This is a genomic window from Alteromonas sp. MB-3u-76 (genome assembly GCF_002831605.1).
GTDB classification, from domain to species: domain Bacteria; phylum Pseudomonadota; class Gammaproteobacteria; order Enterobacterales; family Alteromonadaceae; genus Alteromonas; species Alteromonas hispanica.
This window is the reverse complement of the sequence record NZ_CP025115.1, coordinates 4,093,988-4,209,330: the sequence shown is the minus strand read 5'-3', so window position 1 is coordinate 4,209,330 and position 115,343 is coordinate 4,093,988. Positions and strand designations below refer to the sequence as shown.

General features: G+C 43.9%; 97 protein-coding genes and 2 pseudogenes (2 of these 99 running past the window's edge). 56 read left to right on the top strand and 43 right to left on the bottom strand.

From position 1 onward, the window contains the following. The 4 genes from gspF to gspC all read right to left on the bottom strand — a co-directional run. Positions 1 to 604, bottom strand: the 5' portion of a protein-coding gene (gene gspF / locus CW735_RS18705) for a type II secretion system inner membrane protein GspF (RefSeq protein WP_100973093.1). The gene continues 623 nt to the left of window position 1, outside the view; only the first 604 of its 1,227 coding nucleotides appear in the window; its start codon is at positions 602 to 604; its stop codon lies off the left edge, out of view. A gap of 1 nt (position 605) precedes the next feature. Beyond that, positions 606 to 2,168, bottom strand: a complete 1,563-nt coding sequence (gene gspE / locus CW735_RS18700; RefSeq protein ID WP_100973318.1) for a type II secretion system ATPase GspE — start codon at positions 2,166 to 2,168, stop codon at positions 606 to 608. 1 nt (position 2,169) lies between these two features. Continuing rightward, on the bottom strand, positions 2,170 to 4,215 hold the full coding sequence (gene gspD / locus CW735_RS18695; RefSeq protein ID WP_071980962.1) for a type II secretion system secretin GspD: 2,046 nt from the start codon (positions 4,213 to 4,215) through the stop codon (positions 2,170 to 2,172). Between the two features lie 90 nt (positions 4,216 to 4,305). Beyond that, a complete protein-coding gene (gene gspC, locus CW735_RS18690; RefSeq protein ID WP_071981397.1) occupies positions 4,306 to 5,232 on the bottom strand; it encodes a type II secretion system protein GspC in 927 nt (308 codons plus the stop codon). Positions 5,233 to 5,360: 128 nt separating this feature from the next. Here gspC and hslR point away from each other — a divergent pair, with 128 nt between their 5' ends. The 4 genes from hslR to CW735_RS18670 all read left to right on the top strand — a co-directional run bounded on the left by hslR (position 5,361) and on the right by CW735_RS18670 (position 11,282). Further along, positions 5,361 to 5,765, top strand: coding sequence for a ribosome-associated heat shock protein Hsp15 (gene hslR / locus CW735_RS18685; protein WP_071980961.1), 405 nt, complete (start codon positions 5,361 to 5,363; stop codon positions 5,763 to 5,765). A 21-nt stretch (positions 5,766 to 5,786) separates the two neighbouring features. Further along, a complete protein-coding gene (gene hslO, locus CW735_RS18680) occupies positions 5,787 to 6,686 on the top strand; it encodes an Hsp33 family molecular chaperone HslO (protein ID WP_071980960.1) in 900 nt (299 codons plus the stop codon). 369 nt (positions 6,687 to 7,055) lie between these two features. Next, complete coding sequence (locus CW735_RS18675; protein ID WP_100973092.1) at positions 7,056 to 8,618, top strand: phosphoenolpyruvate carboxykinase; 1,563 nt, start codon at positions 7,056 to 7,058, stop codon at positions 8,616 to 8,618. A gap of 255 nt (positions 8,619 to 8,873) precedes the next feature. Then, entirely contained in the window at positions 8,874 to 11,282 is a 2,409-nt protein-coding gene (locus CW735_RS18670; protein ID WP_100973091.1) for a TIM-barrel domain-containing protein, read from the top strand. Positions 11,283 to 11,308: 26 nt separating this feature from the next. Here the strand turns inward: CW735_RS18670 and envZ are convergent, their stop codons facing one another. From envZ to CW735_RS18650, 4 genes are all read right to left on the bottom strand, one after another. Then, the gene (envZ, locus tag CW735_RS18665) at positions 11,309 to 12,634 is read right to left on the bottom strand and encodes a two-component system sensor histidine kinase EnvZ (protein WP_071980957.1); all 1,326 of its coding nucleotides are present in this window, start codon (positions 12,632 to 12,634) and stop codon (positions 11,309 to 11,311) included. A 32-nt stretch (positions 12,635 to 12,666) separates the two neighbouring features. Then, a complete protein-coding gene (gene ompR, locus CW735_RS18660) occupies positions 12,667 to 13,389 on the bottom strand; it encodes an osmolarity response regulator transcription factor OmpR (RefSeq protein WP_071980956.1) in 723 nt (240 codons plus the stop codon). Positions 13,390 to 13,600: 211 nt separating this feature from the next. Then, a complete protein-coding gene (locus CW735_RS18655; protein ID WP_100973090.1) occupies positions 13,601 to 14,728 on the bottom strand; it encodes a DUF2855 family protein in 1,128 nt (375 codons plus the stop codon). A 226-nt stretch (positions 14,729 to 14,954) separates the two neighbouring features. Further along, positions 14,955 to 15,863, bottom strand: coding sequence for a phosphoribulokinase (locus tag CW735_RS18650; protein ID WP_071980954.1), 909 nt, complete (start codon positions 15,861 to 15,863; stop codon positions 14,955 to 14,957). 152 nt (positions 15,864 to 16,015) lie between these two features. On the opposite strand from CW735_RS18650, the gene CW735_RS18645 reads away from it, so the two are divergent. From CW735_RS18645 to CW735_RS18600, 9 genes are all read left to right on the top strand, one after another. Continuing rightward, positions 16,016 to 18,715, top strand: a complete 2,700-nt coding sequence (locus CW735_RS18645) for a DUF2339 domain-containing protein (protein ID WP_100973089.1) — start codon at positions 16,016 to 16,018, stop codon at positions 18,713 to 18,715. A 158-nt stretch (positions 18,716 to 18,873) separates the two neighbouring features. Further along, the gene (locus CW735_RS18640; protein WP_071980952.1) at positions 18,874 to 19,323 is read left to right on the top strand and encodes a hypothetical protein; all 450 of its coding nucleotides are present in this window, start codon (positions 18,874 to 18,876) and stop codon (positions 19,321 to 19,323) included. Between the two features lie 4 nt (positions 19,324 to 19,327). Further along, positions 19,328 to 19,717 (top strand): immunoglobulin domain-containing protein, encoded by a 390-nt coding sequence (locus CW735_RS18635; RefSeq protein WP_100973088.1) that lies wholly within the window; start codon positions 19,328 to 19,330, stop codon positions 19,715 to 19,717. 8 nt (positions 19,718 to 19,725) lie between these two features. Then, on the top strand, positions 19,726 to 20,037 hold the full coding sequence (locus tag CW735_RS18630; RefSeq protein WP_100973087.1) for a helix-turn-helix transcriptional regulator: 312 nt from the start codon (positions 19,726 to 19,728) through the stop codon (positions 20,035 to 20,037). Positions 20,038 to 20,793: 756 nt separating this feature from the next. Further along, on the top strand, positions 20,794 to 20,943 hold the full coding sequence (locus CW735_RS19675) for a hypothetical protein (RefSeq protein ID WP_156844089.1): 150 nt from the start codon (positions 20,794 to 20,796) through the stop codon (positions 20,941 to 20,943). Positions 20,944 to 21,086: 143 nt separating this feature from the next. Beyond that, complete coding sequence (locus tag CW735_RS18620) at positions 21,087 to 21,365, top strand: type II toxin-antitoxin system RelE/ParE family toxin (protein ID WP_071981396.1); 279 nt, start codon at positions 21,087 to 21,089, stop codon at positions 21,363 to 21,365. Continuing rightward, complete coding sequence (locus CW735_RS18615) at positions 21,365 to 21,658, top strand: HigA family addiction module antitoxin (RefSeq protein WP_032095616.1); 294 nt, start codon at positions 21,365 to 21,367, stop codon at positions 21,656 to 21,658. Before CW735_RS18620 ends, CW735_RS18615 begins: the two co-directional genes overlap by 1 nt. A 119-nt stretch (positions 21,659 to 21,777) precedes the next feature. Continuing rightward, positions 21,778 to 22,098, top strand: coding sequence for an energy transducer TonB (locus tag CW735_RS18610; RefSeq protein ID WP_071980948.1), 321 nt, complete (start codon positions 21,778 to 21,780; stop codon positions 22,096 to 22,098). A gap of 601 nt (positions 22,099 to 22,699) precedes the next feature. Then, positions 22,700 to 23,752 carry a hypothetical protein gene (locus tag CW735_RS18600; RefSeq protein WP_071980946.1) on the top strand — a complete coding sequence of 351 codons (1,053 nt, stop codon included), beginning with the start codon at positions 22,700 to 22,702 and terminating at the stop codon, positions 23,750 to 23,752. A gap of 453 nt (positions 23,753 to 24,205) precedes the next feature. Here CW735_RS18600 and CW735_RS18595 read toward each other — a convergent pair whose 3' ends face one another. The 7 genes from CW735_RS18595 to prmA all read right to left on the bottom strand — a co-directional run bounded on the left by CW735_RS18595 (position 24,206) and on the right by prmA (position 32,194). Beyond that, positions 24,206 to 25,165 (bottom strand): ion transporter, encoded by a 960-nt coding sequence (locus CW735_RS18595; protein WP_071980945.1) that lies wholly within the window; start codon positions 25,163 to 25,165, stop codon positions 24,206 to 24,208. A gap of 163 nt (positions 25,166 to 25,328) precedes the next feature. Continuing rightward, the gene (gene purD / locus CW735_RS18590) at positions 25,329 to 26,618 is read right to left on the bottom strand and encodes a phosphoribosylamine--glycine ligase (RefSeq protein ID WP_100973086.1); all 1,290 of its coding nucleotides are present in this window, start codon (positions 26,616 to 26,618) and stop codon (positions 25,329 to 25,331) included. A 31-nt stretch (positions 26,619 to 26,649) separates the two neighbouring features. After that, the gene (locus CW735_RS18585) at positions 26,650 to 27,462 is read right to left on the bottom strand and encodes a class I SAM-dependent methyltransferase (RefSeq protein WP_071980943.1); all 813 of its coding nucleotides are present in this window, start codon (positions 27,460 to 27,462) and stop codon (positions 26,650 to 26,652) included. 453 nt (positions 27,463 to 27,915) lie between these two features. After that, complete coding sequence (purH, locus tag CW735_RS18580; RefSeq protein ID WP_071981395.1) at positions 27,916 to 29,514, bottom strand: bifunctional phosphoribosylaminoimidazolecarboxamide formyltransferase/IMP cyclohydrolase; 1,599 nt, start codon at positions 29,512 to 29,514, stop codon at positions 27,916 to 27,918. Between the two features lie 82 nt (positions 29,515 to 29,596). Next, on the bottom strand, positions 29,597 to 29,890 hold the full coding sequence (gene fis / locus CW735_RS18575) for a DNA-binding transcriptional regulator Fis (RefSeq protein ID WP_012520109.1): 294 nt from the start codon (positions 29,888 to 29,890) through the stop codon (positions 29,597 to 29,599). Positions 29,891 to 29,920: 30 nt separating this feature from the next. After that, the gene (gene dusB / locus CW735_RS18570; protein WP_071981394.1) at positions 29,921 to 30,919 is read right to left on the bottom strand and encodes a tRNA dihydrouridine synthase DusB; all 999 of its coding nucleotides are present in this window, start codon (positions 30,917 to 30,919) and stop codon (positions 29,921 to 29,923) included. 396 nt (positions 30,920 to 31,315) lie between these two features. Next, complete coding sequence (prmA, locus tag CW735_RS18565) at positions 31,316 to 32,194, bottom strand: 50S ribosomal protein L11 methyltransferase (protein WP_071980942.1); 879 nt, start codon at positions 32,192 to 32,194, stop codon at positions 31,316 to 31,318. Between the two features lie 250 nt (positions 32,195 to 32,444). On the opposite strand from prmA, the gene CW735_RS18560 reads away from it, so the two are divergent. Together CW735_RS18560 and CW735_RS18555 are read left to right on the top strand one after the other, a co-directional pair. Beyond that, on the top strand, positions 32,445 to 33,233 hold the full coding sequence (locus CW735_RS18560; RefSeq protein WP_071980941.1) for a substrate-binding periplasmic protein: 789 nt from the start codon (positions 32,445 to 32,447) through the stop codon (positions 33,231 to 33,233). Positions 33,234 to 33,522: 289 nt separating this feature from the next. Then, positions 33,523 to 35,139: an amidase gene (locus tag CW735_RS18555; protein WP_071980940.1), complete on the top strand. Its 1,617-nt coding sequence runs from the start codon at positions 33,523 to 33,525 to the stop codon at positions 35,137 to 35,139. A gap of 268 nt (positions 35,140 to 35,407) precedes the next feature. Here CW735_RS18555 and CW735_RS18550 read toward each other — a convergent pair whose 3' ends face one another. The 3 genes from CW735_RS18550 to CW735_RS18540 form a co-directional block, all read right to left on the bottom strand. Continuing rightward, entirely contained in the window at positions 35,408 to 35,701 is a 294-nt protein-coding gene (locus CW735_RS18550) for a high-potential iron-sulfur protein (protein WP_071980939.1), read from the bottom strand. A gap of 218 nt (positions 35,702 to 35,919) precedes the next feature. After that, on the bottom strand, positions 35,920 to 36,558 hold the full coding sequence (locus tag CW735_RS18545) for a flavin reductase family protein (RefSeq protein WP_071980938.1): 639 nt from the start codon (positions 36,556 to 36,558) through the stop codon (positions 35,920 to 35,922). After that, a complete protein-coding gene (locus tag CW735_RS18540) occupies positions 36,551 to 36,742 on the bottom strand; it encodes a CPXCG motif-containing cysteine-rich protein (RefSeq protein WP_071980937.1) in 192 nt (63 codons plus the stop codon). Before CW735_RS18540 ends, CW735_RS18545 begins: the two co-directional genes overlap by 8 nt. Positions 36,743 to 36,917: 175 nt before the next feature. On the opposite strand from CW735_RS18540, the gene CW735_RS18535 reads away from it, so the two are divergent. The 3 genes from CW735_RS18535 (at position 36,918) to CW735_RS18525 (ending at position 39,737) form a co-directional block, all read left to right on the top strand. Next, a complete protein-coding gene (locus CW735_RS18535; protein WP_198520984.1) occupies positions 36,918 to 37,208 on the top strand; it encodes an HNH endonuclease in 291 nt (96 codons plus the stop codon). A gap of 51 nt (positions 37,209 to 37,259) precedes the next feature. After that, positions 37,260 to 39,410: an exonuclease domain-containing protein gene (locus CW735_RS18530; RefSeq protein ID WP_100973084.1), complete on the top strand. Its 2,151-nt coding sequence runs from the start codon at positions 37,260 to 37,262 to the stop codon at positions 39,408 to 39,410. A gap of 66 nt (positions 39,411 to 39,476) precedes the next feature. Next, positions 39,477 to 39,737 carry a TIGR03643 family protein gene (locus CW735_RS18525; protein ID WP_071980934.1) on the top strand — a complete coding sequence of 87 codons (261 nt, stop codon included), beginning with the start codon at positions 39,477 to 39,479 and terminating at the stop codon, positions 39,735 to 39,737. 13 nt (positions 39,738 to 39,750) lie between these two features. On the opposite strand, the gene CW735_RS18520 is transcribed toward CW735_RS18525, so the two are convergent. The 7 genes from CW735_RS18520 to CW735_RS18490 all read right to left on the bottom strand — a co-directional run bounded on the left by CW735_RS18520 (position 39,751) and on the right by CW735_RS18490 (position 47,385). Next, on the bottom strand, positions 39,751 to 40,182 hold the full coding sequence (locus CW735_RS18520; RefSeq protein WP_071980933.1) for a hypothetical protein: 432 nt from the start codon (positions 40,180 to 40,182) through the stop codon (positions 39,751 to 39,753). Between the two features lie 508 nt (positions 40,183 to 40,690). Continuing rightward, the gene (locus tag CW735_RS18515) at positions 40,691 to 41,725 is read right to left on the bottom strand and encodes an IS110 family transposase (RefSeq protein WP_100970746.1); all 1,035 of its coding nucleotides are present in this window, start codon (positions 41,723 to 41,725) and stop codon (positions 40,691 to 40,693) included. Between the two features lie 415 nt (positions 41,726 to 42,140). Next, positions 42,141 to 43,484, bottom strand: coding sequence for an acetyl-CoA carboxylase biotin carboxylase subunit (accC, locus tag CW735_RS18510; RefSeq protein WP_100973083.1), 1,344 nt, complete (start codon positions 43,482 to 43,484; stop codon positions 42,141 to 42,143). 14 nt (positions 43,485 to 43,498) lie between these two features. Then, positions 43,499 to 43,960 carry an acetyl-CoA carboxylase biotin carboxyl carrier protein gene (gene accB / locus CW735_RS18505; RefSeq protein ID WP_071980931.1) on the bottom strand — a complete coding sequence of 154 codons (462 nt, stop codon included), beginning with the start codon at positions 43,958 to 43,960 and terminating at the stop codon, positions 43,499 to 43,501. A 14-nt stretch (positions 43,961 to 43,974) separates the two neighbouring features. Beyond that, complete coding sequence (aroQ, locus tag CW735_RS18500; RefSeq protein WP_071980930.1) at positions 43,975 to 44,415, bottom strand: type II 3-dehydroquinate dehydratase; 441 nt, start codon at positions 44,413 to 44,415, stop codon at positions 43,975 to 43,977. Positions 44,416 to 44,700: 285 nt separating this feature from the next. Continuing rightward, positions 44,701 to 45,552, bottom strand: a complete 852-nt coding sequence (locus CW735_RS18495; RefSeq protein ID WP_232230522.1) for a M23 family metallopeptidase — start codon at positions 45,550 to 45,552, stop codon at positions 44,701 to 44,703. Between the two features lie 105 nt (positions 45,553 to 45,657). After that, positions 45,658 to 47,385, bottom strand: a complete 1,728-nt coding sequence (locus CW735_RS18490; RefSeq protein ID WP_232368434.1) for a protein-disulfide reductase DsbD — start codon at positions 47,383 to 47,385, stop codon at positions 45,658 to 45,660. A 642-nt stretch (positions 47,386 to 48,027) separates the two neighbouring features. Between CW735_RS18490 and CW735_RS18485 the strand changes: the two genes are divergently transcribed. From CW735_RS18485 to groL, 3 genes are all read left to right on the top strand, one after another. Beyond that, complete coding sequence (locus CW735_RS18485) at positions 48,028 to 48,573, top strand: FxsA family protein (RefSeq protein ID WP_071980928.1); 546 nt, start codon at positions 48,028 to 48,030, stop codon at positions 48,571 to 48,573. A 334-nt stretch (positions 48,574 to 48,907) separates the two neighbouring features. Continuing rightward, positions 48,908 to 49,198: a co-chaperone GroES gene (locus CW735_RS18480; protein ID WP_071980927.1), complete on the top strand. Its 291-nt coding sequence runs from the start codon at positions 48,908 to 48,910 to the stop codon at positions 49,196 to 49,198. Between the two features lie 40 nt (positions 49,199 to 49,238). Then, positions 49,239 to 50,879: a chaperonin GroEL gene (gene groL / locus CW735_RS18475; RefSeq protein WP_071980926.1), complete on the top strand. Its 1,641-nt coding sequence runs from the start codon at positions 49,239 to 49,241 to the stop codon at positions 50,877 to 50,879. A gap of 124 nt (positions 50,880 to 51,003) precedes the next feature. Here the strand turns inward: groL and CW735_RS18470 are convergent. Beyond that, a pseudogene (locus tag CW735_RS18470) lies at positions 51,004 to 52,825 on the bottom strand (DUF885 domain-containing protein). 172 nt (positions 52,826 to 52,997) lie between these two features. Here CW735_RS18470 and ppiC point away from each other — a divergent pair. Continuing rightward, the gene (gene ppiC / locus CW735_RS18465) at positions 52,998 to 53,279 is read left to right on the top strand and encodes a peptidylprolyl isomerase PpiC (RefSeq protein WP_032097769.1); all 282 of its coding nucleotides are present in this window, start codon (positions 52,998 to 53,000) and stop codon (positions 53,277 to 53,279) included. Between the two features lie 20 nt (positions 53,280 to 53,299). On the opposite strand, the gene CW735_RS18460 is transcribed toward ppiC, so the two are convergent. Further along, positions 53,300 to 54,013: a hypothetical protein gene (locus tag CW735_RS18460; protein WP_071980925.1), complete on the bottom strand. Its 714-nt coding sequence runs from the start codon at positions 54,011 to 54,013 to the stop codon at positions 53,300 to 53,302. A 113-nt stretch (positions 54,014 to 54,126) separates the two neighbouring features. Next, entirely contained in the window at positions 54,127 to 54,300 is a 174-nt protein-coding gene (locus tag CW735_RS19670; protein WP_152561612.1) for a DUF6435 family protein, read from the bottom strand. Positions 54,301 to 54,896: 596 nt separating this feature from the next. Here CW735_RS19670 and CW735_RS18455 point away from each other — a divergent pair. The 5 genes from CW735_RS18455 to speA all read left to right on the top strand — a co-directional run bounded on the left by CW735_RS18455 (position 54,897) and on the right by speA (position 60,464). Next, a complete protein-coding gene (locus tag CW735_RS18455) occupies positions 54,897 to 56,054 on the top strand; it encodes an NAD(P) transhydrogenase subunit alpha (RefSeq protein WP_071981392.1) in 1,158 nt (385 codons plus the stop codon). Between the two features lie 2 nt (positions 56,055 to 56,056). Further along, complete coding sequence (locus CW735_RS18450; RefSeq protein ID WP_071980924.1) at positions 56,057 to 56,338, top strand: NAD(P) transhydrogenase subunit alpha; 282 nt, start codon at positions 56,057 to 56,059, stop codon at positions 56,336 to 56,338. Between the two features lie 11 nt (positions 56,339 to 56,349). Then, positions 56,350 to 57,738 carry an NAD(P)(+) transhydrogenase (Re/Si-specific) subunit beta gene (locus CW735_RS18445; RefSeq protein ID WP_100973082.1) on the top strand — a complete coding sequence of 463 codons (1,389 nt, stop codon included), beginning with the start codon at positions 56,350 to 56,352 and terminating at the stop codon, positions 57,736 to 57,738. Between the two features lie 239 nt (positions 57,739 to 57,977). After that, a complete protein-coding gene (locus CW735_RS18440; RefSeq protein ID WP_071980922.1) occupies positions 57,978 to 58,412 on the top strand; it encodes a hypothetical protein in 435 nt (144 codons plus the stop codon). A 141-nt stretch (positions 58,413 to 58,553) separates the two neighbouring features. Beyond that, complete coding sequence (speA, locus tag CW735_RS18435) at positions 58,554 to 60,464, top strand: biosynthetic arginine decarboxylase (protein WP_100973081.1); 1,911 nt, start codon at positions 58,554 to 58,556, stop codon at positions 60,462 to 60,464. A 23-nt stretch (positions 60,465 to 60,487) separates the two neighbouring features. On the opposite strand, the gene CW735_RS18430 is transcribed toward speA, so the two are convergent. After that, positions 60,488 to 61,606 carry a serine hydrolase domain-containing protein gene (locus tag CW735_RS18430; RefSeq protein ID WP_442855916.1) on the bottom strand — a complete coding sequence of 373 codons (1,119 nt, stop codon included), beginning with the start codon at positions 61,604 to 61,606 and terminating at the stop codon, positions 60,488 to 60,490. A gap of 311 nt (positions 61,607 to 61,917) precedes the next feature. Between CW735_RS18430 and CW735_RS18425 the strand changes: the two genes are divergently transcribed. From CW735_RS18425 to CW735_RS18415, 3 genes are read left to right on the top strand one after another with little or no spacing between them, the layout of a single operon-like run. Further along, positions 61,918 to 63,309 (top strand): DNA-3-methyladenine glycosylase 2 family protein, encoded by a 1,392-nt coding sequence (locus CW735_RS18425; RefSeq protein WP_083595336.1) that lies wholly within the window; start codon positions 61,918 to 61,920, stop codon positions 63,307 to 63,309. Between the two features lie 55 nt (positions 63,310 to 63,364). Beyond that, complete coding sequence (locus CW735_RS18420) at positions 63,365 to 63,937, top strand: methylated-DNA--[protein]-cysteine S-methyltransferase (protein ID WP_071980919.1); 573 nt, start codon at positions 63,365 to 63,367, stop codon at positions 63,935 to 63,937. Continuing rightward, complete coding sequence (locus CW735_RS18415) at positions 63,928 to 64,806, top strand: DMT family transporter (protein ID WP_071980918.1); 879 nt, start codon at positions 63,928 to 63,930, stop codon at positions 64,804 to 64,806. The genes CW735_RS18420 and CW735_RS18415 overlap by 10 nt, the downstream gene beginning before the upstream one ends. A 12-nt stretch (positions 64,807 to 64,818) precedes the next feature. Here the strand turns inward: CW735_RS18415 and CW735_RS18410 are convergent, their stop codons facing one another. Then, positions 64,819 to 66,240 carry a sensor domain-containing diguanylate cyclase gene (locus CW735_RS18410; protein ID WP_071980917.1) on the bottom strand — a complete coding sequence of 474 codons (1,422 nt, stop codon included), beginning with the start codon at positions 66,238 to 66,240 and terminating at the stop codon, positions 64,819 to 64,821. A gap of 228 nt (positions 66,241 to 66,468) precedes the next feature. On the opposite strand from CW735_RS18410, the gene glmU reads away from it, so the two are divergent. From glmU to CW735_RS18355, 11 genes are all read left to right on the top strand, one after another. Continuing rightward, the gene (gene glmU / locus CW735_RS18405; RefSeq protein ID WP_071980916.1) at positions 66,469 to 67,827 is read left to right on the top strand and encodes a bifunctional UDP-N-acetylglucosamine diphosphorylase/glucosamine-1-phosphate N-acetyltransferase GlmU; all 1,359 of its coding nucleotides are present in this window, start codon (positions 66,469 to 66,471) and stop codon (positions 67,825 to 67,827) included. Between the two features lie 104 nt (positions 67,828 to 67,931). After that, the gene (locus CW735_RS18400; protein ID WP_071980915.1) at positions 67,932 to 68,957 is read left to right on the top strand and encodes a Gfo/Idh/MocA family oxidoreductase; all 1,026 of its coding nucleotides are present in this window, start codon (positions 67,932 to 67,934) and stop codon (positions 68,955 to 68,957) included. Between the two features lie 234 nt (positions 68,958 to 69,191). Then, the gene (locus CW735_RS18395; RefSeq protein ID WP_071980914.1) at positions 69,192 to 70,013 is read left to right on the top strand and encodes a DeoR/GlpR family DNA-binding transcription regulator; all 822 of its coding nucleotides are present in this window, start codon (positions 69,192 to 69,194) and stop codon (positions 70,011 to 70,013) included. 2 nt (positions 70,014 to 70,015) lie between these two features. Next, positions 70,016 to 71,848 carry a glutamine--fructose-6-phosphate transaminase (isomerizing) gene (gene glmS, locus CW735_RS18390; protein WP_071980913.1) on the top strand — a complete coding sequence of 611 codons (1,833 nt, stop codon included), beginning with the start codon at positions 70,016 to 70,018 and terminating at the stop codon, positions 71,846 to 71,848. Positions 71,849 to 71,939: 91 nt separating this feature from the next. Next, positions 71,940 to 72,593, top strand: coding sequence for a hypothetical protein (locus CW735_RS18385; protein WP_071980912.1), 654 nt, complete (start codon positions 71,940 to 71,942; stop codon positions 72,591 to 72,593). A 315-nt stretch (positions 72,594 to 72,908) separates the two neighbouring features. Next, a complete protein-coding gene (gene glgC / locus CW735_RS18380; RefSeq protein WP_071980911.1) occupies positions 72,909 to 74,246 on the top strand; it encodes a glucose-1-phosphate adenylyltransferase in 1,338 nt (445 codons plus the stop codon). A gap of 118 nt (positions 74,247 to 74,364) precedes the next feature. Beyond that, positions 74,365 to 75,381: an ABC transporter substrate-binding protein gene (locus CW735_RS18375; RefSeq protein ID WP_071980910.1), complete on the top strand. Its 1,017-nt coding sequence runs from the start codon at positions 74,365 to 74,367 to the stop codon at positions 75,379 to 75,381. 19 nt (positions 75,382 to 75,400) lie between these two features. Next, entirely contained in the window at positions 75,401 to 77,302 is a 1,902-nt protein-coding gene (locus CW735_RS18370) for an ATP-binding protein (RefSeq protein WP_071980909.1), read from the top strand. A 70-nt stretch (positions 77,303 to 77,372) separates the two neighbouring features. Further along, the gene (locus CW735_RS18365) at positions 77,373 to 78,452 is read left to right on the top strand and encodes a GGDEF domain-containing protein (protein ID WP_232230521.1); all 1,080 of its coding nucleotides are present in this window, start codon (positions 77,373 to 77,375) and stop codon (positions 78,450 to 78,452) included. A gap of 174 nt (positions 78,453 to 78,626) precedes the next feature. Further along, a complete protein-coding gene (locus tag CW735_RS18360; RefSeq protein ID WP_071981389.1) occupies positions 78,627 to 79,934 on the top strand; it encodes an OmpP1/FadL family transporter in 1,308 nt (435 codons plus the stop codon). 176 nt (positions 79,935 to 80,110) lie between these two features. Beyond that, on the top strand, positions 80,111 to 81,124 hold the full coding sequence (locus tag CW735_RS18355; RefSeq protein WP_071980908.1) for a 5'-methylthioadenosine/S-adenosylhomocysteine nucleosidase family protein: 1,014 nt from the start codon (positions 80,111 to 80,113) through the stop codon (positions 81,122 to 81,124). Between the two features lie 134 nt (positions 81,125 to 81,258). On the opposite strand, the pseudogene CW735_RS18350 reads toward CW735_RS18355, so the two are convergent. Next, positions 81,259 to 81,702 (bottom strand): annotated as a pseudogene (locus CW735_RS18350) (DUF2721 domain-containing protein). 283 nt (positions 81,703 to 81,985) lie between these two features. On the opposite strand from CW735_RS18350, the gene CW735_RS18345 reads away from it, so the two are divergent. Further along, a complete protein-coding gene (locus CW735_RS18345; protein ID WP_071980907.1) occupies positions 81,986 to 84,064 on the top strand; it encodes a TonB-dependent receptor in 2,079 nt (692 codons plus the stop codon). A 59-nt stretch (positions 84,065 to 84,123) separates the two neighbouring features. Beyond that, positions 84,124 to 85,416 (top strand): NAD(P)/FAD-dependent oxidoreductase, encoded by a 1,293-nt coding sequence (locus tag CW735_RS18340; RefSeq protein ID WP_071980906.1) that lies wholly within the window; start codon positions 84,124 to 84,126, stop codon positions 85,414 to 85,416. 216 nt (positions 85,417 to 85,632) lie between these two features. On the opposite strand, the gene CW735_RS18335 is transcribed toward CW735_RS18340, so the two are convergent. After that, positions 85,633 to 86,199, bottom strand: a complete 567-nt coding sequence (locus tag CW735_RS18335) for a YceI family protein (protein WP_071980905.1) — start codon at positions 86,197 to 86,199, stop codon at positions 85,633 to 85,635. 20 nt (positions 86,200 to 86,219) lie between these two features. Next, entirely contained in the window at positions 86,220 to 86,744 is a 525-nt protein-coding gene (locus CW735_RS18330; protein WP_071980904.1) for a cytochrome b, read from the bottom strand. 324 nt (positions 86,745 to 87,068) lie between these two features. Between CW735_RS18330 and CW735_RS18325 the strand changes: the two genes are divergently transcribed. Then, a complete protein-coding gene (locus CW735_RS18325) occupies positions 87,069 to 87,503 on the top strand; it encodes a hypothetical protein (protein ID WP_071980903.1) in 435 nt (144 codons plus the stop codon). 13 nt (positions 87,504 to 87,516) lie between these two features. Here the strand turns inward: CW735_RS18325 and CW735_RS18320 are convergent, their stop codons facing one another. Further along, a complete protein-coding gene (locus CW735_RS18320; protein ID WP_100973080.1) occupies positions 87,517 to 88,449 on the bottom strand; it encodes an alpha/beta fold hydrolase in 933 nt (310 codons plus the stop codon). 112 nt (positions 88,450 to 88,561) lie between these two features. Here CW735_RS18320 and arfB point away from each other — a divergent pair, with 112 nt between their 5' ends. Together arfB and CW735_RS18310 are read left to right on the top strand one after the other, a co-directional pair. Beyond that, the gene (gene arfB, locus CW735_RS18315) at positions 88,562 to 88,978 is read left to right on the top strand and encodes an alternative ribosome rescue aminoacyl-tRNA hydrolase ArfB (protein WP_100973079.1); all 417 of its coding nucleotides are present in this window, start codon (positions 88,562 to 88,564) and stop codon (positions 88,976 to 88,978) included. 166 nt (positions 88,979 to 89,144) lie between these two features. Next, the gene (locus CW735_RS18310) at positions 89,145 to 89,831 is read left to right on the top strand and encodes a SurA N-terminal domain-containing protein (RefSeq protein ID WP_100973078.1); all 687 of its coding nucleotides are present in this window, start codon (positions 89,145 to 89,147) and stop codon (positions 89,829 to 89,831) included. 48 nt (positions 89,832 to 89,879) lie between these two features. On the opposite strand, the gene CW735_RS18305 is transcribed toward CW735_RS18310, so the two are convergent. From CW735_RS18305 to CW735_RS19665, 4 genes are all read right to left on the bottom strand, one after another. Next, positions 89,880 to 90,071: a CsbD family protein gene (locus tag CW735_RS18305; protein WP_071980899.1), complete on the bottom strand. Its 192-nt coding sequence runs from the start codon at positions 90,069 to 90,071 to the stop codon at positions 89,880 to 89,882. Positions 90,072 to 90,316: 245 nt separating this feature from the next. Further along, on the bottom strand, positions 90,317 to 91,096 hold the full coding sequence (locus CW735_RS18300; protein ID WP_071980898.1) for a siderophore-interacting protein: 780 nt from the start codon (positions 91,094 to 91,096) through the stop codon (positions 90,317 to 90,319). Between the two features lie 342 nt (positions 91,097 to 91,438). Beyond that, positions 91,439 to 92,941: an MFS transporter gene (locus CW735_RS18295; RefSeq protein WP_232368325.1), complete on the bottom strand. Its 1,503-nt coding sequence runs from the start codon at positions 92,939 to 92,941 to the stop codon at positions 91,439 to 91,441. Positions 92,942 to 93,542: 601 nt separating this feature from the next. Next, positions 93,543 to 93,719 (bottom strand): hypothetical protein, encoded by a 177-nt coding sequence (locus CW735_RS19665; RefSeq protein WP_156844088.1) that lies wholly within the window; start codon positions 93,717 to 93,719, stop codon positions 93,543 to 93,545. A 110-nt stretch (positions 93,720 to 93,829) separates the two neighbouring features. Between CW735_RS19665 and CW735_RS18290 the strand changes: the two genes are divergently transcribed. After that, positions 93,830 to 94,600, top strand: a complete 771-nt coding sequence (locus CW735_RS18290; protein ID WP_442857514.1) for a sulfite exporter TauE/SafE family protein — start codon at positions 93,830 to 93,832, stop codon at positions 94,598 to 94,600. A gap of 26 nt (positions 94,601 to 94,626) precedes the next feature. On the opposite strand, the gene CW735_RS18285 is transcribed toward CW735_RS18290, so the two are convergent. After that, positions 94,627 to 95,967 carry a sigma-54 interaction domain-containing protein gene (locus tag CW735_RS18285; RefSeq protein WP_071981388.1) on the bottom strand — a complete coding sequence of 447 codons (1,341 nt, stop codon included), beginning with the start codon at positions 95,965 to 95,967 and terminating at the stop codon, positions 94,627 to 94,629. Between the two features lie 377 nt (positions 95,968 to 96,344). Between CW735_RS18285 and CW735_RS18280 the strand changes: the two genes are divergently transcribed. The 6 genes from CW735_RS18280 to CW735_RS18255 all read left to right on the top strand — a co-directional run bounded on the left by CW735_RS18280 (position 96,345) and on the right by CW735_RS18255 (position 103,659). Continuing rightward, positions 96,345 to 97,001 (top strand): Tll0287-like domain-containing protein, encoded by a 657-nt coding sequence (locus CW735_RS18280; RefSeq protein WP_083595335.1) that lies wholly within the window; start codon positions 96,345 to 96,347, stop codon positions 96,999 to 97,001. Between the two features lie 305 nt (positions 97,002 to 97,306). Continuing rightward, the gene (locus CW735_RS18275) at positions 97,307 to 98,887 is read left to right on the top strand and encodes a cytochrome ubiquinol oxidase subunit I (protein WP_071980895.1); all 1,581 of its coding nucleotides are present in this window, start codon (positions 97,307 to 97,309) and stop codon (positions 98,885 to 98,887) included. Beyond that, a complete protein-coding gene (cydB, locus tag CW735_RS18270; RefSeq protein WP_071980894.1) occupies positions 98,884 to 100,017 on the top strand; it encodes a cytochrome d ubiquinol oxidase subunit II in 1,134 nt (377 codons plus the stop codon). Before CW735_RS18275 ends, cydB begins: the two co-directional genes overlap by 4 nt. A 10-nt stretch (positions 100,018 to 100,027) precedes the next feature. Beyond that, on the top strand, positions 100,028 to 100,141 hold the full coding sequence (gene cydX / locus CW735_RS18265; RefSeq protein ID WP_032097673.1) for a cytochrome bd-I oxidase subunit CydX: 114 nt from the start codon (positions 100,028 to 100,030) through the stop codon (positions 100,139 to 100,141). A 144-nt stretch (positions 100,142 to 100,285) separates the two neighbouring features. After that, the gene (locus CW735_RS18260; protein ID WP_100973076.1) at positions 100,286 to 102,103 is read left to right on the top strand and encodes an ABC transporter ATP-binding protein/permease; all 1,818 of its coding nucleotides are present in this window, start codon (positions 100,286 to 100,288) and stop codon (positions 102,101 to 102,103) included. Continuing rightward, positions 102,100 to 103,659 carry an ATP-binding cassette domain-containing protein gene (locus CW735_RS18255; RefSeq protein WP_100973075.1) on the top strand — a complete coding sequence of 520 codons (1,560 nt, stop codon included), beginning with the start codon at positions 102,100 to 102,102 and terminating at the stop codon, positions 103,657 to 103,659. Before CW735_RS18260 ends, CW735_RS18255 begins: the two co-directional genes overlap by 4 nt. An 82-nt stretch (positions 103,660 to 103,741) precedes the next feature. Here the strand turns inward: CW735_RS18255 and CW735_RS18250 are convergent, their stop codons facing one another. Genes CW735_RS18250 through CW735_RS18240 form a run of 3 tightly spaced genes read right to left on the bottom strand, consistent with a single transcriptional unit; the run spans position 103,742 to position 107,686 of the window. Next, complete coding sequence (locus tag CW735_RS18250; protein ID WP_100973074.1) at positions 103,742 to 105,307, bottom strand: sugar porter family MFS transporter; 1,566 nt, start codon at positions 105,305 to 105,307, stop codon at positions 103,742 to 103,744. A 1-nt stretch (position 105,308) separates the two neighbouring features. Next, positions 105,309 to 106,310: a LacI family DNA-binding transcriptional regulator gene (locus tag CW735_RS18245; RefSeq protein ID WP_100973073.1), complete on the bottom strand. Its 1,002-nt coding sequence runs from the start codon at positions 106,308 to 106,310 to the stop codon at positions 105,309 to 105,311. A gap of 23 nt (positions 106,311 to 106,333) precedes the next feature. Continuing rightward, positions 106,334 to 107,686, bottom strand: a complete 1,353-nt coding sequence (locus CW735_RS18240; protein ID WP_100973072.1) for a GH1 family beta-glucosidase — start codon at positions 107,684 to 107,686, stop codon at positions 106,334 to 106,336. Between the two features lie 206 nt (positions 107,687 to 107,892). On the opposite strand from CW735_RS18240, the gene CW735_RS18235 reads away from it, so the two are divergent. From CW735_RS18235 to CW735_RS18225, 3 genes are all read left to right on the top strand, one after another. After that, a complete protein-coding gene (locus CW735_RS18235; protein WP_442857493.1) occupies positions 107,893 to 109,149 on the top strand; it encodes a sugar MFS transporter in 1,257 nt (418 codons plus the stop codon). Between the two features lie 12 nt (positions 109,150 to 109,161). Beyond that, the gene (locus CW735_RS18230) at positions 109,162 to 111,711 is read left to right on the top strand and encodes a glycoside hydrolase family 3 protein (RefSeq protein ID WP_100973071.1); all 2,550 of its coding nucleotides are present in this window, start codon (positions 109,162 to 109,164) and stop codon (positions 111,709 to 111,711) included. A 376-nt stretch (positions 111,712 to 112,087) separates the two neighbouring features. Continuing rightward, the gene (locus CW735_RS18225) at positions 112,088 to 114,172 is read left to right on the top strand and encodes a TonB-dependent receptor (protein WP_071980886.1); all 2,085 of its coding nucleotides are present in this window, start codon (positions 112,088 to 112,090) and stop codon (positions 114,170 to 114,172) included. Between the two features lie 100 nt (positions 114,173 to 114,272). On the opposite strand, the gene CW735_RS18220 is transcribed toward CW735_RS18225, so the two are convergent. Beyond that, on the bottom strand, positions 114,273 to 115,343 hold the final stretch of the coding sequence (locus CW735_RS18220; protein ID WP_071980885.1) for a TonB-dependent receptor. Its footprint extends 1,875 nt past the window's final position; only the last 1,071 of its 2,946 coding nucleotides appear in the window; the start codon falls outside the window, past its right edge; the stop codon is at positions 114,273 to 114,275.

Here is a 115,343-nt window from a genome sequence, read left to right as displayed (position 1 = left end):
ATTGCCCCACAATTTTGGGTACTACTACGGTAAGCAATAGCAGAACAATGCCCATTGCAAAGAACAGCATTAGCGACGGATACACCAGTGCCTGAGTAATTTGACTACGCGTTTGCTGGCGCCGTTCAGTGTAATCAGCCAAGCGATTTAATACTGTGTCTAAGTGTCCCGATTTTTCGCCTGCCGCTACCATAGAGCGATATAGGTCGTCGAATACGCTCGGAAATTCCGCAAGAGCGTCGGCTAAGCCATGGCCTTCAACTACTTTACTGCGAACCGCCATCATCATATTTTTCTGACGAGGCTTCTCACATTGCTCAGCAACAGCCAGCAGTGCTTCTTCTACAGGAAGTGCAGATTCTACAAGAGTGGCCATTTGGCGAGTGAGAAGCGCGAGGTCAGAGGCTGATATACGCGGTTTAAACAACGTAAAGTTAAACCCAGCGCTATTATTTTGGGCGCGTTCGGCAACCTGCTCTACGTCAAGAGGGATTAAACCTTTCTCGCGCAGCTGCTGGCGAACCTGGCGAGCATTGTCACCTTCAAGCACACCATTTTCATTTTTACCGCGGGCATTGACCGCTTTATAGGCGAACGCTGCCATATTAGTCTTCCCTCGTTACTCGTAATACTTCTTCAAGGGAGGTTACCCCAGACAGCACTTTTCTACAGCCGTCTTCTCGTATGCTAGGTGTGGTGGCTCTAATGTGACGTTCGATAGCTTGTTCACCCACCCCGTCGTGCATCATTTCCCGTACTCGTTCGTCAACAAGCAGTAGTTCATGAATACCGGTGCGACCGCGATAGCCGGTTTGATTGCAAGCAGCACATCCGCGGGGCGTATAAATAACCGTGTCGGCATTAGCAGCAGAGCCTAATACTTCGAGCTGTGATGCATCTGGCGTGTGAGGCTGTTTGCATTCTTTGCACAAGGTTCTAACCAAGCGCTGCGACAGCACAGCAAGCAAACTCGACGAGAGTAAGAAAGGCTCGATGCCCATATCTTCTAATCGCGTAATGGCGCCAGCAGCGGTATTGGTATGCAGCGTGGATAGTACCAAGTGACCGGTTAAACTGGCTTGCACAGCAATTTGGGCGGTTTCAATGTCTCGAATTTCACCCACCATTACCACGTCTGGATCTTGACGTAATATGGCGCGTAAACCTCTTGCAAAGGTCATATCTACACGAGGGTTAACCTGAGTTTGCCCAATGCCGGGTAAATCGAATTCGATAGGATCTTCAACGGTAAGGATATTTCTATCTCGAGAGTTAATCTCGCTAAGACCAGCATAAAGCGTGGTACTTTTACCTGAACCGGTAGGGCCTGTAACCAAAATAATGCCGTGGGGCTTTCTAATTAACGTAGAAAAGTGATTGCGGTTTTCTAACGTCATGCCTAAATCTTCAAGGTTTAGGCGCGCATTATTTTTATCTAGAAGACGCAGTACTACTCGCTCACCGTGGCTAGAAGGCATGGTAGATACACGAACGTCTACTGCTCGTCCCGCAATTCTCAGCGTAATACGCCCATCTTGAGGTACTCGCTTTTCGGCAATATCTAACTTCGCCATAACTTTAATTCGCGACACCAGCATGGAAGATAGCTTGCGATTAGGGCGCAGTATTTCACGTAATACACCGTCTACACGAAAGCGTACGACCAATTGATTTTCGAAAGTTTCAATATGAATATCGGACGCACCTTCTTTTATTGCCTCACCAAGCATAGCGTTAATCAGCTTGATAATTGGCGCGTCGTCTTCACTATCAAGTAAGTCTTCTGTATCAGGCAAATCTTCGGCAAGGGCAAACAGGTCGCTTTCATTGCCTAAATCTTCCATTAGCTGTTTAGCAGCCGAACTATCCCGCTGGAAAGCGGTGGTAAGAAAGCTTTCAAACTCATCGGCGGGTATCGATTTAGGCACAAAAGGCTCGCCATAAAAGCGGCGCACTTCAGCAAATACGTCAAACGGTGTGTTCTCGGTAAAATACAAAACAGCAGGAGTTTCGTTTACTTCCAGCAGCACTTGGTTTCGCTTTGCAAAACTAAAAGAAAGCTGTTTGGGCCCATCTTCTTGTTCTGGAAGATCATCTTCGCCCATTGCCTCTAGTACTTCTTCTTGTGCTTCGAGTGCCTGAGTAAGTTGTTCGTCTTGCCCTGACATACTACTCATTACCTTCTTTATTTTCTTTCTCAGTTAGATACTCTTCAAAAGAAGGGGGAAGCGACAGTTCATCATCCCAATTAGGCATTGTCGGTGTATCTGAGTTTGGCATTAACGACACACCGTCCTGCTGGCGTTTCAGCTGAAGCGCACGAATGTAATTGTACTTTCTATGGCTGATAGAGTTCATTGTGGCGCCGTCGCGAACAATCGTAGGCTTTAAAAATACCATTAGGTTGCGCTTACGCTTGCTGGTAGAGGTGGTTTTGAACAGGTTACCAAGAATTGGAATGTCACCTAGAAGCGGTACTTTTGACACACTTTCTTGAATATCTTCATCTATCAACCCACCAAGTACAATAGTGCCGCCATCATCAACAATAACCGTAGTTTTGATTTCACGCTTGTTGATAGAGATATCTACCGATGTTGCGCCGCTTACGCTTGAAACTTCTTGTTCAATTAGCAGTTGAACTGCATCACCTTCGTTTATTTGTGGAGTGACTTTAAGCTTTATACCCACTTCTTGACGATCTACGGTTTGGAATGGATTTGAATTATTGTCACCTGTTGTTGTACCCGTAATAATTGGAACTTCCTGACCGACAATAAAGAAGGCTTCTTCGTTATCCATTGTGGTAAGGTGAGGAGTAGCAAGAATATTAGAGTTAGTATCTGTACTCACCGCTTGAACAACCGCACCCCAGCCATCTTCAATAATGCCGGCAATCATGCCGTTTGCGCCGCCAAGGAGGCTGGCTAGTGCAGTGAAATCACCTTCTATCGTTTCGCTTGAGGTAACTACTTCGCCGTTTGCCGTGACGTTAGTACGATTTACTTCTCTATCTTCAGCTTGGCGTAGTGCAACACCAAGAGAGCCAACGGGTATAACGCCGTTATTAAATTGTGTGCCGCCGCCTTCTTCTGACACCCACTGCACGCCAAGGGTTGTGCCGTCACCTTCAAATACTTCAACAATAATGGCTTCAACTTGCACCTGAGCGCGGCGAATGTCGAGTTGACGAACCACTTCTTCAAGTGAGCGCATCATATCGGGTTCTGCGGTAATTACGATGGCGTTTGAGTCTTCATGGGCGTCTATACTGACATCGCGATTTGACGAAGAGCGGCGCGAAGAAGTGTTTGTGCTGCCCTGCACTTCGGCTTGGATACTTGCTGATACACCCTGAAGTACTTTTACCATGTCTTCTGCTTTTGCGTAGTTTAGGAAAAGCACTCGGGTATTGCCGTTAGACTCAAGCTCTTGGTCCATGCGTTGAATAAGGGTGATGAGTCGCTGGCGCGCTTTAACGTCGCCGCTCACAATGACGGAGTTCGTTCTGTCGTCTGCTACTACACGTGGGTCAGATTTAGCACCGGTATTTGCTTTACCCTGCGATTTATTAATGCTTTCGATGATACGCACCATCTCAGACGCTGATGCATAGCGTAACTTTACGATTTCAACTTCTTCGTCACCGGCACGGTCTACACGTTCAATTATTTCAACCAAACGGTTAACAACAGCAGCTCTACCGGTCAGCATCATTACGTTTGATGGGTCGTGGCTCACTACATTTCCGCCGCCGGCTTGGTCATTAAGTTGGCGAAGGATGGGGGCTAGTTCTCTAACCGGAACGTTGTAAACAGGCACAACGCGAGTGATGAATTCGTCACCGTCTTGCTGCGCCCCTTCAACCACCGGGATATTTGATGTTTTTGCATCTTTAGAACGCACCACCTTTAAAATGCCGCTTGGCATTTCAACAACAGCAAAATCATAAACTTGCAACACGTTAAGGAAAAACTGGTAATACTGATCTTCGCTGAGCATATCGTAACTACGCACGCTAATTTTGCCGCGTACATTAGGGTCGACAATAATCGTTCGCTCTAAGTTCTTGCCCACGATATTGATGAACTCATTAATATCGGTATCTTTAAAATTAGGCATGTATTCGGCGGCGGTCACCGAGACACACAGAAGCGCTGAACACACCGAAGTGATTAAGCGAGATAATAGTTTTTGGCTTGTGCGCCTTTTCATTCTAACTTCCTTTATTTCTTAATCTGCCTATAGCCGTTGTAGCCACGCTTCTTGCCTAACTGCAAATAATGTCAGTTTGTTATAAGAGTTTTATGACTCAGGCAAGTCGAGATACAGCGTGGTATAACTTCCATCGCGAATAATGGTTAATTCTATTGATTGCGAATTGCGAAGCTCAGATAGCGCCGCCTGCGATTGTTGTAAATCAGTAAGATCTAAACCGTTAATTTGTGAAATAACATCTCCTGATTGAAGACCCGCCGACGCAAACAGCGCAGGTTCTTTGCCGGGACTTACTTGATAACCTATTAATTGGCCGTCTTCCATTTTAGGAGATATCGAAATATAGTCGGTGAAATTAGCGGGGCTGTCTCGCAACGCAGCGGTAGCTTCTAGCGCTTCGCCACTAAGTCTTTGTTCTTCATCATCACTGTTGTTGCGCGCCGGTGAAGGCTGTTGGCGAGCTAGTTGTTCTCGCCTGCGGTTAGCTTCTTCATAATCTATACCGTCTAGCATCAAAGTTTCGTTTCTTACTCCGTTTCTTATAATAACGCGGTCGTTATATACAGTCTGAAGCGTTGCATTAGTACCTTCAATTTTTTCACCTAAACCATAAACGGCTTGGCTGCCTCTGTTTTCAATAATCGCGGTGCCCGAGTTTTTTTCCGTACTTGCAACTACCCCAGTAAGCGTTAAATTCAAGCGAGTTTCTGGAGCGTCTGTTACTTTTTCGATGGTTTCTACTTTGGGGGCGGCTGCGGCATCTCCAAATAGATTAAGCTGTTGTATTTTACTTAGGTTGACCCCACTTCTGCCGTTCGACGTACTCACAGGGGCGATACGCGCTGTGGTAGGTGTCGCAGATAATTGTGGTTCAGGTATAATCTGCCACATAAGTTTGGCTGCGAATGCAATTAAATACAGACTTAGCAGAACCACTACAAGGGTGTGTAGTTGTTTTTGATGCTGGTTCACAAAAACAACCAGGGTTTGTGGATTGGGTTTATTGAATGTCATGCTGCCACTGATGGTACTGCTTTTTAAAATTAAGTTAAATTTTTGGTTAACCGCGCTTTGGCGACCCATAATAGCCTAGTAAAGGTTAGGGTCACAACTCTAGAGCAACACCGTTACGAAATTATTATATGAACCAATCGAATAGCAACAATACAACACAAAGTGTCAGGCTGGACAAGTGGCTGTGGGCTGCAAGGTTCTTTAAAACTCGCGCGATAGCACGAGACATGGTGCAGTCGGGTAAAGTTCACTACAACGGACAGCGGGCTAAACCAAGCAGAAACGTAGAGGTTGGTGCACGGCTTTTAGTTCCCTCGGGCTTTGATAATCGCGACATTGAAGTGCTGGGTGTAAGCGATAAACGGTTGAGTGCACCGCTGGCACAGCAACTTTACGAAGAGACACCTGAAAGTGTAACAAAGCGTGAAGAAAACCAGGCGGCGCGAAAACTCAATGCCTTTCATAGCCCGAAACCCGATCACAGGCCTGATAAAAAGCAGCGACGACAGATTATTAAATTTAAACAGCAGTAACACGCTGTAAACAGGATTATTATGAGCGACTTCGACCAATTACACCGCTTTCTTTTTACTCAAGCTAACGTGCGTGGCGAGCTAGTTCGTCTTAACGACAGCTTAAAAAATATTGTACATAGCTACGAGTACCCCGTTCAGATTCAACAATTGCTTTGTGAAATGGCGGCGGCAACCTCATTACTCACCGCAACATTAAAGTTTGAAGGTGAAATTGCGCTACAGGTACAAAGCAAAGGGCCAGTAAGTTACGCGGTAGTGAATGCGACACATAATCAAACCCTTCGTGGTGTTGCGCGCTGGGATGAGACTTTAGCTACGTTGCCAACTAGCTTTTCTGAATTACTCACTCAAGCGGTATTAGTGATTACCATTACACCAGATGAAGGTGAGCGATACCAAGGCGTGGTAGCACTGGATAAACCCAGTTTGGCAGAATGTATAGAAGGCTACTTTCAGCAATCTGAACAGCTTGCTACAAAAGTTCAGCTGATGACAGACCTTCAAGATGCACAAAATGCAAAAGCAGCCGGTGTTTTGCTGCAAGTATTGCCAGCCGAGGCCGGTGCAACAGATGTGTCAGCTGCCAACGACTTTGAGCACATCAGTAAATTAACGGAAACGTTAAAAGAAGAGGAAATGTTCACGCTGTCAGTTGAAGAAATACTCTACCGCCTGTATCACCAGGAAGAGGTAGAAGTGTATCAGCCGAAACCAGTATCATTTGCGTGCACCTGTTCAAAAGAACGCAGCGCAGAAGCACTTCGACATGTAGAAAAAGCAGAGCTTATTTCTATTATCGAAGAAGAAGGGGCGGTAAAAATGAACTGTCAGTATTGCCATGTTGAGTACCGATTCGACAGGATTGATGTGGAAGCTATCCACAATGGTAATTTTGATAGCCCCTCTACGAATCAGTAAATGTTTTAGAAGTCTCTTAAATTGTACTGCAATTGACCAGTGGTTAAAAAGTGATCACTGGTCAATGTGTTGGTAGTCACTTGCTTCCTCGCTTTTTTCTCTGCATGTAAATCTCAACTTTTTTCAAAATTTTTCCAACGGTTAAGTGGCGAAAAGTGAATATAAATAACGAAGGTAATACCAATTTAATTGTTATATTTGCGGGGAAAACGTTTTTTTTGTAATTAAATAACAATATTTTTGAAAGTTAACTCATTTTAATTCGTTTTTGTTCTGGTTTTTGTCTCAATAGGCCTTGTTTACTTTGGGTTTGTCATGATGGTACTTTTTTGTAAGGCGTTTTGAAATATTACATAAAAGGTAACCACTATGACTGCTGCTGCATCAATTCAAACGGATCTGAAAGTTACACCGCTCACTAACCTGACCTCTGCCGAGCTTATTCAGCGAGCCCTTGAACGTGGCGAAGGCGTTCTCGATAAGAATGGCGCGCTTGTTGTTGAAACGGGTAAGCGAACAGGGCGTTCTCCTAACGACAGATTTATTGTTAAAGAGCCTTCAAGCGAGAATGAAATCGATTGGGGTAAAGTGAACAAGCCCTTCGACGCAGATAAGTTCGATGCATTATGGGATCGCGTTGACGCATTTCTATCATCACAAGAGCACTTTTTATCGCATTTGCAGGTGGGTTCAGATCCAGAGCACGCGATACCTCTAGAGGTTCGTACGCAGACTGCATGGCAGCATGTATTTGCCCGCAACTTATTCATTATTCCAGAGCAGTGGAATACAAGAAACGAGCAGCCTTGGCAAATACTCAATGTACCTGGGTTTGAGTGCGTGCCAGAGCGTGATGGTACGAACAGCGATGGCACCGTAATTATCAACTTTGCGAAAAAACGCGTGTTGATCGCGGGCATGCGTTATGCCGGCGAAATGAAAAAAGCGATGTTCTCGGTACAAAACTTCCTGCTACCTGCAAAAGATGTACTGCCTATGCACTGTTCGGCAAACGTGGGTGAAGAAGGCGATGTTACCTTATTCTTCGGTTTGTCAGGCACGGGAAAAACCACATTGTCTGCCGATCCAAAGCGCTTCCTTATTGGCGATGACGAGCACGGCTGGGCTCCGGGTAGCGTATTTAACATTGAGGGTGGATGCTATGCAAAATGCATCGATCTGTCGCAAAAAAATGAGCCGGTAATTTGGGATGCAATCAAATTTGGTACCATTTTAGAAAACGTTGTGCTTGATGAAACACGCACACCGGTTTATACAGATACATCGCTTACTCAAAACTCGCGTGCCGCTTACCCGTTAGAGCACATTGAAAAGCGCGTTGAACAAAATAGAGGTGGTGAGCCACGCTCTGTAGTTTTTCTTACCTGTGATGTTAGCGGCGTATTACCTCCAGTATCTGTGTTGAGTGAAGAGGCTGCTGCCTATCATTTCCTCAGTGGTTACACTGCGAAAGTGGGCTCTACGGAAATCGGTTCTACAAGCGATATCGAATCTACATTTTCTACGTGTTTTGGCGCGCCCTTCTTCCCCCGTCCTGCAAGCGTTTATGCAGAACTGCTAATAAAGCGCGTGAAATCGTTTGGTGCAAAAGTGTTCTTGGTGAATACGGGCTGGACTGGCGGGCCATATGGAACAGGAAGCCGTTTCGATATACCCACTACTCGCGCCATTATCGACGCCATTGTTTCGGGTGAACTTGAAAATGTTGAAACTCAGCACATTGATGGACTCAATCTGGATGTTCCTGTTGCAGTTCCTGGTGTTGATACAAACCTACTTGTTCCTAAGAATACGTGGGAAGATAAAGCACGCTACGAAGAATTTGCGGCTAATTTAGTAAATGACTTCCAGCAAAACTTTGAAAAATACGATGTGAGTGATGCAATCGTTAAAGCCGGTCCAGGAAACTGATACGGTTAAGATTTCTCATATGAAAAAAGTTAGTTAACAGAACTAGCTTAGAGCAGTAGCAAACAAAAACGCCAAGCCCACGCATAGCCGTGGGCTTTTTTTAACAATTTTTACATTATGAATACGTATGTTTATTTTGTTTGGTATTCGGCCTCGGTATCATCAATATTCCACTGACTTTTTAGTGCGTAGGCAAACGGTCTTTTACCCTGCACCGAGCTTGTACCATGCACTTACACATTTTAAGGTTTGAAAATGTTGAGATCCACCAAGCCGTTTTTGCTTTTAGCTTTGTTATCAGCCTTCTTTAGCTCGTTATTACACGCTGAAATAGTTGGCTATGTGTTAAAGGGAAATACGCTGCATGTGAATACCGACACAAGCGACTTTACCGTGTCTGTTGCGGCAACAAACAGCTTTGTGGTTACCCTTAAAACCGACGATAGCGGCAAAGCATATGCTAATTTGCCAAGTATGGCACTTGCTCACTCTTCTATGGGCGAAGATATTCACCCTACTGTAGAGGACACCCCTACAACTATCTCGTTGAACTGGCAAAATGCTACCGTCAATATTGATAAAGCCTCCCATCGCATGACTTATCTCATGAACGGGAAGCAAGTGGTGAAAGAGCAAAAAGGCCTGTCAGTGCAAGGCGAAAGAATTTCAGCGTCGTTTTCCTTAGATGATTCAGAAAAAATTTATGGCGGGGGGCAGCGCGTTTTAGGTATGGATCGTCGTGGCCAGCAGATGCCGCTTTATAACAAAGCACATTACGGCTACACCACATCGTCAAGTCAGATGTATTTTGGTTTGTCTGCTGTGATGTCTTCTAAGCACTATGCCGTTCTTTTTGATAATACCGCGTCGGGAACCCTAGACATTGGTGCAAGCAATACCAATGAGTTGTTGTTTCAAGCTGACGGAGGTAGGGCTAGCTATGTAATAGTGCTTGGTGAAAGTGTGGCCGATACGGTGCAAAAAACGGTTTCGCTAACGGGTAAGCAGCCGTTGCCGCCAAGGTGGCTGTTGGGAAATTTTGCCTCTCGCTTTGGCTATAAAAGTCAGCAAGAGGTAATAGATGTAGTTGGCGCGTTTAATCAGCAAGATATTCCTGTCGACGCTGTGGTGCTGGACCTTTACTGGTTTGGTAAAGACGTTAAAGGCCATATGGGAAATTTACAGTGGGATAATGCTGCGTTTCCAGAACCTGAGCAAATGATAGCGCAGCTAAAACAGCAAGATGTAAAAACTGTGCTTATAACAGAGCCTTTTATCCTCACTTCTTCAGCACAATGGGAAAGTGCGGTATTAAACGACGCCTTGGTAAAAAAAGCGGATGGAGCGCCTTACACGTTCGATTTCTATTTTGGCAATACCGGGCTTGTAGATGTATTTAGCGAGGCAGGCCAAGACTGGTTTTGGCAGTTCTACGAAAAGCTTGCTGCTCAAGGCGTAGCAGGGTGGTGGGGAGATTTAGGCGAACCAGAAGTACACCCAGATGACAGCATTCACCTATGGGATTCTAAACCGGTACGAGCGAAAGCATTACATAACGGTTATGGGCACCAATGGGCAAAGTTGGTTTATAGCAATTTGCGAAAGCTACAGCCAGAAACCCGTCCGTTTGTGCTCATGCGCTCTGGGTTTATTGGAAGTCAGCGATACGGAATGGTGCCATGGACTGGTGATGTAAGCAGAAGTTGGGGAGGACTCGCGCCTCAGGTAGAGTTGGCACTACAAATGAGTATTTTTGGTCTGGCCTACACACATTCCGACCTAGGTGGCTTTGCAGGAGGCGATGCCTTCGACCCAGAACTTTACACGCGTTGGTTACAGTTTGGTGCCTTCACCCCTGTTTTCAGGCCGCATGCTCAAGACAGTATTGCGCCTGAGCCTATTTTCCACCCCGACCCGGTAAAGTCTATTGTAAGGGAGTTTATAAAGTTACGTTACGCCATGTTGCCGTACAATTATGGGTTAGCGTTTGAAAATGCATTAAGCGGTTCGCCGTTAATGCGTCCACTCTCGTACGTTTACTCTGATGATAAATGGTTCGATCATGCCGACAGCTATATGTGGGGCGATGCACTGTTGGTATCGCCGGTCACGCAGCCCAAGCAGTCTCAGTGGGATGCATTATTACCAGAGGGCGTATGGTTCGACTTTTTCTCAGGCGAGCGCTTCGTTGGCGATCAAGAGGTGGCGTATCCTCTGCGGGACGATAACTTTCCCGTTTGGGTAAAAGCGGGCAGCTTTATCCCTATGTCAGAAGGATTGAGCCGCACCGAAGATTACGACCCTTCACGCTTAACCATGCATTACTGGTTTGACAATTCAGTTGCGTCTTCAGGCTATACGTTTTATGAGGATAACGGTAAAAGCCCCCATTCAGTCGACAAAAACACCTTTGCTACTATCGAGTTTAAAGCCTTGCGCAAAGGAAATAGTAGCGTAATGGTGTCGATAAACAGTGATGGTAGCTACATTGGTATGCCACAACAGCGCGAATTTTTGTGGGTAGTTCACGGTTTTGAAGACGCGCCTAAAACCTTGCGTGTCAATGGTAGAAACTCCAATTTCAACTGGAACGAGAACAAGCAAACGCTCACGTTCACAGTGCCATATACCTACCAGCAAGCTGTTGATATTACGATAAACTAAGTCCAAGCCAGTATTGATGTACTGGGTTAACCTTTTATTGGTGAAAAGGGAATGAAAAATTCGGCGACTAGGCCTTGCTGTGGATGATTGCGCAGGGAAACCTCGCCGTGGTGGGCTTCAATGATTCGCCTAATAATAGCCAGCCCAAGGCCGGAGCCTGATGAGTTCCGCGCCTTATCACCTTGAGCAAAGGGTAAAAATACATTGTCTAAATCGGCATGTGGAATACCCTGCCCAAAGTCTCGTACTTTGCAATACACGCGCTTCTCATGGCGGTTGTAAAAGCTGCTAATGGCGATGTCGTCAGAACCGTATTTGAATGCATTTTCAATCAGGTTATCGATAACCCTTTTCATCGCGACTCTTCTTAAAGGCAGCATGGGGAGCGAGTTTAGCTGAAGCTCTATATGATGCTTCTCGTCAAGTTGTCTTGCCTGAACAAGGTCGGCAATAATAGAGTTTAAATCGGTTTCTTGGGTAACTTCTTCAGTGTCATAACGGGCATAATCGATAAATTGATCGATAATGGCATTCATATCTTCAATGTCGTTCACAATGCCGTCTTTAATCCAGTCCTGATCTTCTGGCAGCATCTCCGAGGCAAGCCTGATACGGGTTAGCGGCGTTCTTAGGTCGTGTGAAATTCCGGCTGTCATCACATTTCTATCAGTTTCGAGTTGCTTGATACCCTGATTCATACGATTAAACGCCCGGGTAACCTGAATCATTTCAGTGCTGCCTTGTTCAGGCAAAGGAGAAGGATGTTCGCCTTTACCTACTGCAATAGCCGCTTTTTGTAATGCTGATAGCGGCCGTGTCATTCGTCCTACAAATAACCATCCACCGGCAACGCTCAAAATACCTATCACCATTAAATACATCGTAAGAGGAGAAATGTTGGCTTCATTTAACCCTGAAATGGGAATGGATATCCAAGTGTCAGGGTAGCGATTAAGAGAAATCCACACGGTATAGGGAGCGCTTTCATCACTGGCTTGCGACTCGGTGCTTATGCGAACGTCGGCAAGTTGATTAATGCTTTCACTAATTTGAGAAGACATGAAGCCATAGTAAACAGCTGTGTCTAACCCATTTTTTCGCGCTACGCTTTCATCGAATACATTAACTTGCGTGTCTTTGTAATAGGCTGTGCGAGTGTCTTGATTGCTTACCAATAAGTCGTTAGCTAATACCGACTTTACTTGTGTCGCTAATAAACTATTAATTTGTTGATAGCTAGGCTGTATAAAATAGTAAGTAACGGAAATGTACGACACTATTTGATTAATTAGCAGCAAAACACCAATCAATAAGACAGTTTGTCCAAAAGCACTTTTTGGTGTTATACGCATGCTTGTCTCACATTAACGACTCAATTTAACGACTACACTTGCTCGCCATCGGGCACAAAGACGTAACCTAACCCCCACACGGTTTGAATATAGCGAGGGTTGGCTGGATCTTCTTCTAGCATTCTGCGCAAGCGAGATACCTGTACATCAATACTACGCTCAAGCGCGCTATAGTCTCTACCCCTAGCGAGGTTCATAAGTTTATCTCGAGAAAGCGGCTCTCGCGGGTGAGTAACTAACGATTTAAGCACCGCAAATTCGCCGCTAGTTAGCGTTAAAGGCGTACTGCCAGATGTCATTTCTCGAGTCGCTAAATTTAATGTGTAATTACCAAACTCAATAATCTGCACATCTTTTGACGGTGCACCCGGTGCTTCACTGCTGCGCCTTCGTAAAACTGCCTTGGCTCGTGCAAGTAACTCTCTAGGGTTGAACGGCTTCGGAAGGTAATCGTCGGCACCCATTTCTAAACCAATAATACGGTCTACTTCATCACCTTTGGCGGTAAGCATAATAATAGGTATGTCATTACCTGTTTGACGTAAACGACGGCAAATAGAAAGGCCGTCTTCGCCAGGTAACATAAGATCTAGCACCATCAGATGAAAGTTTTCGCGTTCTAATAATCTGTCCATTTGCTCGGCATTTGCGGCACTTCGGACTTGATAGTCTTGCTCTAGTAAATAGCGCTCTAATAGGCTTCTAAGGCGCATATCGTCATCGACAACGAGAATCTTTGAGGTTTCCTGACCCATGAACATACCCTTGGTAATACATTTGTTTCACTATAACCACAAGGCGATAAATACAAAAGCAAGAAAATGTAAAATGAGGAGGGGGTTTGTTACAAATAGTGTCTAACCGATAAAAAGGGCGAAAAGGGACAAGCACTTAAGGAGCTAAGATCCTAAAGGTCCGCGCTCCTAAAGATCTAGGCACCTAAAGAACTGCTCTTAGTAGTCAGCGTTATTTAAACGACACCACGTTTAATGCTTTTGTGTCGGCGTTGCCGTTTAGTGTTTCTTTGTATAGCGCGATAATGTTGTCAGTCCCTACATGGGTTTGCTCGAAAAAAGTGTTGTCGACCTTTTGCGCAAACCTCTGCCACGCCGAGGCGTATTTCTTGAGAAACACATCGTGTCCCCATTCTTTTTGGCGCAGCTTTACTCTGGAAGGTGCAAAGAAAATTTCTGCATCAAGTAATTTAGGGTTGGGTTTTTCTTGGGCTTCCCAGTCGGTTGCGCCAATGAGTGAAACCTTACTCAACTTATCGCCAATAGCGTGAGTAATGTTGTTAATCAAGGTGCCGTTAGCTGCAAAGTCTAGAAGCCAAAAAGTATCGGTTTTATCGAGTTTTTCCAGTTCGTTGTAGCTAACAACATCATCATAGCAGCCGGTGGCTTTCACCATTTCTACATTAGATGGCGAGGTAAGCCCGATCACTTTATAGGTTGCGCTTCGTTGTTCTTTTTGATCTATTAGCAGTTGTGCAGTGCCCAGTGCTGTTTTGCTTGATGCACTTGAAAGTAGTAACGACTCGCCTTTAGAAAGCTCTGCCACGTAATCGTCTAGCACGAAAGAAGTCATATACAGAGGGCGAAAGTTAAGCTGCCACGCTTCACGGTTTGCATCGTAACCAGGGTCGGCGCTGCAGCGAAGGTATTGGTCGTATACTGGGCTAATACTTTTGCGGTTCTCATGAATATCAGAGAAACCATGAGGCGCTACTTTACCTGCTTTTATCACCAAGTGACTGGCCATTGGCAGGTAGCCAAATACTTTTTCACCTTCTTGAATATCAGGGTGGCGAGACAGTTTTACCGTTGCAAAACCCCACACCGGAACGATGCCATAACCTTCTTCAGCGGGAAAAAACCCCCAGTAGCCCATTTTAAAACCCAGCGCAGCATAGGTAATGTTGTTTGCTGAAAACCCAAAATTGTCTGTTTCCAGAATTAGCTCATCATCGCCAAGTTCTTCGGCATTAAGCGATACCTCAACCACTTTGGTTTCGTTGAGGTGGTCTTGGTTTAGCCATATTTGAGTAGAAGATATGACAGAAGAAACGATAGGGTTTGAATGTGCTGATGTCATGAAAATTATCCTAAAGACCCGATTTAGGTAATACCATGACGCAGTTGAAATTGTATTGCTACTTGTCATTGTTAATATATTGTTATAGAAAATATATATGCACGCTTTGGTGTGCATCAATCTTTAAAATAACAGTAGGAATTATTCAAAATGAATGAAGATAAAATGGCCGTCGCTATTAATACCTGTGAATAACTGCTGTAGCCTTTAAGCCGGACGAGGAGATCTATTCCTCGTCTGAATTCAACCAATCCATTTGATGCCCTGCGCGGCGCTTTTTGTTTAAAATATCTTCAAGCAATGGAGACAGAATAAGTTCCATGGCAAGGCCCATTTTACCACCTGGAACAACAAGGGTATTAATACGAGACATAAAGGCACCGTCTATCATTTTAAGCAGGTAAGGATAGTCTACGTTTTTCATTTCCCGTCTAAACCGCACTACTACAAAACTTTCGTCTTGAGTGGGTATTTCTCGGGCGCTAAATGGGTTTGATGTATCTACCGTAGGCACCCGTTGAAAATTCACATGAGTGCGAGAAAATTGAGGGGTTATATAATGAAAGTAATCGTCTAGCCCGCGCACTATGCTGCTCATTACGGCTTCTCGTGAGTGTCCTCGGTCTGTGGTGTCGCGAACAATTTTTTGAATCCACTCTAAATTTACAATAGGTACCATGCCCACCAGTAAATCGACATGTTTCGCCACATCATTTTCGTCAGTTTTCACGCCGCCGTGAAGGCCTTCGTAAAACAGCAAGTCAGTATTTGCTGGTAAATCTTGCCATGGAGTAAACGTCCCAGGCATTTGATTAAATGGTACGGCTTCATCGAAGGTGTGCAGGTATTGTCTGAATTGTCCGGTGCCCGAACTTCCGTATTCTCTGAACACAGACTCCAACAGTTCAAAGTCATTCGCTTTGGGCCCAAAATAGCTGATATGTCGACCTTGTTCCTGTGCCTTACGAATTTCTACTTCCATTTCAGGTCGTGTGAAGCGGTGAAAACTATCGCCGCCTACCACCGCAGCGTTCACATTTAAATTTCTAAAAATGTGGCGTATGGCGTTGGTGGTGGTGGTTGTTCCCGCACCAGATGAACCTGTTATAGCAATAATAGGGTGTTTGACAGACATAGGATTTCTTGTTGGAAATGACAGTGACTAGTTATAAGCCGATGTGCGATAAGAATCAAGGGTACTGCAAGGCAGCTATTTGACTTTTTCGTGAGTATACCGCACCTTAATGCGCTGTCATTTGACGATACATTTCTACAGGGACCTTGGTTATGTTGCTATTATTAGGTGTGCTTTTCGCTTTATTGGTATGCATTGGCGCGCTTTTGTCGTATTCACAGCAAAGTCAGATTACAGCCCTTTCAAATGACATCAAGGCACTTAAGAAGCAACTGGCAACTCAGGATTCTAGTGGGTTAAAACACTCTAACTCTCAAGCTCACATCGATAATGCTGGCGATAAGCACAGTAGCGAAAATAAGCATCCCTCCTTTGAACAGCCAAATGGCTCTGAACAGCAAGTAGCGTTAGATACAGAAGACGTTGAGAGCGAAAAAAGTAGCAGAGTGCCGCTTCTTCAGCGTTTCCTTTCAGATGAATCAAGTCTGATGACGTCTATAAAGCGTCACGGTTTATTGTGGCTTGGCGGTGTAGTTCTTGCTGTGGGAGGCGTATTCCTTGCTGTTTATTCGGTTGAGGCTGGATTGTTATCGGCTGAAATACGTGTGCTAATAGGTGCGGCGTTTGGCATTGCCTTGGTGGCTGGCGCCGAATATCTCGCCAGGCACCGAGAAAAATTCAGTATTTACTCTCCCACTATTTGTGCAGCTTTGGCCAGTGGAGGTGTAATAACTTGCTACGCAATAATTCTTGTCGCCTATGATTTCTATCAGTTTATAGCACCTGTAGTCGCTTTTTTGTTGATGGCGGTAGTTGCTTTCGGCGCTATTTCACTAGCACTAAGATACGGTCCTCTGTTGGCGTCGATTGGCATTGTGGGAGCATATGCAATTCCTGCTTTAATAAAAACAGACGCTAACAGCATTGTCACCTTACTAGTGTTTATTTCTCTAGTGTCGCTCTCGGGCGTATGGATTTCTCAGAAAGTGTCGCAGATGTGGCTATGGCGTCTCAGCGTTTTGGGCCATTTTGCTTGGGCGTTTATGTCGCTCACCCAATCCGATAAGGCCGATATTTTGATTTGGCTTGGGTTTACCGTTTTTTCTGTTTATTTATTCTGTTTCACGCACACACTAGGCTGGTCGCTGCGGGATAAACTTAATGAGACCTTATCTCTTAAAGAGCTAATAAAACCTTCACGGGAAATGGTGGGGGTGTTGTTATCTTTTATTTTAATGCATACCTATTTAGTGTTTTATGCAGAAGATATGCACATTTGGTTAAGCGCTGCCGTTTTAGGAGCATTATTGCTGCTGCCATCTTATCGACACAGCATATTTGATAGCTGGCCGTTTCTTTTGCTTGTTGCTGCGGTGGGTCATGTGGTGATGCTAGAAGATATGTTTATCATCGAAGCTATTACAGGGCGCGCCTCTGGAAACGCGGGACGCATTACTGATATCAACACAGTATTTTCAGGTGTTTATCTGTATGTGCAAATTGCAGCACTTGCTATAACATCTTATGTCGCGCTTATGGCGCACAAAACGCAGCGTCCAGCGTTTTGGATTTACATTGTCGCTTTTCCTATCACCTTATTCGGTGTGAGCTATGCACTTACTGCCACATTCGCCCAGCAACTTGTGTACAGTGTTTGGGCCTTTGAGCTGGCGCTTTTAGCCATTTTAAGTACATGGGTGGTAATCAAGTCGCAAAAATTCGCGCAGCTGACTTACGCAGTGCTCGCCAATGCCTGTCTTACGCTGTGTTTAACTATGTTGTTAGATGCCGCAGTGCTGTCGTTCGCGCTAGCATTGCAAGTGGCTAGCATCAGCGTATTGAGTCTTCGCTATAAAGTCAGCTTGCCAGATTGGCTTTATAAAGTGCTGCTAGCCATTGTTATGGTGCGTATTACAGTGGCTCCTTGGCTTGCAGACTACGCTTACGAGTCTATATTAGGCGTGCACTGGACTGCCGTTATCTATCCTTTCATTTTCTTATCATTACTTATTGCTAGGAAGTACAACCCTTCAGATAGCCTAAAGATATGGTTGGAAGGGGCATTACTTCATCTAATTGCGCTGTTTATCACTACAGAGCCAGGCTATTACCTAACAAGGAATTACCCCAGTGTTTTTTCAGCTACCTATCAAGAGAGTGTACTGTTGGCACTTGGTTGGGTCGCGCTTTCTGGTGCATATTATTACCGAGCATATATTGCTAGTACCATGACAGTGTTATACCGCAATGCCGCCCTCGTTTTGCTTATCGGTGCAGGTATTATCCACACAGATATAAGTATCAAGCACAACCCTTTTATATACGCGCAGCCTACGGGAGATGGTGCCGTTTTTAACTGGTTGCTGCTTCAGTGGTTACTGCCTGCTGCACTAATAGGTTGCATACTTTCTAGCGTGCTGCAGCGTAGAGTTTTAGGTTCGTTAAATGCACTATCTTCATTAATCAGTCAACAGCTTCATATTGGCTTAGGTGCCATTGCCGGTGGTTTTGCATTTCTCTATGTAAACAGTGTAATTCGCGGCGCTTTTCATCAGGCCAGCATTATTTTAGATACTGGATTCACTCAACCTGAGCTTTACACCTACTCTATCTGTTGGCTTGTTATCGCAACCACCACCATATTTATAGGGCAAATAAAGCAGCGTGTTTTAGCAGTAAAGCTTGGCTTCGGTTTATTAGCTGTAGTGATCTTAAAAGCGTTTGTTATTGATATGGCAAATCTCGAAGGTTTATATCGTGCGCTTTCCTTTATCGGGCTAGGTCTAAGCTTGGTTGGCATTAGTTGGCTGTTCCAAAAGCTGCGTGGCGATGCTGAATTGTCTGGCGCATGAGTTTTTATTTTCTTATTATATTTTAGTGGTTTAGCAATGCGACACAGGGGTGTCGTATGACAAAAACAGATGATTTACTGTCCTGTCGCATTAGTGCCGTTTCACTTACTCGCTATTTCCGATGAAATGCGCTGGCATTGAAGCAAAGGAGAACAATCATGCAAACAAATGAAGTTATAAAACAATCGCTAGTATCAAGAAGAGAACATATGAGTCAAGTATCGCTAAATAATGGGTATTGGTTTTATTTCGACCACGAGGGTAATGATATCTCTATGTGGGGCTCGGTGTTTAGCGGTAAGGAAAAAGTGTCTTTCAATAACGAAGTGGTATCGTCGTTTAGAAATTTAAGCAGCACGAAAAGTGAGCATGCGTTTACTAAAAATGGTCATGAGTATCTCGTAAAAACACACATGACCCATGTTTTACGTGGTGAATTAAAGGTCACTCTTTTTTGTGATGGGAAAGAAGTGGCCAGCGAAACGCTATCGCAATTGGAAAAAGGAAATTTACTGAAATCCTTTTTCAGTATGGATAAGCTTTTATTCGTAGGGTTAATTGTGGGCTTTCTTTGCGGTTATTTAGGCTTTATGAGTTTCTCCGGATAGTATTATGACGCAAATAACAATGAGGCAGGGGCTCTGGTGTCACTTGCAACACGAAGGCCACGATATAGCGGTACACTGCAGTTTATGGTCGGGGAAAGAGGTTGTGTATGTGGACGACCACCCTGTATCAGAACATCGCAACTTGTTTCGATTTACAGGTCGACACGCGCTTAGGCTAAACGACCAAGATTATACTCTCGAGGTGGAAGTGGAGAACCCTTTCACTTACCGTACAGAGGTGCGCCTTAAAAAAGGTGCACGCACTGTAAAACGAGAGTCTACCTCTATGCTTTCTCGCGATAATTCGCTTGTTAAAAACATCGCGGTGATTGCCGGTATAGCCGCTTTGGGGGCGGTGTTTGGTTATTTTGCAGTTATGCTATTTGCAGGGTGAAATAACAAATGGAAGTTAGAGGCGATATTGTAAAAGAGATGCGCATAGAGCGAGCGTGGACCCAAGCGCAGCTTGCAGAGTTATGTGACGTGAATTTACGCACCATTCAGCGAGTGGAAAACAAAGGGAATGCATCGCTGGAGACCATAATGGCCTTATGTGTAGCCTTTGATGTAAAGCGTCAGACATTATTTAAAGTGCCGGAAATAACAGAAGTAGAGCCAGCACGACAAAATCCAGTAAAAGCGTACTTATTTATTTTTATCTGTGGTCTTGTGGTTGGTGGTGGAGCCAGTACAACAATTTTAGCGCTGCTCTAAAGTCGATTGGTGTTAACGACATTATTTGGATTGGTCATCACTTGAACACTCTTTATAAAGAACAAGATCAAATCTGACAGTCTCTAGTGTACGTAAACCGGAAGTTGATTATTTATTACTTAATGGACCCAAAGAGCTAGTTTCTGCTCAAAATATTGACATATTGAGAGTTAAATGCCTGTCTACGTATACGGTCGTAGCTGCCTTCCCCTATATTCAGGAAAACGACCCAATCGCGCGTTTTTGTCCTCTACGTATTTAGCCCTTATTAAGCGTGACCTCTGTACTCTTTGACTTTCAGTAAACTCTGAATGATGGCACTATGGATAAAAACGAGCACATGCTCGGAAGAAAAACGCGCAATTTGCGCACTACTAAATTGTTATATGCCATAAGAATGCAATGGACATAAATTTCCCCAAACACAAAAGAGTCGCGCATTCAATGGCCCTTTTCGTATTGCCTGCTTTTTGTGTACTAGTTGGCTTAGTTTTTATGGGCGTAAATCTGTGGTTATCAGTTTTTCTATCTTTCTTGGCTGTTGGAGTTACGTTCTTTTTGAGAATATATCGCTATAGGCGACATCACTCAAAATTCTTAGACTGTTTCGGAAAAAGCATCAAAAATTCATATTTTTATCAGTCGGAATATGCAATTGGAGCAGTTCCTTTTGAAAATAAGTTTCTATCATGCTCTGCTAGGATAGATGGAGATAATTTGTTGTTCGGGCGGTCTAGACATTTTAGGTCAGTCGAATTGGGGAAAATAATTGATATAGAAATACTCCAATGCTTGGGGCACGAAGTAGCAAAGCTAGAGATTGAAGACAGCAAAGACAGTCGTCCACTATTCATTCCTTGGTCTCCTTTATTGGCAGAAAAGGTAAAATTCAGCAATGGCATATAACAAGCAAATAATGGCACTCGCTGTCGCTCGCTGGGACGCAAACACGTGCGCGGCTTCGCCATTATTGCACACGTGTTTACGCCCCATATTTGGAAGTTAGGCGTCAAGTTGCACCGCGTTGCGCAATGCGCTACACTCGTGCCGTGATTAAGTCATTTAAACATAAAGGCCTGAAGCTCTTTTTCGAAAAAGGGAAAACCTCAGGCATACAAACTAAGCATGCGAAAAAACTTCGTATGCAGTTAGCAGCAATTCATACCGCACAAAATATTGATGACATTAATCTACCTGGCTTTTCTCTCCATCAACTCAAGGGAGAAAGATCTAACATTTGGTCAATATCAGTTAACGGTAATTGGAGAGTAACTTTTGAGTTCACGGATGGTAATGCTTACATCTTAAATTACGAGGATTATCACTAATGAATATGCATAACCCACCACATCCAGGTGAATTTATTGAGTCTATTTACATGGAGCCACATGGTATAAGCTGCAGAACACTCGCTACCCATCTTGGTGTTGCAGCTTCAACATTAAATCGTGTCGTAAAGGGTAAAAGTGCAGTAACGCCAGAAATGGCCTTAAGGCTATCAAAAGTATTGGGACGCAGCCCAGAAAGTTGGCTTAGCATGCAAGACAACTATGAACTTTGGCAAGCGAAACAAAACATTAACTTGGATAATGTGCAGCCAATAGATCTGCATGCCGCCTAACAAAAAATAAAATCACTCGCTGTCGCTCGTTGAGACGCTAACACGCAGGGCCGCTTCGCTATTATGCCCTACGTGCCATCGCCCCTTATTTAAAAGTTAACTTTCAAGGAGGATTATTCATGTTTAAGGTTGTCATTTTCTTTGCTTTATTAATGTCTGCAGGGATATGTACCGCAGATAGTTTAGATGAATCAAAAAAAGCAGATTTATTGAAAGCGCCGACATCTGAAAGATGGGTGGATCTATCTTTTGACATCACTGAGCTTGGTGATGTCGCTAATATTAAGGTAATAAAATCTACTCATCAGGGAATGTTGGATAAAGCAGCTATAAAAGCTCTAGGAAAATGGAAGTATAAACCTAAGGTTGTAGACGGAGTTGCAGTGGTTCAAAAAGATATGAAGGTTAGGTTGGAATTTGATATTGAAAATGAAAGTTAACAAGGAAATTTAAGCAAACATTCCCAAGAGCGGGCAACGCCGCTTAATTTGGTGTTATGTTATTGAAAGGAATCGTTAAAATGAATAGAAAATTAGCCTTATTTTGCTGCATGCTCGCGGTTACTCAGTATCTTACCGGTACGTTGATTTACAACTTTTCGGGATTAGCGATAAACTCCTTCAGATTTACGGCTGTATCTTATTCGGCGCTTACAGTCATCTACCTTCCGTTTCTCATATACCAAGCATTTAAATTAAGTTTTGCTAGCTTTTCAGCTCTAGCGCTCACATCTACAGTTTCTATTTTTCTCGGGCACGTTGCGTCATTTATCATTACCGGAAGCTTGATGACATTAACCAATTACATGTTTGACTATGCTTTAGTCATAGTATTGAGTATCTTCGTTTTGTGGCTATATCGTGCTTTGCGTAAAATATGAAAAAAAATTATGACACTCGCTAGTGAAAAGTTAACAGGTAAATTCATAGCCGCGATTTAAAAACCTTAGGAGAGTATTAGAATGGATGATCTTATGAGTAAAACAGAAAAGAGTAGTAGTCAGCACCAGTATACTAACGTGAGTGTGCTAACGGAGTATTTATGCGCATAACCCAAGCTCTTCTTCTTTCTTCTTTAATGTTTTTAAATGCTTGTGGTTCAAATAGCGACCCAGAGACCCTCGTAGATGACGGCACGGAAAGCAATAATAATGGTAGTCAAACTTCCCCTGAAATAGTCGAAGTTAATGTGGATTTTGTGGACTCCTATTGGTTGCCAGGGGGAAGAACCTATGTTTCTTACCAAGACTCTCTAGCAATAAGCCACAATGCAGGAATTAGTCTTTTGGATATCGGCAGCTCCGGATTGGTAGAGACAGAAGTGCAAATTACTGCTTCTCTTGCAAATAATTTAGCGGCGCTGACAAATGACCGACTTGGAATATTAGGTCTAAATTCTGTGAGTATTCAAAGTTTAGAGGGGAGCCTATTAGATACTGTGTATTCTACTCAACCATCACCCAATTTAAGTGCAACGATATTTGCGTCTTATGGAAATTGCGTTTATTGGGTAGACAGAGGAACTTCTGGCGAGTCTCCTGATACGCTTAAGGAATTGTGTATTAGTGAGGAAAGCGGGAGTACCGAAGTAGAAAGATATCAAACGAGCAACTACATAGATAACATCTTTCCACTTCAAAGCGGTGAGTTTGTTGTATTCGAAGGATTATCAGGAAACAGATATATCAAATTGTTTAACTCTGAATTTGAACTGAAAGACGAGTATTCTACGACTGAAGAGATTTATGGCAGTGATATCGAGTACAGAGATGGTTTCATCTTTTTTACCGGATTTTCATCTGTGTGGAAAATGAGTGTCGACTCGAATGGTTTAGGAGAACCAGTAATTTTCCAAGAACCAGCTAGTCCATCGGTAGTAAATGCAATCAACAGGATCTCTGTCCACAATGAAGGTGTTTTTATCGCTAACAGCAACTTCATATACTTTTATCGACTTTCAAATGACGAAATCCAGAATACATATAAGATTGATGTAGTAGACACAGTTGAAGGGGTATTTGTCTATCAAGATTTTTTGATCGTATCTCATGAAAATAATGTTGGTATAAAAATTTATAAGATTAGTGATTTTTAAACTTAAATAGACACACATTGCAACTAACAGCTAAAGCTTAGAACAAAGGCGTTCAAGCATAATTTTGCGCAGTAAGATGTGCTACTTTAATGCGTAATTTCTGACATTTTTTGTATAGCGGTGAGCCAGTGAGATATTGAGAATACACAGATGTGTTTGGTTCTCTCCACCTTTCGTTTGCAGATGAATGACGTGAGGATACTAGTGTTATAGTGGAGGGGGAACCTGTGCTTAATAGCCGCCGGGCGCTGACTCTGCCCCTGATGCGTTGCAGACCTAATCACAGGAAAGCGAAGGTCCGCTGTTTGTCTCAATCGGCCTTTCAGGTGGTAACTAAATCAATAAATGAAGGTGTCAAATCAGATATGAGCCATTGCGTCTTAAGCTGCGTCTAAAGCCATCTTTAGCTGTCTAATCAATGAATGAGTCAATCAATTAAAAGCCCAGCGCCTTTCATTCATCTTTCGACTTACCGTTGTGATGGTGTCGCAGCAAGCGAATGATAAGGCGTGCTTCTTCTTCGTCTAAATCAAGTAAACCTCGTACTCGTTCAATGTGATGTATGTCATGTTCACTGAGCACACCATCATCTAGTGCACTTCGAACAGTGTCTTTGAACCGGTCTCGTTTAAGCTGCATCTTTCCTGTATAGCTTGAAGATAAAATGCCCGCAGGTAAGGCGTAAAAGCAAATACCCATTACGGTAATAAAACCACCAAATATCTTACCTAGCGAAGTGATGGGAACTGCATCACCATAGCCCACCGTGGTTAAAGTCACCAAAGCCCACCAAAGCGAGGCGGGAATGCTGCTAAATACCTCGGGCTGGGCGTTGTGTTCAATGTAGTAAATGCAGGTGGCAGCAATTACGGTAAATAGCATTAGTACACTTAGCGCAGCGACAAGCGAATGGGCTTCGCTACGCACTACGTCTACCAGAGTTTGGATGGAGCGAGAGTAGCGTCCTATCTTCAATATTCTTAACACTCTGAAAACCCGTAAAATGCGTAGGTCGAGCATAAAGAACATACTGAGGAAAAACGGCAGAATAGCCATCAGATCGATAATCGCCATTGGGCTTTTTATGTAGTGCCAGCGCTTTTGCCAAGGCGCCCAGCTTTTTGCAGAGCCAATGTGGTGAGTGGTTTTGTCACTCAAATTAGGGTTTTCGGCACTGCTATAAACACGCAGCACGTACTCTGCGCTGAACAAAATAACCGAAACAATTTCAATAGTGTGCAGTTTTGTTAGCCAAGCCTGAGATATGTTGGGAAGTGTTTCGATCATCATCGCAGCAATATTGACAGTAATAATGACAACTAAAAAGAAATCGAAAAGACGACTAGCCTTTTTAAAATGAGCGGCTTCAGAGGCTGGCGCGAGTATGTGATAGCAGGCTTGTTGCAATGTCATTATTAGTTAACTTAGTGAATGCTATATCATCATTCATTGTAGCGAGAAACCAGATGATTGAAATAGATAAAGAAAAAGCGAATTAGCTTTTACTAATTCGCTTTATTGACTTACTTTCAAGGCACAACCTTATTTGGTGGCCTCATTTAATTCAAAGGTTGGGTTAAGCTTTCGCTTCTCTTGCTATCGCTCGATGAGCTATATCAGTACGATAGTAAACGTCTTTGAATTGAATAGTATTTAGCAACTCGTAGGCTTTTTGCTGTGCTTCGGTCACACTGTTGCCAAGTGCTGTTGCACAAAGCACACGACCACCAGCGGTTACTACTTTGCCGTCGCTAAGTGCCGTACCGGCATGAAACACTTTGCCGTCTAGCTTGTCTGCTTCGTCAAAGCCAGTAATCTCGTCACCTTTCTCATAGCTACCTGGGTAACCGCCTGCAGCAAGCACAACACCTACTGACGCACGAGGGTCAAACTCGATAGTTTGCGTGTCTAACTCTCCTTTACAGGCTGCTAGGCAAAGAGGAACAATATCTGACTGCAAACGCAGCATAATGGGCTGTGTTTCTGGGTCGCCAAATCGACAGTTATATTCAATCACTTTTGGCGTGCCGTCAGCCATAATCATCAGGCCAGCATATAGAAAGCCCACGTAGTCATTTCCTTCAGCCGCCATGCCATTGACTGTTGGCATAATAACTTCGTTCATAACACGGTCGTGAATAGCTTGAGTGACAACTGGAGCAGGAGAATATGCGCCCATACCGCCCGTGTTTGGACCTTTGTCGCCGTCAGCAGCACGTTTGTGATCTTGACTGGTCGCAAATGGCAGCACATTTTTTCCATCTACCATAACGATAAACGACGCTTCTTCACCATCTAAGAACTCTTCAATTACCACGCGGCTACCTGCTTCGCCAAAAGCGTTACCTGCTAACATATCACGAATGGCAGCTTCGGCGTCTTCAAGAGTCATGGCAACAATAACGCCTTTCCCTGCTGCTAAACCGTCGGCTTTTACTACGATAGGCGCGCCTTTTTCGCGTACGTAGGCAATGGCTGGGTCAATTTCAGTGAAATTCTGATATTCCGCAGTGGGTATATTGTGACGAGCAAGAAAATCTTTGGTAAACGCTTTTGACCCTTCAAGCTGTGCTGCAGCTTGTGTAGGGCCGAAAATAGTTAAGCCTTCATTAGTAAACGTATCAACGACACCTGCCACTAGCGGAGCTTCCGGACCAACAATGGTAAGTTCAACGTCGTTACCTCTCGCAAAAGAAACGAGACCTGCGATGTCGCTTACATCAATAGGTACATTCTCCAGCTTAGGCTCTGTTGCCGTGCCTGCATTTCCAGGCGCGACAAAAACTGTTGAAACTTCAGAAGACTGCGCTGCTTTAAATGCTAGCGCGTGTTCGCGACCACCGCCGCCAATGACAAGTACGTTCATTCACTATTCCGTTTATGCTTTAAGTTGTAAATTAATTAGGCTTTTTAAATTTAAGCGTCATGCGATTACTCTCGCCAATGGCAAGGTATTTATCGCGGTCTTGATCTTCTAATGCCAATCTTGGAGGAAGTGTCCACACGCCTTTAGGGTGGTCGGCATTATCCATAGCGTTGGCATTAATATCGCTGCTTGCTTCTAGCATGAAGCCCGCTTTTTCAGCAGCCGCAACAACATACGAGCGCTTCATGTAGCCGCTAGATGTCATTACCGCATCGTCGGCACTTTCTGGTAATTCGTGTTCAACCACACCTAAAACACCACCAGGCTTGAGTGCTTTAAAGAAGGCACCAAAAGCATTATCGATACCTGTATCACCCTCTCGCATATACCAGTTATGTACATTGCGGAAAGTCAGCACCATGTCAGCACTTCCAGCGTCAATAATATCAAGGGCTTTGGTTGGGTGGAATGCGGTTACTGCTGCACCTTCATATTTTCCACCTGCTTGGGTTTTTTCTTTGAAAGCGGCTAGGGCTTTTTTGTAGTAATCGTTGGTCGATTCATCAACGTAGAAGTGTGCGGCAACATATTTTCCGCTGTCTTTTACAACGGGGTATAAAATATCCGTATACCAACCACCACCTGGCGAAATTTCAACTACCGTCATCTCAGGCTTCAGGCCAAAGAAACGGAGGGTTTGCTGTGGTTTACGGTATTCATCTCTGGCTTTGGCGTCTGAGGTACGCAGTTCGCTTTTTACGGCGTCTGAAATGGCATCGGCAGACGCATAGCACGCAGACATGCCAAGCGTTGCAGCTAACATTAGTTGGGCTAACTTTTTCATTATTATTTCCTTTTCTGTCTAGGGTATTTATTCGGTGCAGCTTTGCCTAAAGCATCGCATCACCCAAAGTATGGTGTATTTCAGCCTATGCTTTTTACTACACAACTGAATAGCTAAACAACTGATAGCTAAATACGACAACCACTGGGTTAATAGTATTACTACAAACTACCATAAGTAAGATCAAGCCTATCAGTTAACCGTAACACGCTTTTGATACCTAGCAGAATAATTCGGCCCTTTATCGTTTTCACTTTGAGCTTGGCTACGGCCTTATACCTCCGGTAAATGAACCTGAGATATACAAACTAGCGCTGCCTTATAGATGCAAAGGCCAGAAGGCAAAAGCTAAAAAGGGTAAATAATAAACTTAAAGCCTCTGCGACAAAACCGCCGCAGAGGCGCCCCCTTGGATGGGATACTTTCTTTTTTGGTCTGTTGACCAATAGCCGCTTAATGGCGGAAGTGGCGCATGCCTGTAAACACCATCGCAATTCCGTGTTCGTCAGCTGCGTCAATCACCTCTTGGTCACGCATTGAGCCACCAGGCTGGATAACAGCCTTAATGCCCGCTTCTGCAGCTGCATCAATACCATCACGGAATGGGAAGAATGCGTCAGAGGCCATTACTGAGCCGGCTACCTCTAGGTTTTCGTCGGCAGCTTTAATACCCGCAATTTTCGCAGAGTACACGCGGCTCATTTGCCCTGCGCCAACGCCTATAGTCATGCCATCTTTGCAATACACAATGGCATTAGACTTAACGTATTTGGCTACTTTCCAGCAGAACATAAGGTCGCGAAGCTGCTCTTCAGAAGGCTTAACCTTGGTGACTACTGTTAAATCTTCTCTCTCAACCATTCCGAAGTCGCGCTCTTGAACTAGCAGGCCACCGTTAACGCGTTTAAAGTCGTAACCTTCGGTCAACTGACCAGTCCAGTCGCCACATGCTAGAAGGCGTACGTTCTTCTTCGCACTGACTACTTCTTTCGCTTCGTCGCTAACGGTTGGAGCAATAATCACTTCAACGAACTGACGATCTACAATAGCCTGCGCTGTTTTAGCATCGAGTTCGCGGTTAAAAGCAATAATACCGCCGAACGCTGAGGTGGGGTCGGTTTTGAACGCGCGTTCGTAGGCACTCAAAATGTCGTCGCCAATGGCAACACCGCAAGGATTAGCGTGTTTTACAATAACGCACGCCGGTTCGTCGAATTCTTTTACGCACTCTAGTGCTGAGTCGGTATCGGCAATATTATTAAACGATAGCTCTTTACCCTGCAGCTGTTCAGCAGTGGCAACAGAAGCTTCTTGAATTGTATTTTCAACGTAAAATGCGGCATTTTGGTGGCTGTTTTCACCATAGCGCAAGTCTTGCTTTTTGCTCATTTGAACGTTGAAAGTGCGTGGGAATTCACTGTGCTGGTGGTCGCAGTCTTCTTCGCACTCTGTACTATCTAAGCGAGCACCAAAGTAGTTAGCAATCATGCCGTCATATTCAGCAGTATGCTCGAAAGCCTTTATAGCAAGGTCAAAACGAGTCTGATACTTTAATGAACCATCATTGGCGTTCATTTCTGCTAAAACATTGTCGTAATCTGCTGCATTAACCACAATAGTCACGTCTTTGTGGTTTTTTGCTGCCGCACGCACCATTGTAGGCCCGCCAATATCGATGTTCTCGATGGCATCTTCTAAAGTGCAATCTTCATTGGCCACAGTAGCTGCGAACGGGTAGAGGTTAACTACCACTAAGTCGATAGGCGCAATGTTGTTTTCTTCCATTACTGCTTCATCAACGCCGCGGCGAGCAAGTATGCCGCCGTGTACTTTCGGGTGAAGGGTTTTTACTCGGCCAGCCATAATTTCAGGGTGACCTGTGTGATCAGACACTTCCTTCACAGGAAGGCCTGCTTCAGCGAGAAGTTTAGCGGTACCGCCAGTCGACAAAAGCTCAACGCCAGCGTTATGCAGCGCTTTTGCGAAATCGACAATACCTGTTTTATCAGAGACACTTAAAAGAGCACGTTTGATTGGTTTTGGTGTTTGCATAAATGTAGTAGCTTCAAAGTTGTAGTGTTGAAACAAAAAGAGCACCGTATGGTGCTCTTTACTGGGCAAAGCCCTTAAAATCTTAGTTCATGCCGTATTGCTTTAGCTTTTTGCGAAGTGTGCCACGGTTGATGCCCATCATGATAGCCGCGCGAGTTTGGTTGCCGCGGGTATAAGTCATGACTTCCTCTAGCAGTGGAGCTTCCACTTCAGCGAGTACCATTTCGTACAAGTTATCGATGTTTGCGTTGTCTAGTTGCTTAAGGTACTTATTTACCGCTTGCTTAACAGAATCGCGCAAAGGCTTTTGAGCCTGCGTTTGTGAAGGCGTAGTTACGGTAGTAGTAAAAGGTGAAGTCACGTTTTGATCGAACATAATACTGTGTTGCTCTTTAGTTAGTCATCACTATGCTGCCGGAGAAATCTGTCGGTTTTCTCGAGTCTGCAGCGCTTGAAAATATGCATTTAGTGCATCGAGTTGCTCATTCGCATCTTCGATAGCGTTAAACGATTTACGAAACTGACGATCCGTATCATGTTCCGAGAGATACCAGCCCACGTGCTTCCGGGCTATTCTCACGCCTGCTGCCTCTCCATAAAAATCTTGTACGTTAGCGACGTGCTCGTGCAAAATTTCATATTGTTGAGACAGCGGTGGTGGTGCTATGGTTTCGCCCGTTTCAAGATAATGTTGAATTTGATTAAAAATCCAAGGTTTACCCTGCGCGCCGCGACCAATCATAACGCCATCTGCACCTGTGTAATTCAGTACCTCTTGTGCCTTTTGTGCAGAAGCAATGTCACCATTTGCAATAACCGGTATTGAAATTGCCGCCTTAATCTGGCGTATGGTGTCGTACTCTGCCTCTCCTTTATACATACATGCTCTTGTTCTACCGTGAACGGCGAGCGATTGTATGCCGTTTTGCTCTGCAATGCGGGCAATCTCTACCCCATTGCGATTTTCTGGATTCCAGCCGGTGCGTATTTTAAGTGTTACAGGAACATCAACAGCGTTTACTACCGCTTTAATGATACTTTCCACTGTGTCTGGGTACTGAAGCAATGCTGAACCTGCAAGCTTCTTGTTCACCTTCTTTGCAGGGCAACCCATATTGATGTCGATGATTTGCGCACCATTATCAACATTGAACTGCGCTGCCTGTGCCATAAGCTCAGGATCGGCACCCGCTATCTGTACAGAGCGAACTCCTTCTTCACCCTCATGGTTCATTCGCGCTTGTGATTTTGCGGTATTCCAAACTTTCGGATTACTCGACAACATCTCTGACACAACAAGACCTGCGCCTAAACGCTTGCACAATTGCCGAAACGGTCGGTCAGTTACGCCAGCCATGGGAGCTAACATCAAATTGTTATCTAACTTGTATGGTCCAATTTGCAAAGTATGTCGCATAGGTTTTTGCATAAGTTAACGCGAAGCTCACCATCTATAATTGCACAGAAATTATACACCCGGCCAAAACGGGGCGCTAAGTGTACGTGTTTTCGCAATGCTTGAAAAGGCTAAAAATCACACAAAATTTCACTAAACGGTATTGACAGCAAAAAAAATCTGTATTGTTAGTAATCTAACGTGAAAATGTTGGTGAAATTTTGTGCTTAAGACTTGAAAGCCACGATTTAAAAGGGATGTAATGTGAAAAAATTTAACAATTACACCCTTTTTTTATTGTTTGAACGGTTGTGCAACACTGGAAAAGACAACTTATAGCTGAAAAAGTATGCGGGTTCAGTGAACAATAAAGATCACGGATGGTGTCTTATTGAGTGCGCGGCACTAATGCTTACGCCCTGATACTCTTGCCCATTCACCGTCTATTGCACTGGGGTCTAGTGAAATATCCTTGGCATAGGCACTTTCAATAGTTTCCACTTGTTCAGTTAAAATACCCGACAGCACAAGCAGGCCGTCAGGTTTGCAATACCCTGTAATGACTTCTCTTAATTCGAGAAGGGGGCCGGAGAGTATATTGGCAACGACTACTTCAGCTTCTAGTGTTGGTTGATTTTCTGGCAAAAAAACGTCCAAACGATCTTCAACATCGTTTCGACGGGCATTTTCTTGCGTGGCTTGTAAGGCCTGTGGATCGATATCAATGCCGATAACACGCTTAGCACCTAGTTTTAATGCAGCTAGAGCTAGAATGCCGGAGCCGCAGCCAAAATCTACCACGGTTTTGCCTGCCATATCGATGCCATCTAGCCAGCGAAGGCACAATGCGGTAGTGGGGTGAGTACCTGTTCCAAAGGCAAGGCCAGGGTCTAGCATCACATTAACGGCATTCGGATCAGGGACGTCACGCCAGCTTGGGCAAATCCATAGTCGCTCGCCGAATTGCATAGGATGAAAGTTGTCCATCCACTCCCGTTCCCAGTCTTTGTCTTCTAATGGTTCGAGCTTGTATTTGAAGTCTGGGCCTAATATTTTTGCTTTGGCTAGTCGAGCTAAAATACGTTTCATATCGGCGTCGGCTTCAAACAAACCCACCACTTGGGTGTCTGGCCAAAGCAGCACTTCGCCGGGCTTGGGTTCGTACATAGGCGTATCTTTCGCATCTACATAGGTAACCGCTTGTGAGCCATTTGCACTTAGCATATCGCCAATTGCATCTGCATACTCTGAGGTAGTATTAATTCGTAGTTGTAACCAAGCCATAGTGATTGTTCATTAACGTGTTTACCACTATTGTACCTCTCACCTCAATTAAACGAAATCGACTGGGAAATAAAAATACCTGTCGTGCATAGTTAATTGGGTAAAAAGCCTCTTCGCGAAGCAAACCCTATAGTTTTGTTAATTTCGCTAAAATGTCATGCTTAAAAATTAACCTTTTGTCGACTACCAACAATTCATAAAGGTTGTATCATTCCAACTAGTCCACCTTGTAAATGAGAATCACTAACATATGCGAACATTCCTTTTAGCTTTTAACCTCTTATTGATGTGTTTTAATGCGCATTCTCGCGAATTAGAGGTGGCAATTGGGTGGGATAAGCCTCCGTATGTCGTGGCTGCGAATGATAGTGGATTCGAAGTAGAGTTAATTCGTGCGATTGTGAATGACATGGGTTATGAGTTTAAGCCGTTGTATTTGCCTTTTGGTAGAACTGCAAAAGTGCTCAATCAAGGCGCAGTGGATATTGGCCTAACAATGACTGACTCTCATGATGTCTCCCAAGACATACTCTCTAGCCCTTACATTGTGTATCAAAACGTTGCAATTACCCGTGCAGATAGAAAACTTGATCTCGACAGTGTTGACGCATTAAAAACGAGGAGCGTTGTGGCTTTTCAAACGGCAACATCGGTATTAGGTGAAGAGTTCCACCACATTTTTGCAGCCCACCCCACATATCTTGAAATGGCGAAACAAGAACGCCAAGTAGACATGCTAATGCTAGGAAGCGTTGATGTTGCTGTAATGGACAGAAATATCTTTTCTTATTTTAAGAATCAAGACGATAGATATAAAAACGACGATGTTGTTTTTCACGAACTGTTTCCAGTTTCCACTTATCGAGCGGGAATTCCAGACAAGGCACTGCGTGAATCGTTTAATCACAGCTTGTCTTTGTTTATCAAAAGCGGTCGCTACCAAGCATTGTTAGAAAAATACGGGCTCGAATGGAGCGGCTTAAACGGTTTGTTCGCCTATGCCTCAAACGAAACTGCGGATATTTCTTACTTGAAGTAGCGTCCACTAAAGACTGTGAACCGCTCAATTAGCCACGAAGCGGCCGATAAGTAAGACTAGTTTCTGTTGCTTTAGATGCTTTTATTACAAAATCAAAGCGGCAAGTCTATTTTCCAACTCATCCTCAGTTAACAGCCCGCCTGCTCTTGTTATTTTCATTACATATGAACTATTTTTGCTGCATAGTATAAAAAGTACCTGATGCTTTAAAAAAATACACCGCTGATTGCTCGTAGGGCCTGTCGCCTTAGTGAGCCTCTGCGGCCATGTGCCATAAAAGGGAAAAATAATGATAAAGAAGTGGTATCTACTCATTTTTGTCGCGCTATGCGGCGCTTGTACAACAACAAGTAAACAGCAAAACATGGCGTTGGAGTGGCTGGATAAACCGGCTCACGTCCAAGCCGCTGCTATTCAATCTGGCGAACTATCGTCATACGACTTGGTATCAGGCTACTTAGCTCGCATTGAGCGCCTAGATACTGATGCAAACAGTATTCTTGCTATAAATAGCCAAGCCCTTGAGCAGGCTAAGCGCATAGATGCAAAGATTGAAACTGGCGAAAACGTTGGCGCGCTGGCTGGTATTCCAGTGTTATTAAAAGACAATATTGAAACGAGCGAGATGGTAACTACCGCGGGCTCAATGGCACTACTAAATAATATGACGGAGCGCGACGCGCCTATTGTTGCCAAGCTAAAAGCATCAGATGCCATCATTCTAGGTAAAACCAATTTGTCAGAGTGGGCGAACTTTCGATCGGAGTCATCCATTAGTGGGTGGAGTGCTGTAGGTGGGTTAACTCGTAATCCACATTTATTATCAAGAAGCGCCTGTGGTTCTTCATCAGGTTCGGGTGCCGCTATGGCTCTTCGCCTATCTTCTTTAGCGGTGGGAACAGAAACCAATGGTTCAATTATCTGCCCGTCATCTATGAACGGCGTGGTTGGTTTCAAGCCAACGGTGGGAATGCTCTCGCGTACTCACATTGTTCCTATCTCGTTTAGCCAAGATACTGCAGGGCCGATGACCAATAGTGTGCAAGATGCATGGTTAATGGCTTCTATCATGGCCGGCTCGGATGCCAAAGACAGCGCAACAAAAGCCGCCGATGATCATGTGATTAAAACGCCGAAGGCATCGCTAATTGCCACAGATTTGAAGGGGATTCGTGTGGGGGTAGTTCGTTACCGCCAGGGTGACAATCCACACGTGTTAGAGGCTTACGAAAATGCACTGAACAGTTTGAAGAATGCCGGTGCTACCTTGGTAGACATCGAAGATTTTGAGCAGCCAGATAGCTTTTGGGCCGATTCTTACAATGTGTTACTGGCAGAATTTCATGCGTCGATAAATGAGTACCTCGCTGATTCGCCGGCAGATATCCCTGCACGAGACTTGGCCTCTCTTATTGAGTTTAATAAGGGCGATGACCGTGAGTTGGTTTTGTTCAATCAAGATATTTTTGAAAAATCATTAGAAGCAGCCTCTATAGAAAGTGAAGAGTACAAGTCGGCGCTAGCCCTTATTCAACAAACTGCGGGAGCGAATGGTATCGACACGCTCATGAAACAGCACAACGTAGATGTGTTGGTGTCTCCCTCTAACAGCCCTTCCTTTCTAATTGATGGTGTTTACGGCGATCATTCACCAGGAGGGTTTATCGGTATTGGATATCTCGCTGCTGTAGCTGGATACCCTCATTTAACCGTGCCGGCTGGAGAGGTGAAGCATCTCCCTGTGGGATTAAGTTTTATTGCGGGTAAATGGATGGATGAGAAAGTGCTAAGGATTGGCAGCGTGTTTGAAGCTAAACACGGGTTTACTATTACGCCGGGCCTCTTACCATCAAGACTAGATGCGCCAGAGTTAAAACCTCTTACTGATGGCGTTGTGTCTAAATAAGGTGTGTATCTAAGTAAGATGCTTAAACGAAGCATTTGAATGACGCTTTTCAGTGAGCGTTAGAACTTAATAACAACGCTATTTAGGACGGGTCAAAGGTAATAAAAAAGGGCTCAAACAAATCATTGTTTGGGCCCTTTTATTTTGACCTATAGCTTGTGTTTTTAGCTTTTATCGTAGCCTTATATATTAACGCTAGCGCGCTTTAACATTGCTGTTGTTTGTATAAGCAATCAACTAGGCTAACGTTAGACCAAAGCGTTGACAATTAGCCAGGTTTTTTAACCCATGCACTACACCAGCCGTCAGCATTAACCAGTTTTCCTGGGAAAATGTTACAAGGGCGATACTGCTCACCATCTGCGCCTTGAACATACATACAATTGCTGCACTTCGAGCCTTCAACTGTTGAAGACGGCGTGTAATTTAGCGCTTTAGCGGTAGCGTCGTCTGCGCTTAGCTGCTCTTGCGCTTGAGCGCGCAGTGCCACGCCACCTAACGTTAACCCTATTAGAGTAGAGCCCGTAAGCTTCATAAAGTCACGGCGATTAACAGATTTCATAACATTCTCCCAATGAGATAGAAACGATAATGATTCTTTTTTATTCAGTGCCTTAAACGCAAAAAACCTGCCCAAAGAGAGCAGGTTTTTTGACTTCATACTTAATACTAACTCTTTTTGAGTAAAGATCGACAAAATTTATGTGAATTGCATTATTTACCGATTAATAAATATTCATAAAGTGTGGGGCTGCTATTAAATATAAGACCGCAAACTTGTTAAGAAGTTTTCTTCCTATCAAGTTTTACATGCGGTTTCGCATAAGCGAACTGCGCCAGTCTTTGGCTTTTATGATAACTATCTAACCCAGAAATTGAAGCAGTGCTTAGTGCTTCTATATCTAAATAACCGTCTTCATGCAGCGCATGTTTATCAAACATAACTTCTTGTATTTCACCAATAACCATTTCGGTTTTGTTTAGTAGCGTAAAATGCTGCGCTACCTTCAGACCAATTTTTACCTCACTTTCCTTAACGTAAGGCGCGGGAAGTCCATCACTGAAAAACGGTGTAAGCCCTACTGCGTCAAATTCACTTTCGTTTTGTTCGTAACGCGCTGACGTTTGATGGGCCTTATCAATCCAATCGGTATGAACATGGTTAAGCGTGTAATAACCCTGCTGTTTTATATTGTCTAATGAATCGCGTTGTACAGTATGTGGGCGCATTATCATGCCTAGCAGAGGCGGATTAGCACCGACGTGTACTACCGAACTAATGATGGCCAAATTGTTGGTTTTACCATCTGAGCTGCCAAGCAGAACAGCAGACTTAAAGCCAGATAAGCTATTGATAAGGTTGGCTCTATAACGCTGCTCTAATTCATCTAAATCGTCGCGGGTCATGCGATCAGTCATTTTCTCTTTCTGCCTCTATAGAAAGTTCGTCACCATGCTGAAAAACTCTAAGCTCAATGGGCTGGCAGCAAACTTGACAATCAAGAACCTGAATTTGCCCCACATCGTTCATTTCGTCAATTTCAACATCGTTCGGTGCCATGCAGTATGGGCAGGAAAATCCCATCGCGCGTGTCAAACTCATAATTATCTTCACTATTTAAAATTTGTAACCATAGTTACGGGTATTTTCTTTTGCTGGATTGATTTTACTTCTCAATATGCACGCTTGTGATCACAACGTTATTTTATCGGTATAAGTTAAGACGAATTGTCTGAACAATATATATAGGACTAGTATATTTATATGGGTGCTTTTTGTGGCAAATACCGTTGGCATCTGTCCGTGTTGTAAGCGAAAAACACGGCTCACCTTTCATCATCTTATCCCGAAGAAAATGCATCGACGTCCGTTTTTCAAAAAAAACTATACCAAGGCGCAGCTGCAAGAGGGCGTGTATATCTGTCGACAGTGCCACAGTGGTATTCATCGCTTCTATGATGAAATGATGCTGGCAAAACGGCTTTCAACATTGCAGTTGCTGCTAGCTGACGAGCAGCTCGCCACATTTTTCAATTGGGTTGCGAAACAGCGAGTAAAGGTTGATTAATGGTGCTGTATAAATATACACTACCGCAAGAATGACTGAACAACTGGCCGTATGCGAAAAGATCTTCCCCCACGCTATTATCTTACTCACTTTCACGAGTTCCTTCGCTTTTTCGAGGGGGCGAGTGCAACATTGCTTTCAGATAGTGCTGCAAAATTTATTCATCGCTTTAAAGCGTTAAACGAAGATAAGCAGTGCATTATAGTGCGTGCCGCAAATCGCAAGTATGCCATTATTGATAGAACGCAATTTAATTATGCTGAAATTAATTCGCCTCAAGCGTATATCGATGCGCTTATAGAAGACGGCTGGTTTGGTGACATAACTCATGCGTCGCTGAACGATATCTCAGGAGTTCTTACTAAAGATGCCATTATAACGTTATTGGCAGAGTATGGCAGTACACAAGGGTTGGCGTCGTTGACCAAGCCCAAACTGGTTACGCTTCTTGATAATGAGATACGCGCTAACGGATGGCCAAGCCGCTTTTCAATTGATAGCAACTCAATTGAAAACTACTTAGTGTGCCTTTTTGATGACTCCTTACGCTTTTTATTGTTTCTTTATTTCGGCAATACAAAAAGCCGGTTAAACCAATTTTCCATGCGAGATTTAGGCGTCATGCGCACGCGTTCAGACTCAGTAACCGATGTCGCGCGGTTTGAAACTAAAGCAGATACCGAAGCAGCATGGTTTTACGCAAATCATTATACGGAGTTAGGTTATTACGACCGCGAGGCGCTGTTAGCCTTAGCAAACGAGGATTTCCCAACAACAGAAGGCGTATCTGCTGGCTTTTACCGCGACCAGTTACTTTATGCTTTGGGGCTTAAGTTACTTGATGAAGACAAGCAGAAAGGCCTGCATATACTTAGCTTAGCTGAGAGCGACAAAGCAAAAGAAAAGTGGATAAGAGAGAGTTATAAAGTTGGAAACACTGATGACGTTAAAGTGATACTGGAAGGCATTATCGACAACCCGCAATCAGATACATTGCTGGCTTTCGCAGAAGATTTCTATGCGAGAAAATTCAATAAAAAACGCACGAGTTCAGTCACCGATATGTTGCGCAGTGCCAGTAGAGAGCTGGCAATAGATGTGAGTCAAAATCAGCAGGTTGAAAGAGGCGTACTAGCGCATTACGCACGGCATGGAATACAAGGTTGGCGCACAGAAAACCGATTGTGGCGCAGCATTTTCGGCCTAACGTTTTGGTCTCAACTGTACGAAGAAGATACGTTGGTAACTGAATTTGACCGAAGACCACTGTCGTTAAAGCAAAACAACTTTTATGCAAAGTTTAAAACTAGCATTGAAGGGCTACTTTCTTCATTAGATTCAAAGGAAAAGCTGCTTTTTCATATCCAAAAAATGGCCACAACTCATTATGGGAAAGTGAACAGTTTGTTTATGTGGTCTAGTCGATTACTAGAGCCCATTGAAGCACTGCTGCAGTACGGTGAATTACAAAGTATTCAGAACGTGCTTAGAATGATGAGTCGAGATTTTCAAAACCTGAGAGATGGTTTTCCCGATATTATGGTTTACGACAACGGCTTGCGGTTTGAGGAAATAAAAGCCCCTGGAGATCAATTGCGACGAAACCAGCTGGTGTCTATTCAGCGTTTGCAACAGGCCGGGTTTGATGTGGCTGTAACAACAGTAAACTGGGTACGCGACCCTGAGCAGCCCTATGTCGTTGTGGATATAGAAACCACAGGGGGAAACAACAGCTACAATCGCATTACCGAAATTGGAATGGTGAAGCTTATTGCCGGCGAGGAAGTAGACCGTTATCAAACCTTGATAAACCCACAGCGCCGTATTCCTGCAAACATTACGCGGCTGACCGGTATTTCAGATGATATGGTGGAAGATGCGCCAATTTTTGCAGACATTGCCAGTGAAATAGCTGCGTTTACCGAAGACGCTGTATTTGTAGCTCACAATGTGAATTTTGACTATGGCTTTATAAAGCAAGAGTTTGCGCGTTTAGAACAGCCCTTTCGCCGCCCTAAAATGTGTACGGTAAGAGAAATGCGGCGTACTTATCCAGGGTTGCCTTCTTACTCACTTGCCAATCTAACCAAGCATTTTTATATCTCTATGGAGCGTCATCACCGTGCCCTTTCTGATGCAAAAGCTGCAGCCGAATTACTTAAATTAGCTTTTGAAAAAGATGATAGAGAAAACGCCCTATAAAATTTGAACGAAGACGGTAAAATTTCGTATCAACAGCGGTAAACAGTCTGCAACGAGAGAATAGCTATGTTAGATGAAGAACAGCAGTCGAGAGTTATAGAGATGGCGTGGGAAGATAGAACGCCGTTTGAGGCTATCGAACGTTTGTACGGTCTACCTGAAAAAGAAGTCATTAAGCTTATGCGTAAAAACTTAAAACAAAAAACGTTTAAGAACTGGCGCGCAAGGGTGTCTGGCCGCAAAACTAAACATGCTAGTTTGCGCCCAGAAGGTGTGGATCGAGGATACTGCCCGTCTCAGTACAAAGTAAAAAGCGCCAACAAATAATGCGCTATTGGCGCTACTTGTCTACCGTGCTAACGGGGAGTAAAAAGGCCATAAGTTGCTGGCGAAAAGGGCTAGGAAAAACAAGGGTATTGCCAGATTCATTAATTTGTTTGGCTTGAGTAACTTTTTCTAAAAAGGCTGCGTAAGACGCACTGTTTTGTTCTACGTCCTCCACGCGTTGCATGACGCTTTCAATATATTCAGAAGCAGATAAATCGCAATTACTTTTAAGCTCTGCTGCTAGCGATTTAAGCACGTAAGTTTCCCACTCTTTGCGGTAGCTATCATGAAGCCTCTCAGGATAAACAGTGAGGTCGTCGATGTCTTGCTTAAGGTCTACGATGTCGAGGGGGTCATCATATAAAACGCGAAGCGCGAGAAGGACATCGTCAGATAATCTTGAAATAGGAAGCTTTTCTTTGAGCTGTGTATAACGACTTTGCATAGACTGCCTTAGAGGTTATTGACTGTTTTTTAAATTTGTTCCTTTATGAAATTTCTTTTCCTTGCAATAACTCGAGTCTAAAGAACTCAATTCACTTATTAAAGGTTGTGAGGTTAAAAATAAGTAATTTAATATATATGAACTTCACTAAAATACGGGGCGTATTGACTGATGCACTGTTATAGTGTGTACGCGTTTTTGCTGTTTGGCCCACCGTTTGGTGGGCCTTTTTTTTGGGTGGCGTTTGTGGAGCGGAATTACATAGCCCAGAGGTTGCTGACAACATGCGGACATAAAAATGTATGGTCCGCCTCGTTATTGCAATGATTAATTTCGATAACGGGGTTGGTTATGCGCTAATGTATTCGGAGTCTGTTTAGGCGCTTTCGCAACCCGCTCCACGATGAGATCCGCGCTGGATTATCCTCAAAAAACCGAAAGCTTCTGAGAGCTGTTTTTTATGTCAGGTTTTAATCCAGTGGTTCTACCGTTTTCGTCATCATATTTATCATTGCAAACCCGGTGCTAACGCTTTGCTGTTGAATGCTTTTTTTGTTTTCATCACTGCCCATGCTATTCGGGCCAGTTTGTTGGCCAGGGCAACGGTTACAACATTGAATGGCTTGGTGGCGCGTAAATTTATCAACCACTCGCCATAAATCTTTCCGGTCTTATCCGGCCTGGACATAACCGCCCTGGCGGCATGGATAAACAAGGTTCGGAGTTCTTTGTTACCCCGCTTGCTTATCCCCAGTAATTTGGGTTTACCGCCAGTTGAGTACTGCGCTGGAACTAACCCTAACCATGCAGCCATGTTTCTTCCGTTTTTAAAATCCGTAGCGCTACTGATGTTGGCAATACAAAGGCTGGCGGTCATATCGCCAATACCTGGGATGGTTTTAAGAAGCTGCCCTATCGGGTTTGTATCAACCAGTTGCTTTAGCTTTTTATCTTGTCTCTCAATGTTCCTGTTAAGGAGCAGGTAATATTCGTGCAGCTCCATGAGCTCTTCCATAAGTAACCCTGGCAAGACCTGCCGCTGCTGTGAAAGCCAGTTAAACAGTTGCTTCATTACGCTATGGCCTGTTGGAAGTGCAATGCCAAACTCCAGCAGTAAGGAGCCTATACGGGACATGCAGGCTGTTCTGTCTTTGACATAACCATGCCTTGCTTTATGAATAGCTGAAATGACCTGGGCTTCTTCTGATTTGACGCTGACAAACCGCATTTTCGGTCTTATTGATGCTTCGCATATGGCCTCTGCATCAATAAAATCATTCTTATTGCTTTTAACGAAAGGTTTTACGTATTGTGGCGGGATTAGTTTGACCGTATGCCCCATCAACTCACACTGCCTGCCAAGCCAGTGCGCACCGCCACAAGCTTCGAAAGCAATTGTGCATGGCGTTAATTGATGAAGATAGTGAATGAGTGCCGAGCGGGAAAATTTTTTGCGAATGATTTGATTATCTGAATAGTCGCGGCCTATCACGTGAAAAGATGATTTGCCTAAATCGATTCCAAGAACTTTAATAGTAGACATGATGGTTCGCCTCTTTGATTGCCTAACTCTAAGATTAGCTTAGAGGTGAGGCGGACCATCTAATTAAGCCGATGCATAGCATCGGCGTAAGCGGAGATTAACTCCATAAGGTAATTCACACATGAAAAAAACAATGACGTGGGAGACGTCTTTCAATGCAGAAAAGTATACTCATGGTAATCAAACATAAAAATCAGTAAAAATTGATTGTTGTAATCGCAAAATGCGAATCAATGCAGTGATACTGTCTTTCTTTATCCTACATTGTGCAGAAGTGTAGTTTCAGAGACTTTAAGAAAGCCGGTTTAAGCGGGTCACTTTAGATTTAGATTACAGTTTTAAGCAATTATAGAAAAGAGGGGGAAAAACGTAAAATTGGGCTGCACCAACATTGCGATACAGCCCAAAGGGGGGATTAGTTTAAGCCCAGTTTCTTTTCGAGGTAGTGAATATTAGTACCACCCGCGAAGAAGTTTTCATCGGCCATAATCCGTCTTTGTAGTGGAATATTAGTTTTAATACCGTCAACCACAATCTCTTCCAAAGCATGGCGCATGCGCGCGATGGCCTCGTCACGGCTTTCGCCGTAGGCAATTAGCTTACCAATCATCGAGTCATAAAAAGGAGGAACTGTATAGCCAGCATAAATATGCGACTCCCAGCGGATCCCTAAACCACCTGGCGCATGAAACATATTAATGAGTCCAGGGCTTGGGATGAAGGTTTCTGGATCTTCAGCATTGATACGACACTCGATTGCATGCCCGCGAATTTGTATTTGAGACTGGTCGATAGACAGCGGCTGACCTGCTGCTATGCGAAGCTGCTCTTTTATCAAATCAACGCCAGTAATCATTTCTGACACAGGGTGCTCTACCTGAATACGGGTGTTCATTTCAATAAAATAGAATTCGCCGTTTTCATATAGGAATTCGAATGTACCAGCGCCTCGATAATTGATTTCAATACAGGCTCTGCGACAACGGTCGCCTATTTTTGCACGCATTTGCTCTGAAATACCTGGTGCAGGTGCTTCTTCTACCACTTTCTGATGGCGGCGCTGCATTGAACAGTCGCGCTCACCTAAGTGAATAGCATTGCCCTGTCCGTCAGCAAGCACTTGAATTTCAACGTGACGAGGGTTTTCTAGGAACTTTTCCATGTAAACCGTCGGGTTACCAAACGCTGAACCAGCCTCTGCCTGTGTGGTTTGAATTGCTTTTACCAGTTCGCTTTCGCTGCGCACAACACGCATACCACGACCGCCGCCGCCACCAGCAGCTTTAACAATAATTGGATATCCAATGCGCTTTGCTATGGCTTTGTTGCGCTCTTCGTCGTCAGTTAACGGGCCATCTGAACCTGGTACGCAAGGAACGCCGGCTTTCTTCATAGCGTTAATAGCAGATACTTTATCACCCATTAGGTTAATGGTTTCCGCTGTAGGTCCAATAAAGATAAAACCGCTTTTTTCTACCGCTTCGGCGAAGTCTGCATTTTCTGCTAAAAAACCATAGCCAGGGTGGATTGCTATGGAGTTTGTAACTTCTGCTGCTGCAATAATACGCGGAATATTAAGATAGCTCTCGGTCGCAGATGCTTTACCGATACAAATAGATTCGTCGGCAAGCAACACGTGCTTTAAATTTCTGTCCGCAGTGGAATGCACAGCTACGGTTTTAATGCCCAATTCTTTACAGGCTCTTAAAATTCGCAGGGCAATTTCACCACGGTTGGCAATAAGTACTTTATCTAGCATTGTGAATTGCTCACTTATTCGATGATGAACATTGGCTGGTCAAATTCAACCGGATCTTGGTTCTCTACTAAAATTGCTTTTACAACGCCGGCTTTGTCAGACTCAATTTGGTTCATCATTTTCATAGCTTCAACAATACATAAAGTATCGCCTACTTTAACCTGCTGTCCTACTTCAGCAAATGCTTTAGAAGTAGGTGATGAAGCACGATAGAAAGTACCAACCATAGGCGATTTAACTACATGGCCTTCAGGTGCAGCTGGTTCAGAAGGTGCAGCGACTTCAGGTGCCGCAGGCGCTTGGGCTGGAGCTTGCTGTGGTGCAGCGGGAGCTGCAAAGCTATAGTTTACCGGCGCTTGAACACCAGTTGGACCACGGTGAATTCGTACCGACTCTTCACCTTCAGTAATTTCTAGCTCAGCTACACCAGATTCTTCAACTAGCTCGATGAGTTTCTTTATCTTTCTAATATCCATGTTCTTTCTCTGCGTTATTTTTGCGATTTCGGTAAATTGACTGCTGCAGTTAGCGCAAGCGAATAACCCATAGGGCCAAGACCAACAATGACGCCAGCTGCAACATCAGAAAAATAGGAGTGGTGACGAAAAGGTTCACGGGCGTGAACATTCGACAAATGAACTTCAATAAACGGAATACTTACACTGAGCAACGCGTCGCGAATGGCAATGCTTGTGTGTGTAAAAGCAGCGGGATTAATAATGATGGCATCTGTGTTGCCCATAGCGCTGTGAATACGCTCAATGAGCGCATGTTCAGCGTTAGACTGAAAATGCGTTAGCGTAACGTCGCTAGACGCAGCCTGAGCCTGCAAATCATCTACGATGTTCTGCAGCGTCTGCGTACCATACTTGTCGGGCTCTCGTTGACCTAACATATTTAAGTTAGGGCCATTCAATAACAAAATATTCATCTAATTTGCTGCTATCTTCGGGTAATTGACACGGTATTTGTCATTTCAACAAATTTCCGTTTCAGTTGCACGAAAAAAAGCCAATAGTTCGATCCGTTTCGTGATTTATAGTGTGATTATAGAGATAGAGAAAGATTTAGCAGCAAAATACTGGTCTAATCAGGTGTTTTAGGCGCAAAGTTTTTGCTACAGGCTGTCATTCGCAGCATTGCTTTTTGTTAATGAAATGTTGTGTGGAAACGAGCGGATGGTGTGCCATGCCTGGCATAGAGCGTTATATTGCTTTTATTCTATGTCTACGTTCACCGGTTTCATTTTAAAAGGAACGCTTTCATAGCGACCGTGATATTTCGCAACGTAAACACCGAAATGTAAGTGGGGTACAGATGAAAACCCAGTATTTCCTGTGTATCCGATGAGTTGTCCTACCTGGATGCGCTGGCCTCGTGCTACCGCAACACCGTTATGCATCAGGTGATAGTATTCACCGGTAGTGCCATCGCTGTGCAAGATAGCAATATAGTTGGCATACTTTGCAAACTCTGGTGTAGGTCCGCCTTTTCTGCCACTGCTCTTTGTATCAATAACAATTCCCCCACGAGCTGCGAGAATGGGGGTGCCTTTTTTTGCCCCGAAGTCGAGAGCATATTTTGATGCACCAAAGTGACTAAAGCTGCCGTTCACGCCCTGTACAACAGGATAATTTTCTAGCGGCTGCAGGGGCGGTGCGTATGAATAATTATTGTTATGAGATGCATTAATGTCTCCCACGGTCCATTTAACCCGCATGTTTGACCAAAAACGTGAGGGTGATGAAGTTTCACCTAGTTCAATAGTACTGTCATCGAACAAAAATGCGTTTGCATGGGCCATGCGCCCTAGTTCAGGAGAATAAAGCGTAACGGCAACTGGTAGGTTTAGATGTCTTTTTATACCTATGCGATAGGTGCGGTTCTGCTGACCGGTTCCTTTATTGCTTTCACTAAGCACAATGCAAAAGCGTCGTTCGTCAAAACAGCCCTCAAGCTGCAAAGGCTTCATTTGCTGAGCTGCAAGCTTTAGCGGCAATGCTGCTATTGCGCACGCAAAGGCTAAGATCAGCGAAATGATCGTGGTTCTGCTCAGTGTGTTAATCAAAACCTTAAATCCAACAACTGACATTTAATATATAAGCGAGCAATCAACTACCTTTAATCTACTTGTTAAACGCCTAGAGTTTAGAGAATTTTTTGGTAATCTCATTCACTTGTTAAGTGCATTATTGACATGTTCAGCAAACTCTTCGGCATCCATAAAGCCAGTAACCCGTGATTGACGAATTTCCTTTCCACTCGTATCGAAAAATAAGATAGTTGGCAAACCAAGCACTTCAAATTCATCAAAAATTTCCTGGCGTTCAGGCGTGTTATCAGTGAGATCCATTTGCATCCACACTGTATTGTTTAGTGCAGTTACCACACCCTGGTCGGGGAAAGTGTATTTTTCAAACTCTTTACACGCCACGCACCAATCGGCATAAAGGTCTACCATCACGGTTTTGTCTTGAGCGTTGGCCGCCGCAATTTTTTGTTGAAGGTCGTTAAGGTTTCTGGCTTTTACAAACTCAGGATGTTCCTTTTTCTCTCCCCAAAGACCCACATTCTCGCCTGTTTGATAAGCAATGCCTGCACTGCCCATAATGCCTATTGCCACTAATATAGCGCGCCCAAGCTTCATCATTGAGTTTGCTGTAGCGCGATTTAGCCACCAGTAATAGCCAAATAAGCCAAAGCCCAAAGCTGCCCATAAAAAATCGGAGAAGGCGCTGTTCCAAAGGCGCTCTATAAATACAATGGCGACAGCGAGCATCATGAACCCGAATGTTACCTTGACAACATTCATCCAGTTGCCTGCTTTTGGCAGCAGTTTTCCGCCCGTTACGCCAAAGAGAATAAGCGGTATTCCCATCCCTATGCTGAGCAAGTAGAGCGAGATAAAGCCTAAGGTCATATCGCCTGTTTGAGCAATGAACAGTAAAATTCCGGTAAGCGGAGCGGTGGTACACGGCGAGGCAATAAGGCCAGACAGTACGCCCATAATGAAAACACCCACAAAGCTTCCCGGGGTTTGGTTATTGCTCGCCGATGTCAGCTTTTCCTGCCATTTAGCGGGAAGTTGTATTTCAAAACCGCCGAACAAAGCAACGGCCAAGGAGATAAATAAAGCAATGAAAACACCAAGTACTACAGGGTGTTGCAGCGCCGCTTGAAATTGAGCGCCGGCCACCGCTACCACAAGACCAAGCAAAGAGTAAGTGATTGCCATGCCCTGTACATAAACAAATGTAAGCCAGAAAGAGTGCGACAGTGTTTTTGTTTTTCCTTGCCCAATAACAATACCAGACACAATAGGGTACATAGGGAAAACGCAGGGCGTAAATGCAAGCCCAATGCCTAAGGCAAAAAATAATAAAAGAGTAAGAGGCAAGTTTTCTTTGTTGATAAGTTGATTTGCTAGCGAAAATTGTTCACTTTCCACTGAGGATCCGTTGCTCTCGTTTGCGCCTTGCCCCTCGGCCATCACCTCATTAAGGTAAACCACTTTTATCGTTGGCGGGTAGCAAAGCCCTGCGTCGGCACACCCTTGATAGCGAACCTTAACGATACCGTCAGATGAGGCGTTCTCGATAGGCAGTGTAATCACAACACTGTTATAAAATACCTCAGACTCGCCGAAAAACTCATCCTCAATCATAACTCCTTTGGGATAGGAGGCTGTCCCTATTTCGGCATCTTTCGCTACGTATTTAAACTGCTTTTTATACAGGTAATAGCCGTCTGCAATGGAAAAGGTTAAGGAGAGCGTTTTGTTTTTTTGGTTGAAGTCGAAAACAAAAGCTTGTTCTACATCTAAAAATTCAGGTTCTTGAGAAAATGACGCATCTAAACTGTCGGGGAATTTAGTTTGTGCCACCGTATTTGTAGCCAACATAATCGAGCACAATGCCAAGGTAAAAACCATAAACATACGGCGTATTGAATCAAATGCAGACTGATAAGAAGGCTTACAAAAGGGTAAAACATTATTCATGATGACAACTTCTTTTATTCATTTGTATTGCTGAATTTTATTGGTTTAATTCTGTTGCTTTAACATACTAGATGTATCGCGAATTTGGCGCGCGAGCGCATTGTAACGAACTCTTACTTTGACTTACTCACTGCTATCCGCTCTTGCTCGCTTTAGTTATAACGTTACTTGATACTGTTTATTCGTATAAAAAGAGTGCAAGGCGTGAAAATAATCTGCGCTTAATGTTCTTGCATTAATGTGCTCTGTCACAAACACACTTTACCCGCAAAAAATGGGCAAAATTTGCTTTGTGCGTACTAAGACCGATATAGTAACAGTATTGTTTCACGGTGAAAGTATAAACCGTGGTTGTCGGTCGCGCTATGTAGCCGTTTAACCGAAAGAAACCGAACCTTTTCTTGTGATCGGTTTCTAAAGCCATACAACTATCACTTACTTCGCGGTACTGAGAAAACGTTACCTATTAAATTCACCCTTTAATAGCGGCCAATTAAATAGTACCCGAGTTCCATTGTTTATAGTGACAAAAGAGGACGCATTTTGCGGGTTTTATTTATATTATTTGCCCTTCTCCCTATTCTAGAAATCGCCATTCTAGTGAATGTAGGCAGTATTATCGGTGGCTGGAATACCATAGGTATTGTTATTTTAACGGCCTTTATTGGTGCTTATTTTGTTAAACGCGAAGGAATTGCGACACTTCAAACTGCACAGGCAAAAATGCAGCGTAACGAGGTGCCAGGCAAAGAGCTGGTTGAAGGCTTAATGTTGGTGATCGCTGGCGTTTTGTTAGTAACACCAGGGTTTGTAACAGATATATTAGGTTTTTTATTCGTAATGCCAGGGTCACGACATCTGTTGGCCTCTCAAGTTAGTAAGCATATGAAAATGCGCGTGGTTATGCCGGGCGGAGCTAGCGCAGGTGGGTTTCACTCCCATCAGCAGCAAAACCCTTTCTCCGGTAGCCCGTTTGGCGATGACCAGGGCAACTCGCCTTTTCACTCAGATAAGAAAGATTCAGACGGCGTTATCGAGGGTGAATATACCGACAACACACAAAACGACGAAGATAAGCGCCTTAAGTAGCCTTAAATAAATACAGACAAGAGCTTTGAAGGCTATTTATCGGCTTCTGTTCAATCATAATTTGCCATGTTTTTGCTGCTTCAACTTACCGGTTCACTCACTTTGTGGATAAGTGATGAACCGTCCCACCTTTGAAAACACCGCTATTTATTAAAAAAATCAATTTTTTTACATTTTTTTGCTGAAAAACACTTGAACTTGAATAGGTACTACCCCATCTATCGGTGCAGACAACAGTTTAACTGCTCAGCAATGGGCATCCAGGCACTCAACATTCAAAAGGTTGAATGTTGATAATTAACTTTGAATAGTGGAATTTTCAGGAGACTTGAAAATGGCAATTCGTCCTTTACACGACCGCGTAATCATTAAACGCGCAGAGCAAGAAAGCAAATCTGCAGGCGGTATCGTTCTGACTGGTTCTGCAGCAGAAAAATCAACTCGCGGTGAAGTAATCGCTGTGGGTAACGGTCGCATACTAGAAAATGGCGAAATTAAAGCGCTAGACGTTAAAGTTGGCGACACTGTTATTTTTAGTGACGGTTACGGCGTTAAAACAGAAAAGCTAGACGGTGAAGAAGTGCTTATCCTTAGCGAAAGCGACATCCTAGCAATTGTTGAGTAATAACGACTTACGACTAACCGAATTAGAGAGGAATTGAATCATGGCAGCTAAAGAAGTACGTTTTGGTGACGACGCTCGCACAAAAATGCTCAAAGGCGTAAACACGCTAGCAAATGCAGTAAAAGTAACACTAGGTCCTAAAGGCCGTAACGTTGTTTTAGACAAGTCTTTCGGTGCACCTACTATCACTAAAGATGGTGTATCTGTAGCCAAAGAGATCGAGCTTGAAGACAAGTTTGAGAACATGGGCGCTCAGATGGTGAAAGAAGTAGCCTCTAAAGCGAACGACGAAGCGGGTGACGGTACAACTACCGCTACTGTTCTAGCGCAATCAATCGTAACTGAAGGTCTTAAGTCTGTTGCAGCGGGTATGAACCCAATGGATCTTAAGCGCGGTATCGATAAAGCAGTAATTGCAGCTGTTGCTGAGCTAAAAGCACTTTCTACAGATTGTGCAGACAGCAAGTCTATTGCCCAAGTAGGTACTATTTCTGCTAACTCAGACGCAGAAGTAGGTGACATCATTGCTCAAGCAATGGAAAAAGTAGGTAAAGAAGGCGTTATCACTGTAGAAGAAGGTCAAGCACTTCAAAACGAACTAGACGTTGTTGAAGGTATGCAGTTCGACCGTGGTTACCTTTCTCCATACTTCATCAACAATCAAGAAAACGGTACTGTTGAACTAGACAGCCCGTACATTCTATTGGTTGATAAGAAAATCTCTAACATCCGTGAACTACTTCCTACTCTAGAAGCAGTAGCGAAGGGCGGCAAGCCGCTACTTATCATGGCTGAAGATGTTGAAGGCGAAGCGCTAGCAACATTGGTTGTAAACAACATGCGCGGCATTGTGAAAGTAGCTGCAGTTAAAGCACCTGGTTTCGGCGACCGTCGCAAAGCAATGCTTCAAGACATCGCGGTATTAACTGGCGGTACAGTTATCTCTGAAGAGATTGGTCTAGACCTTGAAAAAGTTCAGCTTGAAGACCTAGGTACTGCTAAGCGTGTAGTTATCAACAAAGACAATACTACTGTTGTTGACGGTAACGGCGACGAAGAAGCGATTGAAGGCCGTTGTGCTCAAATCAAAGGTCAAATTGAAGAGTCGTCTTCAGACTACGACAAAGAAAAGCTTCAAGAGCGTTTAGCTAAGCTTTCTGGCGGTGTTGCAGTAATTAAAGTTGGTGCAGCTACTGAAGTAGAAATGAAAGAGAAGAAAGACCGCGTTGAAGATGCGCTACACGCAACTCGCGCTGCGGTTGAAGAAGGCGTTGTACCTGGTGGTGGTGTTGCACTAGTTCGCGCGGCTTCTAAGCTTGACGAGCTAACAGGCGACAACGAAGACCAAACTGTAGGTATCAAACTTGCGCTACGTGCTATGGAAGCTCCTCTACGTCAAATCGCGTCTAACGCAGGTGCAGAAGCGTCTGTTGTTATCAACGCAGTAAAAGGCGGCGAAGGAAACTACGGCTACAATGCTGCAAACGACACGTACGGCGACATGCTAGAGATGGGTATTCTTGACCCAACTAAAGTAACGCGCTCTGCACTTCAGTTTGCATCGTCAATTGCTTCACTAATGATAACTACCGAAGCAATGGTGGCTGAACTACCTAAAGACGAAGCAGCTCCTGCAATGCCTGATATGGGCGGCATGGGCGGTATGGGCGGCATGATGTAATCATCCCCTAAGCTTAACGCTTAAAGAAAGGGCGCTACTTCTTTGTGAAGTTAGCGCCTTTTTTATGTGTGTATATTTTAAGCCTGCAATGCAGGCTTATCTTTAAATGCTTACTAAACCGTAGTTATGTGCTTTTAGTGTCTTCAATGTAGGCGTCGATTAATTCCTCTAAAATAGAAAGAGGAACAGCCCCATTTTTCAGTACCACATCGTGAAAATCGCGTAAGTCGAACTTATCGCCTAAGGCATTTTTCGCCTTCTCTCTTAGCTCCAAAATCTTAAGCATGCCTACTTTGTATGAAGTAGCCTGGCCAGGCATAACAATATAACGCTCAATTTCTGAGGTAACGTCACTCAGCGCCATACCCGTATTATTTACCATGTAGTCGATAGCCTCTTCTCGTGTCCAGCGTTTATCGTGAATACCCGTGTCTACCACTAGGCGCACCGCTCTGAACAGTTCCGCTTGAAGTCGACCAAGATTATCCAATGGATTTTCTTGAAAGCCCATTTCCCACGCTAAATATTCTGAGTACAACGCCCATCCTTCTGTGTAAGCAGTGAATGGCGACATTTTACGAATAAAGGGCATGCCCTCAATTTCCATTGCTAGCGCTATTTGGAAGTGATGGCCTGGAATGCCTTCGTGATAGGCCAGCGTTCGCATGCTGTATTTGGGTGTTGCCTTTATGTCGTAAAGGTTTGCGAAAAAGCGACCCGGCCTAGAGCCATCTATGGCTGGCTGCTGATAATACGCGCCAGGTGCGATTTTTTCTTTAAACTCAGGAATACGAACTACTTCCATGCCTGCCTTAGGACGAATGCGAAAAACCTCGCTCATACCCTCTTCAATTTCATCAAGAATGATTTGATAGTCTTTCAGTATTTGCTCACGGCCCGCATCACTGTCTTCATAATAGTGAGAAGGATCAGAGGCTAATGCGTCCATGGCAGTAGTGAAGCCTTGAGAGGTGTCGTATCCTTCGTCTGCAAGAATTTTCAGCATTTCACCTTGAATTCTAGCTACCTCTTTTAAGCCAATATTATGAATTTCGTCTGCGGTCATATCGGTGGTAGTGAAAAAGCGAAGGGCGTTGGCGTATACCTTATCGCCATCGGGCAAATGCCAGTATCCGTCATCTGTGCCCGCTTTGGTTTTAAGTGTTGTGAAATAGTCGATGAATAGCTGATAAGCACGATTTACATCATCATTAATTCGCGCTTCCGCTTTGGCTAAAAAGTCGTCTTGCTGCTCTTGGGACAGTGACTCTATATCTGCCATTTTTTCTTTTAGCGAGCTGTAAAGAATGTTCTCGTTAAGCGGTGATGAAATAAACCCGTTCATTTCATCAAGCACGCGTTCGATAACAAAGCGAGGCGGAATAATGCCTTTATCTTCACGTAGTTTAAGGCCTTCCAATACCTGCGCAAACTTTTCGTCAACTGCTTCTAAGCGGCTGAGATAGTTCTCAACGTCGGTCTCATCTTTAATTTGATGCTGCCCCTGCATAAAGCTGGGGTACCCATTTTGCACCCCAAAAAGTTGGTTTACAGGGTAGGTGTGATATTTAAAGGGCTCATTAGTGAGAAGGTAATCAAGAAGGTAAAGGGTAATCTTCTTGGAAAGTAACTCATCTTTGCTTAAGTCATCATCATCGTAATTCTCGATGATGCTTCTAATATTACGAGCCTTGTTATAAAGCTCCTCACTTTTTTCGGGGCTAGCATCATCTAGCTTAGCGTTGTGCCCTTTAATGCCTACCGACTCTAAAAACCCCAAAGAGGTAAGTGTTTCCGGGCTATCAAACGCTACTTTTACCATTTCTCGGTTAAGAGTTGTTAAAGTAAAAAGGTTTATCTGCATACCATTCGTGAGCAGCAAAGCTGCCGCCTAAAGCGATTATGGCTACTAAGCCAACGCCAATCCATTTAAAAAATCGTTTCATTATTTTTATTGTCCAAATTTTGTTCTCGACCTACGTTAGCGGAATTTGCGCTAAAAAGTAAACCTATTCAGCAAAATTGAAATACTGCCTAGCGGTTATTCGTATGCTTACGCTAAGCGTTGCTCTGGGTTATACTCTGAGGCGTAAATATTCAACGCTAATGGGCATTGTCATGGCAACAGCAGCAGCGGTACATATTCTGGTAAAAACCGAAAAAGAGGCCCTTTCTATTTTAGAGCAGCTGAAAAAAGGCAAAAATTTCGGCGCACTGGCTAAAAAGCATTCAACATGCCCATCGGGAAAACGCGGTGGCGATTTGGGGGAGTTCCGTCGCGGGCAAATGGTAAAAGCGTTCGATGATGTTGTGTTTAAAAAAGAAGTGTTAAAAGTGCACGGGCCAGTAAAAACCCGTTTTGGTTTCCATATTATCAAAACCCTGTATCGCAATAATTAATACTTCTTACGTTAACGCCCTTAAATTCCCGACTCCCACTTTTCTCCGCATACCTGCTCTTTTGTAAAGGCATGATAGGGGCTATTAAATTCGTGTATGTTCTCTCGCATGGCTGCGTAGTGGTCGACACTAATAAATGGCGTGTTCTCTGCTTTTCCAGCGTTATCTAAAAGATAATAGCTGGTGGAATAGTCAGTAAGCAGCATGCGATTAGCGGCTTCGCTTTCTGTTAATCGCAACCGCGTGACGGCTTTAAAACGCGCGTTTTCGTTGGGCAGAGCCAGAATTGTGCGAAAGTAATACCCTTTTTCAGTCTGCTGTTGTGAAAAACCATTGAGGGTGGCAATAAGGGTTTTTAAGTCTATCGCTTCGCGCTGTAGCATAAAGTCGTGATGAATGACTTTTTTTCCTTCGCTGCTCTCTTCTCCCGCCGTGTAAACTTGCTCTTCTTCTAAATCCGATAAATAGCGTTGCCCTATTTCGGTGTAGTGAATAAGGGCATCTGTATTCATACGAACAAAATAGTCACTAATACCCGATGGGACTACTTCAAACAGCATGAGATCGGGAGTCACTGCGCCTCTTTCTTCTGGGGATTGTGGGCCTCGGGGGGCACACTTTTCTGAAATGAAATAATAATATTGACCGGCTTCGATGGCCTGCGCGCTTTTATGGAAAAAGGATGATGTAAAAACGATGCCGTATAACATCGTTATGAAAAAACGAAATACCATGATACTCAGCGCCCTTGTTTAGGTTATCGCAACGAAGGCGCTAGTATACGGTTATCTAAACTACAATGCGAAATGAAGGTTCCAATTCACATAGCAAAAGCAGAAGAAAAGAATTACTGCTGCTTTTCCGCTGCTTCTATTTTCTTCCACAGCTCTTCAGATTCTGCAGTGAGCATAGAATACGTTTTTATATCGCCCTTCCTTTGCGCAAGCATGGCTCGCTCTAGAAGCTGGTCGTATTCTTTTCGCATTTTCTTTGACGGATTCGATTTAAAAAGCCCAAACACTATTTTTTCTCCTCACGGCGCGCAGTGCATTTTTTTAAAAGCAAATAACGGCTGTGTACTCTGGTTATGGTGTATTTTTTGTTTTATTTTCGGTTTAATAAACGCTAAGTAATACACGGTTTGTAGCGCATGATCTCTAGCAATTACTGAGTTAACGTTTTAATCCGACTAACTGATCACATCACAGCAAAAAAGAATTACTCACCTTTTTATCAATTTCACGTTTTGTATATAGCGCTGCTCTGCCACAGCCGGTTCATTTTTTATACCTTTACGGCTGTGCAAAAAATAACCTTCATGCCTCATTCCTCCCCTTTGATAACCAAAAATAAGACCGGTGAAATAAACATAATAGAATTTCATATAAATTATAGTTATGTAATTAAAGATTAAAATTTTGGTAATAAATATCTTTGAAGCGTATGTTTAACAAGGTTTAGAGTAAAAATTAAACAACCTTGTCGAGCTCGGTTAGTTAATAAAAATTCAAACGACCGTTTAATTAAGTCAAAAAATGATCAGCATAAGTGAATAAAATAGCTTGGCCAGTAACAAAAGGTGTCATGCTCGAAGAGCCTACTAATAAGGAGAAGCGTGTGAAAATCATCGTGTTAAATGAATCAAAAACGCCTGATCCGCTGAACAAGGTGGAAAAGCGTTGCGCTGTAACGCCATCAAGTGCGCAGCGGTTAGTGAAGAAAGGGCTGTCTATAACACTCGAGGCAGGTGCTGGCTTACTATCTGGTTATTCTGATAAAGAATACGAAGGTGTAGGTGTATCTGTCATTAGCGATGTGAATGAGTCAATATCATCAGCAGATATGTTAGTGGCGGTGAATAAGCCCAGTGAATCTCAATTGGCGTTGATGAAAAAAGGGGCCATTGTGGTAGGCCATCTTGACCCTTTCTTTCAACAACCGCTTATTGAATCTATTGCGCAAAAGCAGCTAACCGCTATTTCCGTTGAAATGATCCCTCGTTCATCTCGAGCGCAAAAAATGGACGCACTAAGTTCGCAGGCAAGCCTAGCGGGATACGTCATGGTTATGCAGGCCGCTAGTCTGCTCCCCTCAATTTTACCCATGATGATGACGCCTTCAGGCACCATTAAACCGGCAAAAGTGTTTATTATTGGCGCAGGCGTAGCCGGGCTTCAGGCAATTGCCACAGCCAAGCGTCTTGGCGCAAATGTACTTGCCTATGATACCCGAGAGGTAGTGGCAGAACAGGTTGAGTCGTTAGGCGGCAAGTTCCTTAAGATTGATATTGGTGAAACTGGTCAAACAAAAGATGGCTATGCCAAAGAACTCACCGAAGAGCAAAAAGCCAAACAGCAGGAGGCTCAGCGAGATGCCATTGCTGATTCCGATATTGTTATTACCACGGCGCAATTATTTGGGCGCAAACCCCCGGTGCTTATCTCAAAAGATACGTTGGCATTAATGAAGCCAGGCAGTGTTGTGGTAGACATGGCTGCAACCTCGGGCGGTAATGTTGAAGGTTCAGAACCCGGAAAAACGACCTTAGTTAACGGTGTAAATGTGATTGGTGATGGTTACTGGAGCCAGTTTGTAGCAAGGGCGGCTACCGACATGTATGCCAACAATATTTATAACTTAGTAGACGAGTTCTTCGATACTGAAACCAACACCTTCAACCTAAATTTGGAGGACGACATTCTCGCCGGCTGTGTTATTACCCATCAGGGAAGCGTAACCAATGACATGCTGCTAACTACTTACAAAGGGGCGTAATCATGGAAATCATATACTTACTTTTTATTGTGGTACTAGCAGGTTTTCTCGGTTTTGAGCTTATTCGAAAAGTACCCGCTACATTACATACGCCACTTATGTCTGGTTCTAACGCAATATCGGGCATCACGCTTGTGGGCGCTTTAGTGGCGTCGGGTAGTGACAATAGTGTGTTAACTACGGTACTTGGAACCGTGGCAGTAGCGCTGGCAAGCATCAACGTAGTGGGCGGATACTTAGTGACCGATCGCATGTTAAGCATGTTCAAGAAAAAGAATAAATAGGGAGTACGCAAGTGAACAATATTGTAACCACTATAAACCTAGCGTACGTAGTTGCTGCGGCACTATTTATACTCGGTCTTAAATTATTAAGTCATCCAGATACCGCTAAAAAAGGTAACTTTATTTCGGCAGTGGGTATGCTCATTGCGGTTATTGTAACCTTGCTCGACCAGCAAATTATAAGCTATCACTTCATTCTGCTTGGTTTTGTCATCGGCGGTGCCTATGGCGCGTGGAAAGCAAAAACCGTAGAGATGACGTCAATGCCAGAAATGGTGTCTTTGTTTAATGGTTTTGGCGGTGCAGCCTCGCTGTTGTTGGGTTGGGCCACATTATCAAGCATGAGTACGATGGCATTAAATACAGCCAGCGTGTTTACGTTCTTAACTCTCTTTTTCACTATTTTGGTAGGGGGAGTCACGTTTTCAGGCTCGGTTATCGCTTGGGGTAAGCTGTCTGGGAAGTTGAGTTCAAAGGCTGTTATTTTCACTGGCTTACGTGAACTAAGTATCTTTCATCTAATTGCTATGGTGGGTATTGGCTATTTGTTTGCTACAGACCCTGCTAATACGCTGTGGTTGTATTGCGCCATTGCTTTAGCACTAAGCTTTGGTTTACTGGCTACCATATCTATCGGTGGCGCAGATATGCCGGTGGTAATCGCTCTGCTGAACAGCTATTCAGGTATTGCTGCATCTGCTGCCGGTTTGGCTACAGGTAATACTATTCTCATCGTTACCGGTCTATTAGTAGGTGCGTCTGGGCTAATTCTTACCAATATTATGTGTAAAGCCATGAACCGTTCGCTTATGAATGTGTTGCTTTCAGGATTTTCGACACCTGTTGAGGCGGGCGAGAAAATTGAAGGTGAGATAAAAGTGTTGGCGGCGCAGGATGCGTTTTACGTGCTAGAAGCTGCCCAGGCCGTGCTGGTTGTTCCTGGGTACGGTATGGCGGTAGCGCAAGCGCAGCACGCTGTTCGTGAACTCCAGTCATTGCTTGAGGAAAACGGATGTACCGTCGATTATGCTATTCATGCCGTTGCCGGACGTATGCCGGGACATATGAACGTACTGCTAGCGGAAGCAGACGTGCCTTACGATCAGCTATACGAAATGGACGACGTTAACCCACGCATGGAGAATTATGACGTGGTTATTGTTATAGGTGCTAACGACGTTGTTAACCCTGCGGCAAAAGAGATGAAAGGTAGCCCCATATACGGTATGCCGGTTATTGAAGCATATCGCGCCAAAACAGTCTTTGTACTTAAGCGTTCTGCTATTGCAGGCTTTGCAGGTGTAGATAACCCGTTATTCTTTAAAGAAAACACGCGAATGGTGCTGGGTGATGCGAAGGAAACCATAAACAGTATTATTCGTGAGTTTGGTGACGACTAAGTTGTTCACGGATTAAACTTAACGTTTGCGTGCTTTATTGGTAATCGCAACATTTAAAAAGAAAGAGCGCTAAGGTGTGCTTTCAATAGCATTGTTATGTTTTTGAAGGCACACATTACTTTCATCTATGACCAATTTCTGGCTAAAAGAAGATATATTTTTTCGAGGTTGTTAAACGTCTGATTCCGTTCTAACATCACGCTTCTATATTGCCACCGATACCAAGCTGAAACCCTGTAATGAGTGAATTCCCGTCTAAACGTACTTTTGACATCGAAACCTATCAAAATTGTATTTTGGTAACACTTCGAGGCCACTGGGATACAGCCACAAATATAAGTTACTTGGGAGAGCTGACGACTACACTGCAGAAACGAAACGGTAAACCGTTTCATCTACTAGTGGATATTAGAGCCTGGTCGACTCCAGACTCAGAAATTGACAGTCGTATTAGACAGCCTATTCAGCTAGATCGCAGAAATCAGTTAAGCGAGTTGTGGCTGGAAGATGAAAATACCAACGCGGATCATATTGCAAAAAAGTATTTCGTAAATGAAGCTTTTGTCCTTGAACGCACGCAAGATGCAGGGGTGTTTTTAGGGTTAGCAAGCGAGAGAGTTGAACCAAGTACGATGGCATACGTAAAATCGTGGGTACATACCGCAACTCCGTAAACGGAGTAATGCGATAAATATAATTATTCGACACAATCGATATTTTACATCGCAACATTTGCGATGTTGTCTATAATACGCGGCTTATTTTTGCACTCATTTGCTAGGTGTTTCCTAGCGCACTGTTAAAAGGTGACTACATTGTCAAATTGGAGTATCGAGGAAGCAGAGCGCGTTTATGGCGTTTCTCAATGGGGCGGCGGCTATTTTCAGATAGGTGAAAATGGCAACGTTCATATTACCCCCGTGCCTGAAGATCCCAGTATTCGCATCGACTTCAATTCGGTTATCGAAGATATTCGCAAAGAAGGTGTGCAATTTCCTGTGGTTGTTCGTTTTCACGATATCTTGCGCTCGCAAGTGGCTGGATTAAATAAAGCCTTTCGAAAATCGATCACAGAAGCTGAATATCAAGGCGAGTATCAAGGTGTTTACCCGGTTAAGGTAAACCAGATGCGCGAAGTGGTTGAGGAAATTGTTGATGCAGGCAAACCTTACAACTATGGGCTAGAAGCTGGGTCAAAAGCAGAGCTTCTCACCGTACTGGCAATGAACACTAATGAAGAGTCGCTCACCATCTTAAATGGTTACAAAGATGATGAAGTAATGCGTTTGGCGTTACTAGGTCGCAAGCTTGGGCGCAAGGTAGTTGTGGTAGTTGAGAAATTTACCGAACTACTATTACTTGTGAAAGTGGCAAAAGAGCTGGATATCGATCCTATTATTGGCGTTCGCTCAAAAATGACGGTAAAAGGTCGCGGTAAGTGGGAAAGTTCTGGCGGCGAGCGAGCAAAGTTCGGCCTAACCATTACCGAGATAATTAACGCGGCGCGCTATTTAGAAGAGCAGGGCATGGCCCATTGCCTCAAGCTATTACATTTTCACATTGGCAGTCAGTTAACCGATATCCGCGCTGTCAAAGAAGCCGTTACTGAGGGCGCACGTATTTATGCCGATCTGCATAAAATGGGCTTCGCTTTAGACTATGTCGATGTAGGCGGTGGCTTAGGTATTGATTACGATGGAAGTAACTCAACCAACGAGTCTTCGCGTAACTACAGTATGCAAGAATATGTAGCTGATGTTGTATACGGCATGAAAGAAATGTGCGATCTGGAAGGCGTTCCTCATCCTCATTTAGTGAGTGAAAGTGGCCGTGCCATTACCGCACATCACAGCTGTGTTATTACCGAAATTGTGGGTGAAATTAAGTCTAATGCCGCCGATATGGACACATCTGCAAAAGAAGGCGAGCACTTTTTCTTGAAGAATATACGAGAGCTTGCGGAAACCTTCGACGAACAAGAAAACATGCACGAAGTGTATAACGACGCTTCGCAATACAAAGAGCAGGCCCTCGACGCCTTTAAATTGCGCGTTATTCCATTAGAGGAATTGGCCAAGATAGAAACACTGTATTGGCAAATAATGGGCAGATTGCAAACTTGGTATCGTAAAGAGGAATACGTTCCCGAAGAGTTACAAGAGCTTGATTACAGCTTGTCATCACAATACCTGTGTAACTTCTCTGTGTTTCAGTCGGCGGCAGACACTTGGGCTATTGATCAACTTCTGCCTGTAGTTCCACTGACGAGAATGAATGAAGAGCCTACAGTAAACTGCTCACTGGTTGATATAACCTGTGATAGCGACGGAAAGATTGACCAGTTTACTATTGGCAGAGAAATTACTGATGTGCTGCCCATGCACCCCTTAAAACAAGACGAGCCTTACTACGTTGGGCTGTTTTTAACAGGGGCTTATCAAGATGTAATGGGCGACATGCACAATCTTTTTGGCCGTTTGAACGAAGTGCATATTTACAGCTACGACGATGACCCAGAAGACTTTTACATTGAAGAAGTGGTGAAAGGCTCATCGGTTGAGGACGTACTGAATGTTATGCAGTATAACCCTCGGGCTATGGCATCTGATGTAAAACGCCTGATTGACAGACATGTGTGGGATGGAAAGCTCAATCCTAGAGAAGGTGTTCGCTGGACAGATTTTTATGAAAAATGTTTAAGCGGTTACACTTATCTCAAGCAGTAGATAGCTTGCTATTGCCGGTGGCGTTAGTCACCGGCTTGCTTTAAAAAGCGCTTCCACAGCTCGGCAGTTGTGTTATTAATCATATTTGATTCTGCATTCATCAGCATGACATACCCGGCTTTTTTCTCTGGCATAAACGCAACATCTGCGCGATACCCCTTAACCCAGCCGCCGTGATAATTCAGTTTTTTTCCATCGAGATCATATATGCGCCAGCCTAGGCCGTAGTGTGCGTCGTCTATCATACCTCGCCAGCCGCGGCGATAGGTTTCACGTTTAGTGCGAACCCGCTCGGTTGTTACGTATTCAACCATTTCTTTTGAAATAACAGTGGGAAATTCACCTAACAGCGCCTGCAGATAAATGGTCATATCGTAAATGCTGGCGTTAACCCCAGCTGCCGGTGAAAAGCGATAGTAATTACTTTCTACTTTGCCCTCATGCCACTTGTTACGTGCTATGGCTATGTGCGGCCTGGCCCAAGAGTCTGAGGCTAATAAGCCACCTTTTCCTACGCTAGAAGATGTCATCCCAAGTGGTGAAAATAGATACGACTGAATTTGACTCGAATAAGAGGTGTCTTGCTTGCTAAAGTAATATTCTAACGCGCCGAATAGAGCATTTTGGTAGGTATAGCAGTCGCCGGGTTTACACAGCGGCTCGAGCTCGCCTAGCGATTTAAGAACGCGCTCTAAAGAGTAATCGGCTTCAATTAAGTTATCGTACGCATTGGGCATAAAGCCGCTAGATTGGCCAACGATGTGCTGTAACTCTAGAGTGTCTGTCCCTTTTCCGTTAAAAGGAATATCTGGGAGCAGCGTGTTAATAGACGTATTCCACGCGAGCTGATTGCGTTCTACTAATTTAGCGCTAAGTAACGCGGTAAATGTTTTTGAAACCGAGGCAAGACGAAACACGGTGTCTTTGGTTACTTTAGTGCCGCCTTTTTTGCGTGTTTTACCATAGACATAAACTCTTGGCGTTTTACCCTGCTCGTAAAACACAAAGGCATAGCCGGGTACGTTGTATTTGTTCGCCTCTTTTTTAACATAGTTTGCATAGTTGTCGAGCCAGTCAGCAGATGCAATATGTGGGTAAAGCAGCCACATGGGCATTACGCACATTAAAAAAAAGCGCGACATCAAAATGCGCAAAGTAGATAGCATACAGTCAGCTCGTTGGGCGGAGCTTTCAGTAAATGAAAGCTCAGCAGTCATAATAAGAATGGCAATATTATGCGTATAGGTTGTTCAATTATCAAATGTGAGTGAAAAGTGGCTCTAAGCCCAAGTCACACACTCCCCTTTAATGATTATTGCGCACCGACTGGCAAGCAATGACTCTTACTCGATGGTAAGTTCCGATTTTGTCGCCTAAATACTGCTATATAAGGTTAAACTCAGTACTCATTTATAAAAATAGTCATCCGAGCAAGCCAGCGTAAGGAGTTAACGTGTTCATTTCTGACCAGGTTCAGCGCCAAGTTTATGCCGCAGCAAGGTGTAGCAGAGATGCGCGATTCGACGGTCGCTTTTTTGTTGCGGTAAAAACCACGGGTATTTTCTGTCGTCCAGTTTGCCCAGCCAAATTGCCTAATGAAGCAAACGTCACGTATTACTCCCTTGCGGCCCAAGCTATGGCAGACGGTTATCGACCTTGTTTTCGATGTCGCCCCGACAGCGCGCCGCACTCTGCCGCGTGGTATGGAGCCGAAACTACAATAAACCGAGCTACGTCACTTCTTTCACAAATACCTACTCAGCCAATTAGCACTATTGCATCTCGGTTAGGTATAAGCGAACGCTATCTCAACAAACTGATAACAGCTGCCATCGGTCTGTCACCAAAGCAGTTTCAAGCGATGCAGCAGGCATTATTTGCAAAGCAATTGGTACAACAAACTCGCTTACCTTTAATTGATATTGCACTAAGCTGCGGGATGTCGTCGCAGCGCCAACTGCAAAGAGTGGTTCAGCAGTATTGCAAAACAACACCAACGGCACTAAGGAAGACGACGAATGAGGGGGGTAACAAGGTTGCTTTGTCTTTGTCTTATCGCCCACCTTACAATTGGCCACATGTAAGAGACTTTTTAGCTCTTCGCGCCGTAAATGAAATGGAATCCGTTACTGATAATACTTACCAGCGCTGGTTTGAATTTGAAGGCGTGAAAGGCCACTTTTGCGCCCGTCACAACGCACAAAAGCGAGGTTTTGAAGTCACGGTCAGTTTGAATAGCTTTACGCCGCTTTACCGCGTTATTGAAAATATAAAAGCTATGCTAGATCTAAACGCTGATCCAATGTTGATAGAGCGAGGGTTACTTCAAGCAGGATTAATAAAGCAGCAACTTGTTGATGGACTGCGTTTGCCTAGCGCATGGAGCCTGTTTGAAAGTGGCTGTCGGGCTATTTTAGGTCAACAGGTGAGTGTGAAGGCAGCAATTGGTCAGCTAACAGTACTGGTTAATCACCTGGGAGAAAAGTGCAGCATTGACGGTGCTGACAAATATTGTTTTCCAAGCGCAAAGTCGGTGGCTAACAGCCATTTAGATTTTCTTGGCATGCCGCAGACGAGAAAAAACGCATTAAGGAATTTTGCTCAGCTTTTTTTAGCCAACCAACAGCCAAGCTATGCTCAAATTTTAGCGATAAAAGGTATTGGGCCTTGGACAGTCGATTATATTAAGATGCGAGGCGAGCGTGACCCTGATATTTACCTAGAGGGTGACCTTATAGTTAAGAAAATGGCAAAGCAGTTTCCAGTTAGCCCGAGCAAGGCTGCGCCGTGGCGGAGTTACTTAACTCTTCAATTATGGCAGCTCAGCGGCTCGGAACAAAAATGATGCTATTCGACTTAAGCCAGTCAGAAACGGCAAGTTAACATTAGTAGGTCGAAATATGAATGAAAACGGTAGGAAGGACGGCTCTGAACAGTCGTTTTTATTTTCACAGTCAATAGACACACAGCAGGGTTTACTGACGGTCCAGGCTAGCAACAAGGGAGTGACCGCTATTACTTTTGGGGAGTTTTTAGGAGCCTCACAGCCTGCCCATACGAAATCTACCGCAACAGCGATTGCTCCTAATCAAGTAACAAGCAGCGAAATAACAAAAAACGCAATAACAGAAGAAGCATGCACACAGCTAAAGGCGTACTTTGCCAAAAAGCTCGATACGTTTGACTTACCTTTAGATGTTAATGGAACCGAGTTTCAAATGTCGGTATGGAAAGCTCTCAAAGAGATTCCGTATGGACAGACGGTGAGCTATCTCGACATCGCTAAAACAATTGGTAATCCCAAAGCGGTTAGGGCGGTTGGATTAGCAAATGGAAAAAACCCGATCGCAATTGTTGTACCCTGCCACCGAGTAATTGGCAGCAACAACACACTTACAGGCTACGCCGGAGGCCTAGCGCGTAAGCAATTTTTGCTAAATTTAGAAGGAGCCCAAGGCAGGCTATGGGAATAAAAGATATTGTTGCGCTGGTGGTATTGGCAGGTATTTGGGGGGGCTCTTTTATTTTTATGCGTGTTGCCGCCCCTGAATTTGGCATTTATGTACTGGTAGCCATTAGAACGCTATTGGCTACTGCGGTGCTTCTGCCTTTGCTTATAATTACCGGCGGCCTCTCGCAAATAAGGCATCATTGGTTTGCTATAGCGCTAGTAGGCTTAGTAAATACTACCGTGCCCTTTGTATTGTTTAATTACAGTAGCCTGCATTTGGAAGCTGGCGTTAATGCTATTTTAAATGCCACAGCTCCCATGTTTGGCGCTATTGTTGCCTGGCTATGGCTTGGCGATAAGCTTACAAAAAGCGCCATAGTTGGCTTATTCGTTGGCTTTATCGGCGTTGCGGTTATTAGCCAGCAAAAACTTGGTGAAGGCGAGGTGAGCTTTCTTCCCATATTAACCGCGCTTTTTGCAACAACCTGTTATGGCATAGCTGCCAGCATGATGAAGAAGTGGTTGCAGGGAGTAAAACCATTGGCTGTGGCCACAGGTAGTCAGGCCTTTGCGAGCATTATGTTAACGCCGCTCGCATTGGCTACCTTGCCTGCAACTATGCCTAGCAGTCACGCTTGGCTAAACGCAGTGGCCCTTGCTATAGGCGGAACGGGCATCGCTTATATTCTTTACTTTAAGCTTATTGCTGATGTTGGGCCAGCCAAAGCAATTACTGTAGCCTACCTAGTTCCTTTGTTTGGCATAGTGTGGGGCGTGTTACTGCTACAAGAACACCTATCAATTCAAACCATAGTAGGCGGTGCGCTTATACTCTTCGGCGTTGCGTTAACTACTGGCGTGCTAACAAAAAAGCGCAAGCGGCGCACATAACGTTAGTCGCGTTTAGTCAATTAGCTGCATGCGCACTAAGTTACTGCCATCACGCTTCGCTTGGTATAGAGCGTCTTCAGCATGGGCTGTTACCTCTTGCATGGGGCGAGAAGAAGCCGTATACGAAATGCCAAAAGTCGCTGTAATTTGAATGTCGGGCAGTTCAATAAGCGGTGGCAGTGTTGCAATGCCATGGCGCAGGTTTTGGGCTATTTCAAGAGCAACGTGAGGGCCCGTATGCGGCAGCAGAATAATAAATTCATCGCTACTCCAACGGCCTAATACGTCTTCTTTACGTAATTTACCTGATAAATACGCAGCAACTTTGTCTAAAATATCATCGCCAGCATTACGCCCATGGGCATCAATAATTGTGGTTAGGTCGTCTAAGTTTACTATCACCACGCTAAGAGACTTATGCTCTTCTAGCAACGCTTTATAGATAACTTGCAAGGCTTTTTTGTCTGGCAGACGGTTGGTTTGGCGTACCACCAAATCAGGCTGCATGTCTTTTCTGAAATAATACAGCAAGTTATAAATCAATAAGAAAAGAGAAAAGACAACCACCAGTAGCGTTACCACACTAAATATAAACGCTTGTGAAATCTCCGCTTGTCTATCTTCAAGAGGGCTTAATAGAAAAACCGTCCAGCCAAATTGATTTAGTTTTACTTCTGCTATCAAAAAATCTTTTTGATTAATGGTAACAAGCTTGTTGTTTAATGCCTGTTCGTTTTGAATAGACAACGGTAAATTGGCATACCAAGGCAATTCAGATAAGTTAGTAAAGCTAGAATATGAAGCTACAAGTGCTGGGTCGGAGGACAACATAATATCGCCCTTGCTATCTACAAATAGAAAATCGTAGCCATATTCCTGTTTGTACGAATCGAAAATTTCAATAAAGCTTCGCAGGCTTTTACCTACGCCAAAAAAGCCTAGAAAACGGCCGTCTGAGTCGTGAATTTTTATGTCGATGTATAAATGTGTATCTTCCCATTTACCAATATCGGCAACGGCGTCGTCGGGGTGATCGCGATATTTAAAATACCAGCTCACCTCTCCTTCAATTAAATTGATAATGCTGCCATCGGCATTGTATTGCTTTCTTTCGGCTTCGCTGGCGATAAAAAATGATAAGCCAAATTCGTCTTCAAGACGGTTTAACGTGCTAAAAACGGCGTCGCTGTCTACAGAGTCTTTGTTCAATAATCCGACGAGCTCTGTTGAATGGCCTAAAGCGTCAGAGATATGCAGAGGCTTGAGAAGTTGCTCTACAATAAGCGATATGGCGGGTGATAGAGATTGCTGCTGGGCGCGGCTTTGTTCCGCTACAATTTTGGAAATACTGAAATGGACTAGGGTTACAATCGCGATTACAACGACAGCAAATAGCACCAATATACTTCTGTGTAGGGTTCTAAATGTGTTCACAGACTGCGCATGCTCCCTTGCCTGACTGAACTTATTAAATACGCAAAAGAGTATACCCGTTGCAAATATGAACTACTAGCGTGTTCGCCGCAGATTAGACTAAATGTCGATTCTTAAACGATTTTTGAAATTAAAGTGGGGGCTGACCATATACATTCGCTGACATTATCTTGTAGCTTGGTTACACTACGCTAAGAATATTTTATGTTTGCATAATAAAGGAATTGTATGGCGTTCTCAGTGGTTATTCTGGCGGCGGGCAAAGGCACCCGTATGAAATCTTTCCTTCCAAAGGTGCTGCACAAGGTAGGCGGTGTGCCTATGGTGCAGCGCATAATAAATTCGGTTAAATCACTGGGTTCAGATAGCATTCACCTTGTTTACGGCCACGGTGGCGATTTACTTCAACAAACAATTGTTGAAGATAACCTTAATTGGTGTCTTCAGTCTGAACAGCTAGGCACGGGCCATGCGGTGCAACAGGCAGTTCCCCATATTAAAGACGACGAAGACGTATTAATTCTGGTTGGCGATGCCCCGCTTATCACTGAGCAAACGCTAGAAGCCTTAAAAACTGTGAAAGCTAGCTGCGACCTAGCATTGTTAACCGTTGAGCTAGATGACCCAACGGGCATGGGAAGAATTGTTAGAGAAAATGACAATATTACCCAAATAGTGGAACACAAAGACGCAAGCGACGAGCAAAGAGCGATAAAAGAAATCAACACCGGCATGATGATGATGTCGGGCGCCGATCTTAAGCGCTGGTTAGGTAATTTAAGTAACAATAATGCGCAAGGCGAATACTATCTTACCGATGTTATCGCCATGGCGGCTGCCGAAGGCAAGCGCATACAGTCTGCTCAGCCTTCATCGCCTGTGGAAGTGGAAGGCGTTAACAATCGCATTCAGCTTTCTCATTTAGAGCGTGCACTTCAAGCACGTCAGGCGCAGCAACTGATGACTGATGGTGTAACGCTTTTAGATCCGGCACGGTTTGACTTACGCGGTAAATTGCAAAACGGTAACGACGTTGTTATAGACGTTAACGTTATTGTTGAAGGCAACGTAACCCTTGGAAACAATGTTGTTATTGGTGCAAATTGTATTCTGCGCAACTGCCATATAGCAGATAACGCTGTTATTGAGGCCAACTCAATTATTGAAGAAGCGACGGTTGGCGAAGCCTGCGTAGTTGGGCCTTATGCGCGCCTGCGCCCCGGTGCCGTAATGCACAAAAACGCCAAAGTTGGCAACTTTGTAGAAATGAAAAAGACAGTATTAGGTGAAGGCGCAAAAGCGAATCACCTGACATATTTAGGCGATACCGAGGTAGGTGCTAATGCCAACATAGGCGCAGGCACCATTACCTGCAATTACGACGGTTTGAATAAGTCGAAAACCGTCATTGGTGAGAACGCATTTATTGGTTCTAACTCATCCCTTGTAGCGCCTGTAAGTGTTGGCGATAACGCAACAGTAGGCGCCGGCTCAGTAATTACTTCAACGGTAGACGATAGTGCCCTCGCTGTTGCCCGCGGTAAACAGCGCAACATAGCCAACTGGCCACGCCCCACCAAAAAATAAAATAAAGGGGGTCAGATCCAAATTAAATTCTAGTTATTGATTTAATTGACTTTATTTGGATCTGACCCCCTTTATTAACCCACTTTTGTTGTTAAGGTATTGTCATGATCGCTACGTTATTAGTTGGTTTCGGCTTTTCAGCTAAAACCTTTCATTTGCCTTTTCTGGAATACCTCTCAGATTTCACTGTTACCGCTGTAGTGTCTTCCAAGCCTGATGATGTTAATCGCGCATTACCTAATGCAATAATGTATGCCTCACTAGAAGAAGCGTTTGATAGTCAAAAATTTGATTTAGTGGTTATCACTACGCCAAATCACCTTCATAGTTCGCAAGCTTTCTTGGCGCTTACACACGGCTGTCATGTATTGGTTGAAAAGCCGTTTACGCTTAGCACGAAAGATGCAGAACAATTGGTCTCTTTAGCCAATAAGAAAAATAAGCGATTGTGCGTGTTTCACAACCGGCGCTTCGATGGTGATTTTCTTACCTTAAAGCAACTGATGGAAGAAGGTAGGCTTGGCAAGATTAAGCGTTTTGAAAGTCGTTTCGATCGTTTTCGACCTGTGCCCCGAAATCGTTGGCGAGAGAATGCCGGGCCGGGAAGCGGTATCTTTTGGGATTTAGGTCCTCACTTAATCGACCAAGCGCTTCAGCTTTTTGGCAAGCCTAAAGCGGTATCTGCCAATGTATTAATTCTTCGTGATGGCGGGCAATCTGACGATACGTTTGATATCACTCTTCATTATTCTGACAAAGTGGTAACCCTAGGCAGTTCAGCATTTCAAGCTGGCGCAACGCTGCGTTTCGATTTACAGGGAACGAAAGCAAGCTACCGCAAGTTTTACCTCGACCCTCAAGAAGACCAGCTCAGGCAGAATATGCGTTTAGATAGCGAAAGCTGGGCTGTTACTTCTGCTGCCGAGCATGGAATATTGGCGAATGAAGGTCAAGCCGAGGTAATTCAAACTTGCCGGGGACAGTACATTTTGTTCTTCGAGCAACTTGCTTATGCCATTAACAAGCAAGGCCCTTTGCCAGCTGATGCCGAAAGTGTTGTTGAGGTTATTCATATAATCGAAACGGCTATACAGGCGAGCGTAGAAGAGAGAAAGCTGCCGATTAATTAAACGAAACACTTGAATGAAGTTTCAAAATACCTTACGCTTCTTTCAAATTGAAGTGTTCTCCTTTCGTTTTGAAAGTTTTGGCGCGTTTTGTAGCTTTATATTTTAATCTCATTTTCAAATAGAGTTTCGCTGAGCTGAAAACAAAATTCATGGCTTTAAACGGTTCAATTGAAAGCAGCTCAATTTAATCCGGCTCTTATTAAAACCGGCTCTTACTAAAAGAAGTGTAGTAAATTGAAAAATAGTAATTCGGTTAAGTTAAGGCGACAGCGCATAGTGGAATGGGTGAACGAGCACGGTCATACGCGCGTTGAGACACTTGCCATGCAGTTTAAAGCTTCTGAAGTTACGATTCGAAAAGACCTTTCTGAACTTGCCGCAGAAGGTTCACTCATTAGACAGTTTGGCGGTGCAGTACCCTCTACATCTAATACCGCGCAAAGTGATTCAAACTCTACAAAAGTTGCTTTTTCAGCGAATGCCTTCCCATCTACCCTTGTTACCAGCGAACTCGTTAACACTATCGGAAAATATGCTGCAAATTTAGTGAAGTCTGGCAGCAAATTAGTTATCGATTGCGGTACAACAACATCTTCAATACTTCCTCATCTGTCAGCCATTAATGATTTAGTAGTAATGACAAACACGCTATCAACAGCCAACTTTTTAACCCAGGGTGATAAAGAACCTACCGTGCTAATGGTGGGTGGGACCTGGGATCCATTGTCGCAGTCTTTTCAGGGCTCGATGGCTGAACAGCTAGTTAGTGCCTATAGTTTCGATATTGCGTTTATTGGCGCTGCTGGTATTGATGTTGAAAGAGGTACAACAACGTTTAACGAGCTAACTGGGGTGACCCGAGCCATGGCGAACGCTGCAGACAAGGTAGTGGTGATGGCCAGCGCAAAAAAATTATCCCATAAAATGCCCAACCTGGAATTGGGCTGGAACCAAATTTCTGTTCTGATCACAGATGAAAATATTAGTGCTCAGGATAAAACGAACATTGAAAATCAAGGCGTGACGGTAATAGTCGCCACGCAAGACGGAGAATAAACATGTGTGGAATTGTTGGCGCTGTTGCCGAACGTAATGTAGTAGAAATTCTGCTAGAAGGATTAAAGCGCCTTGAATATCGCGGGTATGATTCAGCCGGTGTGGCGTTACTGCAAACCGATGGCAACTTAACTCGTATTCGTCGTACCGGTAAAGTTCAAGAATTAGCCGACGCCGTTGCCAATGGCGAAGCCCTAGGCAGTACTGGTATTGCACACACGCGCTGGGCCACCCATGGTGGTGTAACAGAGGCCAATGCTCACCCTCACTTTTCTAGCGAACGGGTTGCAGTAGTACACAACGGTATTATTGAAAACTACGTGAGCTTGCGCAATCAGCTTTCTGAAAAAGGGTATCGCTTTACTAGCGATACCGACACAGAAACCATTGCCCATACGGTACATGAAGAGCTTAAAACCGGAAAAACCTTGTTAAACGCAGTGCAAAGCGCGGTAAACACCTTCCATGGTGCTTACGGCACAGTGATTATGGACAAAGAAGATCCTAGCCGCGTGGTAGTAGCACGCTCGGGAAGCCCTCTTGTTATTGGGCTTGGCCTAGGTGAAAACTTTATCGCTTCCGACCAAATGGCGCTTCTGCCGGTTACCCGTCGCTTTATCTTTTTAGAAGAGGGTGACGTAGCCGAGATTACCCGTCGCGATGTAAAGATTTTCGATAAAGACGGTAACGCTGTAGAGCGCGAGATTGTTGAATCTAACGTAGAACACGATGCGGGTGACAAAGCAGGTTACCGCCATTACATGCTTAAAGAAATTCACGAGCAACCTACGGTTGTGCGCAATGCACTACAGAATCGTATCGATGAAAATGGGCTAGTTGCCGATGTATTTGGCAAAGACGCTGACGATATTTTGAGCAAAGTAAAACATGTTCAAATTATTGCCTGCGGTACCAGCTATCACGCTGGTATGACCGCTCGCTATTGGCTAGAGCAATACGCCAATGTGTCTTGTAACGTAGAAATTGCCTCTGAATTTCGCTATCGCAGGTCGGTAGTGCATCCAAATAGCCTGCTAATTACTATCTCTCAGTCGGGCGAGACTGCCGATACACTGGCAGCACTGCGTTTAGCAAAAGAGCTTGGCTATATGTCTAGCCTCACTATTTGTAATGTACCTGGCTCATCCTTAGTTCGAGAGTCTGACTTAGCCTTTATGACCCGCGCTGGCGCCGAAATAGGCGTGGCGTCCACAAAGGCATTTACTACACAATTAACGGCCTTCCTAATGCTTACCCTTGCGCTTGGCAAAGAAAACGGAATGCTTGATACAGACCAAAAAGCAATTGTTTCAGCGCTTCACAGCCTACCGGCTAAACTTGAAGAGACTCTTGCTATTACCAGCGGTATAGAAGATTTAGCCGAAGAATTTGCCGATAAAAACCACAGCCTGTTTTTAGGTCGTGGCGATCAATATCCTATTGCCATGGAAGGTGCGTTAAAGCTAAAGGAAATTTCGTACATTCATGCAGAGGCTTATGCATCAGGGGAGTTAAAGCACGGTCCGCTAGCGCTTATCGATGACGAAATGCCGGTAATTGTGGTTGCACCAAACAATGAGTTGCTAGAAAAGCTTAAATCGAACGTAGAAGAAGTGCGTGCTCGCGGCGGTATAATGTATGTATTTGCCGATAAAGACGCTGCCTTTGAAGGTGATGAGTCTATGCGGGTTATAAACGTACCTCACTGCGAAGGACCAATAGCCCCGATTATCTACACATTGCCTTTACAGCTGCTTTCATATTATGTTGCGTTAATAAAGGGAACAGATGTGGATCAGCCTCGTAATTTAGCGAAATCGGTTACGGTTGAATAACACTGTTATTAAAATGGAATTGACGTGATAAAAGTCGATAACATTGCGAATTAAATTCTTAAGCCGTTTGTAAGCGACTGAGGACCACCTATTGTTGTACCACATTTTAGGTACCATAAGCGCCGTCGCTTTTTTGCTGACGTGGTACGGGTTAGCAAAGCAAATAATCAGCATAGAAAAGCTGCGTAGCAGCAATTTACCACCTACAAAAAGCTTGTCGACAAATCAGTTCGCTTCAAGCTTTTTGGCATTTTATTCCAACTTTATTTTCGGTATTGCAATCGAGCCCCTTAGCCATTATTTGGTATGGACGCGATTCGGCGCAATTCTCCTAGTGTTGGTTATACTTTTTCAGATATGGCGAGACAGGCGCTCGTTATCTACAGGCTTTATATTTAGTTTTTGTGCTGTTGCCGTAGTGGTAGGTGTCTGTTCTATCGGTTTTCGGCCTTATCCTGGCCTAGCAAAGCTCGGTGCTACCACCCTGATGCTTATCGTCACAGCGTTGCTGGTTCAGGGAACCCTACATCAGCTCTTTGTGATTAGGCGTAGCCAAGTGATAGGCGCACTTTCGCCGGCCTTGTTTCAAAGCATTTTGATTAAAGACGTAACCACTTTGGCATTTGCGTTCACTATGCCTTTTGCCATAGCCTGGCCACTTATATTGTTAAATGGTGCGAGCGTGATCACACGTGGTTGTTTGCTAATTCAAATGGTAGTAATAACAAACAAGTCACAACTTTAGCTTTAACTTATTGCTCGCTTCCCACTTGCTTTTAGTTATTTAAAAGCTGAGCTATATACCAATATTTCCCATTCCCGCAGTTCCTCGAGCAATACGTTTCTTGCTGTTTTAGCAGGGCATCTTCAAATCTGAGAGTGTTGGTTAAAAAGTATTCCCTGTCTAATTGATGAAGATCAACGTAATTGGCGTGGTTCATAGGTTTAATATGATTGAACTTAGTCTATCTTGTATAGATGTAAAACAGCCGTATGACGATGCGCAACCATACAGGTGTATATAGCTGTCGCGCCCTCACGCAACAAAGCGGAGATGCAAATGAGCAAGCACACTGTAGCGGTTGATATACAGCAATTATGTGACCAAACCGTAGTATTGATTTTAGCGGGTGGCCAAGGAACGCGTTTATTTGAGTTAACTGAGTCTATTGCAAAACCAGGCCTAGACTTTGGTGGTCACTATCGAATTATCGATTTTCCACTGTCGAACTGTGTGAACTCTGGCCTGAAGAAAATAGGAGTGATGACGCAATATAAGTCTAGAAACTTGGTTCATCATCTTATCCAAGGGTGGGCTAGATTTAATCAAGAGTTCGGACATTCGTTTGAGGTATTGCCTGCGTCTCAGCAATTCCCATCCGATTGGTATTTAGGTACTGCGGATGCGTTGTATCAGAACAAAGACTTCATTCGCGATTCTGGTGCTAAATATGTGATGGTGTTGGCGGGTGATCATATCTACAAAATGGATTATCGCTTAATGCTTCGTCAGCACGTATCGCAGGGTAGCGACCTCAGCGTTGCATGTATTGAAGTGCCTATTGCGGAAGCGGCTGGTCAATTTGGCGTTATGAATGTTGATAAGAGCGACAGGGTCACCTCTTTTGAAGAAAAGCCATTGTCACCCGAAGTGCTAGAAGACAGACCAGGTTATACCCTTGCGTCTATGGGAAACTATATTTTTGATACCGAATTTCTACTCGAACAGCTAACAACCGATGCACAAAGCAGCACCTCAGAGCATGACTTTGGTAAAAACATTATCCCTTCAGTACTAAACAACTTTTTCGTTCAAGCATACCGATTCAAAGATATTCAGGGCGCTCAAGATCCTTACTGGCGTGATGTAGGCACTATCGACTCTTATTGGTTAGCTAATATGGCGCTGCTTGATAGCGAAAATAAAATTGATTTGTATGATAAGCATTGGCCCATTTGGTGTGAGCAAGCGTCTCTGCCCCCTGCTAAGTTTACAGGCAGTAATTGTGCTGCAAGAACGGTTAGTGACTCATTAATTTCCAACGGTTGTATAGTAGGAATAAGTAAAATCACAAAGTCGCTTTTATTCACTGGCGCTAGCGTATCGCATGAGGTTAATGTAGAAAAATGTATCGTGTTACCCCATGCGCATATTGCTGAGCATTGCAAACTGTATCGCGTGATCGTAGCGCATAATTGCCGCATTCCTGCACATTTTGAAGCGGGATTCGACCATAACTACGACCGAGAACGCGGATTAAGAGTGAGTCCTCATGGCGTTGTACTCATTACGCAGTCTATGCTAGATAAAGTGGCTCGCTCGGAGAAATCTAAGAAAAGGTTGTTATCAACTTCTGCAGTTTCATCAGGTAAAGCCGCGTATTTTAATGGTAATTAATACAAACCACAGAAGCCAAGTTTGATTTGTCGTCTAAACTTACTCTATGCAACTGGTTGTAATAAACTTATGATAAGAATTAAATTTTTAAGCATTTTGTGCAAATAGGTTTTCCAACATGGCAATAGCATTACGCATTCTTTTTGTTGCGATATTTGTCAGCCTATCTTTCATGGCACCGGCGAAAGAAAAAATCGACATCGCAATAGTAGAAACCTTACCCGTTCCTATCGTTACCGAGTCGAGAAAGGCATTTGAGACTGAGTTGCAGCGCATTCTGCCAAATAAAGATATTCAATTTCGCGTTTTCAATGCTGAAGGCTCGGTAGAGCAAGCGAAGACGTTCCTTTCTGATGAGTTGTCTTCCTCACCCGCCGACCTTATTGTCACGGTTGCTACTTTAGCCACTCGCGCGGTTGTTAATTCAAATGAAGTACTTACCACTCCAAAATTGTTTATGGCGGTCAGCGAGCCTGTCACAGAGGGCATTGTTCCTGCGTTTGGCGCAGTGAGCAAGCGCAATATTACCGGTGAGTCTCATGTGGTTGATGCCGATATAAAGCTTGAGATGCTCGAAGGTGTACTCAAAGCGTCCAACCCAAATAAGATATTTAGAATAGGGTTAATACATTCAACATATCCCTCTTCTTACAATGCGGTAAACAGCTTACTAGCCCTTCAAAAGCGCTATAAAAATATTGTTTTTGTTCCAATTCAAACGCCCTATGTGCCGGGTGAGGCTGGGTTAGAGCTTATGAAGGAAGATGTGATTACCACGTTAAAAAGTGAGTATGAATCTCTCGATGGTTATTGGCTATCTGCAGGTCCTCTTATTGAAACACATCACCTCATTGGAGCGATCAAAAAGCACACGGGTTTATTGCCACTGTTTGCTGAAAGCGTTGACGCTGTGAAGCAAGGCGCACTCATTGGTATAGTGTCACAACCTCAAGATATTGGTAAGTCTGCCGCTAATACTGCAAAGCAACTTTTAGCACAGGGCTCTTCTGCTACCTTTCCAGTAGAAAAAATAGAAAACTTTACCGTAGCAGTGAATGTATCTACTGCTATAAAACTGCAGCTTCCTATACCTTCCTACTACCTGAAACTATCTGAACAGCACGTTTATCAGTAGGGTATAGCAAAGAGTTGATATGAGAATAAAATCAAAATTATTAGCCATATATATACCAATTCTACTTATTGGAATGGCACTGACTGGATACTGGGCTTACCTTACCGCCTATGATTCAGTGCGAGAGCGCGAGTATCAATTGCTCACTCAAACACTGGCTCTTAATGTCATGGAAATTGTGGAAGATAGGCGAGAGTTACTCATGAATTCTGGCCTGGAAAACGTGCCTGTTTTTCGTAACGCGTATCAAAATGAAGTTTTCGAAGAGCTAAATTCACTGCATCAAAGAACGGGTAGACACTTTGTTATCAGTGATGAAAGCACGCGGGATATTCTTTTTTCTACCTTTGAAAAGAAAATGATTCCAGACACCGGCAACGGTGGTATCGCTAATATGGGCGACATTAAATTAGCCTTTGGAGAGTCTCAATTTAATGGGCAGGATATTCTATTTGCTTGTACCACTTTTTCAGCGTGGAACTGGAAGCTCACCGCTGTTCAACCTGCTGACGAGCTTCAGGCGTCGCTCTCTAAAATAGCTTGGTTAACTTGTTTGGTCACTTTGCTCGCGGTAGCCCTTGTAGGTCTATTGATGGGAAGAGTGACGCAATATTTTGTTATTGCCCCTATTCAAAAAATAAGTGGGGCGGCCAGTAGAATTGCTATCGACCACAATCAGGTTCACATAAATGTAGAGCAAAACGACGAACTTGGAAGTTTGGCTAGAGATGTAGAGGCTATGTCTGCGGAAATTGCCGAATATGTAGAGCAAGCACAACAGGCTAATCGTGCTAAAACCGACTTTCTTGCAGTTATGAGCCACGAAATAAGAACGCCTCTTAATGGGATACAAGGTCTTGCTACCCTCCTTCTCGACACATCGTTAGACGATAAACAGCGTAAATATGCTTCAGATTTAAAGTCCTCAGCCGCTATTCTGACCAATGTAATTAATGACGTTTTAGATCTTTCAAAAATAGAGTCTGGTATGTCAGACCTAGATGTGGCCGAGTTTAACCTTGATGACATGCTCAATGATTTGATTACGTTGCTTGGCACCAATGCCAGTGCAAATGGAACTCGACTCGTTTATTCGAGTAAAAACTTAGACAATGTTTTGGTTACCAGCGACATCACGAAATTGCGTCAAATTGTCATAAATTTAGTGAGTAATGCCATTAAGTTCACTCGTGAGGGTACGGTAAAAATTACGGCTAAGCTAAATGCTCCATCGGGTGAGAAGCCTGAGGAAAACAAGCTGGTTATCTCTGTAAAAGATACGGGCATAGGAATAGAGAAAGAGCGGCTTTCTCACATTTTTGAGAAATTCACTCAGTCCGACTCGTCAATTACTCGCCTCTATGGCGGCACGGGCTTGGGTTTGGCCATTGCCAAACAACTGGCCGAGCTTTTAGGTGGCGATATTAAGGTAATGAGTAAGCTAGGCGAGGGGGCTAGCTTCACTGTAACCGCCATAGTAAAAAGTCGCTCCCAGGTAGATACCAATGGCAATGCATTAGTTGACGAAGAAACAGGGAACAAATCACTGCGTCAGGGATTAAACGTACTGTTAGCTGAAGACAATGCGATAAATGCCGTAGTAGCAAAAGCGTTATTGGAGCAACTGCATTGTAATGTTATTCATGTTGAGAACGGCATGCTGGCAGTGTCGCGGGTTGAGGAAGGTGGAATAGATATGGTGTTCATGGATGTGCACATGCCGGTAATGGATGGTATTGAAGCGACCCGACGAATAAGAAAGTTAGGGAAGCCATTTAACATTACGCCTATCGTTGGCTTAACCGCTGAGGCTTTTCAAGAACGCCATGTTGCATTTAGAGAAGCCGGTATGAACGATATTGTAACTAAGCCCATAACGCTGGATGGGCTGCGCAATAGTTTGCAAACGCTGAACCTTTAGCAAACTATGTCTAATACTCCTTTCTGGGCTAATATTAAGGCGTGTAATACCACAGCGGAGGCGAGTTTTTTTGCCAATATCTTCTTTGCCAATCACTAAAGCAAAAGACCTCATTCGTCTGCGTGTCGCTCTTGTTATCGGCGCACTTATTGTTGCTAGCTTTATGGTGGCAGATTTTCTGTTACTACCTAGTACCATGCACAGCCTTTATACGTACGACCGGCTGTTTATTCAAATCCCCATTATATTTGCCGTTGTTTTGCTGTCTTTCTGGCGACGATTTGAGTATTACCGAGCTTTTATATTCACTGCTTTACTGGTTCTGCTTACTTACTCAAACTATTGGTTGATTCTGTTATGTTGGCAGGAATTTCAGTTCGCTTTTCCTTATGAAGGTACAATTTTATATGCGTTCTACTGCGTTTTTGCACTAGGCATTCCCTTTCGTTTTGCGATCACAAGTGCAGTAATAAATATTGCTGGTTTTATCGTTTTAATGTGGCTGGCACCCGCTTATGGTGACCGTATGCCAATATCTATTGGGTTTGTTGCTGCTTCACTGTTTACGTGTTCCTACGCAAAATACCGTCTCGATAGCAGCCTTTCACTGCTGAAAAAAACCAATGATCGCTTAACCAAACTGAGCAAATTCGACCCCTTAACAGAATTACTGAATAGGCGTGCTTTACGTAATCAAAGCGAAAGTTTGCTAGCGTACGCCAGGCGTCACAATGTGTCTTTAGCTGTGTTGATGTTAGATTTAGACGATTTCAAAAAATACAACGATAAGTTTGGTCATCAACAGGGTGATGAAGTCATACGGCAACAAGCCTCAATATTGAAAAATATTTTCAAGCGTGAGACTGATATTGTCGGCCGTTATGGCGGGGAAGAATTCGTCGTGGTATTGAGTGATGTTGACGATAAACAGCTAGTCCAGATTTGTGAAAATTTACTCAAAGATTGGAAGGAGGAAAATGTCCCTCATGCACCAAGTGCGGTAAATGCTTGTATGAGTTGCTCTATTGGTGCGGTTATGACGAAAAAGCCTAATGACATCACCATAGATGGGCTAATTGATATTGCAGATAAAGCGCTCTATACCGCAAAAGACAAGGGAAAGGCCCGCTTCGAAATCGCTCAAATGTAAAGGCACTGCATTTCTTCTAATTCACCATGCGGTTTTGTTTATAAAATCGGCGAAAATGCGGTTAACTTTATGTAAAAAACGGTAAAAATGCGTAAATCGCGTTAACCTACATTGAACAATGATACTCCTGTACGCAGAATGCGCGCTGCAATTTTTTCTTCACATGAGTATTTTATGAAGCAACAGCTTTCTCTTCGTGCATCAGTATGTCTTGCACTTACTACCTTGGCTTCTTCTTCTGCCCTATCAGCCGGCTTTCAAGTTAACGAACACAGTGCAAACGGGCTAGGCCGCGCTATGGCAGGCCAAGCAGCAACACCAGAAAACGCCTCTATTCTTGCCACTAACCCGGCAGCCATTGGTGTGTTTAAACAGTCTCAATTTAGCACCTCGGTTAGCGTTATTGCTCCTAGCGTAGATGTGAGTGGCAATGTGAGCTATGCCGCAGGTGGGCAGCCTGTCGGGGCAACTGAATCCTCTGACAGCGACATTGCCGATACCGCAATAGTACCTAGCGTATTTTATACCTCTCCTATAAACGACAAATGGTCTGCAGGTGTTGGCCTATTCACAACCTACGGCTTGCGATCAGATTATAGCGATGATTTTGAGGCTCTTCATTTTGCTGATACGGCAGAAGTAAGGTCTATCACTCTTAATCCAGCGGTGTCCTATAAACTGAACGATAACCTGATGTTGGGATTAGGGCTTAATGCTACTTTCGCCGATGCTGAAATTAGCTCAGCTATTTCTAATAGCCTGTCGCCAATATTGAGCGGTGCACTACAAACACAAGTTCCGGCTAACACCTCCATTTTTAAACTAGAGGGAGAAGACTGGGGATTTGGTTGGAATGTTGGTGCGCTTTGGCAGCCAACAGATGCCACTAACATTGCTTTATCGTATCGTGCAGAAACAGAGTTAACGTTGAGCGGTGACGTGAGTTCACAAATCACTGCTGAATTAAATCAGCCAGGGAGCCTAGATCTAAACTTAGCGGCAATTACTGAGCTAGCGGTAAATCAAAGACTAGACAGCCAATGGTCGGTGCAAGCGAGTTTAACATTCACCGATTGGAGCACGTTTGAAAAGTTAGAAGCTAACTTAAATGACGGCTCAGACTTCCTCATAAAGCAAGAAAACTTCGACGATTCGCTGCGCGCTTCAGTGGGCGTAACCTATATACTAAGCGATGAGCTTACGCTTCGTGCGGGCTATGCTTATGATGATGGAGTGGTAACCGTTGAAAACCGTTCACTGAGTATTCCAGATACTGACCGTCACTGGGTATCGGGTGGTTTCACCTACTCATTTAACGACGATATGTCGATAGATGGCGCCTATGTGTATATCAACGGAAGAGAAGCGGACATTGATAAAACTCGTGCTTTGAACGAGCAAGGTACGCTTACTTCTACGTTTGCTGGCAGCCAGTCTGCAACCGCACATATATTCAGTGTTCAATTCAACTCTCGCTTCTAAAATACTGTCACTTTAGCTAACAGCGTATTATCCAAACTGCCGCATTTGCGGCAGTTTGTTTATGGGCTGTTTACAGAGTGTATTAAGAGTGTGAATTGTGTTGATAAAGGGTTTTTTTAGCCAATTAAAGTGTTAGCGTAGAGGACTTGAATAATCATAACTGACGTTTTTAGCTAATGAAAAACTACACCATTATTGTTCTTTTAGCATTTAGCGCTTTGTTGCTCACAGGCTGCACATCTCATAGTCACTCTGTGCAATCAGCTGTCTATGGGCCTAGAGTATTTGATGAACCCTCGTTTACCGCTATTACTGTTGCATACGCGCCTGAAATGAAGGGAATACTCAATCGTATAGAACAAGATCCCAACGCCAGTATACACACTACTCTCAAAATCAAAGGTATTACTTATCGTTTGGGTACTTACCACAACGAACCCATTTTAGTGTTTGCTACTGGGATGAGTATTGCGAATGCTGCACTATCGATGCAAATGGCATTAGATTACTTCCCAGTAAAGCAAGTAGTTTATATGGGCATTGCCGGGGCGATAAACCCTAAATGGCAGCCTGGGGATGTTATTGTACCTGCTCGCTGGTATTATCATGATGAGAGTGTTTACACTAACCAAGATCCGAATAACGAGGGTGAGTATATTCTTCCAGAATATTACGAAGCTTTCGTAGAAGAACAAACAGTTCGACGCGCAAAAGATCCTCATTTACCTAATTATAAGCCCTTCCATTTTATTCATCCCGATGAAGTGCTAATTGTGAAAGAAGGTATGGATAAACCACAAGATACGGCTTATTTTACTGCTTCGCCGCGGCTTCTTGATGCAGCAAAACAAGCCATGTCTACCCTGCCCACACAGCGTGTATTGGGTGAGCGCGATGCAGATCTGCATGTGGGTGGCAACGGTGTAACAGGCTCAGTATTTTTAGATAATCGGGAATATCGCAAATGGACTCGCGAAGTGTTTAATGCAGAAGTGACTGAAATGGAGTCTGCTGCCATCGGTCAGGTCTGCACTATAAATGATGTAGATTGGGTTATCGTTCGCGCTATAAGTGACTTAGCCGGTGGTCAAGAGGGAGTTAATGTAGAGAGCAAATACGACACCGAAGTTTCTCGTATAGGCGCTAATGTGCTGTTCTCCATATTAGATACACTGTCAGAGCAAGAATAAGTACCTGCCTGCAGGCAAGGTAAGCTTTTTAAACGACTTACCTTGCTGGGCTCACAGGCCGCTGCAAAAGTGTACAGCAAAGATCAACACGCCCTAGTATTGCGCCTATCGCTACATGACCCTGGGCTAGAAGGTTAGCGTATCGTTCTCACCATATTAATAGTGGTTGTAGCCAGTTTCACTTCAACCAAAAATACAATAAGTGCGCTTATCAAGAACATCATGGCAAGGATAAACAGCACCACTATCGGTGTTTTTAAATCTACAATCTAAAGTGAACCTGCGAACAGCGCCATAATAACAGAGCACACCAGCAAACCGGAGGCTACACATAGCCCAATGGCCCAGTTAATAACCTTAACTCGCCGCCACAATACTTTTATTTCGCGCTTAGACCTATCAACGATATGTGGGTCTGAAAGCGTATGAATTTGTCGTTCTGCAACACGGACCCTATCTGAAATTCGCCCTAGTCGCGACGACATCACGTTTAAAAAACCTGCTATACCCGTAAGTAAGAAAACAGGGGCTACAGCAAACTCTATAAGCTGTGACAGGCTGGGTATGAGTGTGTCCAATGAATTCCTCCAAATTGGCCGAGCAATTTTCTAAGTTGTGGATATTTGATGATTAATAGTCAGAAGATACCACGAGTTACTCCCAAGCGTTGGTCCTACCTTACTTTTATGTGCTTTTAGCGCAATGCTTTTTTGTCTTTGTAAAAATACCGTATGGTATTCAACGAACCTCAATTTGTCGGTTCAAAAACTCAATAAAAACTACTCCGAAAAAACTGATGTAATCGCCACATGGTTAATGTGCGTATTCATTCATATAAAAATATTACACAAAGGAATCTTAATGACGTCCACGCCGTTATTGTCATTTTCATTAATTGCGCTTTCTCTTGCCGCTAGTTTTTCAAACGTATCCCAAGCCGCTGATAGCAAAGATATTGAGCGTATTGAAACCACCACATCGCGCATTGCGGGAAATGATAATAACGTAGGATACGTTGTATCTTCCGTTACCGAAGAAACACTTAATCTACTGTCGTTTCAGCATATTCAGGAGTCTTTAAATTATATTGCTGGTGCTGGTGTACAGCGAGGCAATGGCCAAGAATATCTACCCGCATTGCGCTCGCCTGTGCTCACAGGAGCAGGGGCATGCGGCGGAATTTTAGCTGCTGAGAACGGTATTCCCCTTCGTGCCGCTGGCTTTTGTAATATTAACGAGCTGTTTGAAGCTCATGGTGAAATGGCGTCGCGCATAGATGTTATTAAAGGGCCAGCTTCAGCGCTTTATGGCTCGAATGCTATCCATGGTGTGCTTAATGTAGTAACGCCAGATACAACGCGAGGCGGCGGGTTTGTTGGTTTAGATTATGGGTCGTATGGCTTTCATCGCGTAAAACTTCGACAAGGAAAAAACTTTGGAGACAGTGGCATAGGAATAAATGCCAGCGTAACGCGCGATACTGGCTATCGAAACGACGAAGGCGTAGACCAAGAGAAAGTGAACGTACGTCATCGAGTCGATTTTGACAGCCTGTCAGTAACAAGCGGACTTACCTATACAAATTTAGATCAAGAGACAGCGGGCTATATAACTGGTTTTGAGAGCTATAAAGATGAAGACATAGCGCGCAGTAACCCTAATCCAGAAGCGTTCAGAAAGGCAAAAAGTTTACGGTTATGGAGCAAAGCAGATTGGTTATTTGATAATGGAAACGCGCTGTCTATTACTCCATATGTACGCAATCAATCTATGGACTTTAGAATGCATTTTTTGCCGGGTAAGCCCCTTGAACAAAATGCCCAGGAAGGCGTTGGCGTTCTTTCACAATACAACTATATCGTTAACGACTCGTGGAATATCGATCTTGGTTTGGATGCAGAACACACTCAAGGAGAACTGATTCAGTCGCAAGACAGCGAGACCATAGGCTCAGCGTTTTTGGTTGAGACTGTGCCGGTTGGAAAACATTACGACTACGAGGTTGATGCCACCTTAATAGCGCCATTTTTTGCTTTTAACATGCAGCAGGGAAAGTGGGATGTTTCTGTAGGCGGGCGTTTCGAAAGTATGCGCTACGACTATACTAACAATATGAATGTGGGACGGTTAAGAGAAGACGGTACGCAGTGCGGTTTTGGTGGTTGCCGATATAGCCGACCAGAAAGTGGGGAAAATGATTTTGATAATTTTAGCCCCAAGCTTTCTATGCAATATACCTTGTCGAGCGAAACACAATTGTATGGCGGTATTTCAAAAGGATATAGGGCACCTCAGGCGACCGAACTTTATCGACTTCAGCGGGCACAAGAGGTTACCGATCTTGAGTCTGTCGACGCCACCAATGTAGAAGTGGGATTAAGGAGCAGTATGGCAAGCGGTAGTTATGTGCTATCGCTATATAGCTTACGCAAAGACAATGTGATTTACCGCGACAGCGATTTTTTCAATGTCAGTAACGGGGAGACGTGGCATAGAGGTGTTGAGCTTACTGTAAATTACGCCATTAACTCTCGTCTGCGTCTCGACTTCGCCGGTACCTACGCTGCGCATACCTATGAGCACGACCAGCTGTCGGGTGAAATAAATATAAAAGGGAACGATATGGATACCGCTCCCAACCTGTTACTCAACACACGTTTACAGTATTCACTCACCGACGATATTGAAACGCAGCTTGAGTGGCAGCATGTGGCTAGCTATTTTACAGACCCTGAAAACGCAAATGAGTACGATGGTCACAATCTTTTGCATGCCCGCGCAAGTTATGAAATGTCTGAGCAAATAACCTTGTATGCTCGCATTAACAACTTACTTGATGAAACCTATGCAGAGCGTGCTGACTTTACTTCTTTTACCGGCGATCGCTATTTCCCAGGTCGTCCGCGTAACTTTATGTTGAGTGCAACCTTCACAATGTAGCGCTTATTGTAACAACCCGAGCGTTGATACATGGAACCAACACTAGCAGGTGAATAACGATGCAAAAGATAGTGATAGTGGGTGGCGGAGCCGGCGGACTTGAATTAGCAAGTCGCTTGAGTAGAAAGTTGGGGAGTAAAAATAAAGCCGATATTACGCTAGTTGATAGAAGCCGTACTCATGTGTGGAAACCCCTTTTACACGAGGTGGCCGCAGGCGTGATAGATAAGCATTCTGACGGTGTAGATTACGCCATTCATGCTGCCAATCATCACTTTCGTTTTCAGTTAGGTGAGATGTGCGCTATCGATGCCGAAGCTAAAACTATTTCTCTCGCTCCCCTTATCGACGACGCTGGCCATGAAATACTTCCTAAGCGCAAGGTAGATTATGACCAGCTGGTTATGGCTATTGGCAGCGTAAGTAATGACTTTGGTACGCCAGGTGTAGCGAAACACTGCTATTTTTTAGATTCGCTTGTTCAGGCGGAACAATTCCACCGGGCTCTGCTCAACCAGCTTATTCGCATTAACCAACAAGAAGACAGCGAAGCGGGCATTAATGTGGCAATAGTGGGGGCAGGGGCGACTGGAACTGAACTAGCGGCTCAGTTACATCATGTAGCGAACTTATCTAAAGCGTACGGTATGCCAAATATGTCTGCATCTCGCCTTAAGATAACGGTAATAGAAGCCGGTGAGCGGATTTTACCTGCGCTACCTGAGCGTATAGCGAATACGGCTCGCCAGGCGTTAAATGATTTAGGCGTTGTTATTAAAGAGCAAACAACAGTGGCCGAGGCCGACAGTAAAGGGCTGATCACCAAAGATGGCAATCGCATAAGTGCTGATTTAATGGTGTGGGCAGCAGGAGTGAAGGCGCCAGATTTCGTTACCAATACGGGTATTTTTGAAACTAACAAGGCCAATCAAATTCTCGTTGATGAGCAGTTGAGAAGTACAACCGATAAAGCCATTTGGGTACTGGGAGACTGTTGTGGTGTTCAGCAAGACAACGGTAAATGGGTGCCTCCCCGTGCTCAGTCTGCACATCAAATGGCTGACATCGTTGGGCATAATATTGCTGCGCTCATTAATGGCAAAAAAACAAAAGCGTTTGTTTATCAAGATTATGGCTCGCTAGTTCATTTAAGCAAGTACAGCACCGTCGGAAGTTTAATGGGCTCGTTGTCAAACGGCAGTATGTTTATAGAAGGGCGGCTGGCTAAGTTGGTTTACGTATCTTTATATAACATGCACCAGTTTGCCGTTCACGGAAAGTTAAGAGGGGCATTAAAGCTATTGGTGAAGAAATTAAGCCACGCTATGAGTCCCAAGCTAAAACTTCACTAGTATTTTTAATACCAATCCATGCGGACTGGTATAACACTATCCGCCTTTGCTTTGTTGAGGCATAGCTATTTATGCAGGAATTATTTATTAAGGAATAACTTGTGAAAAAAAGCCCACATCTGATGCGGGCTTTTGTCATTGCTAACTAGTTACTAATCTCAAAGCGTCACTTCCGGTGCTTACGCCAATGAAACTAAGAGAGCCAAAGGCGTTGCATTACTGCTTAACGCCTTCAACGTGTAACTCTAACTCAACGGTTTGTGATGCAGGGCCAAGGTCATAATCAATACCATAGTCTTTAAGTGCAATTTCTGTTGTGCCCATAAAGCCCGCGCGATATCCGCCCCATGGATCTTTACCTTCGCCAATTTTCTTAGCACTAATCGTTATAGGCTTAGTGACACCGTGTAGTGTGAAGTCGCCCATAACATCCATCATGCCATCGCCCTTTTCCACAATTTTTGTGCTGACAAATTTGGCCGTCGGGTACTCATCCACATCTAAAAAGTCATCGCCTTTTAAATGTTTGTCTCTTTCAGCATGGTTAGAGTCAACACTGTCGGTGTCTATATTTACCACAATGCTCGCATCGCTAGGTGCTTTGTCGTCGTAGCTAAAGGTACCTTCAAAGTCGTTAAAACGGCCCGTTAGCCATGAATACCCCAAGTGCTGAATTTTGAAATTAATTGATGCATGAGCACCCTTGCTGTCAATAACGTAGTCTGCTGCGTGAGCAGAACTTAGAGAAAGTGCTGCTGCAAGTGCCAGAGTTAACTTCTTCATTAGTATCTCCTTAGTGAAAATTAGCGAAGCCGTAACATCTGCTTCAATGTATTGTCTTTATTGAAAAAATGATGCTTTAACGCTGCTATTGCGTGTAAAGCGGCAGTAACGATAAGAGTCCAAGCTAGATAGAAGTGAATATCTCCAGCAATGTCCTCTTGGTTGTCGATAAGTTCGCCAATACTCGGTACGGCAAACCAGTTGAAAATATCGATAGGGCGACCATCTGCTGTGGATATGAGATAGCCTGATACAAACATGACTAAAAGCAGCGTGTACAAGGCAATGTGACCCAGTTTGCTCGCTTTTTTCTCAAATGCATTTCCATGTGTTGGCGGGCGAGAATAGACGACCCGCGATAACAGTCTCACAATGGTTAAGGCAAAAAGCGTAAGACCAATGCTTTTATGCCAGTGAGGCGCCGTATTATACCAATCGCTATAATAGGTGAGATCTACCATCCATAAACCAGACGCAAACATTCCTATTACCGCAAATGCAGTAAGCCAATGGAGAAGCAAAATAACTCTCGGCCATCTCGTCATAACTAAATCCTTACTACTCTTCCTTCGCGCCCAACATGTATGTTGTTAAATAGCGTATACCCTAAACTTAAGAATAAAAATTTGTAAAAACGCAATAAATCATTCTTTTTTCTAGAATGTTGCCTATGCTCTAAAGCAAGTAATGGTTATTTCAGACAGCCCTAACCGACTTTCGACGTGCATTGAAACTCTTTCAACGTAAGTCACGGGTTTAAAGTTTATTTATTGTTAATAAATATTTTTGCAAACTGGCTCGATTTTAGCTGCATTAGTATTGATCAGAGCGAAAAATGAAAAACAATAAATCTAAAAGTGAGGTTAAACATGAGCAAAACGCCATTTCCCGCTAATGTGGTAACAAAAGCGTTCACGTGGGCGTATCAAGAATTAGGTTTAAATATAACGCAGGTTTCTGAAATACTTGGTATTTCTACACGAGAACTTGCCGAAAATACCCTGGCAGGATTCGAAAATAGCGCGCCAGCATATCGCAAGCAGCTGTCTTTTATTCGAATGTATTATTTACTCAGTGCCATGTCAAAAGCGGACACTGAACAAATGCAAATGTGGTTTTACAGTTACAATATAGCTTTTGGAAGCTCCCCAGCAGACACTTGCGTTCAACACGACGGCGTTGAAATGATTTGTGATTATCTTCGCTCGCTTAAGAAAAGTGATGCACACGAGCAGTTTTCTCCCATATTAGCCAAGCATGCCCAAGGCGATGGCACTGTATTTCAAAAAATGACGACTCACTGATAAAACGCCTTCTCTAGTGAACCTTATCGTTAACAGCATTAATAAAATCGGCGCAATGTTGGGGTTGAGTAATAGGGATCATATGTCCTGCACCTTCGATAATTTCTGATACTGCCCCTGAAACAGCACTTACTACTGGCTGAATGTGGCTGTTGGGCTCTAAGATTGTATCTGAGCCACCGTACAGCACACCTACAGGGCATGTTATACCAGCATATTCCGGCACTTGCCTTTTTAAACTACCCTGCGCGGCTACCGTGTCTTTACTCCCCTCGTAAAAACATCGCGAGTGTAATGCTAATGCCCCGCCTTCACGCTTAACAAAGCTTGGTGGGATGGATTCAGGATGGAATATCTGCGCCAATTGTTTACTGCCGAATTTCACTCTGAAAGGGCTCGCTAAAGTTTTGGATATCCCCTTTCTCAGAATGCCATTTGGGATATAGAGTATGGATAGCGGCCCCGCGCCTTTATTTAATGGCGCGGTGAGTGGGCATAACAATGAAACAGCTTTAATGCGCTCGGGGGCGTCTATTGCCATTCTCAGTGAAATTCCCCCGCCCATTGAGTGGCCAACTAAGTAAGCACTGTTGATGCCGACTTTATCCATCCACTCCAATATCATGCTGCTTTGCTTTTCAAACGACGCTGACGCAGTGCTAGAACGCAATGAAAAACCGTTGCCAGGTCTGTCTATACTGTAAACTGTATAGCGTTTAGCTAGTAACGAAGCCAAGTTCGCAAAATTTGCACTGTTTCCCAATAACCCATGAATTAAGATAAGGGCGGGGCCGCTTCCCTGTTGCTGCCAATGAATAGTGCCTTCTTTTACCGTCGTTAACTTCCCAGGCGCAAAAAAGTTCTTTTCAATTTTTTTGTCAACGCTAGATGTGAACCAAAAAAGAAGAGCAATGATACAAATTAAAGTTAATAGCGCGATAAGCATAGTCAGCCCTGAGCGTAAAAGGAATTAATAAATAAACAGTGTATGTGACGTTAGATGATACTCTAATACGTTGAAAATACGATAAAGGCGCAGAGTTTAAATAGGAAATGGTATGGAAAGGAAGATTACATCATCGCTGTCTATAGACGACAGCGAAATAGAAATGCAGGCAATTCGTGCTCAAGGCGCGGGTGGACAAAACGTAAATAAAGTAAGTAGTGCCATTCATCTTCGCTTTGATATTAATGCCTCATCACTTCCTGAGGCTATAAAGTCAACGCTGCTTTCAGCGAGAGATAAGCGCGTTACTATCGATGGTGTTTTTGTGCTTAAAGCGCAAAATTATCGCACTCAAGAGCAAAATAAAGACGATGCCATTGAACGCCTGCTTCATTGGATCAAAGCGGCAACGATAAAGCAAAAGCCGAGAAAGCCTACGCGAGTGAGCCGCGCGGCCAAGGCGCGCAGAGTAGACGCGAAAAAGCTGCGTGGAGTCAAAAAATCACTGCGCAAAAAAGTGGATATTTAGCAGTAAATAAACTAAAGTATAAACTTCAAAAACGTCATTCCTCAAGACAACGGAAAACTCTAATAAATATAAATAGATGTGTCTTGTGTGCTGGAGCGTAGTATCTAACAGTGCATCTTTACGATGCGTGCTCGCTCTAAATATCGGAAATTAGGAAAGCAGAAAAGTGACTCGTTCAGAAGTAATCCCAATGGTGCTGTTTGCTGCTATTGTATTTTGTCTCGGCATGAACACGCCTCAGGCGGCAAACGAAATTATTGCTCGCCTTTTCAATAAATCTATCTCAAATACCGAGCTCCAGCCTTCTTCCGAGGATGTTGAGCGATTCCAATCTATGCTTACTGATAAATCAGAAAAAGAGGTTCGCGATATACTCGCGCAACGAGCACTAGGAAGTAAAATAACCGAGTCTGTGCTTGCTGATTTTGCACAAAAAAATGACATAGTTCCGGAAGATAGTGAAATTCAGTCTGCTTATTCAGTAATAAAACTATGGACGGTGGATTTAGATAACGCGGACGACTATGCAGAGGAAGAGCTAGAGCGTTATCGCATGGCGTTGGCGCAGAGTATGGCGAAGAGCTGGAAGGTTTCCAAAGCGCTTTATGAGTCTTATGGTGGCGATGTTGTGTTTCAGCAAGATAACCCGCTTACACCAGTAGGGGCTTATCAGCAGCTGTTTGAACAATATCGCGAAAAAGGTGATTTTGTTATCTACGACCCTATTTTCAAAGCTGCATTTTGGAGTTCTGTGCGTATGAAATATGCAAAAACTCAGAACCCCGATGAAATAGACTTTTCTCTTCCTTGGTGGGAAAAAAGCATGAGCGCATCCAGCGAGCAAGACAAATAGCTCTACTCTTCCTTATAAAGAAAGAGTAGAGGTCGAAGGATATATTTTTTAATTTAAATAGCCATCAACTTCCCGCTCAGCTTCATCTCGACTTTTGCCATATGCCTGCTGAACCTTACCAATTAATTCTTCTCTGCGACCATCAATTTTATCTAGGTCGTCATCGGTAAGTTTGCCCCATTTCTGTTGCACTTTACCTTTCATTTCCTTCCAATTACCTTCAATAAGATCACTGTTCATAATGCATTCTCCTTATCAATATGAATTTGAGATAAATTGGTCAACTTAAGCACCAACCTTACACTCACTATAGATGAAGCAATGCCTGTTACATGGTGTATTTCCTTGTATTATATGAACTTTTTATGTCTCTATGCTCTGTTGCTTAACTATATATTGCAGTTTCTACAAATTCTTGAAAATTCTGCATGCCAACAGTTCATCTAAATAAGTACTCACGACTGCTCACATCTCACTTGGCCAAATTAGCTTTCTGCTAGCGCCTTAGCATAGGCTTCACTATCTTGGCGTTTATCGATTTTGTGCTGATCTTCGCTGCGGCCTTTTTTCCAGTAGCTACTGATATAAAGCTGTTCGTGAGGCAGGCTTTTTTCGTCTTTCAGCCAGCGTCGTATATTACGCATGTCCGAAAACTCACAGGCTATCCAAACAGCGGGCTGACCCTCATGCCAAGTAAGTGACGAAATGGTTTCAGTTAAAGATGATTTTATTTCCCAGATAACATCAACGGCTTCGGGAGTTTCCAATGAAACGATATCATCATTATGCTCGATGGATATAACGGCGTAACCTTTTGCATCTTTTGGAAGGGAGGCGAGATGATTTCTTATGCTTGGCAATGCTGTTAAATCGCCTGCCAGCAGTACCCAATCGTATGACTCACTAAGGCCTTTACTTGTGCCTGGACCAGCGATCATTATTTTATCACCTACTTGAGCATTTACCGCCCAAGCAGCCGCAGGTCCAGTTAGCCCATCGGTTGCATGGCGTACCATATCCACGGTTATCTCAGGCTTATCTGGGTTTACACTATTAACAGTATAAGTGCGCATAGCGAAATTTCCTTTCTCGCCAGGAGAGATTAAAGGGCGGCCATTGAGGTCAAACATTAGTTTGATATAGGCACCAGGGGTAACTGCAGGGAATGCGTTAAGCTCTTCCCCACCTAAATGAACCCGTTGAATGGAAGGGGAAATACGGGTAGTTTTGATCACTTCTGCAAGGCGCGGACTTGGTTTTGGCATCACTGTCTCCTTTAGTTGATGTTTCACATTCTAGATGATAATGATTATCATTAATATGTGAAAAATGTTGACAATAATCCACATTAAGTTCGGCTTTTTAGAAAGCGCTTAAAAAAAAGAAAATAGGAAAGAGAGAGAATAGCAAAAAAGAAGCGAGAAAAGAAAAAGGGGCGAAACGCCCCTTCAAAAAACACAATATCACTTGGAAAACACATACACACTACACAAAATCGAACACTCAACGACTCCGTGTATAAAGTAAGATAGCGGTTTATCAAAAAGGTTCCGCATTTTTTTAAATAATTAGGTAACTTTTTAAATACGGTTTATTACTCCTTGTAACTAAGGGCTCTGGCGCGAATTCGAGCGCTTTATTTGTTTTAGCGTTACGAGAATAACAATGGAAACAATGGCCATAAGTGCACTTGAAGCGGCAAATGGAAGCGCAATATTTTGTTGATACAAAAAAGCAGCAAGTGGAGGACCCACAATATAACCCATTGCAGTAGTTGCGGTAATTAAACCGGTTATTGATGCTTGCTGAGACTTGGCGCAATAAGTAGTTGCTGCTGCAGCAAGTGAGGGATACGCCATGCCCATACCTAAGCCCATAACAGCCATGCCTATATATGAAACAGCAAAACTCTGTTGAAAATACAAAATAAGATAGCCTAGGGATAATAAAGGAAGGGCTAAGGACATCATGATTTCTTTACTCAATCGCGCCCTTTGCACAATGGTAAACTGAACGGTTAATGACGTGACTGCACTCATCATCATTGCAAACCCAACTAAGCGAGCAGCTTCTACAGGGCTTTTTCCATAAAAATCGATAAAGAAAAAGCCCATGGTTTGCTGCATCATTGCCATAGCTGCAAATACACATACACAGCTTGCTACAAATACATAGGGAACACGGGTTGGCTTATCTTCTAGAGCGACCGTAGGCACTTTTTGTTCAGTGGAGTTTTGCGGCGGTAAAACCGGTAACTTATAAAGTACGAGGGCAAATGCCAACAGGGTGAGCACCACTATGCTATAAAGTGGGGCCAAAAGACCAAATCCAACTAACAAGCCTGCGTAGGCCGGCCCTATGATCTGACCCACATTGCTGGCAGATGTTACTTTACTAATTGCACTAACGCGCAGTGCTGGGGCACTAATTGCCACAGCATAGCCAACCGCAGACGGTGGCGTAGCCGACATGATTGTAGACTGCAAACTTCGGCTTATGAGCAATGCTAAAAATAAATTAGTTCCGCTGATAATGCCTGAAAATCCAGCCATCCACGCACTCGCAAAAGCAAACGTTCCCGCGCTATAGCCTGCAAGGCCTATAAGCAATGTACGCTTGAACCCAGCTCGTCGCGCTACTCTGCTCCACACATTGGTACCGATAGCAAAAATAAGTGCCGAGCTCGACATGATTGTCGCTATATGAAATTCAGATAAATTCGCTTGCCGGCCCATTGATGGCAGCGTCGCTAGCATTACACTTTGTCCTACCGAAGTGGCAAGCATGGCGCAGAACAACATTCTAAATACGACAGGAGAAGAAGGCTGCAAAGTAGTTAACCTAAATAGAGGATATTGCAAAGAACGCATATAATAGCATGAACTCGCTTTCATTCTTTTGAGCAGGCAAAAAAATACCCGCCAAAGGCGGGCAAAAATCAGAGTTGTGTAAAGACCGGGATGGGTCTTTGTGGGGAGAGGGCAGTCGTCTGATGACAACTCATTGATAAAATCGATGACTTTATCAATGTCCTCGTTATGGTCCGGCTGAAGTAACACACATTCTTCAACCAGTCCAAATAGGTAACATTCCTTCGTAGCATGCGACATCAATGTCGAAACTTTCGATGAGGGTACTGACAATCTTAGTCATTTTCCGTATTAACCAAGGTTGCTGCATCCTGCTCAGTTTGCTGGTTTTATTCCAACCCAACCGCATCATCGATGAGTAATGCAACGTAAAACAATTTCCTTAAGCGGTGCTGAGTAAATTCCATTTTCCGTGGATGACGCAATCCTTATATCGTGACAATCGTCTTCCATCAAAGCTCGCTATTTCGTAATATGGACTCTCCATTTCAAAAGCCTTCCTGGCTTCATATTACGACTCTTGTTATCCGCTAGTCTAATTTATGCTTTATTCGTGCCAAGCAATCATCTTTTGTTTTTGTTTTGGTATGTCATTGTTTTTAAATGTTTTTATTTTATTTTGAAGATGTTTGGGGGCTGGCGTGGCAAGGTAAGTAAAGTAGAGAGTGTAAATTTTTCTTAATGTTGTGTTGCTTTTTACACACGGCTTAAGCGCATATTACCTTACTCCTTCCAGTTGTTTTAGCTTGGTAGAGAGCGGCATCTACCTTTTGAAGTATTGAAGAAGATGTTGCTTGATTTTGTAATAGGGGAAAACTTAATTTATCAAACGCCACAGTCGTTATGCCTCAAAAATATAGGTGTGTGATAGCGTTCGCTTTTTCACACACATCTTTATATCATCCTCGCTTAACCCGCTGTTTTTAAGAATTTGGCGTGCTATGGATTTAGACGATATGGTGCTGTGCTCGTCTAATAAAGTATCAAGGGCTTTCATTACATATCTTGGCGTAGCCATGGCATTTCACCATTTGCGTTGAACGAATTTTAAACGCCTTAGAGGGCAGGTTTGATCACCCCCATGTTGATTATGTGTTGCCGCTTTTTTTGGAGAGACCTTGTTTGAATATTTTTTATGAACTCATAACAGCAGGTGATGCACTGAGCACTTTAAGCGCTACTTTGCTTATAGTGGCTTCATTTTTTACCTCCTTGATTACAGCATCTCTGGGAATAGGCGGTGGCGTTCTGCTATTAGCTATTCTAGCCTCAACCTTGCCATTAACTGCGCTTATTCCAGTTCATGGCCTGGTTCAGCTTGGCTCAAACGGGAATAGAGCGTTAATGACCCGCACGCATGTCGATAAACAAATCGTCATGTACTTTAGTTTTGGTGCCTTACTAGGTGGCATTTTGGCATCATTTATTGTTGTGCAGCTTCCTTTGGTGTTTATTCAGTTTGCGGTTTCTGGGTTTATCCTTTTTATGGTGTGGGGAAAGAAACCTAAAGCGCATGAACTATCTCCCATTGGGCGCAGCATTGCAGGGTTTATTACCACAATCCTCTCCATGTTCGTGGGGGCAACAGGGCCTTTAGTTGCTGCATTTGTTCATCGTAGTGTTGCTGACAAAATGCGTATTACCGCAACACTCGCAACCTGTATGACTATCCAACATGCGTTGAAAGCATTCGTTTTTCTCTTTGTGGGGTTTTCTTTTGGTCAGTGGGGCGGTGTTATTGTTGCCATGATTGCAAGTGGTGCATTAGGTACTTTTGTTGGGTTACGAGTGCTCAAACGCGTGCCAAACGAAACCTTCAATTGGTTGTTTAAAGCCGTTATTACCTTACTTGCAATTAGGTTGCTATGGCAGGCGATACAAAATGCAGGCCTATTATAGTGGTCGGAGTTTTAGCAAAATTTATTTTACTTTGTTTTTATACTGATATCGGCTTTTTGAAGCTTTCTGTACAAGGTTCTCACGCTTACATTGAGTGCTTTGGCAAGTTCTTCCATGCTGCCGCTGTAGTGCTGACACACCTTTTTTAGATAGAACTCTTCTGCCTTTTCAAGCGTTGTAACTGCATTGAGTATCAGGTTCTCGTCCATATCAAGCGTGGGCTGTTTTGCTACCAGAGCCGAGCTTTTGCTTAATTCTGCATGTTTTTTAGGTGCAGTGCGTAAAACTGTATCAGGAAGGTCGTATTCACCAATTACAGACTCATTAGACAGCAACGCAGCTTGCTCAATAATGTTTTTCAGCTCTCTAATATTGCCAGGAAAAGCGTAGTGCGTGAGCCGCTTAATAGCGTTTTTATGAAGACGTTTTTTATCTGAAAGGTTTCTTAAAATATGCTCAGCTAAAAGTGGAATGTCTGTTGGGCGCTCTCGAAGGGCCGGTAACGTTATTGGAAACCCAGCAATTCTATAATACAAATCTTGCCTAAACTCTCCTGTTTGAACCAAGGCATAGATGTCTTTATGCGATGCACAAATTAATCTGAAGTTTGCTTTTTTTACAACCGTGCTGCCAACTGGGCGATAGGTTTGTGTTTCAAATAAACGGAGCAATTTAACCTGCATGCTTAAAGGCACGTCTCCAATTTCATCGAAAAACAAGGTGCCGCCTTCGGCAGCGTCAACCAACCCTTTCTTATTTGACGATGCTCCTGTGAAAGCCCCTTTTTCATAACCAAAAAGCTCGCTTTCAAATAAGGTGTCGGTAAGGCCGGTACATTCAATAACCACAAAGGGCTTCTCTGCGCGGTAACTCGATGAATGCAAGGCTTGTGAAACCAGTTCTTTTCCAGTTCCCGTTTCACCTTGTAATAGCACCGCAATATCAGACTTTGCCGCTCTATTGATCTTGTTCAGCATGGCTTTAAACGCGTCAGACTCGCCAACCAATTTTCCTTTTGAGGGTGTGTTAGACGCAAATGCCAACTTATCTAAAATTTCTAAATAACCTATCAAGTCTCCTTGGCCATCGAAAATAGGGCGCATAAGAATATCGCAATAACTTTGCCCTTCATTGGTGGAGTGAATATGTACAGCACTTGCAACCTTTCCCGTTTCTTTGCTTTCCTGCATAGGGCAAGTCTCGCCACATTCGTTGCAAGGTTTGCTATTGCGGTGTGACACCTGATAACAGGTACTGAAACCCAGCTTGATATTTACAGGATAGGTGTCTTTATACGGTTTGTTGACCGCCTCTATGACATAGTCGGGGCTAATAAAAATGGCCGGTTTATCGATGGCGTCGATCATGGCTTGAATGATAGAAAAATTCATATCCTGCTTGCACTATATTCCGTTGGTTGCCACATCGTCTTTATTCTCATTTTTATATGGGTTTTTAGCAATGTTGTTGGTATTACTTTCACTTTCTGTAAAAGAGTTTTGAGCCCGAAATTTGCCGCTTAGCTCTATCAATGCCAGATAGTATCTGTGTCCACAATTAAAAATGCTAGCACATTGGCACGTCGCTTGTTTACTAAACACTTAAGCTCACCTTTCATAACGCTTTTTTGATAGTTGCCTGTTGAGAGCAAACTATTGATAAAAACTGTTCGACGAAAGTTTTTCGTCATAAGCCTTATGAATTGGTATAAACAACGAATACGAACTAATCAACGGGTGAAAAAATGAAAAATGAAGTAAAGGTATTATCGGAAAAATGCGATAAACAAACGAGCCACTCAAATAAACTCAATCTAGCCAATTTATCAAAATACATATGTTTTGCATTGGTGGGCTTTAGCAGCATAGCTAGTGCGGTACAGCAGACTACAACAGATCTCAATGAACAAGATAACCGCAATGAAGCGCGTGCTCACGCGAAGGAGCTCGGAAGCAATCTAAAAACGCGCTTGCAAGAGGCAATAAAGCGCGGAGGCCTAGAGGTAGGAGTCGAGGAGTGTAAATTAGTAGCAGAACCCATCGCTCATTCTTTAAGTAAAGAGGGATGGACGGTGGGTAGAACGGCGCTAAGGGTAAGAAACCCAAATAATAAACCCGACGACTGGGAAACGGCACAGCTTATAAAGTTTGCTGAGCAACTGTCTGAAAATGTCACTGGTCCCTTAGAGGCTACCCACGTTGATGGGAAGACCGGCGAATTTCGCTATATGAAGGCTATCACCACTGGGCAAGTGTGTACGGCGTGTCATGGTGAACAAGTGTCCCCCTCTGTGTTAAGTGCGATCAAAAAGGCATACCCTGAAGATGAAGCCACCGGCTTTAAGCCTGGCAGCTTGCGCGGCGCGTTCACTTTAAGATACTCACCAACAGATGCTGAGTAAGGCATAGTCTTGTTACCTCTAACTATTCCAGTTTGCCATTTTTGTCACTTTTTTGACAAAAATGGCGGTAATATTTTCTCGCTACCTTGCGTTGGATCAAAATTCCCCCGTCTTCTAGGTGCAATATTTTCACTCAACAGTGGGGGCATAGTGCTCTTATCTGTGATGAGAAAGCCGAAAGAACGATAACTTTGCGACTGCTACTTAAAAATAGGGATAGCTCGCAACAGTTTTTGCAACAGGCTAATTGACTAACATTATTGTTAAGTGTGTAAAGCGCACCGAAGATACGAGGGAGAAGACCCATGAGCGATACGTTAATAGAACTATCGCGGTGGCAATTTGCGTTAACCGCAATGTTCCACTTTATATTTGTACCCCTAACGCTGGGGCTTAGCTTTTTACTAGCCATCATGGAGTCGGTTTATGTTATGACCGGCAAAGAGATATACAAGCAGATGACTCAATTTTGGGGCAAGTTGTTTGGTATTAACTTCGCTATCGGCGTGGCTACAGGCTTAACGATGGAGTTCCAGTTCGGTATGAACTGGTCGTATTACTCACATTACGTGGGTGATATTTTTGGCGCTCCGCTTGCTATTGAAGGCCTAATGGCGTTCTTTTTAGAATCGACATTTGTGGGTCTCTTTTTCTTCGGCTGGGACAAAATGTCTAAGGTGAAACACCTTATGGCTACTTGGCTGGTTGCCATTGGCTCAAACTTCTCTGCACTGTGGATCTTAATTGCCAATGGCTGGATGCAATACCCAGTTGGTGCTGACTTTAACTTTGAAGCCATGCGCATGGAAATGACCAGCTTCGCAGAAGTTATATTCAATCCGGTAGCACAGGTGAAATTTGTCCACACAGTCTCAGCAGGTTACGTCACTGGTGCTATCTTCGTATTAGCTATTTCTAGCTACTACTTACTCAATCATAAGCATATTGCTTTTGCCCGTCGCTCGTTTGCCATTGCGGCAAGCTTTGGTTTAGCGGCCACATTGTCAGTCATCGTACTTGGTGACGAAAGTGGTTATGAGCTAGGCGATGTCCAAAAAGTAAAATTAGCTGCGGTAGAAGCCGAGTATGAAACTCATCCAGCGCCAGCGCCATTTACTGTATTTGGCTTGCCCAATGATGAGGAAGAAAAAACCGAGTACGCGCTTCAAATACCATGGGCTATGGGCATTATTGCAACACGCTCATTAACGGAAGAAGTCTCTGGAATAAAAGATCTTAAAGAGCAAAATAAAGAGCGAATTCTTGAAGGAATAAAGGCTTACGAGTTGCTAGATAGTGTAAGAGATGGCTCCGCCACAGAGCAGGAGCGTGCAACGTTTGAAGCACACAAAGACAGCTTGGGTTACGCTATGCTTCTTGAGCCTTACACCAATGATGTTTCAAATCCTTCTGAAAAAGCGTTACAGCAAGCGGTAGACTATAGTATTCCGCCAGTAGCTCCTTTGTTCTGGAGCTTCCGACTCATGGTGGCGTCTGGCTTTATCATGCTAGCGCTGTTTATCTGTGCCTTCTACTACAGCACAAAACACCGGATTACTCAGCCTCGCTGGCTATTAAAAGCGTCTTTGTTTAGCTTGCCCCTTCCTTGGGTAGCGAGTGAAGCGGGATGGTTTGTTGCTGAATATGGACGTCAGCCATGGTCAATAGCTGAAATACTTCCTGTGCATGCATCTGTTTCAAATCTCGCGGTTAGCGATGTAGTTACTACTATGGTTGCATACACCGCCTTTTACACTGTGATGTTCATTATTGCTTTCTACTTAATGAAGAAGTTTGCCAAAAAAGGTCCGGTTCCACCTGAAGAAACACAAACTGAATCTGATCTTGATTTAATCGACCTAGACAATCAGGGAGCAAAAGTATGATTGATTATGAACTGCTTCGCGTTATTTGGTGGTGTTTGGTGGGTGTACTGCTTATTGGTTTTGCCGTTACCGACGGTTTTGACCTAGGAGTAGGGGCACTGCTAACGCTTATTGGAAAAAATGACAAAGAACGCCGTGTAATGATAAACACCATTGGTCCCCACTGGGACGGTAACCAAGTGTGGTTCATCACAGCAGGCGGTGCCATTTTTGCAGCTTGGCCGCTTATCTATGCCACTGCGTTTTCTGGCTTCTACCTTGCGCTTGCGCTAACGCTTATTGCTTTATGGATGCGGCCTATTGGTTTTGACTACCGCAGCAAGCTACCAAACCCTCAGTGGAGAAAAGCGTGGGATTGGGCGTTATTTGCCGGTGGTATTATTCCATCACTTAACTTCGGTGTGGCGTTTGGTAACTTGTTATTAGGCGTACCTTTTGAGATGGACAATACCTTACGCTCTACCTACACAGGTTCGTTCTTTGGGTTACTCACGCCATTTGCACTGGTAGCGGGTCTGTTGTCTGTGGCAATTTTACTTAACCACGGTGCCACATGGTTGCAAATGAAAACTGATGGATTCATTGAGGTTCGGGCGCGAGTGGTATCTATCGTTTTAAGTTTAGTCGGGGTTGCGCTTTTCGTTCTCGCAGGTATTTGGGTGGCGTTCTTAGATGGCTTTGTGATTACCTCTGCCGTTGATACGTTAGCAACATCTAATCCTTTGAAAAAGGAAGTGGCTATTGAAGCGGGAGCATGGTTAAACAATTACCGCGACTACCCATTAACGCTTATAGCGCCAGTACTAGGTGTTGTTGGTGGGCTGGCTTGTGCATTTTTCTCTAAAAAGGGCAATGCAGGAATGGCGTTTGTATCTAGTGCGTTATTCATTGCAGGCGTCATCTTGACTGCTGGTGTGTCTATGTTTCCATTTCTAATGCCAAGTATCACTATGCCAGCGGCAAGTCTAACGGTATGGGACGCTACATCAAGCCACTTAACACTTAATGTAATGTTCATCGTTGCTTGCATCTTTGTTCCAATCGTTCTTGGCTACACTGCCTACAGCTTCTATGTCATGCGCGGTCGTATCAAAAACGACGACTTAGACCAATCTCACACTATTTATTAAGGAGGCAACAATGTGGTATTTCGCTTGGATACTTGGAGTATTACTTGCCTGTTCTTTTGGCATTATTAACGCCATGTGGCTTGAGTCTACTGAAAATATGGACCGGCCCGAGGACGCAGACTAACACAGTGTGAACTGTGAAAGTGTAAGAGGTGCAGTCCCCTTAGTAAAAGTAAGGGGCTGCATTGTGTTTTTAACTATGTGTTTTTAACTATGTGTTGGCAGCAATGTAAACACAAACAAAACCATAGCATTAAAAGAGCAAACAGTGACTAAAGAAAAGGTTCCCAACCGGCAAACACTGACAACTTGGCGTAAACTGCTTGATGAGTCGCACAAGCTTGGTGTGCGTGCATCACAATTGCGCCTTGTGGTAATTAAGTGTTTGTCGCTTTTTTCTTTGATCATTGGGTTCTATTTTTTCTCCCATATTGCCCATGACTGGGTGGTGAACAAGGCCCACGGAGCAAATACACATATTATCGGAATGGCCCTTTCTCTCTTTTGTTCTTGGTTGCTTCAAGGACTGTATAATCAGCAGTCTATTGTTAGTAAAACCAACATGCTATCCAAATTAGAGACAGCGTTAACAGCGGTTTTTTCTGCGCGTCAGCACGCATTGGTTCGGCAGCAAACGGCGTTTTACTGGCAGTCGCTATGGCAAAAACAATTGCATGACTTAACCGATTGGGCACTAGAATATAGCGTACAACAAACTATCGCAGTAATAGTGCCGCTTTTCGCGTTGGCGGTAATATTCTTTGTGAATCCGGTTATCGGTGCTGGGCTATTGGTCACACTTCCAGTTGTGCCCTTGTTTATGATCATTGTGGGTAAAGGAGCAGCTGCGCTTCATCAAAAACATTTCATCGCATTATCCCGTCTTGGCAGTATGTTTACCGACAGGCTTGCGGCGCTGCCTATGCTGTCCACCTTTCAGGCTCATGAAAGGCAAACCGGTTTACTCAAAGAGGCAAGTGACACCTTAAACTCACGCACCATGAAAGTGGTGAGTGTTGCGTTTTTATCAAACAGTGTACTGGATTTTTTTGCCACGCTTTCTGTGGCGTTAGTGGCGGTTTTTATAGGTTTTACATTACTGAATGAGCTTAATGTTGGCCCTGACATTACCCTACAACAGGGCCTGTGGATTTTACTGGTCGTTCCCTTACTACTAAGTGAAATGAAAAAACTGGGTCAAATTTATCACCAAAAAGCACAGGCAGAATCTGCAATGGAGACGCTCGCGCCGGTGTTAGTTAGCTACTCCCCAAGTGTTGAAGCTAAGGGATATGAAGATAAGGGATACACTGAAGCAAATACTGAAGCAAGCACTGAAGAAAGTACAGACTCAGCCCAAGCGCGCGGCTCGCAAACAGAGGTAGCAACAACAAGTTCAGCGGCAGTCGAAAATAGGAATGGATTTTTGGCAAATGAATTTGCGGTATTTGATGAAGTGGCTGACACAGTGCAAGACAGCCCATCTCTATTAACAGCGCAAACTCTCGCGTTTAATCAAGGCGATTGCATATTACTCAGTGGACGTTCGGGAAGCGGCAAAACGCTGCTTTTAGAAGCATTGGCCGGTCAGCGCCGGGCAACACATCGTTGTGAGTGTTCATCAATATGGTTAACTCAGCATCCTGTCATTTTGCCAGGTAATGTGAGGGAGAACCTATGCTTACATGATGAGTATTGTGATCAGCAGCTCATCGCCATCTTAGAAAAAGTAGAGCTATCTGATTGGCTCAAACAGTTACCTTTAGGTTTAGATACGGTAATGACCGACTACCCGCTGCTTTCAGGAGGAGAGGCGCAGCGTCTAAGCCTAGCGAGAGCGCTGTTGCGAGACCGTCCTTTATGGTTGCTTGACGAGCCCACGGCTCACCTGCCCGACGATCAGCATTGCCGCCTTGCACAACTAATTTACCAACTCACTCGCGATAAAACAGTGATATGGGCTTCCCACAAAGCGCTGCCAGCAGATTGGTTCACTGGTTTCTGGCACATTGAAAACAAGCACGTTATAGATAAAACCGAGTTAGGTCATCGAAGACCACCGGGAGAGGAGCAGCAGTTAACATGAGCAATGAAAGCAAACCTGCGTATATAACTTTATTGCTTGCTATGCTTCACGCTGCAGCTGGGCTGAGTATTTTGGTTATCTCTTCATGGTTTATTGCTATAAGCGCAATTGCGCCCGTTGGGTTTAATTATGTTATTCCTGCCGTTGTCATTCGAGGGTTAGCGTTACTTCGTATTGCATCCGGTTATGCCAGCATGTGGGTAGGACATAAGGATCTATTAGCGCGAATTGCGACCGTTAGAATGGATGTTTTTTCTCAGCTACAGAACTGTCAATTAGAAGATAAAGCATCGTCGACTGAAGCATTAGCTCAGCATACAGAAGTGCTTGCCAGTAAATGGATTGCGTGGGTTTCTCCTTTATCTAGCGTCCTCTTCATATTCACGGTGATGTGTATAGCCGCGTTATGGACTAATCTCCCTGGCGCTGTTTATCTTGTTGCCTTGTATAGCGCATGGATTATTTTACTTACATTTCAATGGCTGAGTGCATTAGCCACGGCGCGTGAAAATACTTACGCAACGAAAGAGTTTAGACGTGCATCCTCACATTTTTTAGCGGCAAGCCCCATTTGGCACTTGAACAGAAAAAAGGCCGCTGAACATGCACCAAGCGCAATGCCTGTATGGCGACAGCAGCTTAACCAAAAGAAAAAGACTTTACACACAATGTGGATGTTTCAAGGTGTTGCCTTTGCGCTTGCTTTGCTATTGATGGCAGGCTTATTGCCATTTTCTGAGGTCGCCGTTTTCGCTCCCATCGCGCTTATAGTTCCTATGGTGCTGTTAGCTGCACCGGATTGGGCATCGGCAAGCTTTAATGCAGTTGCAAATGCCGCGCAGCATCAACAGAGCAACAACGCGTTAAATTGTTTGAGTACATCGCCCATACAGCAATTGGCAGAAAAGCCTGTTTGTACGTCGCTACAACTTAATCACTTTGCAGCGAAAAATCGCACTACGGTACCGGTAACAGTAAGTCTACCCTCAACAGGTGTGGTAACCATAAGCGGTGTGTCTGGCTGTGGAAAATCATCTCTTTTGCAAGCAATAGCTGGTTTATTGCCTGCTGAAGGTGAGCGTAGGGTTGATGATCATGCCATATCAGAAGGGATGGTAAAGCGCTGGCTTTATGTAGAGCAAGATCCCATCATTTTATCTGGCAGTGTGAAAATGAATTTAGACCCCGCAGGGAGTGATATCGCGCAAGATACTATGTGTACGTTATTAGAAGAGTTGAGCCTCGACACTATTTTGCCGTTAACCAATTGGGTTGGTAAATCCGGCAGGCAATTGTCTGGTGGTGAGCGAAAACGCCTTGCCTTGGCGCGAGCTGTATTAGCTAATCCGCTGGTGTTAATGGTAGATGAGCCATTTGAGGGCCTTGATATTAAAACCCAAGAGCGAGTTTGCAAATTACTCGAAAAAGAGGCGCAAAGTAAATTAGTTATCGTAGCCTCTCACGTACTACCGACATCTCTATCTATCGATAAACACATTGTGCTGGAAGAAGCGAGTATTAAAAGTGTGAACCAGCATAAGCGTCAGTTCGCTTAACGCATTACTATTCACGTTAGGCTTACATGGCTAGCTAGTTTATCCGGCTAGCTAGTTTATCTGGCTAGCTAACATGGCTAATTTACCTAGATTGGAAATTTTCAGTGATTTGCTCAAGTGTTCGCCCTTTTGTTTCGGGGAAGAACCGCACCACTAAAGCAAGGCTTACGAGCGCAAATATACCGTAAATAAAGAAAGTGGCGGCAGCGCCAAAGTTCATTAACTCCCAAGGGAAAACTAGCTGTACTAAAAAGCTGGTTAATGAGTTAATAACCCCCACCAGTGATATGGCAATTGCTCTGGTTTGGTTAGGAAAAATTTCTGCCAGCATGGCCCACATAACTGGGCCGAGAGAGACCGCAAAAGACGCCACAAACGCAATGATACCAAACAGCACCAGCGGCGCATTCATAGAGATACTGCTATTTAGAATAAGCTGCTGGTGGTTATCGTATTGTGCGGTTGTGAGTGTTCTTTGCAGGCTTTGTTTAAATTCAACATCTGAGTAATACACTTTGCCTTCCAAAGCCAGCAGCTTTTCTGCAAGCTGAGGGGCAACAATTTGAATTTCTGCTATATCCCCTGATTCAATTTCATAAGTTGCCTGTTTAAAGCCATAGGCGCACACCGTCATGCTGATAGCTACACCGCAAAGGCCAACAATAAGCAGTGGTTTTCTGCCCCATTTATCAATGGTAAGCATAGCGACTATTGTAAAGGCTACATTCACCATGCCAATCCATACGGCTTGCATGAATGCTGCATCGGTACCCACACCACTTTGCTCAAAAATAGTAGGGGCATAAAAGAAGATAACGTTAATGCCAGTAATTTGCTGCGCAATGGCTAAAGTGATACCCACAAATAGCGGATATCGCATAGTTTTTGCGTTCAGAAACCCCAGCCGCTCTTTAAGCGACCATGTCTTTTCGGAAAGAGACGATTGAATATCGTTTAACTGACTCTTTGCCTCTTCGGCATCGAAAAGCGCAAAAATGGTTTGCTTGGCCTCTTCCGTTTTTTCTTTGAGCAGCAGCCAGCGGGGGCTTTTAGGTACGAAGAAAAGAAGTGTGAACCACAAAACTGCGGGTATAGTTTCTAAACCAAGCATGTAGCGCCAAGTGTGGGTGTCTATTCCAAGCTCTTTCACCCAGGAGATGTCGCTATTACTCAACTGCAAAAAGTAGTAATTACTGAAGTATGAAAGGGCAAAGCCCAGCACAATATTGAGCTGATTCACCGACACCATTTTACCGCGGTGTTTCGCCGAGCTTATCTCAGAAATATAAACAGGGGCAATAATGAGTGAGCAAAAGGCAATGCCACCGATGAAACGCGCCAATACAAGAAGGGCATAATTTGGCGCTAACGCAGAGCATATTGCGGAAATGAAATACAACATCGCAACAATAATAAGCGCTTTACGCCGTCCTATTGCATCGCTTATTGCACCTGCAAACAGCATGGCAAATAGCGCCCCAAGGGTAGGAGAACTTACCACAAAGCCTTGTTGCCAATCTGTGAGCGCAAACTCTACGTCAATAAAACCAATAGCGCCAGAAATAACACTGGCATCAAATCCGAAAATAAAGCCCCCCAAGGAGACAATAAGAGTGTAATAGAGCGAAGTCGGCACGGTTTTTAGCATATTAGCGTTTGCTCAGAGATTGTCGTTCTATTACTTCAGGTACGAACAAGTGTTCAATAGAATGATTCATTTTGGTGTTATAAACATTTTTAAGTACCCAGCGAGCTGCCATTTCCCCCATTGCCTGAATAGGGTTATTAATAGTGGTCAACTTGGGGTAAAGATAACGAGAAAACAACACATTATCGAAACCGACAATAGACAAGTGCTGCGGAATTTCCAATCCAGACTCTCGTGCTGCTGTCATTGCACCAGAGGCCATTTCATCATTGGCGCAAATAAGTGCGGTCATGTCTGGGAAGTGTTTTTTCATGAAGTGCATACCGTCTTGACCAGAAGACTCATGAAAGTCACCTTCAAAGATATGCTCGTCTTTAATCTCAATGCCGGCTTCTGTGAGTGCGCGTTTATGACCTGCAAGTCGGTCGGTAGCATCTTTCTTAAAACTAGGGCCGCTAATATAACCAATTGATGTGTGCCCTTGGTCAATCGCAGTGCGAGCGGCTAAATAGCCACCTTTTTCATTATCTACGACAAAACAGTTATCATCTAAACCGTCTACGCGACGGTTGATAATAATAACGGGAAGGTCGCTGGTGCACAGGGTATTTAAGTATTCATCAGATACGGCTTCGGCGTGAAGTATCAATGCATCGCAGCGTCGGCTTTTAAGGAACTCAATAGCTTCGTGCTCTCGCTTTTCATCTACGTGCCCTGCGGTAATGATCACGTGCTTTCCGTATTGTTTTAACACCTGTTCAACGGTGCTCATTAGGTCGCCAAAGTAGGAACCATGAAGCTCAGAAACAAGAAGACCCACGCTATTTGTGCGATTTGATGCTAAAGACTGCGCGATAGCATTGGGCTGATAGCCTAGCGAAGCCATAGCGGCTTCAACCTTTTTTCGCGTTCTATCGCTAACCTTTGTATTTCCATTCATCACTCTGGAAACGGTAGCTAATGAAACGCCGGCTGCTTCTGATACTTCGTAAATTGTTGCCATGGTGTAGAGTACTTATCCTTTTTCTATACTGCTAATGTAACATTAACTCTACTTTTCACCAGCTCTTGAAACGCAATTCCACTGTGCTTCAGCGTTCTTTTTTGTGTGTCGTAGTCGACATAAACAATACCAAACCGTTTTGTATAGCCAAGCGCCCATTCAAAGTTGTCCATTAAACTCCAAGCAAAATAACCCTGAATATTTACACCGGCTTTAACGGCATTGTGAACAGCGTTTAAATGCGAGTTAAAGTAATCGACTCGGTCGGAATCTACCACTTCTCCATTTACCATTTCATCATTCATGGCAGCGCCATTTTCGGTAATATAAATAGGAGGAAGAGAATAGCGGTCATGCAAATCCACTAAGATTTCGGTAAATGCATCAGGGGTAATTTCCCAACCCATAGAAGTAAGAGGAACATTTTTAGGCTCTACGACATCAAACCAGCCGTCTTCTGTCGCTTTATATACGGTGCGTGTGTAGAAATTTATTCCCAGAAAGTCGATTGGCTGAGAAATAAGATCCATATCGCCTTCATGAATATCCGGCTGTTGTTCATTTGGCAGCTGTTGGCATATGTCGGGATAAGTCCCTTCAATAATAGGCTGTAAATACCAGCGGTTGTGGTATTCATCGGCAAGCTTTGCGGCCAACATATCGGCTTGTGAATCTGTAGCACTGTGACAAGTTGAAAAATTAAGCACAATACCGTTTAGGCTGTTAGGGCATTTCTCACGAAGCACTTTCATGCCCAAACCATGGGCCAAAAGCAAATTGTGTGCTGCCTGTCTGCCATTCGCTATACCGGTTTTTCCCGGCGCGTGAATGCCTAATTCGTAGCCTAAATATGCAGAGCAAAAGGGTTCGTTGAGTGTGGCATAAGAGTACACTTTATCTCCCAACGCGCTAGCTACAAGCTCTGTGTAGTGCGCAAAGGCAGTTGCTGTGTCTCTGTTAAGCCAGCCACCGTTATCTTCAAGATATTGGGGGAGATCCCAGTGATATAAGGTAACAAATACCTTTATATTTCGCTTAACCAGTTCGTCAACCAAGTTAACGTAGAACTGCATGCCAATGTCGTTCACCGAACCATCACTATTAACCACTCTTGGCCACGAGATTGAAAGACGATAAGCATCCACGCCAAGCCCCGCAATAAGCGCTACGTCTTCTTGCCATTTTTCGACGTGCTGACACGCAACATCACCATTAGAATTGTCTTCAATAGTATTGCTTTGTGAACAAAATGTGTCCCAAATTGAGTCTAGTCGACCGCTTCGGTCGCCTTCAATTTGAAAGCTTGAGGTAGCTACGCCGTATAAAAAATCCTTTGATAACAACAAGGAGTTGGCAGGGAGCGTGATGTTTGGCATTGTCTCATGTCCTAAGCTTAACAAACTGTACAAAATAGTTTGTTATTCATAAATCAAAAATAACATGATTTTTACATTGAATTCAGTAACGCTTCATGTAATTATTCACTGAAATGTAAGCGCTTACAAGTAAGTGGTCTTGCTTTTGTAAGCGCTTTCAAATGTTAATTTATCATTAATTACAAAAATAGCAATAGAGGTTATCAGTGGACATACCAACGCAACCTGACTCGCAGCCAGTGAATAATGTAGCGCCAAGTGGTAATTATCGCTTTGCTCTCATTTCATTAACAACATTATTTTTCATGTGGGGATTTATTACCTGCCTGAACGATATCCTTATACCCTACTTAAAAGGTGCGTTTAACCTCTCCTTTACACAGGCGATGCTTATTCAGTTTTGCTTTTTTAGCGCCTATTTCATTGTTTCACTGCCTGCCGGGCTAGTGGTATCTCGAATCGGTTATCAAAAAGGCATTGTGCTTGGGTTGGGTATTGCTTGTTTGGGTTGCATCATGTTTTACCCTGCAGCTGAAAGCCAAATATATGCGGTTTTCCTTCTTGCGCTCTTCGTATTAGCGTCGGGCATCACTATTTTGCAGGTATCGGCTAACCCATATGTAACTGCTTTAGGAGACCCCAAAACGGCCTCTTCTCGACTTACGATGACCCAGGCGTTTAATTCTCTTGGCACCACGGTAGCGCCATTTTTTGGTTCGTATCTTATGTACGGAGCAACAGGGGAACACAACGCGGCGATGGCATCGGCTTCCGATGTTCAAATTCCTTATCTTATACTCGCTGCATCGCTTCTTTTACTAGCGTTGGTATTTCTTTATTTGAAGCTGCCTAAACTCAACCACACCAGTACTAATACCGGCATATTCAAAGGTGGGGCTTGGCAGCATAGGCATCTTGTTCTCGGTGCTGTAGGCATTTTTATGTACGTCGGTGCCGAAGTTGCCATAGGTAGCATGCTAGTAAACTATTTAGCTAGTCCTTCAGTGGCTGGGCTAACTGAGGCAAAAGCATCTAAGTTGCTTGCATACTACTGGGGCGGCGCTATGGTCGGACGCTTTATCGGCGCAGTTGTTATGCAAAAAGTCTCCGGCGGCATCGTGTTGGCATTTAATTCAGTTATGGCTATCTTTCTTATTGTGCTGTCGATTTCTACCACGGGGCCACTTGCACTATGGACCGTGCTTGGTGTGGGTTTATTTAACTCCATCATGTTTCCTACCATTTTCAGTTTGGCGCTTCAGCAACTTGGCAAAGATACACCGCAGGGCTCAGGTATTTTGTGCTTAGCCATAGTAGGGGGAGCGATTATCCCGCTTTTCCAAGGTATGTTGGCTGATAATATCGGCGTCACACTTTCATTCTTGCTACCGGCTTCTTGTTACTTGTACATCGCCTACTACGGTTTAATAGGCAGCCGTGTAACACAACTGATTAAAGATTAAGGAGTAGTAACGATGCGAAACACATTACTCGCTTCCGTAATTGCTGGCGTATTATTGAGCGGCTGCGGAGTTGCAGAGAAAGAATCGGCTAGCAATCAGGATGAGAGCGTAGAAAAAAGCGGTGCGGCAAAAATTTGGCCAAAGCTTGATATCGAAGTAGGAAAAGATCCGGCTGTAGAAAAGCAGGTGTCTGAGTTGATGTCGACAATGACGTTGGAGCAAAAAATAGCGCAAATGATTCAACCAGAAATCCGCAATATTACGGTTGAAGAAATGCGTCAGTATGGTTTTGGCTCGTATCTTAACGGTGGTGGCGCGTTTCCAGACAATAACAAGCATGCAACGCCTGAGGATTGGGTTGCGCTGGCGGAGAAGTTATATCAAGCGTCTATTGATGACAGTTTAGACGGTTCAACTATTCCAACCATGTGGGGAACAGATGCAGTTCACGGTCACAATAATGTGATTGGCGCTACGCTGTTTCCCCACAATATTGGGTTGGGTGCGGCAAATAATCCCAAACTAGTCGAGCAGATTGCTCACATAACAGCTAAAGAAGTTATGGCAACGGGCATCGATTGGGTATTTGCACCCACGGTGGCCGTGGTAAGGGACGATCGCTGGGGGAGAACTTACGAGAGCTACTCAGAAGATCCTGCCATTGTTCGTGACTATGCTGCTTCGGTGGTAAAGGGCCTGCAGGGCGCTGCCGACAAAGACTTTTTGAGCGATCAGCGGGTTATCAGTACCGTAAAGCACTTTGTCGGTGACGGCGGCACTGTAGGTGGTGACGACCAAGGCGACAACGTTGCCAGCGAGCAAGAGCTGTTTGATATCCATGCCCAAGGCTACGTTGGCGGGCTAACCGCTGGTGCGCAGTCTGTTATGGCTTCGTTTAACAGTTGGAATAGTGAAAAGCTTCACGGTCACAAATATTTGCTGACCGATGTATTAAAAGAGCAAATGGGCTTTGACGGTTTTGTTGTGGGCGACTGGAATGGTCACGGCCAAGTGAAAGGGTGTAGTAATACAGATTGTGCACAAGCCGTTAACGCTGGGTTAGATATTTTTATGGTGCCTAGCGATTGGAAAGGTGTTTATGAATCTACGCTTGCCCACGTGAAAGATGGGGTCATACCCATGTCACGAATAGACGATGCTGTGCGTCGCATTTTACGGGTTAAAGTACGCGCAGGTTTGTTTGACAAGCCTAGTCCAGCTAATCGCCCGTTATCTGGTGATCGTTCGCTTATAGGCAAAGAATCTCATCGTGAAGTGGCTCGTCAGGCCGTTCGTGAATCATTGGTATTGCTTAAAAATAAACAAGGCCTATTACCTTTGTCAGGGAATAAGCGTGTGTTAGTTGCTGGCGATGCCGCAGACAATATTGGTAAGCAATCTGGTGGCTGGAGTATTACCTGGCAGGGTACGAATAACACGAACGATGATTTCCCGGGTGGCACTTCAATATACGACGGCATTAAACGTCACGTAGAAAATACTGGTGGCGATGTTATGCTTTCTGTTGACGGTGTATTTGAAGGTGAAAGCGAAACTCCAGACGTGGCTATTGTGGTATTTGGCGAAGAGCCGTACGCGGAAGGTCATGGTGATAGAGAAACGTTAATTTATCAGTACGGTACTAAAAAAGACTTAGCGCTGCTTGAGCGTCTTAAGTCTCAAGGTATCCCAGTGGTATCTGTATTTATAAGCGGCCGCCCTATGTGGGTTAATGCAGAACTAAACGCTTCTGACGCATTTGTGGCAGCATGGTTGCCAGGTTCAGAAGGTGCAGTGGTAGCTGATGTATTATTCGGCGAGCAAGACTTTAAAGGCAAACTTCCATTCTCGTGGCCAGCAGAGCCTCAGCAAATTGTGAATATAGGCGATGATGACTATGAGCCATTACTTTCCTATGGCTTTGGATTAACGTATGCCGATGAAAATGTCTTATCCGATGATTTAAACACTGAAGTAAGTGTAAGCAGTGACAATAGTCAGTCTGTTGAGATCCTTAACGGAGCGGTTCAATCTCCTTGGGTACTATGGCTTTACTCAGGTGACGAATCGTTAACAGTAAATGCCAGCACACACAAAGTAGGGGCTATTAATTATCGCACTGTGGATAAAGTCGTTCAGGAAGATGCTCGTAAAGTCACCTTTGACGGCAGTGAGTTTGCCGCCATGCGTTTTGCGAGTAAGAGCTTCTTCCGGGAAGACTTAAGCGCACAGTTGCTGACTAATGGGGCACTAACCTTTAGCGTTAGCCGCCATAGCGATATTGAGAGCGGTTTAACCGTGGGAATGAACTGTGAAGGCGAAGGAGATGCACCGGGAAGCTGCTCAACACAAATCGATATTAGCGAGCAAGTAAACGCGTTACCCCTAGATACGTGGTCTTCAATCAGCATTGATCTGCAGTGCTTTGTTGATAAGGGGATCGACTTCACTGGCTTAGTGGTGCCGTTCGAGCTAGGAAGTGCTGGTAAAGCGAGTGTAAGTTTGGCTGATATTGAATTTACGCCTAATGCCGCAGAAAGCGCAGATATTAGCTGTAAATAAAAGCATACTAAAATCAATAAAAAACCGCTCAAATTTTATTTTTGAGCGGTTTTTTTTATTGTTTTCGATTACCCAAGACACTCTCGAACACACTCTGCGTATTTTTCACCTAATTGATCTTTAACGCTTATCTTTTCCATTTAAGCTGCCTTAACGTTAAATTTATACCTTTTCATTGCGTATTCTTAAAAATATCACTCCACGACTCGCAAACGTCTGAGTTTTCCTTTATCGATCGCTTATCGAAATAGTAACTATTCCTATTTACATTAAAAGGCGCATTCAAGACGCAGTGCAAATAGTATAAATAGAGGGTTAACCCCTGACTACTAACCAAAATCACACATAAAACTTGTAGAACACGTGGAGAATTATAGTGAAATTTAAACCTACGACTATTGCTACAGCCGTAATGTTGAGTCCCGCTGCCCTTGGGGTTGCAATGGAAGATATTGAAAGACTTACTGTTGAAGGAAAGTATCTTTCGGTAAACCAATCAAACTCTATCAAAAGCCCTACTCCTATTATCGATGTACCACAAAGTTTATCTATCATGACGGCAGAGGAAATTACTGCCCGCGGTATTACAAGCGTAGGCCAAATTATCGATTACACCCCAGGGGTAAACACCTCTCAGGGTGAAGGACATCGTGACGCCGTTGTGTTTCGTGGTGTACGTTCAACAGCCGATTTTTATATAGACGGTAATCGCGACGACGTTCAATACTATCGTGCGCTGTACAATGTTGAGCAAGTTGAAATTTTACGTGGTCCTAACGCATTACTGTTCGGTCGTGGCGGCACGGGCGGTATTTTAAATCGCGTTTCTAAGAAAGCGACTATCGATCAGCAGTTTGTAAACTACAACGTATCTGCTAACACATTTGGCGCGTACAGCTTACAGCTTGATACCAACATCGACACTGGCGAAGATTCTGCGGTAAGAATTAATGCTATGTACGAGAGTCTAGATAACCATCGTGATTTCTTTTACGGCGATCGTTACGGCTTTAACCCTACAGCACGCTTTCAGTTGAGCGAGGATACAATCGTTGATTTATCCTATGAGTATATCGACCACGAGCGTTTTATCGACCGTGGTGTTCCTACTGGTGCAAACGGTGAGCCGGTAGAAGCGTTTGAAAACATTGTCTTTGGCGACCCTGAAAATAACTATCAAACGTTAGAAGCTGACGTGTTTCGCGCCAACTTACAGCACAACTTTTCAGACAACTTAAAAGGTAACTTTAACGCCTTTTACGGTGACTATGACAAGGTATATGCCAACTTTTATGCCGCTGACTTTGACCCAGAGACAAACGTTGCGACGCTTGATGGTTACATTGACGGTACTGAACGTGAGAATCTTATCTTGTCGGCAAACCTAGTCGGTGAGTTTGCAACGGGTAGCATTGAGCACACGGTTATTTTCGGTGGTGAGTTTATCAATACTGAATCTGATCAGAATCGTTTAAACTCGGTCTTCGATTCAAATGGCGACGACCAAGAAGATTTCCTAGTTAGCGGCCCTTTAGACTTTAGAGGATTAACAGGTACTAACGCGGCTGGAAATACAGTCACTACTGCATTTACGGATTTAAACGACGATACCCGCGTAGACCTAGACGTATATTCATTTTACGTACAAGACGAAATTGCTCTATCAGAAAACTTCGACCTTGTATTAGGTGCTCGTTTCGATAGCTTCGATATTGAAGTATTTGACGCACGCCCTGAGGTATTAGAAACCCGTAACCGCACTGATGAGGAAGTCTCTCCTCGTGCAGGTCTTGTGTATAAGCCTCAAGAAAATATCTCAATTTATGCCAGCTACAGTGAGTCGTTTTTACCGCGCAGTGGCGAGCAGTATGCCAATATTAACGGCGATGCTAATAGATTAGACCCTGATACGTTTACTAACCAAGAAATTGGTGTGAAGTGGGATTTTGCTGACAGCATGAGCTTTACAGCAGCGATATTTGAAAACGAGCAAACCTCATTGGATAACGATCCTAACGACCCGGAAGGCTTCGTAGAAGTGGATTCTGATGTGTCAGGCTTTGAGCTGCAGCTACAGGGCTACATTACTGATAAGTGGTTTGTTACTGCCAACTACAGCAACTTAGACGGTGAAAATGCGAATGGAGTAGAGCTTCGTGAGCTTCCAGAAAATACTATGTCGGTTTGGACAACATATCAAGTAAGCGACGTGTTAGGCTTTGGTATTGGCGCAACCTATCAAGATGAGAGTTTTGTGGTTACCGCTACCGATTCGCCAGTCCTACCAAGCTACACCCGTGTCGATGCGTCTGCATACTACGAGCTAAACAACGGCATGCGTTTACAGCTTAATGTGGAAAACTTAACTGACACATTGTACTTCCCGAACGCGCACTCTAGACATCAAGCAACGGTTGGTGCGCCAATTAATGCAAGACTGTCTGTTATCGGTTCGTTCTAAGACGGACTGACTCATGCCAATAAAAAAGGCCGCTTCATGTGAATGAAGCGGCCTTTTTAATTGGGCTTGTTATTAAATACAAGCCCAACACTAAATACACTTAGAATGTATAACGAGCACCTAGTGTGTAACGCGGGCCGTATTGGCGAGCAAATAAGAACTGCTCTTCAAAACGTCCATATCCACGCTCAGTTTCATCGTTGATGTTAATGCCCTCTAGGAACACAGTAAGATGTTCATTAACGTCATAGTTAATACTTGCATCAATTTGCGCGTACGTGTCGAACTGAGTGGCTGGGTTATCCGACGAACCTTGAGCTTGACCAATACCTACGACATAGTCTGAACGCCACGCATAAGTGATTTTTGCCGACAAGCCATCTTTTTCATAGAACACTTGGAAGTTAGCAGAGTCACTAATACCTACTAGTGGGTCTTGCTCTTCAAGGTTATACGGGTCGTATTCAACATCGCCATCTACCAATGTGGCGTTCGCGCCAAAACCAAAGCCGGTTTCACCGAAAGTATGCTGAATAGCAAGCTCGATACCTTCTACGGTTTTCGCATCACTAGAGTTACCCGGCTGTGTTGTACGCCATGTAATAAGCGGGTCGTCTGCATTCGGTGTTACAACACCGTTTTCATCGGCATAACCGTTGTTCACAAAGTAGTCGTAAATAGCGCTATCAGTAGCCTGTGTACCAGCTGCTTCAAGTGCATTTACCGCTTCATTCCAACGGGGGCCTAAGTAAATATCATTAAGACCTTCGAACTGACGGTCTTGACCCGTTGTTGTGATGTAGTTGTCTACTGACTTTCTAAATAGACCTATAGCCGCGTAGCTTGCTTCGTCGTAGTACCACTCAAAAGAGAGGTCTAAGTTTGATGACTCAAAAGGCAGCAAGCTTGTATTACCCGCTGAGGCAGTACGAGCACCAATTTTAGGACTACCGCTAAACGCTAGGCCGCCTTGCAATAAACCAATAGGCGCTCGGGTAATTGACTTACCCCATGAGAAACGTGCTACCACGTCGTCAGTTACGTCAACTTTTACGTCGAACATAGGCAGAAGAATGTCGTACTCGCCTGTAAAGTCCTGTAACTGAAGACCTTCTTCAAACTGTGTAATCCACTCAGAAGCGGCTACCCAGTTGACTTGCTGTGGAACACG

What these genes read in the sequence shown, in the direction of transcription:
- gspE (WP_100973318.1), bottom strand. Translation starts at nt 2,168, where the DNA reads ATGTCAGGGCAAGACGAACAACTTACTCAGGCACTCGAAGCACAAGAA.
- gspD (WP_071980962.1), bottom strand. Translation starts at nt 4,215, where the DNA reads ATGAAAAGGCGCACAAGCCAAAAACTATTATCTCGCTTAATCACTTCG.
- gspC (WP_071981397.1), bottom strand. Translation starts at nt 5,232, where the DNA reads ATGACATTCAATAAACCCAATCCACAAACCCTGGTTGTTTTTGTGAAC.
- hslR (WP_071980961.1), top strand. Translation starts at nt 5,361, where the DNA reads ATGAACCAATCGAATAGCAACAATACAACACAAAGTGTCAGGCTGGAC.
- hslO (WP_071980960.1), top strand. Translation starts at nt 5,787, where the DNA reads ATGAGCGACTTCGACCAATTACACCGCTTTCTTTTTACTCAAGCTAAC.
- CW735_RS18675 (WP_100973092.1), top strand. Translation starts at nt 7,056, where the DNA reads ATGACTGCTGCTGCATCAATTCAAACGGATCTGAAAGTTACACCGCTC.
- CW735_RS18670 (WP_100973091.1), top strand. Translation starts at nt 8,874, where the DNA reads ATGTTGAGATCCACCAAGCCGTTTTTGCTTTTAGCTTTGTTATCAGCC.
- envZ (WP_071980957.1), bottom strand. Translation starts at nt 12,634, where the DNA reads ATGCGTATAACACCAAAAAGTGCTTTTGGACAAACTGTCTTATTGATT.
- ompR (WP_071980956.1), bottom strand. Translation starts at nt 13,389, where the DNA reads ATGGGTCAGGAAACCTCAAAGATTCTCGTTGTCGATGACGATATGCGC.
- CW735_RS18655 (WP_100973090.1), bottom strand. Translation starts at nt 14,728, where the DNA reads ATGACATCAGCACATTCAAACCCTATCGTTTCTTCTGTCATATCTTCT.
- CW735_RS18650 (WP_071980954.1), bottom strand. Translation starts at nt 15,863, where the DNA reads ATGTCTGTCAAACACCCTATTATTGCTATAACAGGTTCATCTGGTGCG.
- CW735_RS18645 (WP_100973089.1), top strand. Translation starts at nt 16,016, where the DNA reads ATGTTGCTATTATTAGGTGTGCTTTTCGCTTTATTGGTATGCATTGGC.
- CW735_RS18640 (WP_071980952.1), top strand. Translation starts at nt 18,874, where the DNA reads ATGCAAACAAATGAAGTTATAAAACAATCGCTAGTATCAAGAAGAGAA.
- CW735_RS18635 (WP_100973088.1), top strand. Translation starts at nt 19,328, where the DNA reads ATGACGCAAATAACAATGAGGCAGGGGCTCTGGTGTCACTTGCAACAC.
- CW735_RS18630 (WP_100973087.1), top strand. Translation starts at nt 19,726, where the DNA reads ATGGAAGTTAGAGGCGATATTGTAAAAGAGATGCGCATAGAGCGAGCG.
- CW735_RS18615 (WP_032095616.1), top strand. Translation starts at nt 21,365, where the DNA reads ATGAATATGCATAACCCACCACATCCAGGTGAATTTATTGAGTCTATT.
- CW735_RS18610 (WP_071980948.1), top strand. Translation starts at nt 21,778, where the DNA reads ATGTTTAAGGTTGTCATTTTCTTTGCTTTATTAATGTCTGCAGGGATA.
- CW735_RS18600 (WP_071980946.1), top strand. Translation starts at nt 22,700, where the DNA reads ATGCGCATAACCCAAGCTCTTCTTCTTTCTTCTTTAATGTTTTTAAAT.
- CW735_RS18595 (WP_071980945.1), bottom strand. Translation starts at nt 25,165, where the DNA reads ATGACATTGCAACAAGCCTGCTATCACATACTCGCGCCAGCCTCTGAA.
- purD (WP_100973086.1), bottom strand. Translation starts at nt 26,618, where the DNA reads ATGAACGTACTTGTCATTGGCGGCGGTGGTCGCGAACACGCGCTAGCA.
- CW735_RS18585 (WP_071980943.1), bottom strand. Translation starts at nt 27,462, where the DNA reads ATGAAAAAGTTAGCCCAACTAATGTTAGCTGCAACGCTTGGCATGTCT.
- purH (WP_071981395.1), bottom strand. Translation starts at nt 29,514, where the DNA reads ATGCAAACACCAAAACCAATCAAACGTGCTCTTTTAAGTGTCTCTGAT.
- fis (WP_012520109.1), bottom strand. Translation starts at nt 29,890, where the DNA reads ATGTTCGATCAAAACGTGACTTCACCTTTTACTACTACCGTAACTACG.
- prmA (WP_071980942.1), bottom strand. Translation starts at nt 32,194, where the DNA reads ATGGCTTGGTTACAACTACGAATTAATACTACCTCAGAGTATGCAGAT.
- CW735_RS18560 (WP_071980941.1), top strand. Translation starts at nt 32,445, where the DNA reads ATGCGAACATTCCTTTTAGCTTTTAACCTCTTATTGATGTGTTTTAAT.
- CW735_RS18555 (WP_071980940.1), top strand. Translation starts at nt 33,523, where the DNA reads ATGATAAAGAAGTGGTATCTACTCATTTTTGTCGCGCTATGCGGCGCT.
- CW735_RS18550 (WP_071980939.1), bottom strand. Translation starts at nt 35,701, where the DNA reads ATGAAATCTGTTAATCGCCGTGACTTTATGAAGCTTACGGGCTCTACT.
- CW735_RS18545 (WP_071980938.1), bottom strand. Translation starts at nt 36,558, where the DNA reads ATGACTGATCGCATGACCCGCGACGATTTAGATGAATTAGAGCAGCGT.
- CW735_RS18540 (WP_071980937.1), bottom strand. Translation starts at nt 36,742, where the DNA reads ATGAGTTTGACACGCGCGATGGGATTTTCCTGCCCATACTGCATGGCA.
- CW735_RS18530 (WP_100973084.1), top strand. Translation starts at nt 37,260, where the DNA reads ATGCGAAAAGATCTTCCCCCACGCTATTATCTTACTCACTTTCACGAG.
- CW735_RS18525 (WP_071980934.1), top strand. Translation starts at nt 39,477, where the DNA reads ATGTTAGATGAAGAACAGCAGTCGAGAGTTATAGAGATGGCGTGGGAA.
- CW735_RS18520 (WP_071980933.1), bottom strand. Translation starts at nt 40,182, where the DNA reads ATGCAAAGTCGTTATACACAGCTCAAAGAAAAGCTTCCTATTTCAAGA.
- CW735_RS18515 (WP_100970746.1), bottom strand. Translation starts at nt 41,725, where the DNA reads ATGTCTACTATTAAAGTTCTTGGAATCGATTTAGGCAAATCATCTTTT.
- accC (WP_100973083.1), bottom strand. Translation starts at nt 43,484, where the DNA reads ATGCTAGATAAAGTACTTATTGCCAACCGTGGTGAAATTGCCCTGCGA.
- accB (WP_071980931.1), bottom strand. Translation starts at nt 43,960, where the DNA reads ATGGATATTAGAAAGATAAAGAAACTCATCGAGCTAGTTGAAGAATCT.
- aroQ (WP_071980930.1), bottom strand. Translation starts at nt 44,415, where the DNA reads ATGAATATTTTGTTATTGAATGGCCCTAACTTAAATATGTTAGGTCAA.
- CW735_RS18490 (WP_232368434.1), bottom strand. Translation starts at nt 47,385, where the DNA reads ATGTTGGCTACAAATACGGTGGCACAAACTAAATTCCCCGACAGTTTA.
- CW735_RS18480 (WP_071980927.1), top strand. Translation starts at nt 48,908, where the DNA reads ATGGCAATTCGTCCTTTACACGACCGCGTAATCATTAAACGCGCAGAG.
- groL (WP_071980926.1), top strand. Translation starts at nt 49,239, where the DNA reads ATGGCAGCTAAAGAAGTACGTTTTGGTGACGACGCTCGCACAAAAATG.
- ppiC (WP_032097769.1), top strand. Translation starts at nt 52,998, where the DNA reads ATGGCAACAGCAGCAGCGGTACATATTCTGGTAAAAACCGAAAAAGAG.
- CW735_RS18460 (WP_071980925.1), bottom strand. Translation starts at nt 54,013, where the DNA reads ATGGTATTTCGTTTTTTCATAACGATGTTATACGGCATCGTTTTTACA.
- CW735_RS18450 (WP_071980924.1), top strand. Translation starts at nt 56,057, where the DNA reads ATGGAAATCATATACTTACTTTTTATTGTGGTACTAGCAGGTTTTCTC.
- CW735_RS18440 (WP_071980922.1), top strand. Translation starts at nt 57,978, where the DNA reads ATGAGTGAATTCCCGTCTAAACGTACTTTTGACATCGAAACCTATCAA.
- CW735_RS18430 (WP_442855916.1), bottom strand. Translation starts at nt 61,606, where the DNA reads ATGTCGCGCTTTTTTTTAATGTGCGTAATGCCCATGTGGCTGCTTTAC.
- CW735_RS18420 (WP_071980919.1), top strand. Translation starts at nt 63,365, where the DNA reads ATGAATGAAAACGGTAGGAAGGACGGCTCTGAACAGTCGTTTTTATTT.
- CW735_RS18415 (WP_071980918.1), top strand. Translation starts at nt 63,928, where the DNA reads ATGGGAATAAAAGATATTGTTGCGCTGGTGGTATTGGCAGGTATTTGG.
- glmU (WP_071980916.1), top strand. Translation starts at nt 66,469, where the DNA reads ATGGCGTTCTCAGTGGTTATTCTGGCGGCGGGCAAAGGCACCCGTATG.
- CW735_RS18400 (WP_071980915.1), top strand. Translation starts at nt 67,932, where the DNA reads ATGATCGCTACGTTATTAGTTGGTTTCGGCTTTTCAGCTAAAACCTTT.
- glmS (WP_071980913.1), top strand. Translation starts at nt 70,016, where the DNA reads ATGTGTGGAATTGTTGGCGCTGTTGCCGAACGTAATGTAGTAGAAATT.
- glgC (WP_071980911.1), top strand. Translation starts at nt 72,909, where the DNA reads ATGAGCAAGCACACTGTAGCGGTTGATATACAGCAATTATGTGACCAA.
- CW735_RS18375 (WP_071980910.1), top strand. Translation starts at nt 74,365, where the DNA reads ATGGCAATAGCATTACGCATTCTTTTTGTTGCGATATTTGTCAGCCTA.
- CW735_RS18370 (WP_071980909.1), top strand. Translation starts at nt 75,401, where the DNA reads ATGAGAATAAAATCAAAATTATTAGCCATATATATACCAATTCTACTT.
- CW735_RS18360 (WP_071981389.1), top strand. Translation starts at nt 78,627, where the DNA reads ATGAAGCAACAGCTTTCTCTTCGTGCATCAGTATGTCTTGCACTTACT.
- CW735_RS18355 (WP_071980908.1), top strand. Translation starts at nt 80,111, where the DNA reads ATGAAAAACTACACCATTATTGTTCTTTTAGCATTTAGCGCTTTGTTG.
- CW735_RS18345 (WP_071980907.1), top strand. Translation starts at nt 81,986, where the DNA reads ATGACGTCCACGCCGTTATTGTCATTTTCATTAATTGCGCTTTCTCTT.
- CW735_RS18340 (WP_071980906.1), top strand. Translation starts at nt 84,124, where the DNA reads ATGCAAAAGATAGTGATAGTGGGTGGCGGAGCCGGCGGACTTGAATTA.
- CW735_RS18335 (WP_071980905.1), bottom strand. Translation starts at nt 86,199, where the DNA reads ATGAAGAAGTTAACTCTGGCACTTGCAGCAGCACTTTCTCTAAGTTCT.
- CW735_RS18330 (WP_071980904.1), bottom strand. Translation starts at nt 86,744, where the DNA reads ATGACGAGATGGCCGAGAGTTATTTTGCTTCTCCATTGGCTTACTGCA.
- CW735_RS18325 (WP_071980903.1), top strand. Translation starts at nt 87,069, where the DNA reads ATGAGCAAAACGCCATTTCCCGCTAATGTGGTAACAAAAGCGTTCACG.
- CW735_RS18320 (WP_100973080.1), bottom strand. Translation starts at nt 88,449, where the DNA reads ATGCTTATCGCGCTATTAACTTTAATTTGTATCATTGCTCTTCTTTTT.
- arfB (WP_100973079.1), top strand. Translation starts at nt 88,562, where the DNA reads ATGGAAAGGAAGATTACATCATCGCTGTCTATAGACGACAGCGAAATA.
- CW735_RS18305 (WP_071980899.1), bottom strand. Translation starts at nt 90,071, where the DNA reads ATGAACAGTGATCTTATTGAAGGTAATTGGAAGGAAATGAAAGGTAAA.
- CW735_RS18300 (WP_071980898.1), bottom strand. Translation starts at nt 91,096, where the DNA reads ATGCCAAAACCAAGTCCGCGCCTTGCAGAAGTGATCAAAACTACCCGT.
- CW735_RS18295 (WP_232368325.1), bottom strand. Translation starts at nt 92,941, where the DNA reads ATGTCGCATGCTACGAAGGAATGTTACCTATTTGGACTGGTTGAAGAA.
- CW735_RS19665 (WP_156844088.1), bottom strand. Translation starts at nt 93,719, where the DNA reads ATGGCTACGCCAAGATATGTAATGAAAGCCCTTGATACTTTATTAGAC.
- CW735_RS18285 (WP_071981388.1), bottom strand. Translation starts at nt 95,967, where the DNA reads ATGATCGACGCCATCGATAAACCGGCCATTTTTATTAGCCCCGACTAT.
- CW735_RS18280 (WP_083595335.1), top strand. Translation starts at nt 96,345, where the DNA reads ATGAAAAATGAAGTAAAGGTATTATCGGAAAAATGCGATAAACAAACG.
- CW735_RS18275 (WP_071980895.1), top strand. Translation starts at nt 97,307, where the DNA reads ATGAGCGATACGTTAATAGAACTATCGCGGTGGCAATTTGCGTTAACC.
- cydB (WP_071980894.1), top strand. Translation starts at nt 98,884, where the DNA reads ATGATTGATTATGAACTGCTTCGCGTTATTTGGTGGTGTTTGGTGGGT.
- cydX (WP_032097673.1), top strand. Translation starts at nt 100,028, where the DNA reads ATGTGGTATTTCGCTTGGATACTTGGAGTATTACTTGCCTGTTCTTTT.
- CW735_RS18255 (WP_100973075.1), top strand. Translation starts at nt 102,100, where the DNA reads ATGAGCAATGAAAGCAAACCTGCGTATATAACTTTATTGCTTGCTATG.
- CW735_RS18250 (WP_100973074.1), bottom strand. Translation starts at nt 105,307, where the DNA reads ATGCTAAAAACCGTGCCGACTTCGCTCTATTACACTCTTATTGTCTCC.
- CW735_RS18245 (WP_100973073.1), bottom strand. Translation starts at nt 106,310, where the DNA reads ATGGCAACAATTTACGAAGTATCAGAAGCAGCCGGCGTTTCATTAGCT.
- CW735_RS18240 (WP_100973072.1), bottom strand. Translation starts at nt 107,686, where the DNA reads ATGCCAAACATCACGCTCCCTGCCAACTCCTTGTTGTTATCAAAGGAT.
- CW735_RS18230 (WP_100973071.1), top strand. Translation starts at nt 109,162, where the DNA reads ATGCGAAACACATTACTCGCTTCCGTAATTGCTGGCGTATTATTGAGC.